Genomic DNA, 96,489 nt, shown 5'->3' with positions numbered 1-96,489 from the left:
GAGCATGCTCGCGAAGAACCGGAGAGCGCCACGGAATATCAGGCCCCAGCCTTATCGTTAACGCCCACCGTCGAAACGCCGCCCGGAGCATGCTCGCGCCTACACACTTAAAGAAAATGACACGAAAGCGATCACTCCGTTTTGGTATGGTGCAGCTCGTTTTTTTAGCGGCCCGTTTTCAAACCAGGGATCGGTGTTTTTTTTCCAAAGAGTTGCCACAGAAATGCCTCAGCCGATTCCGATCAAAGACCACGAAAAAGAGACGCGACTGGTCAACAAGCGACTGATGGCCTGCGCCTTGTTAGTCGGCGCCATTACCTGTGCTCTGGTGGTGCGCCTGTACGTCCTGCAGGTGGTGGAATTCGAGTATCACTCCACGATTTCCGAAAACAACCGTGTGCATGTGCTGCCGATCACGCCTACCCGTGGCTTGATCTATGACCGCAATGGCGTGGTCCTGGCGGACAACCGACCCAGCTACAACCTGACCATCACTCGCGAACGCGCCTCCGATGTCAACCAAGAGCTGGACGAAGTGGTCAACCTGCTGCACCTGCCGGCTGAAGACCGCACGCTGTTCGACAAGGCGATGAAACAGGCGCGGCACCCGTTTGTGCCGGTAACCTTGTTCTATGAACTGAGCGAGGAGCAGATCGCGGTGTTGGCGGTCAATGAGTTCCGCTTGCCGGGCATCGATGTCGAGCCGCAGTTTGTGCGCCATTATCCGTTGGGCGAACACTTCGCGCATTCAGTCGGCTATGTCGGACGGATCAACGAGAAAGAATCCAAGGTGCTGGATACGGTCGAGTATCGAGGCACCCAATCCATCGGCAAGACCGGGATCGAAAAATTCTACGAGTCGCAACTGCACGGTCATGTCGGTTACGAGGAAGTTGAAACCAATGCCCAGGGCCGCGTGTTGCGCGTACTCAAGCACACGGACCCGGTGCCCGGTGAAAACATCGTCCTGAGCCTGGACGTCAAGCTGCAGGAGGCCGCCGAGCACGCCTTGGGCGATCGTCGTGGCTCGGTGGTCGCGCTTGATCCGTCGACCGGTGAAGTGCTGGCCATGGTCAGCAACCCGAGTTTCGATCCCAACCTGTTCGTCACCGGCATCAGCTCCAGGGAATATTCGACGCTACGCGATTCCATTGACCGACCGCTGTTCAACCGCGTGCTGCGCGGGCTCTACGCGCCGGGCTCGACCATCAAGCCCGAAGTCGCGATTGCCGGGCTCGACGCCGGCATCGTCACGCCGCAGACCCGAGTCTTCGATCCGGGGTATTACCAACTCCCGGACTTCGATCACAAGTACCGCAACTGGAACCACAGCGGCGACGGTTGGGTGGACATGGACGCGGCGATCATGCGTTCCAACGACACCTACTTCTACGACCTCGCGCACAAGCTGGGCATCGATCGGCTGCATGACTACATGGCCATGTTCGGCCTCGGGGAAAAGGTCTCGCTGGACATGTTCGAAGAGTCTCCCGGCTTGATGCCGTCCCAGGCCTGGAAGCGCGCCACGCGTCGTCAGCCATGGTTCCCTGGTGAAACCGTGATCCTTGGCATCGGCCAAGGCTACATGCAGGTCACGCCGCTGCAACTGGCCCAGGCCACGGCGCTGATCGCCAACAAAGGCGTGTGGAACCGTCCGCACCTGGCCAGGACCGTGGACGGTGTCGCGCCCGTAGACGAGCATCCGATGCCGAACATCCTGCTCAAGGACCCGCGCGACTGGGAGCAGGTCAACCACGGCATGCAGATGGTCATGCACGATGCCCGCGGGATCGCCCGCGCGTCGGCAGCGGGGGCGCAATACCGTATTGCCGGCAAGAGTGGTACCGCGCAAGTGGTGGCGATCAAGCAGGGCGAGCGTTATAACCGCGAGAAAACCCGCGAGCGCAACCGCGACAATGCCCTGTTCGTCGGTTTCGCCCCGGCCGAACATCCGCAAATCGTGATTTCGGTGATGATCGAAAACGGCGAGGCCGGCGGTCGTGTCGCCGGCCCTGTTGTGCGGCAGATCATGGACGCCTGGCTACTTGATCAGGACGGTCATCTCAAGCCGCAATACGCAGTGCCGAGCAAGGTACCGGGCGATCCTCACGTCTGAATCCTGCGTTCGGCATGGATGATCCCATGCCACCATGCCTTCAAGATCGATCCTTTGTCAGGCCCTGTGTCGCGTTCTCTAATGTCGGAAAGCTGAGTGATCCAGGTCACGCTCCTCTGTAGGAGCGAGCCTGCTCGCGATGGACTTCCAGACAACGCGCACATCCAGGCAGGGCGCGGTATCGTTCACGTCCATCGCGAGCAAGCTTGCTCCTGCAATGGATTGCGTCCAGACCTGTAATCAGGTCGGCTGTCTTACGGCCGGCTCACTGGTGCAGGATGAACGTCGCCAGGCTGTGCAGATTCTCCGGGCTTAACTGCGCAAAAGGTGGCATCGGGATATCCCCCCATTTGCCGCTACCGCCGTGCGCAATGCTGGACGTAACCTTGGCTAGTGCCTGCGGGTCGTTGGCGTATTTGGCAGCCACATCTTTATAAGCCGGGCCGACGACCTTGTGATCGATCGCATGGCAGGACAGGCACGCGTTGTTCTGCAGCAAGGCCGTGGCGTCGACTTTTGCCACAGGGGCTGGCGTGGGTTGGCCCGCCGACGGATTCGAGGCGGCTTGCACATCGGCATCGCTCGCCTTTGCACTGCCGTACGTGGCCGCCAGGTAGGCGCCGATAATGGTCACGTCCTGATCGCTGATCGGCGCACCGTACACGTGTTGCATCTTGCCCGCTTCTGCCGTCCACTGCGCCAGGCTCATGCCCGGAGGCTGGAAGCTGATGTAATCGGCAGAATGGCAGGTGGAGCATTTCTGCTGGGCCAATGGGTAGCCGGGCAGCGCACTGGGTTTGAACGCAGCCGTTTCGGGCGGCAAGGTGATCGACAGTGGCGCTGCGCTGGCCATGCCAGCCAGGAAAATTTGCGCCGCGCACAGCCAGCGGGTCATGAATTTCATGGATTTCATGCAGCTCTCCTCAAGCGACGGTCACGTGGCTGGTTTCGATGACGTGGCGGCGGTAACCGGCAGGGTTCCAGTCGGCTTGCAGCGGTTGCGTCTCGCCCGCGCTGTTGCTGGCTCGTACCATCAACTGCGTGGCGCCCTTGCTGGTGAAGGTGATTGCCAGCGTCCACTCGCGGAAAGAGAAACGGCCAAGGTCCTGCCCGAGGGTGGCTTCACGCCAGACTTTTCCGCCGTCGATGGATATTTCCACCTTGTTGACCCCGGCACCGCCATCGAACGCAATGCCCTTGAGCACCACGCTTTTATTCAACGGCAACACATCGCCCTGCTTAACGCTGGTGATGAAGCTGCGCACCGGTAGCTTGGAGATCGGCCGGGTTTGCGTCGGCGTGGTGCCGGGGGCGATGCAGAAACAATCGTTATCCGGGACTCGATAACCTTTAGCCATGAAGAAGCCGTCGTAAACATGGTCGAGCACTTCGATCTCGCTCAGGTGCTTGACCCAGTACGTGCCGAAATAGCCGGGCACTACCAAACGTATCGGGTAACCGTTGAGGAAGGGCAGGTCGGTGCCGTTCATCGACCAGGCGATCATGGGTTCACCGTCCATGGCATGGCTGATGTCCAGTGCCTTGATGAATTCCGGCGTGCTTGGCAACACAGGCTTGTCGAGGCCGCGGAACGTCACTTGCCTGGCATCGTTTTTCACTCCGGCCTTTTTCAATACGGCCTTGAGCGGCACCCCTATCCAGCGTGCATTGCCCATCGAACCATTGCCCAACTGAGCACCAAATACGCGCGGCATCGAGAAACCTCGGCTGTTCCCCGAGCACTGATTGACGGCCACCACTTCTACCGGCTGCGCCAGAGCCTTGAGCTCTGCCAGGGACAGTGACAGCGGAGTGTCGACCGCACCCTTGACGGTCAGACGGTACGTATCCGGATCGATGCTGGTGGGGAAATTGGCCAGGTGATAACGCACGAAAAACGCGTCATTGGGCGTGATCGGCCCTTCGTTGAAGACTGCGAAAGGCGTCTCCAGGTGCGGTGGGCGAGTGGTCACCAGGGTCAACGGCCGTTTTTGCGGGTATTGCACCAGCGGCCGTGGACCCGCCGCGAAGGTCACTTCTTCGGCGGTTTCGCCGGTTGCCCTGGCGAAGCTGGCCAAGGGCGAGGCGGCCAAAGCCAGGGTGACAGCATCGCGTAGTACGCGTCGGCGGGTGAGCTTGCTGTTATCGAGAAAACTGAATTTCATTCTGCGCTCTCTTTGATTGTTTTTCTGAGATGCAACCGACAACCCCCGTCAGGGCTCAGAGGTATCGGGCTAGACGTGTCGCGTCACTGTTCGATGAGCAAACCAGTATCGTCACGCGCAGGTTGTCTGCTTCTCATTGGGCGTCAGGGAGTTAGCAATCGATGACAGTTTGGCAGCGCTGAGTCTTTCGGTGTCTGCTCCATGGCTATCGCGGGCAAGCCCGCTCCCACAGTGACCGAGTTGAGTCATAAACTTGGGAGCGACGCGAGCCTGTGGGAGTTGGATTGCCAGCGAAGAACGATGCCCCGGTCCACCTGCCGGAACACAAGTGCCCTACGGCACTTGCCATCGCCCTTACGTTAACGTAAAGATTGCTCCAGGGCGCCGACGTATGAAGGCGCAAGGGCGGACGACCCGGAGCGCTTGATGACGCTAATAAAAACAAACTCCCCCAAACTTCACCGCGAAGCCCGGCTGGCCCGGGAAAAACTGCATCTGGAAGGCGAAGTCCCGAACGGCGTCCTGCGCGCGGAAATCGATGCTTCCTGGCGGCGCAGCCTCAGCCATGGCGTGCATTTCAATGCCAAGCATGAGCTGGCGCTGGAATCGAGTGCCAGCGTCGACGTATTGCTGGCGAGCAATCGCCTGTTGATCGATGCAGCGTTACCGGCGATCGATTACCTGGCCGAACGCCAAGGCAAGGAAGGGCTGATCATCCTCGCCAACTCCGACGCCACCATCCTTGCCGTCGAAGGTCGCGCCGACCGCCTCAAGGGCAGTGGCCTGCAAGACATCACCCTCGGCGCCTGCTGGAGCGAAGCCGCGCGTGGCACCAACGCCCTGGGCACGGCACTGGTCGAAGCCCGACCAACCCTGATCGATTGCGGCGAACATTACCTGGATCGCCTCAGTGACTTTTCCTGCACGTCGGTGCCGATCCATTGCCCCCAGGGCGACATCCTCGGCGTCCTCGACCTGACCCGCGAAGGCCCGCTGGGCCGCGCCCATGACAGCACCGCGCTGCTGGCCATGGCCGTCAGCCAGATCGAGAGCCGCGTCTTCAACGCAAGCTATCCGGACGAAATCGTCCTGGCGTTCCACAGTCGCCGGCAGTACCTCGAGTCGCCATGGCAGGGCCTGCTGGCGGTAAGCCTGGGTGGGCAGATCCTTGCGGTCAGCGCACAGGCCTGTCAGTTGTTGCATGCCGAACGTTCAGTGCTGGTCGGTCGGCGCTGCGAAGAGTTTCTTGGCGTCGATGGCCTGCAATTGCTGGCACGTCTGCACCAGGGCGGCGTCGGCAGCCTGCAGACCGCCAAAGGCGAATTCTTCTACAAAACCCTGCGCGCGCCGCAACGTTCGATCAACGTCGGTAACCCGCCACGCAGCGTCGCCAAAACCGCCAAGGCGCAACCGGACCTGGAATCCCTGGCCGGCAGCAATGCCCGCTATGCCCGTGCCCTGCGCATGGCCCGACAAGGCCTGGCCAACCAGTTGCCGGTATTGCTCCTGGGGGAAACCGGCACCGGCAAGGAAGTCATTGCCCGCGCCCTGCACATGGCCGGTAGCCGCTGCGACAAACCCTTCGTCGCGGTCAACTGCGCGGCGATCCCCGAAGGCCTGATCGAGTCGGAACTGTTCGGCTACCGCGAGGGCGCGTTCACCGGATCGCGCCGCGGCGGCATGGTCGGACGACTGCAACAGGCTCACGGCGGCACCTTGTTCCTCGATGAAATCGGCGACATGCCGCTGGCCTTGCAGGCCCGCCTGCTGCGCGTACTGCAGGACCGCAAGGTCGCGCCACTGGGCGCCGGCGAAGAGCAGGACATCGACGTCGCGCTGATCTGCGCGACCCACCGCGACCTCAAGCGCCTGGTGCAGGACAAGCACTTTCGCGAGGACCTGTTCTACCGGGTCAACGGCATCAGCGTGATGCTCCCGGCGCTGCGCGAGCGCGAGGATTTCAGCGCGCTGGTCGGCCGACTGCTGGCCAGGCTCGATGCGCCGAACGTAGTCCTGCACGACGACTTGAACCGCTTGCTCGAGGGTTATCACTGGCCGGGCAACATCCGCCAGCTGGAGATGGTCCTGCGTACCGCGCTGGCCATGCGCGAACCGGGGGAGACCGTGCTCACCCTCGATCACTTGCCGGACAGCATGCTCGACGACCTCAACGCCGGCGAACGACCCCAGGCCGGCAGTATCCGGGAAAACCAACTGGAGATGATCCGCCAGTCCCTGGACAGCCACCAGGGCAACGTCTCGGCCGCTGCCGACGCCCTGGGCATCAGCCGCGCGACTTTGTATCGCAAGCTCAAGCAGCTGCGCCCGTGATGCAGCGCCTGATCGTGCGGCTGATCGACAGCCAGAACCCCGAGGCCCTGCAAGCCGCATTACGCTGGCTATACAGCTTTGTGCGCCCGCACCGTCTGGCGATTGCCGGGCTGCTGGGGCTGTCGGTTTGTGCCTCGGCGTTGGTGCTGGTGCAGCCGTGGCTGACCAAGTTGCTGATCGACGATGGCCTGCTGGCGCGCAATTTCCCGATGCTGGTGTTGATCGCCGGGTTGATGATCGTCGCGGGATTGCTGGGTACGGCGTTGTCGGGGATCAATCGTTACCTGCACACGCGCTTGTCCGGGCGCATGCTGTTCGCCCTGCGCGATGACCTGTATCGGCATTTGCAGACCCTGTCACCGAGCTTCTACGGCCAGCGGCGCATCGGTGACCTGATGTCGCGTCTCGATGGCGACGTGGCGGAGATCCAGCGCTTTGCCGTGGATTCATTATTCTCGGCGGTGTCCAGCGTGATCGGCCTGGTGGTGGCCGTGGCCATGCTGCTGACGCTGTCGTGGAAACTGTCGCTGCTGGCGCTGGTGCTGATTCCCCTCGACGTGCTGTGGCTGCGCTGGATGCGGCGCAAGGTCGAGCGCGATGTGCGGCAGTTGCGTGAGCGCTCGGCGGACATGTCCTCGTTCATGGTCGAGACGCTGCCGGTGATGAAGTTCATCCAGTCTGCCGGCCAGCAACAGCGCGAGGCGCGACGACTGGAGAGCCTGGGCCAGGGCTACATGAGCCAGTTGCTGCGCCTGCAGGTCACCGAGTTTTTCACCCAGGCCGTGCCGGGCACGCTGACCTCGCTGTCGCGCGCCTGTGCGTTCCTGATTGGCGGGTATTGGGTCGTGCAGGGCACTTGGCAATTGGGCGCATTGATCGCGTTTTCCACTTACCTGGGCATGGCCGTCGGGCCGGTCCAGAGTCTGCTGGGGCTTTATGTGGCGATTCAGCGCATGACCGTCAGCCTCGGGCGGGTGATGGAGTTGCGCGGCGAGGGAGCCACCGTACTCACCCCCGAAACACCGAAAACGATGCCGGGTTCTGGCGAGCTGCGCTTCGATGACGTGCACTTCAGTCATCCCGGTCGCCCGACCACCCTGCGAGGCATTGAGGCGCGGATTCCCTACGGTTTGAAAGTCGCCCTGAGCGGCGGCTCCGGGGTTGGCAAATCGACCCTGATCGATCTGCTGCAACGCCACCACGACCCGCAGTCCGGGCGGGTGCTGCTGGGGGACGTGGATGTGCGCGAACTCGACCTGTTCGAGTTGCGCCGGCGCATTGCCGTGGTCAGCCAGGACATCGTGCTGTTTCGCGGCAGCCTGGCCGACAACCTGGCCTACGCCGTGCCCGACGCCAGCCGTGAAGCGATCGCCGACGTTGCGCGGCTGGCGCAACTCGACAGCCTGATCGCAACCTTGCCCGAAGGCCTCGACAGTCCGTTGGGGGAGCGCGGCCAGCAGTTGTCCGGCGGGCAGAAACAACGCATCGCCATTGCCCGCGCCCTGTTGCAGGACCCACTGATCCTGGTGCTCGACGAGGCCACCTCGGCGGTGGACGAAGCCACCGAGCGCGAAGTGATCGAAGCCATCGACCGCCTTTTTGCCGGGCGCACGCGCATCCTGATCAGCCATCGTCCTTCGACCCTGGCCGATGCCGATTTGCGCTTTGAATTGCACGACGGCGTACTGGTGTCGAAAACGCTGTTGCATGAGGCCTGAGCCTTATGAATCCTGAGCTGCGCATTGGTGTGGTGGACAGCGGTCACTCGACCGCGCAACGGGTGCAGGTCGTCGCCGGGCGGCGTTTTTCCCTGATGGAAGACGGGCTGAGCGAAAGCGACTTGCGTGATGATCCGTTGGGCCATGGCAGCGCTGTGATCGAAGCCATCGGCCGGCGTGCACCCTCGGCACTGTTTTGCGTGGCGCAAGTATTCGACCGACGCGGGGTGACCAGCGCCTTGCAGATCGCCACGGCCATCGACTGGCTGGTGGCGCAGGACGTGCGCTTGATCAATCTGAGCCTGGGTTTGCGCCAGGATCGCAACCTGTTGCGGGCTGCTTGCGCATTGGCGGTGGGCCAGGGCGTATTGCTGTGCGCGTCCAGCCCGGCCCAGGGTGAAGGGGTGTTTCCGGCGAATTATCCACAGGTGCTGCGGGTGACCGGCGATGCGCGCTGCGCCGAACTCGAATGGTCATGGCTCGACAGTGCCCAGGCGGATTTCGGCGCGTGCGTGCACGGTACTTATCCGGGGCAGTCCGGCGCCAGTCTCGGTTGCGCGGCGTTGAGCGGGCACATTGCGGCATTCCTGGTGGCGAATCCCGACGCCAGCAATGAACAGGTCGTCGAATATCTGCGCCACAACGCCCGTTACCGTGGCCCTGAACGGCGTATCGGGCCATGACCGCGATCGTCATCCTGGGCGCCGGGCCCGCGGGCGCGGCAGTAGCACTGGGGCTGCGACGACTGGGGTATGCCGTTACGCTGGTCAGCGAATGGCGGCGTTTTTCCGCCCTTGAAGGTGTTTCCCAGCGGGTGCTGGAGGCGTTGCGCGGCGCCGGACTGCAACAGGCGCTGGCGCAGGCGACGTTGCCCTCTCAACGGCAGGTGAACTGGAACGGCCAGCAGCACGCGCAGAACGTCGAGTTCCTGCTCGACCGTCCGACCTTTGACTGCGGCCTGCGCGAAGCCTTGCGCCTGGCCGGTGTTGAGCTGATCGAGGGTCGGGTGTTAGCGGTCCAGGCAGTCGCCAGTGGTCATCGAATCGAGATTGACGGTGGCCAGGCAGTGATTGCGGACTTTCTGGTGGAAGCCCGTGGCCGCCAGGCGCCCGCCCTGGGCAAAGGCTTGCGTGGGCCGGAGACGGTCAGCCTGCTCAATCGCTGGCAGGGCACGCCGGGCAACACCGCCAGCGCCGTGGAAAGCCTTGAGGATGGCTGGGCATGGATGGCGCGGCGGGCCGACGGCCAGTGTTATTGGCAATGGACGGTGGATGTGGCCAGCGCCGCTCTGCCGGGCAAGGCACAACTGCTCGAGTACTGTCGACAGCGGCGCCAGGCATCGTCGCTCGCCCAGGCGTTTTTCGCTGCCGACCCCGAGGTTGATTTGCAGTTGCATGCCCGCAGCAGCACGGCGATTCTCAGCCCGCAGGTGTGCGGCGACAATTGGATTCGGGTCGGTGATGCGGCGATGGCGGTCGACCCGTTGTCGGGCAACGGCATCTTCCAATCCCTGTCCTCTGCGTTGCAGGCGCCGACGGTGATCAACACCTTGTTGCGCAAACCCGAACGAGCGGCGCTGGCCCGGCGTTTTCATCAACAGCGGGTGGAGCAGCTGTTTCTCCGGTTTGCGCGGATAGGTCGGGATTTTTATGCCGATGAACAGCGTTGGGTCGATCAGCCGTTCTGGCAGGCGCGGCGGCACTGGCCGGATGCCGAGGTGGCCCATGCCGAGGCGGATTTCAATGCACTGCGGATCGAGCGGGCGCCGGTGCTGCGTAACGGGTTTGTCGATGAGGCCGAGGTGGTGATCACGGCGGATCAACCGTTGGGGATCTGGCATGTGCAGGGGGTGGAGTTGGCGCCGTTGGTGCGGCAGTTGCGGACCGAGCCTGCCGAACAAGCGCTGGCTGGATTGACTGTAGAGCAGGGGAGGATGGTCAGGAGTTGGTTGTTGGCTCAGGGTTTCAAACCAGCGCACTGATCGTTCCCACGCTCTGCGTGGGAATGCCGCCAGGGACGCTCCGCGTTCCGCTTCTGGAGGTGACGCAGAGCGTCACAGGATGCATTCCTTTGCTGCGCGTGGGAACGATCAGTGGGTCAGAGCTTGATCAACACCGACTTCAACTCGGTGTAATGCTCGATCGCCGCATACCCCATCTCTCGCCCCACCCCCGACATCTTGTAGCCACCAAAGGGCAGCGCCGGGTCCAGGGCGCTGTGGCAGTTGACCCACACTGAACCGGACTTGATCCGTGGGATCATCCGGTGCACCGCCGCCAGGTCATTGGACCAGATGCTCGCGCCCAATCCATAAGGGCTGTCATTGGCCATGCGCAGGGCATCGGCTTCGTCATCGAAGGGAATTGCCACCAACACCGGGCCGAAGATTTCCTCCTGCACCAGCGAATGCTTTTGATCGACGTCGACGATCACCGTCGGCTTGACGAAAAAGCCCGGCCCGAACTGCTCGCCACCGCAGGCGATGGTCGCGCCGCTTTCACGGCCCTTTTCTATGTAGCCGTAGACCCGCGCCTGTTGCCGTGCCGAGATCAACGGCCCCATTTCCACGCTCGGGTCCAGGCCGTTACCCAGTTTCATGGCGTTGGCGATATCGCTGATGTCCGCCACCACATTGTCAAAATGCTTGCGCTGCACATACAGACGCGAGCCTGCGCAGCAGACCTGGCCCTGGTTGAAGAAGATCGCGCTGGCGGCACCGGCTGCGGCGGTTTTCAGGTCGGCATCGGCCATCACGATCGTTGGCGACTTGCCGCCCAGCTCCAGGGTCACCCGGGTCATGGAATCCATGGCGATCTTGCCGATCTGCTTGCCCACGGCGGTGGAGCCGGTGAAGGTCAGCTTGTCCACCAACGGGTTGTGAGTCAGCGCGGAGCCTGCGGTGATGCCGGTGCCGGTGACCACGTTGAACACGCCCTCGGGGTAACCCGCCTCGAGCACAAGCTCGGCGAGCTTCAGCGCGGTGAGCGGGGTTTCGTCGGCGGGTTTGAGCACCACGGTGCAGCCGGTGGCCAGGGCCGGGCCGAGTTTCCAGCAGGCCAGCAACAGCGGGAAGTTCCAGGCGACGATGGCGCCGACCACGCCCACCGCTTCGCGGCGGATGAAACTGTGGAACTGGTCGTTGGGCATCAGCGGCGCCGACACGTCGACCGTGGAGCCTTCGATCTTGGTCGCCCAACCGGCCATGTAGCGCAGGAAATCGATGGCCAACTGCACGTCCATCACTTGCGCCACCGCCGCGCTTTTGCCGTTGTTCAGGCATTCCAGCTGCGCCAGGAGCTCGGCATCGCGCTGCATCAGGTCGGCCAGTTTCCACAACAGATTCTGCCTCTCCCGTGGGCGAGTGCGGGTCCAGGCCGAATCATCGAACGCCTGGCGGGCGGCGAGGACGGCGCGGTCGACGTCTTCCGGTGTGGCCCGTGGCACCACACACAGCACTTCGCCGGTGGCGGGGTTGTGCAGTGGCATGGTCTGGCCGTCGGCGGCCTCGACCCAGTCGCCACCGATGAGCATGCGCGGGGCGCGCTGGATAAATGCCGAAGTGGCGGGAAGCAGGTTGGGAAGCGACATGATGAAACCTCGTCTTGTTCGTGTGGCGAGGTCTTTCGCAATGGCTGTGCCAGTTGTGTTTATTTGGGTGAAACATCGATTTGGTGGGGCTTGCGGGTTATTGACCAATGAAAAGGAGGTGAGCTGACGTCGCAAATTGCGACGCAGTGAGACATGCGAAGATCAAAAGATCGCAGCCTGCGGCAGCTCCTACAGGTGTATGCCGATTCCCGTGTAGGAGCTGCCGCAGGCTGCGATCTTTTGATCTTGATCCTATGCTTGTCTCAGAGTGCAACAGATGTCGCGATATTAGACGCGGGACGTCAGGTTTAGCAGTCGTCAATCACCCTGTATTTAACCTAAGCAATTGATAAAAAACACGATTCACAAGCTGGCACGCTCCGTGTATTGCTCATCGCAGACGTTTCTCCTGCCACCGTCAGCGGCTTGCCGCCGGCGGCAGAAACCCAAAAAACGATAAGCCACAAAAATAAGAAAGCACCGTGCGAGGTTCGACGTTGATGAAGAGAAAACTCCGTTCAGGCATGAGCGCCAGTCTGCTGGCCATCGCAGCTTGCGTGGCCCTGCATTCGCCTCACAGCCTGGCAGCCCGCGACGCCCAGACCATCCTCAAGGAAACCTGTCAGGGCTGTCATACCCCCGAAGCCGATAACGCCCTGAGCCGCATCAGCCACCAGCGCAAGACGCCGGAAGGCTGGCTGATGAGCATTGCGCGCATGCAGACCATGCACGGTTTGCAGATCAGCGATGAAGATCGTCGCACCCTGGTCAAGTACCTGGCCGACACCCAAGGCCTGGCTCCGAGCGAGACCGACGGCGTGCGTTATGCCTTGGAGCGTCGGCTCAACACGGTCGAGCAGTTCGACGACCAGACCAGCCAGATGTGCGGCCGCTGCCACTCCGGTGCGCGGGTGGCCCTGCAACGGCGTCCGGCCCAGGAGTGGGAACGCCTGGTGAACTTCCACCTTGGCCAATGGCCGTCCCTGGAGTACCAGGCACTGTCGCGCGACCGCGACTGGTTCGACCTGGCGCGCAAAGAGATGGTGCCGCTGCTGGCCAAGCGTTATCCGCTGGACAACCCGGCCTGGAAAAAATGGCAAAGCGCCGCGCCAAAAGCCGAAGCCCTGGTGGGTGACTGGAGCTTCAGCGGTCACTTGCCGGGCAAAGGCGAACTGGCCGGCGTGATGGGCGTGACCGCCGATGGCAGTGATACCTTCAAGGTCAGCGTCAAAGGCCAATACGCCGACGGCACGCCGTTCAACGGTGACGGCAGCGCGATTCTCTATACCGGCTACGAATGGCGCGGCAACGTCAGTATCGATGGCGTGACCATGCGCCAGGTGTTCGCCGTCCAGGGCAACGCCATGCAGGGCCGGATGTTCGAGGCCGAGCACGACGAGCGCGGCCTGGATTTCGTCGCGGCCAAGCAGGGTTCCCAGCGTTTGCTGGCGGTGCAGCCGGGCTATGTGAAGGCCGGCAGCGAAAGCGAAGTCACCCTGATCGGCAGCGGCCTGGACGGCAAGCCGAACTTCGGCAAAGGCGTGGAAGTGCTCGAAGTCATCGAGCAGAGCCCGCAGCGGATCAAGGTCAAGCTCAAGGCCGCCGCCAATGCGCAACCGGGGCTGCGCGCGGTCACCGTTGGTACGCTCATGGGCCCGAGCCTGTCGGTCTACAGCAAGATCGACCAGGTCAAGGTGGTGCCCGAGTTCTCAGTGGCGCGGATCGGCGACGGCGGTGGTTCGACGCCGAAAGTCCAGGGCCGTTTCGACGCCGAAGCCTGGGGCAAGGGCGCCGATGGCAAGCCGTATCGCATCGGCGTATTCCCGGCGCAGTGGAAGGTCGAAGCCTTCGACGACCGCGCCAGGGAAGACGAAGACGTCAAGTTCGCCGGCACCATGCAGGCCGACACCGGTGTGTTCACCCCGGGCGATGCCGGGCCGAACCCGGCCCGCAAGATGTCCACCAACAATGCCGGCAACCTCAAGGTGATCGCCGCCGTCGACGACGCAGGGACCTCCCTGACCGGCGAAGGCCACATGATCGTGACCGTGCAACGCTGGAACAATCCACCCATTCCATGAGTGGTGCTGATCGACAGCGATTCAGACACTTTTCGGAATGACCGCACGCCCCGCCACGCGGGGTCTGCACAGGAGGTTTGCAATGGGCGCTATCTTGAATCTGGTCGAACGCAACCTGCACGAAGTGCAGGTCGATGCCGACCGCATGCTGTTTCACATCCCCAGCAGTTCGCTGTTCGCCAGCGATGAACTGACGGGCACCATCATCGATACCCTGCGCGGTCCGGGTTGTACTTCGGACGACCTGATCCAGCGTCTTGCCGCGCGTTTCAATGGCGAGGAGATCACCGAGACCCTGCGTGAGCTGATGGCCCTGGAACTGGTCAGCGACGGCTCGCCACTGACGCCGGACATCGCCACCAAACGGGTCGAGCGCACGGCGATCAATACCGTGGTACTCAACGTCAACACCGGCTGCAACCTGAGCTGCACCTACTGCTACAAGGAAGACCTCGACAAGCCGTCGGCCGGCAAGAAAATGGACGTCGAGACCGCCATCGCCTCGGTGGAAATGCTGCTGCGCGAATCGCCGGATGAAGAGCGTTTCACGGTGGTTTTCTTTGGCGGCGAGCCATTGAGCAATCGCAAGCTGATCGAGTACATGGTCGATTACTGTGAAAAGCGTTTTCGCGAAGCCGGCAAGTTCGTCGAGTTCGTCATGACCACCAACGCCACGCTGCTCACCGAAGAGACCGTGGACTATCTCAATGCCCACCGCTTTGGCTTGTCAGTGAGCATCGACGGGCCGAAAACCGTGCACGACCGCAACCGCATCACCGTGGGCGGGCAGGGCACCTACGACGTGGTGCGGCGCAAGGCCGAGATGCTGCTGTCGCGCTATAACAGCCGTCCGGTGGGCGCGCGGGTGACCTTGACCACCGGTGTTACCGACGTCGAAACCATCTGGGATCACCTGTTCAACGAACTGGGGTTTTCTGAAGTCGGGTTTGCCCCGGTGACGTCGGGCGATATCAGCAGCTTCAACCTCACCAGCGACGAGCTGATCGAAGTCTTCGCCAGCATGAAACGCCTCGGTCGACGTTATCTGGAAGCGGCACTGGAGCACCGCAACATCGGTTTCTCCAACCTGCACCAGCTGATCACCGACATCCACGAAGGCCACAAGAAAGCCCTGCCATGCGGCGCGGGCCTGAAGATGCTGGCGGTGGATCACAAGGGCGAACTGAACCTGTGCCACCGTTTTACCGGTTCGAGCCTGCCAACCTTCGGCAACGTGCACAGCGGTGTGAAACAGGTGGAACTGAACGACTTCCTGTCCCAGCGCCTGGACCGCACCAACACCGGCTGCGAAGACTGCCAGATCCGCAACCTGTGCTCCGGCGGCTGCTACCACGAGAGCTACGCCCGCTACGGCGATCCGACGCACCCGACCTATCACTACTGCGAACTGATGCGTGACTGGGTCGACTTCGGCATCGAGGTCTACACCCGGATCATGGCCAATAACCCTGCGTTCATCAGCAGCTACATCACTCCGCGCAAGGCTCACTGATATGAAACATCTCAAGGCAATCAATAACAAAGCGTTGAAGCTGGATCAGGCCGCGGATGAAAACCGCATTGAAGAAGTGGTGGCGATGAGCTCCGTGGCGGGCTGTGCGTCGACCACCGACCCGGGCTGGGAAATCGATGCGTTTGGCGGTGTGTCGTCGCTCTGCCAGCCGATGGAAGCCGACCTGTATGGCTGTTCCGACCCGTGCTGGTGGCCGGCCCAGGTGCCGGACATGATGAGCACCTACCCGGACTGGAACAAGGATGCCCAGGCGTCCAACGAAAACTGGCGCAACCTCGGCACTGTCTTCCCGAAAGACAAGTGATCAGATAATAAGAAGGATTCCAGCATGCACAGCATCAACGCCTGCGGCCTGGCCGCTTTCGCCCTCCTGAGCACCTGCGCGCTCAGTGTCCTGGCCGATGAAAACACCGCATTGCAAGACGGTCACGAGTACATGGTGACCACCAACTACCCGAACAACCTGCACCTGATCGACCTGGCCACCGACACCTTGTACAAGACCTGCAAGATGCCGGACGCCTTCGGTCCCGGCACCGTGCAGCTGTCGCCTGATCGCAAGACCGCCTATGTGCTGAACAATCACTATGCGGATGTCTATGGCGTCGAGCTGGACAGCTGCAAGCAGGTGTTCCACGCCAGCATCACCCAGAAACCCGGGGAGAAAGCCAAATCTATGTTTGCCTTCACCGTCAGCCATGACGGCAAGGAGCTGTACACCATCGCCAACCCGACGCTGATGATGAACGATCGCTACGAAGTGCAGCAGCCCCGGCTCGACGTGTACAAGACTGACGCCGGCATGGACGCCAAGCCTGTGCGCAGTTTCCCTGCGCCGCGCCAGCTCACCATCATGCAGAGCGGTGACGACGGCACGCTGTACGTCGCCGGGGCGGATGTCTACAAGGTCAATGTGCAAACCGGCAAGTTCGACGTGTTGATCCCCAGCCGTCACTGGAAACGCCCGAACTACAGTGCGCCCGACGTGCTCTACGTGTGGAACCAGCAAACCTACCGGCATGATTTCTCGCTGCTCTACACCGCGGCGAAATTCAAGGACAAGAAGCAGGACCCGGCCACCGCCGAATACCTGTACGGCCTGTTCAGTGTCGACCTGAAGACCGGCAAGACCGAAACCACCGACTTCGGGCCCCTGACGGAAATCTACTTCAGCGGCATGCGTTCACCGAAGGATCCGAACCTGATGTTTGGCGTGCTCAACCGCTTGGCCAAGTACGACATCAAGGAAAAGAAGATGCTCCAGGCGGCGACGCTTGATCACTCCTACTACTGCATTTCCTTCAACAAGGAAGGCAGCAAGATCTATCTGGCCGGGACGTTCAACGATGTGGCGATCTTCGATGCCGACAGCTTGAAGCAGGTGGGCAAGATCAAGTTGCCGGGTGGGGATATGGCGATCACCACGGCGCAGATTTTTGTGCGGTAATTGCCGACGCCTTCGCGAGCAGGCTCGCTCCCACAGTTGACCGAGTTCTTTCAGTAGGAACGCGATCAAAATGTGGGAGCGAGCCTGCTCGCGAAGAGGCCTTCAGCTTCACCATAAGTTCAAACCCCCGGCACCGGACACCCCAAATCCCCCTCCTGGCACTTCAGGTAAGTCTTGAACGTCTCCACCCGCGCCTTGGTCGATTCGGTCACGCAATTGCTGTAGATCAGCGGATAAACACTCCCACCCTCCACCCCGGAAGCCGAAAACTTGCACTCGGCATCGCGAAACGCAATCCACGAACGTTGTGCGCCCACCAGCAGCTTCTTGCTGTCGGGGTTACCCTTCAAACGTGTGGTGATCTGCTGGTAAAGCGCATTCAACTCCTTGTCAGCCGAGGCATGCTGCTGCGCTGCACACTGGTTCATCGTGGCCTGGTCGCTGGCGTTATCGCAGTCCAGGGCCTGGGCCAGGGGAGTGAACAGCAAAGGTGTGAGTGCCAGAAGAAAGCGTGAGTACATGCAGGAGGCTCGCTGTGACAGGGGAATTTGCGCCAGTGTAGCGATGCAAAGACGACGATTTCGACAACTGACAGCGGATGGATACAACTTTCGGGCTGGACTTGTGGTCTTAGAGGCCTACTGTTGTTCATTACAGGAGGTGACGTATGAAACCAGTACCCAATAGTTTTGAACGCAAAATCATGCTCAAGTCGCCCCGCGCCCATGTATGGCGTGCCTTGGTCGATGCCGAGGCGTTCGGTCAATGGTTTGGCGTTGCGCTCGAAGGCAGGCGGTTCATCGCCGGCGAGTGGACGCAGGGGCAGGTTACGTATCCCGGTTATGAACATGTGTTGTGGAACGTGCTGGTCGAGCGGGTCGAGCCCCAGCAATTGTTTTCCTTTCGCTGGCACCCCTACGCGGTCAATCCCAGGATCGACTACTCCCAGGAGCCCACCACGCTGGTCAAATTCGAACTGCAGGATTATGAAGACGGCACCTTGCTCAAGGTGTCCGAATCAGGTTTCGCTCACATTCCCGACGTACGCCAGAAGGAGGCGTATTACATGGACAGCCGTGGCTGGGAAGAGCAATTGAGCCGACTCGAACAATTCCTCTCCGAAAACGCCAAGGCCCGCGAGCGTGGGAGTGAGTGATGGCAGTACAGCTATAGCGAATGTCTTACACGCGGTTACAACTATGTCGTCTGTTACATATTGGATCCGATGCGTATTCTAGCCCCATCCACTGAGGTACAGGGAGTGCTCTCAGGATCATGGATGATCGGCCATTGGCAAGGAATGCTGACGACAGGGAGTTGTAATGGTCTTGGAAGAACCCGCTTCGGCGGGTTTTTTTATGGGCGTCAGAAAAACCTGGCTGCTCGAACCGCAGTTCTCGCAGTCAGGATTTCCTTGTCAGCCGAGTTTCGCCGCCGCCCGCTCGGTGATTTGCGCTCGCAGTTTCAATGACCCGGCGGCCCGTTGGCGAGCTTGCGCCAGTACGCGCGCGGGCGCCGTTTGCGGGCTACCCGCCTGGAATGGCGGCGCAGGGGCATATTCCAGCTGCAGTTGCACCAGCTCGGCGGTGTCCTGATCGAACAGCTCTGCCGCCAGGGTCAGGGCAAAATCAATGCCTGCGGTTATTCCCCCGCCGGTCAGCAGATTACCGTCGCGCACCACCCGATCCGCCACCGCAATCGCTCCCAGTGGCGCCAGCAACTCGTGATACGCCCAGTGGGTGGTGGCGCGCTTGCCCTTGAGCAGCCCCGCCGCACCGAGCACCAGCGCCCCGGTGCAAACCGACGTCACATACCGTGCGTTGGCGGCCTGGGCCTTGATGAACGCCAGGGTTGGCTCATCCTCCATCAACGGCCCGACCCCGCTGCCACCGGGTACGCAAATCACATCCAGCGCCGGGCAGTCGTCAAAGGTAACGGTCGGTTTGAGCATCAGTCCGGTGCTGGCGGTGATGGGCATCAGGTCCTTCCAGATCAGATGCACCTTCACATCCGGTAGAGACGCCAGAACGTCGTACGGGCCGGTAAGGTCGAGTTGCTGCACCTGTGGAAACAACAGAAAACCGATCTGCAAGGTCATGGTGTATTTCTCCTGAAGTGGGTGGACGCCTTTACTGTAGGGGGCTAGGATTTGGCGTATCCGCCAATCACCCCACGAATTACGCCAGCATGTCGAAAACCGTTCATGTGCTCGCCTTCGCCAATGTGCAAGTGCTTGATGTCACCGGGCCGTTGCAGGTGTTCGCGTCCGCCAATGACATCGCCCGCCAGCAAGGCTCACCGCCCCCTTATGCGCCGACGGTGATAACCGGTGGCGGCGGGGCGGTAATGTCGTCGGCGGGCCTGGCGTTGCTGGCCGAGCCTTTACCCGAGCAGGGCAGCGACACCTTGATCATCGCCGGCGGCTGGGGCGTCTATGCGGCGGCACAAGACCCTTCACTGGTCAGTTGGGTACGCGAACACGCGGCAAAGTGCCGGCGAGTGGCATCGGTGTGCACCGGGGCGTTTTTGCTGGCGGCCAGCGGCTGGCTCGATGGCCGGCGCGTGGTCACCCACTGGACCCGTTGCGAACAGTTGGCGCAACAACACCCACGCCTGCAGGTCGAGCCCAATCCGATCTTTATCAATGACGGCCCGGTCTGGACCTCTGCCGGCGTCACCGCCGGTATCGACCTGGCGTTGGCGATGGTCGAAGCCGACCTTGGCCGGACCATGGCCTTGGACGTCGCCCGGCAATTGGTGGTGTTCCTGAAACGCCCTGGCGGCCAATCGCAATTCAGCGTGACCTTGTCTTTGCAGAAAGAAGGCAATCGTTTCGACGAACTTCATGCCTGGATCAGCGAAAACCTCAGCAAGGACCTGGGCATTCCAACCCTGGCCAACCAGGCCGGCATGAGCGAACGCAGCTTCGTGCGCCACTACCGCGCCGACACCGGCCAAACCCCGGCCCGGGCCATCGAACAGATCCGCGTCGAAACCGCACGACGCCTGCTCAGCGATACCGGCGTGCCCATCAAGCGGGTGGCCGTGCAATGCGGATTCGGCAGCGAAGAAACCCTGCGCCGCAGTTTTCTGCGGGCCATCGGGGTGACTCCGCAGGCTTATCGCGAGCGGTTTTCGGTCAGTGCCGCAGCAGATCCAGTAGTGCCTTGAGTGTCAGCTTGATCACTCATTCGTTTCCGCTATCTGGTTGAAATACTTGGTCCGATCCGGTGTAAACATCACGACCATTTTCGTGCGTGAACAGGTCAGCACGCGCTCTTCGCCCAGATCCACATCCAGATCTTCCCCGCGCAAGCCCTGCCATTGGGCGAGGTATTTGAGGGAGCCGTATTTCTCCAGCTTCTTCAGGCTGCGATTGACGCCACCTTTCCAGCCCAGCACTGGCAGTTCGCCGGCCAGGCATTGCTGGGCGACGTCGGGGAAGCGGGCAGCGCGCTGGCGGCCGACTTCCCAGCATTTGATCAGGCCCTTGTCGTGGGCTTCCCACAGTTCGTTTCGGTTCAGGCCGGTTCGAAGGGGGAGGTCGATGCTGCGGTGGATGCGTTGGGACATTCTTTTTCCTTGAATTCGGGTTTTGTTGGACAGCTCCGCTGTGCCCGTTGATTGGGGATGTTAGGTGGGGTTGTAGCGCCTGGCAACAAGGTATTTCCGGGTGTTTTGTTTAAAAAATGTCGGACGCCGGCCTACACAAAACCGTTGCCGGACGTCGGATCTGTAGGAGCCAGGCTTGCCGGCGAAAGCAATTTCAAGGACGCCTTTACCGGCATGTCTGGCTCCTACAGGTAGTATTCAAGGCTGCCAAAAACCCTTCTCGCCGCTGAGCTTGCGATCCAGAAAACACGCCGCGCTGATCAACGCCAGGTGCGTCAGGGCCTGTGGCGTGTTGCCCATGTGCCGTCCCCGGCTGTCGAATTCTTCGGCGTACAGTCCCAGCGGGTTGGCGTAGCGCAACAGTTGCTCGAACTCCAGATGGGCCTTTTCCACGTGGCCGGCCCGGGCCAGGCATTCGACGTACCAGAATGAACAGGCGGCGAATGCGCCTTCGGTGCCGGGCAGGCCGTCGATGTGTTGATCGTCATTGTGGTAGCGGTAGACCATGCCGTCGCGCACCAGGTTTTTCTCGATGGCCTCAAGGGTCGCGAGCCAGCGCGGGTCCTTGGCGCTGACGAAACGCACCAGCGGCATCAGCAGCATCGCGCCGTCGAGACCGGTGCCGCCGATGTGCTGCACGAAGTGCCCGCGTTCGTCGTTCCAGAAGTTTTGCCAGATGTCTGTGTAGATATCCTGGCGTGTCTGGTCCCAGCGGGCGAATGGCGCGGGCAACGAGCGTTTCGAGGCGAGACGGATCGCCCGGTCCAAGGCGACCCAGCACATCAGTCGCGAGTGCAGGAAGTGGTGCTGTTCGCCGCGCATTTCCCAGATGCCGACGTCCTCCTGCTGCCAGGTTTCGCACACTTGATCGACGACTTCCACGGTGTGCTTCCAGCCTTCGTGGGAAATGGCTTCGCCGTATTTGTTGACCAGGTACACCGCGTCCAGCAGTTCGCCGAAGATATCCAGCTGGACCTGCGCATACGCCAGGTTGCCGATGCGCACGGGAGTGGCGCCGCCGTGGCCGGACAGGTGCGAGAGTTCGATTTCCGGCAGTTCCTGTCGGCCGTCGATGCCATACAGGATATTGAGTTTCATCGGTTTGCCGCGACAGTCGCTGACCCGCCCGCGCAACCAGCGCATATAGGCGTTGGCCTCTTCGGTGAAGCCCAGGCGCATGAAGGCATAGACGGTGAAGGATGCGTCGCGGATCCAGGTGTAGCGGTAATCCCAGTTGCGTTCTCCGCCGAGGGTTTCAGGTAGGCCAAAGGTCGCCGCGGCGAGGATCGCGCCGTGTTTGCGCGAGGTCAAAAGCTTCATCGCCAGGGCCGAGCGGTTGACCATTTCCCGCCAGCGGCCGCGGTAGTTGGAGAGGCCGATCCAGTCGCGCCAGAACTTCAGCGTGCGTTCCAGGCATAGCGTTGTCGCCCCTTCCTTGAAGCGCGGATCGTCAACGGCACCCAGCAGGAACTCCGCGGTCTGGTCCTGCTTGAGGGTGAAATCGGCGACGGCTGCCTGCCCGTCAATGCGCAATGGCTGATCCGCCGCCAGGCGCAGGGACGGCTGGTCGGTGGCTTCGAAGATTACGTCCTGTTGATCCAGGCGGGCGAGGGTGTGGGCTCGCGCGTAGTCGTGGCGCACGGCGCAGTGCAGGTGAAACGTCGCTTGGCCGCTGACCACCCGAACCCGACGCATCAGCAGTGGCAGGTTGTCTTCGGTGTCGCCGATCGGCAACAGGTCGGTGATTTCCACTACGGCTTGATCACTGAGCCAGCGGGTTTGCAGCACGTTGGTATCGGGCAGGTAGATTTGCTCGCGGCGAGCATCCGGCAAGTCCGGGGACAGCTGGAAAATACCGGCCTCGGGCGTGTCCAGCAGCGAACAGAAAATAGACGGGCTGTCGAATTCCGGCCAGCAGAAAAAATCCACGCTGCCCTTGTCATTGACCAGCGCGGCGCTGCGCATGTCGCCGATGATGCCGTGGGCGTCGATGGGGCTTTGTCGTTCGGGGTGATGGTCGGGCATTGGCGCGGGGCTCCGGGTTACATCGAGGACCTTAATAGCTGACTGGTTTGAGCGGTGGAGAGTTCATTAGTCTGGAGCAGTGAGGTGGCTTTGCCGGCCCCTTCGCGAGCAAGCCCGCTCCCACAATGGACGGTGTGCACAGGTCAAATGTGGGAGCGAGTCTGCTCGCGAAGGGGGCTTCACATTCAACCAACAATTCGGCCCTTTCCCAGCTACCAGCCTTGTGGCAACTTGCAGGCCCTAATCGAGGCTGGCCCCCATGGCAAACCCCTACCGCGAACTGTTCAATGCCCCCGGCGCCCGAGCTTTCGTGCTGGCCGGGATGATCGCGCGCATGCCGATTTCCATGACCGGCATCGGCCTGATCACCATGCTGTCGCAGTTGCAGGGCGGCTATGGCCTGGCCGGGGCGGTGGCGGCGACCTTTGCCCTGGCCACGGCATTTTGTGCGCCGCAGGTGTCGCGGCTGGTGGATCGGTTCGGCCAGCGCCGGATCCTGCCGGTATCGGCGCTGATCGGGGGCGGCGCATTGTTGCTGGTATTGCTCTGCACCCGTTTGCAGGCGCCGAACTGGACGTTGTTTGTGTTCGCCGCGATCGCCGGCTGCATGCCGAGCATGTCGGCGATGGTCCGGGCGCGTTGGACCGAGTTGTATCGCGGCCAGCCGCAACTGCAAACGGCCTATGCCCTGGAGTCGGTGCTGGACGAAGTCTGCTTTATCGTCGGGCCACCGCTGTCGGTGGGGTTATGCGTGGTGGCGTTCCCCGAGGCCGGGCCGTTGGCGGCCTTGCTGATGCTGGCGATCGGGGTTACGGCTTTCGTGTTGCAACGCAGCACCGAGCCGCCAGTGCATGCCCATGAGGAACACCATAAAGGCTCGATCATTCGCTCCCGCGAGATTCAGTGGTTGATGCTACTGATGGTCGCCATGGGCATTATCGTTGGGGTGGTGGATGTGGTCAGCGTGGCCTTTGCCCAACAGCAGGGCCAGCCGGCCGCGGCGAGTATCGTGCTGTCGGTGTATGCGATCGGTTCGTGCCTGGCCGGATTGGCGTTCGGCGCGTTACGTTCGACAGTGCCGCTGCCGCGCCTGTTTCTTTATTGCGGCGTTGCGACGGCGGTAACGACATTGCCGTTGCTGCTGGCGGTGAACATTCTCGGGTTGTCCCTGGCGGTGTTTGTCGCCGGGCTGTTTTTTGCGCCGACCCTGATTGTCGCCATGGCCCTGGTGGAGCAGATCGTGCCGCCGGCCAAACTCACTGAAGGCCTGACCTGGCTGGTGACCGGGTTGAGCATCGGCGTGGCGATCGGTGCGGCGGGGTCGGGGTGGATGGTGGATGCGTTCGGGGCGCGCAGCGGATTTTGGCTGGCGATTGCGGCGGGGGTTGTCGTCCTCGGTTCCGCGATTGTAGGAGCGAGCATGCTCGCGATGGACCTCAACGAAAACGCTGGCTAACTGACACCCCGGGGTGCTTGCTCCTCCGTCGCGAGCATGCTCGCTCCTACAGGGGGGCATCCGACTAATTCCCCGGGGCGCTCGTCCGTTTTCTTACAGACAACTTTCGAGGAAAGCCCGGTGACCCCGCTGACATTGCTGTGCCTGCCCTATTCGGGCGCGAGCGCCATGGTCTATAGCCGCTGGCGGCGCAAGCTGCCGGAGTGGATCAAGTTGCAACCGGTGGAGCTGCCGGGGCGGGGGGCGCGCTTCGGCGAACCCTTGCATACCGACATGCGCCCTCTGGCGCTGCAACTGGCGCAGGAACAAAAAGCCATGCTCAAGGCGCCATATGCCTTGTTCGGCCATAGCCTCGGCGCGTTGCTTGCGTGTGAAATGGCCCATGCATTTCGCTCGCTCGGCTGCCCGGAACCGGTTGCGCTGTTTGCCTCGGGCACGGCTGCGCCGACCCTGCGTGCCGATTACGACCGTGGCTTTGCCGAGCCCAAGACCGATGCCGAATTGATCGAGCAACTGCGCACACTCAACGGTACCCGCGAAGAAGTGCTGGCCAACCAGGAGCTGATGAGCCTGACACTGCCGATCCTGCGCGCCGACTTCCAATTGTGCGGGCGCTACGAGCCGCTGCAACGGCCGTTGCTCAACTGCCCGGTGCACGTACTCGGTGGTAAGGCCGACCGCGCCACCAGCGAGCAGTTGATCGGCTGGCGCAACGAAACCCACGGCAGCTTTTCCGTGGACATGCTCGCGGGTGGGCATTTCTTTATCCATGAGCATGAAGCCAAGGTGCTCAAGGTGATCAAGGATCAGCTCGAGGTTCATCATCGGCGGCATGCCATGGCCGCCGTGGGTTAACCCCATCTCAAACTTCACCCCATTCCCTGTGGGAGCGAGCCTGCTCGCGAAAGCGATGGGTCAGCCAACATCAATGTTGAATGATCGAACGCATTCGCGAGCAGGCTCGCTCCCACAATGTTTTTCCTTCCTGATAGTTGTTCTCATTCGCTAATTTTTCCGCTTTGCATTCGTTTCATAGGGACGACGTGCCTTTGTGCTTCCTGCCTACTGATCCGGATGCTGAGAAATGAATGCTGAAGACTCCTTGAAACTTGCTCGCCGGTTTATCGGGTTGCCCCTGGAAAAGCGCCAGATGTTCCTCGCGGCCTTGCACAAGGAGGGCGTGGATTTCGCCCGGTTTCCGATCCCGGCCGGCGTCGAGGCCGAGGATCGCCAGGCGCTGTCATACGCCCAGCAACGCATGTGGTTTCTCTGGCAGCTGAACCCGCAAAGCGGCGCCTACAACTTGCCAGGTGCGGTACGCCTGACCGGCCGCCTGAACCTGTCGGCGCTGGAGCAGGCATTCGCCAGCCTGGTGGCGCGCCACGAAACCTTGCGCACGGTGTTTGCCGTGCAGGCCGACGACAGCTTGCTGCAAGTGCCGGCCACGGCGCCGCTGCTGATCGAACAGGTGGATTTCAGTACCTTGCCGGCCGCCGCGCGCGAGCAGGCCGTGGCCGAAGCCGCCGAGCGCCAATCGGTGCTGCCGTTCGACCTGGGCACTGGCCCGTTGTTGCGCGTGACCTTGCTCAAGCTTGCCGAACAGGAACACGTCCTGCTGCTGACCCTGCACCACATCGTGTCCGACGGCTGGTCGATGAACGTGCTGATCGACGAATTCATCCGCTGCTACGACGCCTTCGATGCCGGTACGCAACCGCAACTGGCAGCCTTGCCGATCCAGTACAGCGACTACGCCCTGTGGCAGCGCCGCTGGCTGGAGGCGGGCGAACAGGGGCGTCAGCTCGACTACTGGCAGGTGCAACTGGGCGACGAACATCCGGTGCTGGAGCTGCCCACCGATCACCCGCGCCCGGCGATGCCAAGCTATCGCGGCACCCGCTACGAGTTCGCCGTTGACGGACAACTGGCCGAGCAACTGCGGGCCACCGCGCAGAAACACAACATCACTCTCTTCATGCTCCTGCTCGGCGCCTTCAACGTGCTGCTGCACCGCTACACCGGACAGACCGACATCCGCGTCGGCGTACCGATCGCCAACCGCAACCGCGCCGAGATCGAAGGGCTGATCGGTTTCTTCGTCAACACCCAGGTGCTTCGTACGCAACTGGACGGCCAGGCCACGGTCGATGAACTGCTGCGCCGTATCAAGGAAACTGCACTCGGCGCCCAGGCCCACCAGGACCTGCCATTCGAGCGCCTGGTCGAAGCGTTGAAGCTGGAACGCAGCCTCAGCCATACGCCGTTGTTCCAGGTGATGTACAACCACCAGCCGCAGGTCGCGGACATTTCCACTGTGACCACGGCGTCCGGCCTGGTGCTGGGAACGATCGAGTGGCAAGGGCGCACCACCCAGTTCGACCTGACCCTGGACACTTACGAAAAAGGCGGCAGGCTGCACGCCGCGCTGACCTACGCCCACGACCTGTTCGACGCCGCGACCATCGCGCGCATGGCGCAACATTGGACGCACCTGTTACAGGGCATGGTCAGCGATACCCAGCAGCGCATCAGCGATTTGCCGCTGCTGGAACAAGCCGAATACCAACTCATCGTCCATGACTGGAACCGGGCCGACGACAGCTGCGCCCAGGACCTTTGTATTCATGAGCTGATCGGCCAGCAAGTGAAGGCGACCCCGGATGCGCTTGCCGTGACCTTCGCCACCCGCCAGCTGACTTATAGCGAACTCGACCAGCAGGCCAATCGCCTGGCACACAAGCTGATCGAGCTCGGCGTCGGCCCGGAAGCGCGGGTCGGCGTGGCCATGCAGCGTTCCGAGCACCTGCTGGTGGCCTTGCTGGCGGTGCTCAAGGCCGGTGGTGCCTACGTGCCGCTGGACCCGGATTACCCCGCCGAACGCGTGGCCTACATGCTCGAAGACAGCCGTGCTTTGGTGTTGCTGACCGAAGCGCAAGTGGCCAAATCCCTGAGCGTGGCGAGCGATACCCAAGTACTGCTGATGGACAGCCTCTCGTTGGCGGCTTACCCCATCAGCGCCCCCGTCACCGGCGTCACGCCGGACAACCTGGCCTACGTGATCTACACCTCCGGTTCCACCGGCAAGCCCAAGGGCGTGGCGATTGTCCATCGCAACGTGTTGGCGCTGATCGACTGGTCGCAATCGGTGTACAGCCGCGACGACATTCAAGGCGTGCTGGCGTCGACCTCGGTGTGCTTCGACCTGTCGGTGTGGGAACTGTTCGTCACCCTGGCCAACGGCGGATCGCTGATCATTGCCCGCAACGCCCTGGAGTTGCCGCAGCTGCCGGCCCGGGATCAGGTGCGCTTGATCAACACCGTGCCGTCGGCGATCAACGCGTTGCAGCGCGACGGGCAGATCCCGTCGAGCGTGCGCATCATCAACCTCGCCGGTGAACCGTTGAAACAAAGCCTGGTGGACGCGCTGTACCGGCAGCCGAGCGTCGAGCACGTCTTTGACCTGTACGGTCCGTCGGAAGACACCACCTATTCCACTTGGACCCGCCGCGAGGCCGGTGGCCACGCCAACATTGGCCGCCCGCTCAAACACACTGCCAGCTATCTGCTGGATGCGGACCTGCAACCGGTGCCGCAAGGCGTATCCGCCGAGCTGTACCTCAGTGGCGCGGGCATCACCCGTGGGTACCTGGCACGGCCAGGCCTGACCGCTGAAAAGTACGTGCCCAATCCGTTTTCCAGCAGCGGCGAACGCCTGTACCGCAGCGGTGACCTGACCCGTTATCAGGCCGACGGCACCCTGCAGTACATCGGCCGTATCGACCATCAGGTCAAGGTCCGGGGCTTTCGTATCGAGCTGGGTGAAATCGAAGCGCAGCTGTTGCAGCAGGATGCTGTGCGCGAACTGGCGGTGCTGGCCCAGGACGGTATCAACGGTCAGCAACTGGTGGCCTACATCGTGCCGACCGATCCGGCGATGCTGGACGACCTCGACGCGCAGGCGCCCCTGCGTGAATCCCTGAAAGCGGCCTTGCGTCAGCACCTGCCGGACTACATGGTCCCGGCGTTCCTGCTGTTCCTCGAGCAACTGCCGCTGACCCCCAACGGCAAACTCGACCGCAAGGCGCTGCCGGCGGTGGACGGGAGCCAGCAACAACGCGAACACGTCGCGCCACGCAGTGCCCAGGAAAAATCTCTCGCGGCGATCTGGCAGGACGTACTGGCCATCGACAACGTCGGCCTGGAAGACAACTTCTTCGAGCTGGGCGGCGACTCCATTGTCTCGATGCAGGTGGTGAGCCGCGCACGGCAGGCCGGGATCCTGCTCAGCCCCAAGGACCTGTTCCAGCACCAGACCATCCGCAGCCTGGCCCAGGCGGCGCGCAGTGGCGAGCAACAACTGATCGACCAAGGCCCGGCCAGTGGCGCGGTGGCGTTGGCGCCGGTGCAACGGTGGTTCTTCGAACAGGCAATTCCAGAGCACCAGCACTGGAACCAGTCGCTATTGCTGGTACCGCGCGAGGCGTTGAACGTCGAAACGTTGGATCGTGCCCTGGAACATTTACTGACCCATCACGACAGCTTGCGCCTGCGTTATCAACAGACAGATAGCGGCTGGCAGCAGGCCTATGCCGCGCCGACCACCGACTCGGTGCTGTGGCAACACCAGGCACAATCGGTCGAGCAGCTCAGCACTTTGTGCGACGAAGCCCAGCGCAGTCTCGATTTGCACAACGGACCGTTGCTGCGTGCACTGCTGGTTTCAATGGCTGACGGCAGCCAGCGTTTGCTGCTGGTAATTCACCATCTGGCGGTGGACGGTGTGTCCTGGCGTGTGCTGCTGGAAGACCTTCAGCACTTCTATAACGGCGGCACCGCATTGGCGAAAACCAGCTCGTATCAGCGCTGGGTCACGCGCTTGCAGGCGCATCTGCCAGCTTTTGAGCGCAGCCTCGGCCACTGGCAGAATCAACTGCAAGACGCGCCAGATGACCTGCCATGCGAATGCCCGAACGGCGCGCTGGAAAACCGCTTCGAACATAAACTCGAACTCAAGCTCGATAGCGAGCAAACCCGCAAGCTGCTGCAACAGGCCCCGGCGGCTTACCGCACCCAGGTCAACGATCTGTTGCTGACCGCACTGGCCCGCGCCGTTTGCCTTTGGAGCGGGCAAGGCAGCGCGCTGATCCAGCTCGAAGGCCATGGCCGTGAAGACCTGTTCGATGACGTCGACCTGACGCGCACCGTGGGTTGGTTCACCAGCCTGTTCCCGGTCAACCTGAAACCCGCTGCCGATCTCGGCGCGTCGATCAAAACCATCAAGGAACAACTGCGCAGCGTCCCGGACAAGGGGCTGGGCTACGGCGCGCTGCGCTACCTTGGCAGCGCACAGGCACGCGCCGAACTGGCGGCGTTGCCGCAACCGCGCATCACCTTCAACTATCTTGGGCAGTTCGACCGTCAGTTCGAAGCAGGGGCGTTGTTCACCCCGTCTACCGAAGGCAACGGCATCGCGCAGGACCCGTCGGCCCCACTGGGCAACTGGCTGGTGGTTGAAGGTCAGGTCTACGGCGGCGAATTGTCCCTGAGCTGGGGCTTCAGCCGTGAGATGTTCGACACTGCGACCGTCCAGCGACTGGCCGACGTTTACGCGCAGGAACTGATCGCGCTGATCGAACATTGCTGCACCGTTGAAGCCGCGCAAGCTACGCCATCGGACTTCCCGCTGGCGCGCATCGATCAGGCGCAACTGGACGGGCTGCCGCTCGCCATTGCCAATCTTGAAGACCTGTATCCGCTGTCGCCGATGCAACAGGGCATGCTGTTCCACACCCTGTACGAACCGCAGGTCGGCGCCTACATCAGTCAGTTGCGCCTGGACATCGGCGGGTTGGACATCGAGCGATTTCCCCGCGCCTGGCAAGCCGCGGTCGAGCGTCATGACAGCCTGCGCAGCAGCTACCACTGGCAAGGCCTGGATACCGCACATCAGGCGATTGCCCGACAGGTCGCGTTGCCGCTCCAAGTGCTTGAAGCCACTGACACCGACGCACTGGCCGACGCCGAGCGCGCGCAAGGATTCGAGCTGGGCATGGCGCCGCTGTTTCGCCTGAAACTGGTACGTACCGGCGCTGATGCCTGGCACTTGATCCACACCAGTCACCACATTCTGATGGACGGCTGGAGCAACGCACAGTTGTTGGCCGAAGTGATCCAGCACTACGCCGCCGGCCAGCCGCTGCCAGTGCCAGCCGGTCAATACCGCGACTACCTGGGCTGGTTGCAACAGCAATCGGCAACTGCCGGCGAGCAGTTCTGGAAAGCCGCATTGGCACCGCTGCAAGCGCCGACCTTGCTGGCTGAAGCCTTGCGTCCACCGGTAGACGCGACGGGCAGCGAAGAGCATCGCCTCACACTCGACTGCCGCGCCACCCAGCATCTGGCCGCCTTCGCCCGCCAGCACAAAGTCACCCTCAACACCCTGCTGCAAGCGGCCTGGAGCCTGTTGCTGCAACGCTACACCGGCCAGGATTGCGTGGTGTTCGGCGCCACCGTGGCCGGACGTTCGGCGCCGTTGCCGGGGATCGAACAACAGCTGGGCTTGTTCATCAACACCTTGCCGCTGGTGTGCGCGATGAAACCGGACCAGACCGTCAGCCAATGGCTGGGCGAACTGCAAGGCCTGAACCTGGCCATGCGCGAGTTCGAGCATGTGCCGCTGTACGACATTCAGGGCTGGGCGGGGCAGCAGGGGGCTGCGTTGTTCGACAGCCTGCTGGTGTTCGAAAACTTCCCGGTGGCCCAAGCGCTGAAACAGGGCGCGCCGGCCGGGTTGTCGTTCGCCAACCTGCACAACCACGAGCGCACCCACTATCCGTTGACCCTGGGCATCGAATTGGGCGAAGGCCTGGGGCTGGAGTTCAGTTATGACGCGGCGCGTTTCAGCGCGACGCAGATCGCCCAGTTGTCAGCCAATTTGCAGCACCTGCTGATGCAATTGGTGGCATCGCCAGAGGCGGCTTTGGGCTCGCTGGAACTGCTCGATGTCGACGGCCAGAACGCGGTGCTCGCGATCAGCCAACCGCCTGCGGTTGAGTTATCCACAACGCTTCTGGCTCACCAACAAATCGCCGCGCAAGCCGCCGCCACGCCCGATGCACTGGCATTGCAAGTGGACGACCACAGCCTGAGCTACGGCCAACTCGATGCCCAAGCCGACCACCTGGCCCAGCGCCTGATCGACAACGGCGCCGGCCCCGGCAAGCGTGTCGGCCTGGCCGTGCGCCGTGGTCCGCAACTGATCGTCAGCCTGCTGGCGGTCCTGAAAAGCGGCGCAGCCTACGTCCCCCTCGACCCGAAATACCCAACCGAACGCCTGGCCTACATGATCGAAGACAGCCGCCTCGACGTGCTGCTCCACGAATCCGGCCTGCTCGAAGATGTGCCAAACGTACAACGCCTAACCCTCGAAGACACCACAACCCCTGTAGGAGCGAAGCTTGCTCGCGAAGAGGCCCGACCAGCCGCCGAAGATCTCGCCTACATCATCTACACCTCCGGCTCCACCGGCCAACCCAAAGGCGTCGCCATCACCCACGCCGCCCTGCGCGAGTTCTGTCAGACCGCCGCCGACTATTCAAGGCTGTCACCAACCGATCGCGTCTTGCAATTTGCCACTTTCAGCTTCGACGGCTTCGTCGAACAATGCTTCCCGGCATTCTGCGTCGGCGCAACCTTGATCATGCGCGGCGATGACCTGTGGGACGCTGGCCGACTGGCCACCGAAATCGTCGAGCAGGGCGTGACGGTTGCCGATTTGCCGGCCGCTTATTGGTTCCTGCTGGCCCGCGAATGCGCCAGCGGTGTCGTGCCAAGCCTCGGCGACTTGCGCCAGGTACACGTCGGTGGCGAAGCCATGTCGGTGGAAGGCCTGCGCCTGTGGCATCAAGCGGGTTTGAGCCACGTGCGCCTGCTCAACACCTACGGGCCGACCGAGGCGACCGTGGTGTCCAGCGTGCATGAATGCCGATTGGCCGATGCCAGCGATGCCTTTGGCATTCCAATCGGTCGCGGCATCCCTGGCCGTGCGCTGTACGTACTGGACGCTGCCGGCCAGCTACTGCCGGCCGACGGCGTTGGCGAGTTGTGCATCGGCGCACCGGCCTGCCTGGCGCAAAGTTATTTCGACCGCCCGGCGCTGACCGCCGAACGTTTCCTGCCGGATCCCTTCGCCCGCGAACCGGGCGCACGGCTGTATCGCAGCGGCGACCTGGCGCGCTACAACGGTAACGGCGATCTGGAGTACGTCGGACGGATCGACCATCAAGTGAAAATTCGCGGTTTCCGCATCGAGATGGGCGAGATCGAAGCCTGCCTGCAAGCCCGGGACGAGGTGCGCGAAGCCGCCGTCATCGCCCAGGACGGCACACAATTGGTGGCCTACATCGTCGCCAGCAGCACGGTGGTTTTGCAGGCTCAATACCTGCTAGGGCTCAAAGCCGTCCTGCAGCGCTCGTTGCCGGAATACATGGTGCCCAACCACATGGTCCTGCTCGACAGGTTGCCGCTCAACAACAACGGCAAGCTCGACCGCAAGGCCTTGCCACGGGTTGAAGCGGGCGATGTGCAACGCGACTTTGTTGCCCCGATGCAAGGGTTGGAGACGCAACTCGCGCAGATCTGGCAAGCCGTGCTGCAGGTCGAGAAAGTCGGTCGCGACGACAACTTCTTCGAGCTCGGCGGCCATTCATTGCTGGTGCTGCAAGTGATCTCCCGTGTACGCCAGCAACTGCAACTTGAGCTGTCGGTGAGCAATTTGTTCTCTGCGGCGAATCTGGCGGAGTTCGCCAAGCATGCGGCGCAAGCGAACCTCAGCGGCCAACCACCGTTGCAACGCGCATCGGACGATCAACCGCGCCTGCTGTCCTACGCCCAGCAACGCCAGTGGATTCTCTGGCAACTGGACCCGCACAGCGCGGCCTACAACATCCCGGCGGCGCTGCGCCTCAAAGGCCCGCTGAACCGCCGGGCCCTGCGCACAACCTTCGCCCAGTTACAGGTTCGCCACGAAACCCTGCGCACCACCTTCGAACAGAAGGGCCAGCAGGCGCGCCCGGTGGTGCATGTCGAGCTGCCGTTGCAGTTCAATGAACAGCCCATCAATGAGTCGGCAATCAACACTGCGGTGGCCGCAGAAATCGCCCGGCCGTTCGATCTGCGCCATGGCCCGCTGTGGCGTTGTTTGCTGCTGCACGTCAGCGCCGAAGACCATGTGCTGGTGCTTACCGTGCACCACATCGCCGCCGATGGCTGGTCGATGCAGGTGATGGTCGATGAATTCAGCGCGCTGTATCAGGCTGCCGTGCAAGAGCGTGCTGCCAACCTGCAGGCACTGCCGGTGGCTTACAGCGACTACGCCCGTTGGCAGCGCGACTGGCTGGAAGCCGGCGAGGGTGCGCGGCAACTGGCGTGGTGGCGCGACCAACTGGCGGGCAGCCAGGCGCCGCTGGCGTTGCCGAGCGAACTGACCCGTCCGGTCCGGCGCAGCGAGCGCGGCGCCAGCCTGGCGTTGAACGTCGATCGCCAGCTGCTGGCCGGTTTGCGCGAGCGTGCGCAAGAACAGCAAGTGACGCTGTTCATGCTGTTGCTGGCAAGTTTCCAGACCCTGCTGCACCGCCAGAGCGGGCAGTCGGGCATCAGCGTCGGCGTGCCGAGTGCAGGGCGTTCACGCCTGGAAACCGAAGGCCTGATCGGCTTCTTCATCAATACCCAGGTGCTGCGTGCCGAGATCGACGGGCAGCAACCGTTCAGCGCCTTGCTACAACAGGTCAGGCAAACGGCATTGGACGCGCAGGCTCATCAGGACTTGCCGTTCGAGCAACTGGTCGATGCACTGCAACCGGACCGCAGCCTCAATCACAGTCCGTTGTTCCAGGTGCTCTACAACCATCAGCAAAAACTCGGCGCCAGTGTCGAGCGCGCGGTGGCCGATTTGCAGGTCGAGCGCCTGCACTGGCAGCAGCACACCGCGCAATTCGATCTGGTGCTCGATACCCAGGAGCAGGGCGATGAACTGGACGCCAACCTGAGCTACGCCACCGACCTGTACGACGAGGCCTCGATGCAGCGCTTCGCCGAACAGTGGTTGAACCTGTTGCGCGCAGTGGTCGAAAACCCACAGCAGCGCGTCGCCGAATTGCCGCTGCTGCAAGCGCCGCAATACGGCGAATTGATCCAGCACTGGAATCCGACCTTCGAGGCACAAGCGCAATCGCCCACCTTGCATCAGCTGTTCGAAGCCCAGGCCGCGCAACGCCCACACGCCATCGCACTGACCTGCGAAGGCGAGCAGATGAGCTACGCCGCGCTCAACGCCGAGGCCAACCGCCTGGCGCGCAAACTGCGCGAGCAGGGTGTCGGCCCCGAAGTGCGGGTCGGTATCGCCACCGAGCGGGCAATACCGCTGGTGGTCGGCTTACTGGCGATTCTCAAGGCCGGTGGCGCCTACGTGCCGCTGGACCCGCAATACCCGGTCGAGCGCCTGAGCTACATGATCGATGACAGCGGCATTGGGTTGCTGTTGACCCAATCTCACCTGATCGACGGCTTGCCGGCCCGCGAAGGCGTGCAGGTTCTTGATCTGACGGCGTTGCAGCTGGACCGCTACAGCGCCGACAACCTGGCGCCGTTGGCAAGCCCGGACAATCTGGCCTACGTGATCTACACCTCCGGCTCCACAGGCCGCCCAAAAGGCGCCTTGCTCAGCCATGGCAACGTCGGGCGCCTGCTCACGGCCACTGCTGGCGAGTTCGATTTCGGCGTGAACGATGTCTGGACCCTGTTCCACTCCTACGCCTTCGATTTCTCGGTGTGGGAGTTATTCGGCGCGTTGTGCACCGGTGGGCGCCTGGTGATCGTGCCGTACTACATCAGTCGCGAACCGCAGGCGTTTCATCGCTTGCTCTGCGATGAAGGGGTGACGGTGCTGAACCAGACCCCGACCGCGTTCCGCCAGTTGTTGCCGATTGCCTGCGCCAGTCCGCGCAGCCTGGCGTTGCGCCAGGTGATCTTCGGTGGCGAAGCGCTGGAAGTGGCCAGCTTGCGTCCCTGGTTCGAACGCTTCGGCGACCAACAACCAACGCTGGTGAATATGTACGGCATCACCGAGACCACGGTGCACGTGACCTACCGCGCGATCCGCCTGGCCGACCTCGATGCCAAGGCGCAAAGCCCGATCGGCCTGCCGATCCGCGACCTGCGCTGGTACTTGCTCGACAGTCAGTTGCAACCGGTGCCAGTGGGCGTGGCGGGGGAGCTGTACATCGCCGGCGCCGGCCTGGCGCGCGGTTATCACGGGCGTAGCGGCCTGACCGCCGAGCGTTTCGTGCCAAGCCCCTTCGATGCGGCGCAGCGCCTGTATCGCAGCGGCGACCTGGCGCGCCAGCGCGCCGACGGCAGCATCGACTACCTGGGGCGGATCGACCAGCAAGTGAAGATCCGCGGGTTCCGCATCGAACTGGGCGAGATCGAAGCGGCCGTGCTGGCGCAACCGGGCGTGCGTCAGGCGGTGATCAGCGTGCATGTCGATGACGGCGGTCCGCAGCTGTGCGCCTACGTCGTCGCCGAACTCACTTCGAATGATCCGATCGCCTGGCGCGACACCCTGCGCGCCGCACTCAGCGTCGATCTGCCGGATTACATGGTGCCTAGGCACTGGTTGTTGCTCGATGCCTTGCCGCTGACCAGCAACGGCAAGCTCGACCGCAAGGCCTTGCCGCTGCCGGATGCCGAAACCTGGCAGCGCCCGTTCGAAGCCCCCGAGGGCGAGCTCGAACAGCAGCTGGCGGCGATCTGGGCCGAGGTGTTGGGCGTGGCCCGGATCGGGCGGCGTGACAACTTCTTTGAATTGGGCGGGCATTCGCTGCTTGCCGCCCAGGCCAGTGCCCGCGTGGAACTGGAACTGGGCATCGAGCTGCCGCTGCGCGTGCTGTTCGAAAGTAACGACCTTCAGGCTTATGCCGCCAACGCCTGGCAACACGCCCCGATTGACAACGATGCACGCCTGGATGCGCTTGAGTCGCTTCTGGACGAGATGGAGATTAACTGATGGAACACAGCACCGCCTCGCGTATCGCCTCCCGCTTCGCTGGCCTGCCGGCCGACAAGCGCCGTGAGTTTCTGGCAAAAATGCAGGAGCAGGGCGTGAGCTTCGGCCAGCTGCCGATCCCGCCCGCCACCACGCCGCAAGCGACTTTCGAATTGTCCTATGCGCAGCAGCGTCAATGGTTCCTCTGGCAGCTCGACCCGCAGAGCAGCGCCTACAACATTCCTGTGGCCCTGCGTCTGCAGGGGCCGCTGAACCTTGCGGCGCTGCAACAGAGTTTCGACGTGCTGCTGGAGCGTCATCAGAGCCTGCGCAGCCGTTTTGTCGAGGAAGACGGCCAGGTGATGCAAGCCCTGGCGAGCTTCAACACGCTGCCCATCGAACAGCACGATCTGCGCGCCGAACCCGAAGCGCTACGCCTTGAATCGGCGATGAAAAAAGTCGAGGCGGAGATTGCCCGTCCGTTCGACTTGCAACACGGCCCGCTGTTGCGCGTCAGCTTGTTACAGCTGGACGTTGATGACCATGTGCTGGTGCTGACCCTGCATCACATCGTCACTGATGGCTGGTCGATGGGCGTGCTGGTCGAAGAGTTCTCAAGGCTCTACGCGGCCCATTGCCAAGGCCAGAGCGCTGGACTTGAAGCGTTGCCGATCCAGTATTCGGACTATGCGGCCTGGCAGCGGCGCTGGATGGAAGCCGGCGAGCTTGAACGTCAACTCGATTGGTGGCGTGAAAAGCTCGGCAGCGAACAGCCGTTGCTGGAGTTGCCCATCGATCGCCCGCGTCCGGCACAACCGAGCCAGCGCGGCGCTCGTCTGGACTTCGCCTTGGATGCCTCGCTCGCCACCGGCCTGATGTCCCTGGCCAGACAGCGCGGCGTCACGCCATTCATGCTGTTGCTGGCCAGTTTCCAGGCCTTGCTCTATCGCTACAGCGGCCAGTCCGACCTGCGTATTGGCGTGCCGATCGGCAACCGCAATCGCGCGGAAACCCGTGGCCTGATCGGCTTCTTCGTCAACACCCAGGTGATGCGCGCCGAACTCGATGGCCGGCTGCCGTTCGCTCAGTTGCTCGAGCAGACCCGCGCCTTTGCGCTGGATGCCCAGTACCATCAGGACTTGCCGTTCGAGCGCCTGGTGCAGGCCCTGCAAGGCGAACGCAGCTTGAGCCACAGCCCGTTGTTCCAGGTGATGTTCAACCACCAGCAGGCCAAACCCGCAGCGGTCAGCGGCTTGCTCGCCGGCCTGCGTGTCGAGGTGCTGAACGCCACGGCGCACACCACCCAGTTCGACCTGCAACTGGACACCCAGGAAGAGGGCGACAAGCTGTTCGCCAGCCTGACCTACGCCACGGACCTGTTCGACGCCGAACGCATCGAGCACCTGGCCCGGTATTGGCGCAACCTGCTGGCCGGGGTGCTGGCGAACCCGCAAATCCCGCTGGCCGAATTGCCGTTGCTCGATGCCGACGAGCACCTGCGCATCCTCGACGACCTCAACGACACCGCTCAAGACTATCCAGGCGAAGTCTGCGTACAGCGGCATTTCGAAACGCGAGTGATGGAAAATCCACAGGCGACGGCGCTGGTGTTCCAGGGCCAGTCCCTGAGCTACGCCGAGCTCAACCTGCGCGCCAACCGCCTGGCCCACCACTTGCGCGCCCAGGGTGTCGGCCCGGAAGTGATCGTCGGGATCGCCTGCGAGCGTTCGCTGGAAATGGTCGTCGGCCTGCTGGCGATCCTCAAGGCCGGCGGCGCCTACGTGCCGCTGGACCCGCAATACCCGCTCGATCGCCTGGGCTACATGATCGAGGACAGCGGCATTTCCCTGCTGTTGACCCAGGAACACCTGCTGGCGCAACTGCCGACGCCGGACAGCGTGCGCACCCTCTGCCTGCAAGCGCATTCCGAGTGGCTGAGCGAACTGCCGGGCGATGATCTGCCCAACCTGGCTGTCGGCGAAAATCTCGCCTACATGATCTACACCTCCGGTTCCACCGGAAAACCGAAAGGTGCGGGCAACCGTCATGTAGCCCTGCATAACCGCCTCGAGTGGATGCAGCAGGCCTACAACTTGCTGCCGAGCGACCGCGTGCTGCAAAAAACACCATTCAGTTTCGACGTGTCGGTGTGGGAGTTTTTCTGGCCGCTGATGAAAGGCGCGACGCTGGTGATCGCCGCTCCAGGCGAGCATCGCGATCCGCAACGCCTCGCTGCACTGATCGTCGAGCAAGCCATCACCACGCTGCACTTCGTGCCGTCGATGCTCTCGGCCTTCATCGCTGCCGATGAGGCGCTGGCCTGCACCTCGCTGACCCGCATCGTCTGCAGTGGCGAAGCGCTGCCGATGGAGCTGCAACGCCAGACCCTGCGCAGCCTGCCGCAAGCCCATCTGTACAACCTGTATGGCCCGACCGAAGCGGCCATCGACGTGACCCACTGGACGTGCGTGGAAGAGGGCCGCGACAGCGTGCCGATCGGCCGGCCGATCGGCAACCTGCGCACCTTGATCCTCGACAGCGAACTGCAACCCATGCCGCAGGGCGCGGTAGGCGAACTGTACCTGGGCGGTATCGGCCTGGCACGGGGTTATCACCGCCGTGGCGCGTTGACCGCCGAGCGTTTCGTGGCCGACCCGTTTGGCAGCGGCGAGCGTCTGTACCGCACCGGCGACCTGGCGCGCTACCGCGCCGACGGTGCCATCGACTACTGCGGACGGATCGATCACCAGGTGAAGATTCGCGGCTTGCGTATCGAGCTGGGGGAAATCGAAGCGCGCCTGCAAGAACATGCCGGCGTGCAGGAAGCCGTGGTGCTGGCCCTCGACGGCCCGAGCGGCAAGCAACTGGTGGCCTACATCGTGCCGCAGGATCGCGGCTTGGTCAGCGCCGATGCGCAGCAGCAAGGCGCCTGGCGCGAAACCCTGAAAAGCCACCTGCTCGGCAGCCTGCCGGACTACATGGTGCCGGCGCAGACCGTGCTGATCGAACAGATGCCCCTGAGCCCCAACGGCAAACTCGAGCGCAAGCGCCTGCCGGCCCCCACCGCGCAGGTCAGCCAGCGCGCGTTCGAAGCCCCGCGCAGCGAACACGAGCGCGTGCTGGCGCAGATCTGGCAGGACGTGCTGGGCCTGGAGCAGGTCGGGCGCCAGGACAACTTCTTCGAACTGGGCGGTGACTCGATCATTTCGATCCAGGTGGTCAGCCGCGCACGGCGTGCCGGTCTCGGCCTGCAACCGCGCGACCTGTTCCAACAGCAAACCCTGCAAGCCCTGGCCGCGGTGGTGAAAGAACAAGCCGCACCGCTGGCGCAGCAAGGGTCGGTGGATGGCGTGCAAACACTCACGCCGATCCAGCGCTGGTTCTTCGAAGAACCGATCCCGCAGCGGGCCCACTGGAACCAGGCGGTGTTGCTGACGCCGCGCGAAACCCTCGAACTGCCGCGCCTGCAAGGCGCCCTGCAACGTGTGCTCAAGCAGCACGATGCCCTGCGCTTGCGTTTCAGCCAGGTCGACAGCCAATGGTCGGCGCGTTATGTCGGCGCCGACAGCGCCGATGTCATCGACATGCTCTGGACTGCCCGCGTCGCCAGTGATGCGTCGCTGGAATCGGTGTGCGATGAAGCCCAGCGCAGCCTCAGCCTGCAAGACGGGCCGCTGCTGCGCGTGGCGCTGATCGCCCAGGCCGATGGTTCGCAACGTTTGCTGTTGGTCATCCACCACCTGGCGGTGGACGGGGTGTCCTGGCGCGTGCTGCTGGAAGATTTGCAGGCCGCGTATCAAGGCCAGGACCTGCCGCCCAAGACCAGTGCCTTCCAGGCCTGGGCGGACAAGCTCAATGCTTATGCGGCGTCCGAAACGGCCATGAATGAATTGAGCTGGTGGCAGAGTCACCTGCACGGTGCCAGCGATTCGTTGCCGGCGGCCAATGCACAAGCCAATCAGGCCGGGCATCTGCGCCAAGGCGTCAGCATCGGTCTGGACCGCGAGCAGACCCGCCAGCTGCTGCAACAAGCCCCGGCGATCTATCGCACCCAGGTCAACGACCTGCTGCTGACCGCACTGGCTCGTACCCTCAGCCGATGGACCGACAGCGAATCGGCGCTGATCCAGCTCGAAGGCCACGGCCGCGAAGAACTGTTCGACGACATCGACCTGACCCGCACCGTCGGCTGGTTCTCCAGCCTGTTCCCGGTGCGCCTGACGCCGACGGCCGACCTCGGCGGCTCGATCAAGGCGATCAAGCAGCAACTGCGGGACATCCCCGGCAAAGGCCTGGGCTACTGCCTGTTGCGCTACCTGGGCGATGCAGCGGCGCAAGCGACGCTGGCCACGTTGCCGCAAGCGCGGGTGACCTTCAACTACCTCGGCCAGTTCGACCAGAGCTTCGCCGAGGACGCGCTGTTCACGCCTGCACGCGAATCCAGCGGCGCCGCGCAATCGGCGGATGCACCGTTGCCGAACTGGCTGTCGGTGGACGGCCAGGTCTATGGCGGTGAACTCAAACTCGACTGGACCTTCAGCCGCGAGTGCTTCGAGCTGCGCGAGATTGAAACCCTGGCGAACGATTTCCGCGCTGAACTGTTGGCGCTGATCGACCATTGCCTGAGCGACGGCGCAGGTGGCGTGACCCCGGCGGACTTCCCGCTGGCGCGCTTGAGCCAGGCACAACTCGACGCGCTGCCAGTGCCACCGGCGCAGATCGAGGATGTGTATCCGCTGTCGCCGATGCAGGCGGGCCTGTTGTTCCACAGCCTGTACGAATCCGAATCCGGCGCCTACGTGAACCAACTCAGCGTCGAAGCCCGTGGCCTCGATGCCGATCGTTTGTGCCGCGCCTGGCAAGCCGTGCTCGACAGCCACGCGATCCTGCGCAGCAGTTTCCACTTCCCCGAAGGTTTCGAGGCACCGGTGCAACTGGTGCATCGTCATCTGCCATTGCCGATGACCTGCCTCGACTGGCGTGGCCGCGAGAATCAGGCCGATGCGCTGGCGCAACTGATCGACAGCGAACGCCTGCAACTCGATCCGACCCGCGCTCCGCTGATGCGCCTGACCCTGGTGCGCCTGGACGACGAGCGCCAGCATCTGGTCTACACCCACCATCACCTGTTGCTCGACGGCTGGAGCAATTCGCTGCTGCTCAGTGAAGTGCTGCAGCGTTATGCCGGGCAGGATGTACCCGCACCCACCGGGCGATTCGCCGACTACATCGGCTGGCTGCAACGCCAGGATGACGAAGCTGACGAGCTGTTCTGGCGCGAGCAATTGGCGAGTCTCGACAACCCGACGCTGCTGGCCGAGACCATGGGCTTCAACAACCGGGCGAACACGGCATTTGCCGATCACCGCCAGACCTTCGACGTCGCCACCAGCAAGCGCTTCAGCGACTTTGCCCGGCAGCAGAAAGTGACACTCAACACCTTGGTGCAAGGTGCGTGGGCACTGTTGCTGCAACGCTACAGCGGCCAGCGCAGCGTAGCGTTCGGCGCCACGGTGGCGGGGCGCCCGGTGGACTTGCCGAGCGCCGAAAGCCAGCTCGGCCTGTTTATCAACACCCTGCCGGTGATCAGCAGTCCGGACGCCATCGAAAGTGTCGAGCAATGGCTGACGCGTTTGCAGGCGCAGAACCTGGAACTGCGCGAACACGAATTCACCGCGCTGGGCGATATCCAGCGTTGGGCCGGACGGGCCGGCGAGCCACTGTTCGACAGCTTGCTGGTGTTCGAAAACTTCCCGGTCGCCGAGGCCTTGCAGCAGGGCGCACCGGCTGGCTTGAGTTTCTCGATTCCACAAAACCACGAGCGCACCAACTTCCCGCTGACCCTGGCGGCCACCGCGGAAAACCAACTCAGCATCAACTGGAGCTACCAGTGCAGCCACTTCAGCCGCGAGGCGATCGTGCGCATGAGCGAGCACCTGGCCGCGTTGTTGACGGCGATGGTGGCTGCACCACAAGCGGCCTTGAGCGAGCTGGACCTGCTGACCGAGGTGGAACGCACGCAGCAATTGCTGGAGTGGAACCCGCCGTTCACCGCAGAAACAAATCCGCTGTGCGTGCATCAACTGATCGAGGCCCAGGCCCTTATCCGACCTGACGCCACGGCGCTGATCTTCAGTGACCTCGAACTGAGCTTCGACCAACTCAACCGCCGCGCCAACCAGTTGGCCCATCGCCTGCGCGCCTTGGGCATCGGCCCGGAAGAGCGGGTCGGCCTGGCCATGCAGCGCTCGCCAGAGATGATCATCGGCCTGTTGGCGATCCTCAAGGCCGGCGGTGCCTACGTGCCGCTGGACCCGGCCTACCCGGCGGAGCGCCTGCGCTACCTGATGCAAGACAGCGGCATTTCCCTGCTGGTCAGCCAATCCTGGCTGCGGGAAAAACTGCCACTGCCCGAAGGCTTGCCGGTGCTGGAAATCGACCGCGAAGCGCTTGAGGGGATGCCCGACAGCAACCCGGTCAACCTGACCTGTGGCGAAAACCTCGCCTACCTGATCTATACCTCGGGTTCCACCGGGCGGCCCAAAGGCGTCAGCGTGGCCCACGGCCCGCTGGCCATGCACTGCGTGAAGATTGGCGAGTTGTACGGCATGACCCCGGACGACCGCGAACTGCAATTTGCCTCGATCAGCTTCGACGGCGCCCACGAGCGCTGGCTGACGCCCCTGGTGTTCGGTTCGGCGGTGATGCCGCGCGACGACGAGTTGTGGAGCGTGGAGCGCACCTGCGCCGAGATCGAAAAGCACGGCATCACCATCGCCTGTTTCACCCCCAGCTACCTGGGGCAGATCGCCGATTTCATGGGCGAAGCGGGACGTGATCTGCCGATCCGCTCCTACACCCCATGCGGTGAAGGGATGGCCAAGCATGCGTTCGACGAAGTGCAGCAAGTCCTGCAACCCAAGCGCCTGATCAACGGCTATGGCCCGACCGAAACGGTGATCACGCCGCTGATCTGGCTGGCCTATCCGGACACCGAATTCGACTCGGCGTTCATGCCGATTGGCCGGCCGGTGGGCAACCGCAGCGCCTACATCCTCGACAGCGGTTTGCAGCCGTTGCCGGTTGGCGTGGCGGGTGAGTTGTACCTGGGCGGCGAGGGCGTTGCCCGTGGGTATCACCAGCGTCCTGACCTGACTGCCGAACGCTTCGTGCCCGATCCGTTCGTGCCGGGGGCGCGTCTGTACCGCAGTGGCGACCTGGCGCGGTTCCGTGCCGATGGCGTCGTCGAATACCTCGGCCGTATCGACCAGCAAGTGAAGATTCGCGGCTTCCGTATCGAACTCGGCGAAATCGAAGCCTGCCTGCTCGAACATGAAGGCGTGCGTGAAGCCTTTGTGATTGATCGCGACGGTCCGGTGGGCCGGCAACTGGTGGGCTACGTGGTGCCGCGCGATCCGCTGGCTGACGAACAGGAACTGCAGGATGCATTGACCGCGCACCTGCGCAGTCGCTTGCCGGCGCACATGCTGCCAGCGCATTTGCTATGCCTGGCCGCGTTGCCGCTGACGCCGAATGGCAAGCTCGATCGCCAGGGTTTGCCAGCGCCTGAGGCGACTCGACACACTCAGGATCAAGTGGCCGCCGCATCGCCTGCCGAAGCGCTGTTGGTGGACATCTGGCAGGACTTGCTCGGCCTGGACTCGGTGGGCGTCACCGAGAACTTCTTCGAACTGGGCGGTGATTCGATCATCTCGCTGCAAGCGGTGAGCCGTGCCGGGCTGCGCGGGCTGGTGTTCAGTCCCAAGCAGTTGTTCGAGCAGCAGAGCATTCGTGCACTGGCCGCGGTGGCGAGCCGTCGTGAAGCCGTGTTGGTCGAAGTGCCTGCAGTCGAGGAATTTTCCTTGGTGCCGCACATCGATTCCACCGCCCGCGAAGGCTTGCAAGACCTGTATCCGCTGTCGCCGATGCAGCAGGGCATGCTGTTCCATTGCCTCGAATCGCCGCAGCTCAACCCCTACGTCAACCAGTTGAGCGTGGCAGTGGACGGCTTGCAGGTGCCGCGATTCCGCGCGGCGTGGCAAGCCTTGATCCAGCGTCATGAAGTCCTGCGCGCCGCGTTCCGTTGGCGCGATGGCCTGGCCGATCCGCTGCAAGCGGTGTTCGCCAGCGTCGAGTTGCCGATCGAGGAACTCGACTGGCGTGAGCACAGCGACACAGAAAAGGCGCTGGGCGAACTGGCCGCCGCCGAACAGGCCAAGGGTTTCGACCTGAGCTGCCCGCCGCTGATGCGCTTTGTCCTGGTGCGCCTGGGTGAAGAACGGTACCAGATGATCTGGATCTACCATCACCTGCTGCTCGATGGCTGGAGTGCCTCGCGCCTGCTCGGCGAGATGCTGCGCCTGTACCACCACGACAGCCTGCCGGCGCTGACCGGGCGCTATGCCGACTACATCGCCTGGCTGCAACGCCAGGACCAGGCGCAGGCAGAAAGCTTCTGGCGTGAGCGCCTGGCGTCGCTCGAGGCACCGACCATCCTGGCCTCGGCCTCGGGTGCCGCAGGTTCCGGTCACGGCGTGATGTACAGTGACCTCGACGCCGAGGCGACGCGCAAGTTGCACCGTTTCGCCAAGCGTCAGCGCGTCACCCTCAACACCCTGGTGCAAGGCGCCTGGCTGTTGCTGCTGCAACGTCACAGCGGCCAACGCAGCGTAGCGTTCGGCGCGACAGTGGCGGGGCGGCCGACGGGGCTGGCCGGTGCCCAGGACATGCTCGGCCTGTTCATCAACACCTTGCCGGTGATCCAGACCCTCGACCCGCACCAGCCGCTGGGCGAGTGGCTGCGTGACTTGCAGGACTACAACCTGGCCGTGCGCGACTTCGAACACACGCCATTGTCCGACGTCCAGCGCTGGGCCGGGCAGGGTGGCCAGGGCCTGTTTGACAGCATCATCGTGTTTGAAAATCATCCGGTGGACCGTGCCTTGAAAGGGGGCGAGGAAGGTGAGCTGCGCTTCGCCGAAGTCGGCAGCGGCGGCGTCACAAACTTCCCGATGGACTTGATGGTCAGCGCCAACGACCAGGGCCTGGAAGTCGAGTACCTGTACCTGCGAGATCGCTTCAGTGAACAGGAAGTGCAGCGCATTCGCGCACAGTTGGAAGGTTTGCTGCGTGCGTTGCCGGAGGATGCGGACTGTCTGCTCGGTAACATCGGCCTGCCCGAAGCGCGCGTGAGCCTGCCGCAAGCCTTTAGCGACAACCCTGATCTGCTGCACAGCTTCAATCAGCATGTGCGCAGCCAACCGCAGAAAATCGCCTTGTTCTGTGAGGATCGCGAAGTCAGCTACGCCGATCTTGAACACCAGGCCAATGCGCTGGCGCAGTTGTTGATCAGTCGAGGCATTGGCCCGGAAAGCCTGGTGGCGGTGGCCTTGCCCCGTTCGGAGCGCACCATCGTCGCGTTCCTTGCCGTGCTCAAGGCCGGTGCGGCCTATCTGCCGCTGGACCTGTCATACCCGGCCGAGCGCCTGGCCTACATGCTCGAAGATTCGGCCGCCAGCCTGTTGCTGTGCGACAGCGACCTGGGGGATCGCCTGGTACTGGCCGCCAGCCCGCCACGCGTGTTGCTTGATCAGACGAGCCTGGTTGGCAACACCGAGTTCCCGGTTTCCCATCCACTGCCGGGGCACCTGGCGTACCTGATCTACACCTCCGGCTCCACCGGCCAGCCCAAAGGCGTGGCGGTGGAACGTGGACCGATTGCCCGGCATTGTCGCGGCATCATCGACCTCTATGAACTGGCGCCGCGCAGCCGCGAACTGCACTTCATGTCGTTCGCCTTCGACGGTGCCCAGGAACGCTGGCTGAGCGTGCTGTTGGCCGGTGGCAGCCTGGTGATTCGCGAGGACAATCTGTGGACCCCGGAACAGACCCTGGAGGTGCTGCATCGCCACAACGTCACCGTCGCCTGCTTCCCGCCGGCGTACCTGCAACAGATGGCCGAAGTGGCCGAGCGCCTGGGCAATCCGCCAGCGGTCGAGGTGTACTGCTTTGGCGGTGATGCGGTGCCGGACGCCAGCTTCGAGCAGGTCAAGCGCGCCCTGCGTCCGCAGCGCCTGGTCAACGGCTACGGCCCGACCGAAACCGTGGTCACGCCGCTGCTGTGGCGTGCGCAAGCCAGTGAAACCTGCGAGGCGGCCTATGCGCCGATTGGTCGTGGTGTGGCGGGCCGTGGCCTGTACATTCTCGACGCCGACCTCAATCCGTTGCCGGTCGGCGTCAGCGGCGAGTTGTACCTGGGCGGCGAATGCCTGGCACGGGGTTATCACCTGCGCCCGGGCATGAGCGCCGAGCGTTTCATTGCCGATCCGTTCGCGGCCGGTGGTCGCATGTACCGCACCGGCGACCTGGTGCGCCAGCGCGAGTGTGGGTTGATCGACTACCTCGGCCGGCTCGACCAGCAAGTGAAGATCCGCGGCTTCCGTATCGAACTGGGCGAGATCGAAGCCCGTCTGCGTGATTGCGCAGGGGTGCAGGATGCCGCCGTGGTGGTGCATGACACGCCCACTGGCAAACAGTTGGTCGGTTATGTAGTGGCCGCTGCCGCTGCCGCTGCCGGGCTGGATCGGCGCTTGAAGGCCGAGCTGCAAACGCAGATGCCGGACTACATGGTGCCGGCGCGGATCCTGGTGCTGCAGCGCTTCCCGCTGTCGGCCAACGGCAAGCTTGATCGTCGCGCACTGCCGGTGCCGGAATGGACGCTTGGCGGTTACCGCGCGCCGCGTAACGCGCTGGAATGCGCGCTGGCGACGATCTGGCAAGAGGTATTGGGTGTGCCGCAAGTGGGCATCGACGACAACTTCTTCGAACTCGGCGGCGACTCATTGCAGGTGCTCAAAGTCATCTCGCGGGTGCGTAGCCAGCCACAACTGGGCTTCGAATTGAAACTGCGCGACCTGATGCAGAAACCCTGCATCGCTGAACTCAGTGGCTACCAGGCTGCCGAGACTTCGAGTGCGCCGGACCCGTTGCTGGCCTTGAATGGCCGGGTGGCGAAGGTGCCGGCGCTGTTCTGCCTGCACGCCGGGTTCGGCACGGTGTTCGACTACGAGCCCCTGGCCCGCCGCCTGGAAGGACGGCGCACGGTGTACGGCCTGCAATGCCGCATGCTGCTCGACCCGCAATGGCAGGATGCGTCGTTGCTGGCCATGGCCCAGGCCTATGCCCAGCGCATTCGCACGCAACAGCCGCAAGGCCCGTACTACCTGCTCGGCTGGTCGCTGGGTGGCGCGTTGACGCAATTGGTCGCCCATGAACTGGAGAGCCAGGGGCAGACGGTAGCCTTCGCCGGGCTGGTCGACAGTTATGTGGCGGGTACCGCCGAAGCGGGGGACTGGCGCGAAGATTTGGCGGATTTCCTGAAGTTTGTCCTCGGTCAACCGTCTGAACAAGCACAGGCATTGATTGCCTTGAAAGCCGCAGGCCTGAATGAGCGCGAAGGCGCCGCCGCGGTGATCGAGGCGGCCATGCACGGCACTAATGACCACGCGGCGCTGGGCGCTAGTGAACTGACGCAGATATTCGCCACTGGCTCGTCGCTCAAACAACTCGCCTTGGCCCAGAGGCAATTGCCGAAGGTACAGGTTGGCAGCCATCGATGGTGGATGGCCGGGCGCGACGACGAACGCCGGGTGTTCGAGGCCCAGGTGGGGCATCACGGAGTGGATCGTCTGTTGGCGGGCGGGCACTACGAGTTGCTGCGTGGTGATCAATTGCTCAATGAACTGGACGACTTGCTGGAGCATCGCTTAGCGACTGCATGACAAAAATTGTGGCGAGGGGATTTATCCCCTCGCCACAGATGACCGCACTCACCTCTGGGGGAGCGTCGCTCGTTACAAGATTGATTATTGACCTCTTTGTGTAAAAGGACTCCCCCCATGGCCCTACTGCCAGAACTTGAAGCTTTCCTCGAACTCGCCATGTTCGGTCGCCTCACCGGCAAAAGCCGCCCAATGCACGAACAAACCCCGCAACAGGCACGGATCGACTTCGAAGCCTCTTCCAGCTTCCTCGATGTACCACTGGACCACATTGCCTGCGACCACTTCACCATCCCCGCCCGCGACGGCCACAGCCTCGCGGCGCGCCTGTATCGCGACGGCCAACCCTTCGACGGCCTGCAACCGGTGATGCTGTACTTCCACGGCGGCGGCTACGTGGTCGGCAGCCTCGATTCCCACGACGCCCTATGTCGTCGCCTCGCAGCCCAGGGTGGTTTTGCCCTGTTGACCGTGGATTATCGCCTGGCCCCCGAATGGAAATTCCCAACCCCGGTACAAGACGCCTGCGACGCCGGCAACTGGCTGGTACGCGAAGGCGCCCCCCGTGGTCTGGACGCCACCCGCGTGGCACTGGCCGGTGACAGCGTCGGCGCGACACTGGCCACGGTGTTGTCGATCATCGCCGTTCGCGAGCCTGCGGAACTGGCGCTGAAACCCAAGGCGCAGCTGCTGGTGTACCCGGTCACAGATGCCACCACCCACTGCGCCTCGCACCGGGATTTTGCCGAAGGTTACCTCCTGGAAACCCCGACCCTGGACTGGTTCTACGCCCACTACGCACGCACGCCTGCGGACCTGGCCGACTGGCGCTGCTCGCCGTTGCTGGCTGACGACCTGTCGGGTTTGGCGCCGGCGCTGGTGTACCTGGCCGGTTATGACCCGTTGCATGATGAAGGGTTGGCGTATGCCGAACGTTTGCGGGCGGCGGGGAATGAGGTGACGTTGCTGGAACAACCGGGCATGACCCATGACTTTTTGCGGATGGCGGGGTTGTTGGGGGAGGTGGAAGGGATTCATGCGCAAGTGGCGGGGTGGGTGCGATCGTGGTTGTGATCTGAAATGAAAAAGGCCGCCATCTCCATAAAAGGGATGGCGGCCTTATTGTGTCCGGAGCAAGGACTTTTGGTGGGACGTCTATCGCCTTCGCGAGCAGGCTCGCTCCCACAAATGAACTGTTTGTAACCTGGGTTTTGGATTTGCCGAACATCTCCTCTGGTAAGAACCCCTCAGGTCAGCTCGAACAAGTTGCCCGATGCGCGCAACATGGCGGTGCCGCTATCAATGCGCTGCGCGTAGTCTTCTGAAGCAATCTGCCATTTCAGGCCGGTCACCAACTCGCCAATGTGGGCGGTAGGTTGCAAAAGTTGCTCGGCACCGGGCAGGAACGGCAGGGCCAGGCCGCTGGCCTTGTCGATGACCTGGTAGCCGATGGTTGCCCCGCCAATACCCGCCGCCAACCCGCCAACCCCACCCAGTGCACCGCCGCGCTTGATGCCATACACCGTGGCCCCGGCCAGCATCGCCACGCCCAATACCCGCCCAGCCACCACCACCGGCGACAGCTCGCGGCTATTGTCATTGCCGAAGTAGGTCATGCGGTAGAAGAAGTAACCGGCCCACAGCTCCCGGGATTTCAGCTTGTCATGCATGAACCATGCGCGTGAGTCGTGCAACTGGTCATCGAACAGCGCCACCAACAGGGCCATGACTGGATCCTTGCTCGGCGTACCCCAGTCGTCACTAAACAGTTGCTTGGCACGTCGCTCGCCCGCTTCGTGAATAGCCGCGTGATCCCGTGCCTCGTCGTTCTCATTGAGCAGGTAGATCGTGTCGCGCAACAGCACATCGGTGATCTCGGCGCTCCAGTGGGTCTGCTCGCGCTTGAGGCCCCGGTAGTCGCGCTTGAATTCGGCGGCGGCCTGGCTGAGCTGGGTCTTGTCGATCTGTGGCTCATAGATCGGCGGGCCGGGATGATTCGTTGCCGCTTGTGGTGATTTCAGGCGATTTCCCAGGGCGATATCTTGCTGTTTCTTATAGTTCTCACGCCCTTTCTCGGCTTCCTCGGCCGTTGCCTCTGTTGCCTGAGTGAAGAAAGGCTGGAGTTTGTAGCTGTCGTTGTTTTGCAGTGAGTCGTTGGCATAACGGCCAATGCGCCAGCCGGTGATCCATCCCAGTTGATCGACCAGGGTTTCTTCCACGGTGGTGCTCAGCTGTTGTGGCACGTATTTCGAGGGTGAAGTATTGGAGGTTTCATTAGTCGCTATGCCCGGTAGGGTTTGGCGCCAAGCGTTGAAGCGTTCGACTAGTGCTTCGCTAAGTCCGAATTCCCTGTCAGTTGCAGGACTCAGGGCGCGCCACACTTTCTCTAGTTTCAGCCTTTCCGACAGCACTGTTTCCGGCACCTGCAGCGGCGCGCCAGCCGCAAAGGCTTCGGCATACAGGTCATGCAGGACGATCTGCGACACTAGCTCACTGGTGCCACCACGGGCCTTGCCCTGATCATTTTTCGGGTAGCCACCCCCGACATCGGAGTGCACACCGGGGTACACCACTTCATAGGTATTGGCCGGGTATTGGCCATCCTCGTTGCGGATCGAATCGAGCGGAAAACACGCACGCTGTTCGAAAGACGCAACGAAATGTCGGCAGCATTTGACGAGCTCCGGAAAGGTTTTTGCCTCCGGCAACAACTGGCTGTCATCGGCCCAGTCCATGTGCCCGGCAAAAAATGGTGCCACGTTAGCGATGCCCACTGAGGCCACGGTGTCCAGTATGCCAAGGAATTCGACGCTCACCGGCAGGCCGATCAGGCTCTGTGACGGTAGTTCCGCCCCCTCCGGGGTTTCGAACAACTGGCTGAGCCAGGTGACGAAGGTCCGGGCTTCTGCTGCGCCGCGGGAGAACCCGTATATGTACAGCTTGACGCCCAATACTTTGGGTGTGGCCCGCTCCACGCGGTCTAGCAAGGTACCGAGCACTTCTTTCATCACCCGCCTGCGCTTGCTGGGGCCGGCGCCAAACATCAGTGGAGCTTTCCACGTGCTCATAGAGGCGACGGCTTTCGCCCGTCGATCCTGAGAAAGTGGAGTTCCATTAAGCGCCGTATGCAAAGCGTCAAAGACGGAAACCAGAGCCCAGTTGATGCGGTCTTCACCGCCGGTGGCATATTTCAGCCCGTCTTCGCTGTAGTCCAATTCGCCAACTTCAGGGAAGGGCGTGCCCACACCGGGCATATAGTAGGAAAAGTAACCATTCTTTTTGGCCTCAGTGCCTTGAAGCGAGGCATGGAACAGCTTGGCGATGTTGCTCGGGTGATTATTCTTGGTGTCGTTGTTGTCATTGTTATTTGTGCCATCGAAAAACAGGCTGATGTGCAGACTGTGGCAACAACAGAAAAGTTGTGAGCGCCGCCCTTGAGCATCAGGTGTCCGCTGGAAGCGATCCTCCTCATAAGTGTGTTTTTGATAATTTTTTGTGACGATCCGAACATCCGCCGGAAGACGCCCCTCTAAAGGGAATACCGGTGGTGCCCAGGCTTTAGACTTTGAGTTGTTTTTTATTTCGGACATACAGCTGGCTCCTTCATCTGCATAGGTTCATTGATTGGATAGTTAGGTTGGCTATACACCGCGCAAGCGGTAGTGACCTTGACACGATTGCACGTTAAAAAATGCACTTTAAGGTCGCACGATTCTGTGCCTGGCCACTCTGGAATATCTACGCTGGCACTGTGGTGTTGAAAATTAGCTTCGTGCTGAGCCCATGATTCTTCATCGAAGCCATACCCTGTTTGTCTTCGTTTTAATTTTGCAAAAGGTTCAGGGTCAACTTCCCATTCAATATGCGCCTTCAAGCCAGGACGCCACTTGGTCGGCATAATAATGCAGCACGAACTTCCCCCTCCGCCATGAGCACGATAGCCGTTCACCGATAACCAGTTGATAGCATGGACTGTATGATTGACGGCCTCTATATTGCCGCCTGCCATTTTGTTATCCGCAGGGGTGCACCCAAGCAGCATAAATGTCGCCCCGCCCAGCAACCATAGTCCCCTTTCTTTCCTTTTCATTGTTTGCATTACTAGCAACTCCTTTGCTTGAAATCAGAAACCCAAGATTTTGGCGATTTTGGTGGAAAGACCGGAGTTGGATTGTTCATGTTCAGACTTCCCTGGCTTGGATGAGCGTTCAGGGCGGTGCCCTTTTCACCCGCTGTTAAGACTTGAAAACCTCTCAAAAAGTAAACAGGCGGGGATATAGGAAACATCTACGGCGCGTGTAGGATTGGTCTCTGTGTCGTAGCGCTTTTGATGTAGGATTTTTTACGGTCTTTTCGAAGGGGAGGGGAACAGCGACTTTGGACGGGGCAGATCGAGCGCGGATTGATCTCTTTTCACAGCTCTCCCGTGGATGGGTTCAAGTCTTTTTAATAGCCCCACCCAGTTACTTCATGAAAGCCACAGCACCTTGCGTCGTTGCCTACAGTTACTCCAGAATCCGCCGGCTTGTGCGCCTTGGGGTCGCTCGGTAACTTGGATCGGGTCACTGATTGTCAGTGATCGGGTTTAGTAGCCCGAGGGTTGTTAGTTAGGTGCATAGCGCTCCCTTCAGTCAGGTATTCATATGCCTGAACTTGATGGTGGCTGTGCGCAGGGCGCTTCGGCGCGCCGGTTAATGCTAACTCCCCCGGTCTACTAACCTGCGTACAGCCGCCACCCTTCGTTTAGTAGCAAGGTGGTTGCGGCTCCATCCAGGGAGTTTGCAAACATGTTCAAGGTGACACCAAATCCGCCGGATACCGATCCGACACCCTCGTCAGAAAATTCCGACTCAAACAACCCCAACGACCGCATCCCCTCGGCCGCCGACATCCAGTCCACCCCGCGCAAGCTCTGCAGCATGTTCATCGTCAACCCTGAACTCGATGTTGAAACCCTTCTGGCCCATGCCTGTGAGTCACTGGCTTCGGCCAATGTCATGGCGTTGGATCTGGCGGATCATATGCAAGGGGCAGGTCGTCATTCGTTGTTGGGGATTGCCCAGGTGATCATGTTGGGGGAGTTGGCGGTGAACCGGGCGTTGGACCGGATCGATCCGCCTGAATAATCAATGTTGGAGCGAGGGCCGCCTTCGCGAGCAGGCTCGCTCCCACAGTTGACCGAGGTGAACGCGGATTTTGTGCACACCGAAGATCCCCTGTGGGAGCGAGCCTGCTCGCGATGACGGCATCACATGCACCGCAAATATCGGCCCATACAAAAATGCCCGCATCTCGCGATACGGGCATTTTTTCATTTCAGCTCAGCCTCAGAAGTCGTACTTCGCGGTGATCTGCATGTTGCGCGGCTCTCCGTAGAAGGTGGTGCCGAAGTTGCCCAGGCCCGTCAGGTAGCGCTTGTCGAAGACGTTGTAGGCGTTGACGGTGAAGCTCAGGTGGTCGTCGTATTGATAACGGGTCATCAGGTCGACGAGGGTGTAGCCGCCTTGCTTGAGCATGGTGCTACCGCCTTCGCCGCCGCCTACGTTCGGGCTGTAGCTCTGGCCGTAAAACGCACTCTGCCAGCTGACGCCACCACCGACGGTGAACTGGTCCAGCGCGCCGGGCAGGCGGTAGGTGGTGAAGGTGCGTACGACGTGTTCCGGTTTGCTGGTGGCCAACGGGAAGCCGAAGATGCGTTGGTGATCCTTGTCGCGGGTACGGGCATAGGTGTAGCCAGCCGATACGTTCCAGTCCTGGGCCAGTTCGCCGGCCAGTTCCAGTTCAACGCCATTGGTGGTGGCGCCGTCGACGGCTTTGTAAATGCCGTCGCCGGTAATCTCATTGGTGCCGATCGACTCGGCAACGTTGTCCTGCTCGATGCGGAAGAAGGCCAGGCTGGCGTTGAGTTTGCCTTCCAAGTAGGCCGCTTTCAGACCGGTTTCGTAGCTGTCGCCTTCAACCGGGTCCAGGGTCTTGCCATCGGCGTCCTTGTTGATTTGTGGCTGGTAGATGCTGGTGTAGCTGGCGTAAACCGAATAGGTATCGTCCAGGTCATAGACCACACCGGCGTAAGGCGTGACGACGCCGTGTTCCTTGTAGCTGGCGTGGGTGTCGGCCAGGCCGGCGCCGGGGTAGTAGGTGTAATCCTCGTTGTACTTGTAGGTGCTTACGCGACCGCCGAGGATGAACGACAGGTCGTCGGTCGGGCGCAGGCGCGTGGCCAGATAAGCGCCGTTCTGGCTTTGGGTGCGCTCGTACTTGCCGTTTTTCGGGAAGTCCGGTTTCGCGATATGGCCTGTCCAGTCAAAGATGTTTCCCGGTACCGATCCATCGGAGTCGGTGGGGGTGCCATAGGTTGCGCCAGTCTGACGGGAGTGGGACGTCATGAAACCTGCCACCAGTTCATGCTCGCGACCGCCCAGGGTGAACGGGCCGGAGACGTTCACGTCAGCGGTGTTCTGCACGCGATGGCCTTCCCAGTGCCCCTGGTAAAAGAACATGCCTTCGCCGGTGTCGCGGTTCGGGTAGCCACCGCTGGCCGAGGCCAGTTGGGTGTCGTGATCGGTGGTTTTCTGGTCGAGGCTGAGCTTGAGTTTCCAGTCGTTGGCCAGCGCTTGCTCGAGGGACGCGAAGTAGGTGGTGCTGTCGAAGTCGCGGCGGCTCCAGTCGGCGCCCGGGTTGAAACCGCGGGAGAAGTCGGTCTTGCCGCCGTCGGCGTAGTAAACCGTGTTACCGGTCCAGGAACTGCCGCGAGGGGTGGCGCTGGATTTGTCGACGCCCAGGGTCAGCAGGGTATCGTCGGTCAGGTCGGCTTCGAGGATGCCGTAGTACAGGTCTTTCTTCTGGCTGTAGTGGTCGATGTAGGAATCTTTGTCCTGCAAGGCACCGACGAAACGGCCGCGCACGCTGCCGCTATCGTTCAGCGAGCCGGAGATGTCGCCCTCGGTACGGTAGTTGTCCCAGGAACCGGCGGTGGCGCTGACCGAGGCCTTGAAGTCCTTGGTCGGTTTCTTGCGGATCAGGTTGACCGTGGCCGCCGGGTCGCCGGCGCCGGTCATCAGGCCAGTCGCGCCCTTGATGACTTCGATGTGATCGAGGCTTGCAGCGTCATCGCTGTTGTTGGGGTTTTCACCGTACACGCCGTCGTAGGGAATGTTGACGCCATCGTATTGAAAGTTGGTGATGGCAAAGCCTCGGGCGGAAAATTCGGTACGGTCGCTGTCGTACTTCTGGGCGGTGACACCCGGGGTGTTGCGCAGCGCATCGGCGACGCTCGTCACACCGCGATCGTCCATCTGCTGACGGGTCACCACGGTCACCGACTGCGGCGTTTCGCGAAGGGTCAGCGGCAGCTTGGTGGCGGTAGTAGTCGCACCCGTGGTGTAGGAGCCGGTGTCTTCAGTGGTCAAGCCCAGGGCCTGGCCGGAAATGGTGGTAGCGCCCAGTTGCAGGCTCGACGAGCCACCCGACACCAGCGTCACGCTGTTGCCGTTGATCTGGAACGAAATGCCGGTGCCCTTGAGCATCTCGGCCAGGGCCGCGGAGGGCTCCAGCGAGCCGGACACCGCGCGGGACTTGATGCCGGCTACCTGGTCCGGGCTGTAGAGGATTTGCAGGTTGGTCTGCATGCCCAGTTGGGTCAGCGCGCTGGACAGCGGCTGCACGGCAATACTCACTTTTACAGGTGCTGCGTTGGCCATCGTGCTCCCCAGCAACGTGGCGGTCAGCAGGACGCTGGTCAACAGCGTTTTGTGCAATGACGGGCGCTGTACGGCCAGCGCGAGAGGGGTACGGCGTGGAAGAGATCGCATTACTTGCCTGTGCTCCTGAAAAAGTGTCGTGCAGATTTTTTATTAATGGGAATGATTATTAAGACGAGATGCGATTGCGAAACCGGAAAAGAAATGTGAAAGAAATGTCATTGGGGTTCAGGCAGGCACCAGCTCGGTGACGACCCGTCCGCTTTCCATGCGCACCAGTTGGTCGGCGACATCGAAATAACGGTCATCATGGGAGATCACGATGATGGTCTTGCCCAGGCGCTTGAGGTCCGGCAGCAGCTCGGTGTAGAAAATCCGCCGGAAGGTCGGGTCCTGGTCGGCCGCCCACTCGTCGAACACCAGCACCGGCCGCTCTTCCAGCCAGGCATTGACCAGCGCCAGGCGCTTGCGCTGGCCGGTGGACAGGTCGGTGGTGGTGAAGTTGCCGTCCTTGACGCTGACCTTGTGCGCGATCTCCAGGCGCTGCAGGTATTTGTTGGCGTCTTCGGGGATTTGCGTATCGCCCTGGACCACGTCGTCAAACAGGTAATAGTCGGCAAAGATGGTGGTGAACAATTGCCGATAGTCATCGCGATTGTGCGCGTCGATGGCCTCGCTGTTGACACGAATCTGTCCCTGTTGCGGCGTGTACAGGCCTAGCAGCAATTTGATCAGGGTGGTCTTGCCACAGCCGTTCTCGCCGACGATGAAGGTGATGTCGCCCTGCTTGATCGACAGGTTGACCGGGCCCAATTGGAAGGGCGCAGCACCCTCGACCGACGGGAAGGCGTAGCGCACGTCCGTCAGTTGCAGTTCGTGCACGGCCTGTTTGACCTTGCCTTGGTCGCTGAGCAGCAGGTGCGGTTCCGGGGTGGAAAACTGTTCGGAAAGTTCAGCGATGCGGCGAAAGGCGATCTGCGCACGGCTGACAATCGGCAGTGTGCCGATCAAATGCTCCAGCGGGCCTTTCATATACAGCAGCACCAGCACAAAGCCGCTCATGACGGTCTTGTCGGCGCTCGGCCAGAACGTTTGCAGGGCCAGGGCCAGGCCGATGACCACAAAGAACAGCATCGAGCCGAAGGTCTTGGCGATGACGAAGGTGTTGATCGAACGCACCTGGGTGTTGCAGATGAATTCGGCGGTGCCCTTGATGCCCGATGTGTACATGCGCTGGCGGCGAGGACGGTGGATGCGCAACTCCTTGGCGCCTTCGGCAATGGCGTTGTAGTGCTTTTGCAGCTCGTCTTCAGCGTCGCGGGCGGCCATGAAACCTTGCACGCCCTTGCTCTGGGCGTAGGCCTGGATCGCGCTGCCGATCAGGATCGCGGCCACCATGATCAGGAACATCGGCCACGACAGGATCGCCAGGTAGCCCATGCATCCCAGGGTCACGGTCAGGGAAATCGCCAGTGGGGCGAAGGCGAAGGCGAAGTCGCTGATGGTGTCGACGTCGTGGGTCAGCACCGGGATCAGGCGATGGCTGCGGTAACGCTCGATCTGTTCGATCGGCGCCGACAGCACCTTCTCGCCCAGCTGTTTGCGCAGCTTGGCGATGATGTGCTGGCCTACATAGTTGGTGCCGATGTCGGAGCAGATCGAACTGGCCAGCGCCAGCAGGCACAGGCCGGCGAACAGTGCGACCACGCCCTGGGTCAGGCCGCTGTCCGAGTGCAGGGCATTGTTGATGGTCGCCAGCAACACCGTGACGCTCAGTCCGCCGACCATGCCCAGGAATATGGAAGCAGCGACGATGAATCGAAAGGGTTTGAGCAGGGCGAACAATTCGCCGATGGCGCCTCGGGTAGGCTGGGTCATGGAAGACGGTTCCTTGGGTCGGAAGGCAGATACCCAGTAGAACGTCTGGTCGAGGGGTTAATTTAGAGGGGGGTGACTGGTGGCGGGGAACTACACGTAAATCCCTGTAGGAGCTGCCGCAGGCTGCGATCTTTTGATCTTGTTTTTAAAAAAATCAAAGTCAAAAGATCGCAGCCTGCGGCAGCTCCTACAGTGGATGGTAGGGGGGGTCAGAGATTGCGCACTACGCGAAAGCCTATCCAGTCCCCGCGTTCCTGAGGGTATTGGCTGTTGCGGTTTCCGGAGCGGGAGAACACCGGGGCTTCCCCCCAGTCGTTGCCGCGGATGCGCACGGCTTCGCAGTTGGGTTCCAGCCAGGCGCTGCCATCGGTGGGGGCGTCGACGTAGTTCGGGTGTTCGCAATCTTCGACCCACTCATAGACGTTGCCGTGCATGTCGTACATACCGAAGGCGTTCGGTGGGTAGCTGCCCACCGGCGAGCTGTAGCTGTAGCCGTCCGCCGGGCCGTAGGTGTTGGCGTGTTTGGCGATGCTGTATCCCTTGCCTTCATCGAACGGAAAGGGGAACGGGCCTTGGGTGCCGCCGCGTGCGGCGTATTCACGCTGGGCCTCGCTGACCATGCTGTATCGCTGTCCGGTTTTCTTCGACAGCCAGGCGACGTAGTTCTTCACGTCGTCGAAGTTCATGCACACCGCCGGCTGACGCGGGCCCTGCGGGTAGCGCGGCTTGCTGGCGATGCACTCGCGACCTGGCCGGGTATCGCCGTTGGCGATGGTCACGCCGCTTTCCTTGATATATCTGTCCCATTCACCGGCGGTGATCTGGAAGCGGCTCATGGCGAAGGGTTTGGCGAAGGTCACCTCATGCATCGGACCCTCATCGGGCTCGCGGCCGACTTCGTCATCGGGCGTGCCCATGGTAAAGGTGCCGGCGGGCAGCACGACCATTTCCGGGCAGTTCTTGCAGTCCTTGAATACCTTGCCCGCTGGCGGTGGGGTGGCAGCCTGTGCGGCGCAGGGGAGCAGGCCGGCGATGAGGGCGGTTAGGGCGAGGGCTAACATGTGACGGGTCATTTTCTATCTCGATAAAGAAGAGCGAACCCTGTAGGAGCGAGCATGCTCGCGATGGACGTCAACGATAACGCGGGGTGTCTGAATATCCGCAGTGTTCTGGCGACCATCGCGAGCATGCTCGCTCCTACAGTGAATGGTGGTTTCAGGCGGTTTTGTTCAGTAGGGCCGTGAACCGGTCGATTTCGTGTTCACTGTTGAGCAGGCCGGGAGCGATGCGGATCACCGGGCCAGCGTCACGGTCCACCGAGTCGCAGACCACGCGGTTCTGCATCAGCCCGCTGGCGACCTTTTCGCAGTCCTGGTCCTTGATCCGGAAGAAGGTGAAACCGGCGGACAGTTGCGGGCTCCTTGGCGTGACCAGTTCGATCCGCGGCTGTTCCAGCAGGCGATCCTTGGCATAGCTGTTGAGTTCATGAATGCGCGCCTGGACCTCGGCCTTGCCCAAATCCAGGTGCAGCTTGAACGCTTCGTCCACGGCCCAGCGATGGTCGAAACTGTGATAGCCGCCGGGGGTCATGATGGTCGCGAAATCGGTGGATTCGCTGAAGGTCGGAATGATCGGCGTGACGTCCCGGACCTCGGCGGAGCGGGCACAAATGATCCCGGTGCCACGGGGGCCGAACATCCATTTGTGCGTACCGGCGATAAAGAAGTCGCAGTGCATGTCGGGAAAGTCGAGGTCCTCGACGCCAAAGCCGTGCACGCCGTCGACCACATACAGGATGCGGTCCTTTTCGTCGCGCTTGCGGTTGTACTCTTCGACCAGCTTGCCGATTTCACCAATCGGCAGTTTCACACCGCTGCCCGATTGCACCCAGGTCATGCCCAGCACGCGGGTTTGCGGGCGGATGCCTTGGGCAATCGAGCCCAGCACTTCGTCCACGGAAATGTCGCGGCTGCTCTCGAACAGCTTGAGCTTGCGCACGTTCGTGCCTTGGCGTTGCTGACGAAATTCCAGCGTGTAATTCGTGGAATAGTGTTCATGTTCGCTGACCAGGATTTCCTGATCCGGCCTTACATGAATCCCGCCATAGATCATCGCCAGGCCTTCAGTGGTGCTGCCGGTCAGCGCGATCTGCTCGGGTTTGGCATTGAGGTAGCGTCCGGCCCAGACCCGCACATTGTGCTCGCGTTTCTCGGTTTCCTGCAGGTCCCAGTCCATGGCCCGGCCAGGGTTGCGGTCGATGTTGGCGCGGTGCATGTCGATCGCGTTGCGCACCGGCGTTGGGTGCGAGGTGACGAGGAAATTGGCGAAATGCAGGTAGTTCGGGTCCTGATTGAACAGCTGGCGCAACTGCGCCCATTTGCCCTTGGGCAAAGGCGGTGGCTGCTGTTGTAGATCGCCGGCCAGGGCTGGCGGGTACACGGAAGCAGCCAGGGGCAGGCCGGCGGCGAGAATGCCGGCCTGCTTGAGGAAGGAGCGACGGTTGGTCATGGCTTCGGGTTCGCTTGGCAAAAGTGGCATCAGTTTTTGGCGACGGGCCGGGAGGCTTTTTCGACCTGGTCCCAGACCCGCAGGAAATTGCCGCCCCAGAGTTTGGCGATATCGGCTTCGCTGTAGCCGCGGCTGATCAGCTCGGCTGTCACGTTGCGCGCCTCGCTGACGTCTTTCCAGCCGTCCAGGCCGCCGCCATCGTTGAAGTCGGAACTGATGCCGACGTGATCGATGCCGATTTTCTTCACCGCGTAGTCAATCGCGTCGCCGTAGTCCTTGAGGGTGGCCTTGGGTTCTTCGTCGACAATCGCGTAGAGCTGGCTGGCGTATTCGCCGAACCGTTGTTCCGACCACACGGTGATGATCGGGTCGCCCGGCATCAACGCCATCTCCAGGCCTTGCAGGGGTTGCAGGTCGAAACGCGCACGCAGGGCGTTGAGCTTGTCCTGGGTGGCCTGGCTCAGTGGGCGGATGTAGGTCGGGAAGCCGACGATCTGCACCACGCCGCCGCTGTCCTTGATCAACTGCATTTCGTGGTCGCTGAGGTTGCGCGGGATGTCTACCAGGGCGCGCGGGGCGGAGTGCGAGGCCACCATCGGCGTGCGGCTCAACCGGGCCACTTGCTCCAGGGCCTTGGTCGACATCTGCGAGACATCGATGATCACGCCGAGGTCGTTGAGGCGCTGCACGGCCTGCTTGCCGATGTCCGAGAGACCGCCGAGGGCGTCCCGGGAATCGTTGAAGAACGGCAGCGGCCTGGATGAATCGGCCCAGGCGTTGTTGCCCACATAACTGAAACCGAACATGCGCATGCCCCGTGCCGCCCATTTATCCAGGGCATTGAGGTCGTTGCCCAGTGGGTAGGCGTTGAGCATGCTCAGGAAGATTGCAAACTTGCCTTCGCCATGCAGGCGCCGGAAATCGTCAGGGGTGTAGGCGATGGCGGCCTGGTTGGGGAAGTCGCGCACCAGGGCGCTGATGATCTTGTAGCGGGTTTCCTGTTCGAAGCGTGCCTCTTCGACGAAGCCGGCGGTGGGGCGATGCGGCGCGTTGGGACCGTTCCAGATTTCCGGCCAGCCGAAAATTGTCAGGGCCGCACCGGACAGGCGTCCGCGTCCGCTCTTGACGAGGTCGAACTGGCCGCTGCCGTCCTTGTCGGCTTCATTGCCGGCGGTACCGAAGTCCATGGGTACGGTGATGTGGCTGTCGAACGAGAGAAGGCGCTCATGCAGTTCTTCGGCCTGCTTCATCACTTTGACCGGGTAACCGTGATTGTCCTTGAGCCCGTAATCCCAGGCCGCAAAGCCTGCGCCCGCGCAGATCGCCAGGGCTAGCGGCAGGCCGATGAAAAGAGCCTTTTTCGAACGTGGTTTTGTCATTGCCGTCTCAGTCAGGGAGCCTTTGCTATCTGGGAGGAACGAGTGATCGACCAAGGAATTTAGGTGCTCCTGAAAAGATCGCAGCCTGCGGCAGCTCCTACAGGGGCAGGCATTTCATGTAGGAGCTGCCGCAGGCTGCGATCTTTTGGCTGCACCATAAATTTTGGAAGGGAACAAACGTTCTAGCTTGGATAAAGCCTGCTTCATGGCTGACACAGGTAGGGCAATGACGATTTCTCGACGATGGTTCATGGCAGGCCTGGCGCTGACCGGCGCGGCTGTGCCCGCGGCTTTTTATGGGCATCGCCAATGGACGAAGCCGGACCCGACGATCACCCCCGGCGAAGCGTCGTTCGAGGTGGCGGATGTCGCCGGCCAACGCCTGGCGGATACGCTGCGTGGTGTCTGGCAGATCCGTTTCGAAGGACGTGATGCCGGGCTTGAAGGCTTGCCACGGGACGGGCTGGAGTTGTTTCTCGACATTGGCCACAAGGGCCGTGGCCTGGTTGGTTTTCTCGACACCGCCGAGCGCTTGCGTTCCAGCGAAGCACCGCGATATCAGGTGCTGGGCGATGTGGCCGGGGTCAAGCCGGCGCAGTTGAGTTGGCGCTTGCTCAGCGCCCGTGGCAGCTGTGACTACGAGTTCAGCATGGCGCTGGACGAAGTCTGGGCCGGTTTCGGCAATGCCGGCAGCGCCAGCCTCAGTGGTCGCGTGCTGGATCTGGATCGCCCCTTGATGATGACGACCCAGGACAATCGCTTTGTCGCGGTCAAGAAGGTGTTCCCCGAAGCCCGCGAACGCACCGCTCTGAATCCACCGCTGCTGGCCTGGCTGACGTCCCAGGAGCATCGCTTGTTCCACCAGCTCTGGCATGCGTCCAGGGATAAATGGCACACCTTGCCCGAAGACAAGCGCGACGCCTTGCGCGGCATCGGGTGGCAGCCCGGGCCGCGGGATAAGGAGCGTGACGCCCGTGGCACACGCAAGGATCGCAACGGCTCCGGCGTGGACTTCTTCTTCATGCATCGGCACATGCTCGGCACCGCACGTTCGATGCAGGACTTGCCGTCATGGACGCGGTTCCCCTTGCCGCAACCGGAACTGGCCCGGGACCGCATCGGCTTCGCCAATTATTTCGACAACCACGACGGCACGGCGCTGCCACCTACCTGGCTGGCCGAAGACGATGACGAGTATTCGCAATGGGTCAGCGACATCAAGACCGCCGAGACCTACCACAGCAATTTCCAGGTCTGGGAGTCGCAATACCGTGACCCGCGTTACCTGTCGAAGTTGACCCTGGGGCAGTTTGGCTCAGAGGTCGAGTTGGGCCTGCACGACTGGTTGCACATGCGCTGGGCCTCGGTGCCGCGCGATCCGTCCAACGGCCAGCCAGTGCCGTTCGCCCGGGATCCAGCGGACTTTTCCGCGCGCTGGTATGCGCCGGAAAACGACTTCCTCGGCGATCCGTTCTCGTCCCATGTAAACCCGGTGTTCTGGCACTTCCACGGCTGGATCGACGATCGCCTGGAAGACTGGTTCCGCGCCCATGAGCGTTTCCACCCGGGGCAGGTGAGTCGGCTTGAGGTCAATGGCGTGCAGTGGTTCGCGCCAGGGCGTTGGGTCGAGATCGACGACCCGTGGCTGGGGCCGGGGACCCATGGTTGCAGCGCCACGCCGGGGTTGCAGGCGGGCAAGTCGGTGGAGATGGACCCGGAGACCATGAAGCTGGCGTTGCGGATTACCTTTGGCGAGGACGAGAAGAAGCTGGCGGATCTGTTCAGGAAGGTGCCGCAGCGGCCTTGGTATGCGCGGAATTTGAAGGTGAAGCCGGTCGTTACATGATCGTTCCCACGCTCTGCGTGGGAATGCCTCAACGGACGCTCCGCGTTCGGCTCTGGATGGGACGCAGAGCGTCCCGGGCTGCATTCCCACGCAGAGCGTGGGAACGATCAACTACAAAACCTGCCACCCACCCCCAAGCGCCTTGTACAAAGCAATGCTCGCCTGCATCCGCGACAGCCTCAGTTGTACATTCAAATCCTGCGCCGCATACAGTGTGCGTTGCGTCTCCAGCACTGTCAGCAAATCCTCGGCCCCCGCCTCATAGCGACTTTGGGCGATGTTGAACGCGGTCTGCGCCTGGCTCAGCTCCTCGCTCTGCCACTGGCGCTGTTCGTCCAGTCCGCGAATGCTGTTCAAGGCTTTTTCCACGTCGGCGAAGCCATTGATAATCGCACCGCGGTAGCTTTCCAGCAGTTCTTCCTGGCGGCCCAAAGCCTGGTCGCGCTCGGCGCCCAGGCGCCCATTGTTAAACACCGGCGCCAGCAATCCGGCGGTGAGGTTGTAGAAGGGGCTGCGCAGGATGTCACCGGCACGGTCGGCACCGGAGCCGATTTCCGCGCTCAGGGTCAGGGTCGGAAACATTGCGGCGCGGGCGACGGTGACGTCGGCCTGGGCAGCGGCCAGTTGCGCTTCGGCCCGGGCGATGTCCGGGCGCCGGCTGAGCAATTCGCTGGGTACGCCCGCGTCAATGGCGGGCCAGGACAATTGATCGAAATGTTCCCGGCCCAGCGCCAGTTCCTGCACCGGGCGGCCGAGGAGGGTAGCGAGGCTGATCTGCGCGTCGATGGCCTGCTGCCGTACCAGCGGTAATTGCCGCTGTTGCGCGGCCACCAGGCTTTTCTGCTGAGCCAGTTCCAGTGCGGTCGCGGAGCCGGAATCGAAGCGAGTCTGCACCAGTTTCAACACGTTCTGCGCGTTGGCCAGGTTGAGCCCGGCAATACGGCTTTGCTCCTGCAGCGACAGGGTTAGCGCATAGGTGTTGGCGACGCCGCTGAGCAACGTCAGCTCCACCGTCGCCTGATCGAACTCGCTGGCCTGCAACGCGAATTGCGCACTGTCACGGGAAGCGCGCTGGCCACCCCAGAAATCGATTTCGTAAGTGGCGGTCAGGTTGCTGTTGAAATAGTCCACGGCGCTGTTGTCGCTGTCGGCATCCAGTTGGCTGTAGCCATTGCCGCGCAGCAATTTCTGGCGGTTGGCGTTTGCCCCTGCCTGGACTTCCGGTAACTGCGAACCACCGGCGACCACCGTTTCGGCCTGTGCCTGGCGCACCCGCGCAATGGCGGCGGCCAGGTCGTAGCTGCCGACTCGGGCCTGTTCGATCAGGCGTCCCAGTTGCGGGCTGCCAAAGCGGTTCCACCATTGCTGGTTGTCGCGGGTAGCAGTCGAGGAGTGTGGTGATTGCCAGGCGGTGGGCGGCGTAATGCCGCTGTCCGGACGCTGGGCGGGACTGCCGCAGGCGCCGAGCAGCAGGCAGAGGGTCAGCAAACTCAGTTGCGGCTTCATGGAAAGATCATTCACTGGTAAGGGCCGTGACCGGGTCGAGTCGGGCAGCTTTGCGGGCCGGCATGAAGCCGAAGACGACACCGGTGACCAGGGCGCAGCCGAAGGCGCCCAACACCGCTATCAAGGAGAACGCGACGGCGACTTCGCTGAGGATCAGCACGCCGCCGACGATCAGCGCCAGGGCGATCCCGGCCAGGCCACCGACCACCGAAAGCATCACCGCTTCGGTGAGGAACTGGCGCAGGATGTCGCGCTGGCGGGCACCGGTGGCCATGCGGATGCCGATCTCGCGGGTCCGTTCGCGCACGGTCATGAGCATGATGTTCATCACGCCGATGCCGCCCACCAGCAGCGAAATCGCGGCAATCGAACCGAGCATCAGCGACAGGGTGTTTTGCGTGCGCGCTTCGGCCTGGATCATCGCCGCGTTGTTGGTCAGCTCGAAATCCTTCTTGCCGTTGTGCAGGCGCAGCATCAATTGCTCGATGGCGTGTTCCGTTTCCTTGACCTTGCGCGCATCGGCGGCGGCAATCGCGATGTATTCCGGGTTGTAAGTGCCGAATAACCGCACGCTGGCGGCGGAGTAGGGGATGGCGATGCGGTCGTCGCTGTCGGAGTCGCCGGAGCTGGCGCCTTTTTCCGCCAGCACGCCGACCACCTGGAAGGGTACGTTTTCGATCAGGATGTACTGGCCGATGGGATTGGCGACGTCCTTGAGCAGTTTGGTCCGCACCTTGTGGCCGATCACCGCGACCGCCGCGGCGTTTCGTTCATCGGCCTCGGTGAAGTAGCTACCTTGCACCACTGGCCAGTTGAAGATCGCCGGGAAGTTGGTGTCGTTGCCGCCAACGTAGCTCAGGTGGTCGAGGTTGCCGAAGCGTACCCCGGCTTCCTGGCCGTTGACCGGCATGATGCGCATCACCTGGGGCAGGCTCGCCACCGCCTTGACTTCGTCCAGGGTGACGATACCCAGCGGCGTGCGCGGGTTTGGGGACGCGCCACTGAGGTAAATGATGTTGGAACCGAACGCGCCCATCTGGGCCATGACTTGGCGCTTGCTGCCTTCGCCGACGGCCAGCATCACCACCACCGACGCCACGCCGATAATGATCCCCAGCAGGGTCAGCGCGGTGCGGAACCTGTTGATCCACATCACCCGCCAGGCGGCTTGCACCGCGTCGACCAGCTCGCCTTTCCAGGCACCGCTGGCTTGCGCGCCTTCAGTCAGGCGCTTGCGCAGGTCCACTGCTTGCAATGCACCGGGATTGGCAGGGGTTTGCGCGGCGCGATTGTCCAGGGCGCTGTCACTGATGATCAGGCCGTCGCGGATCTCGATGATGCGCTTGGCCCGCGCCGCCACTTCGCGATCATGGGTAATGAGGATCACCACGTGGCCCTGGCTCGCCAGCTCGTCGAGCAGCGCCATGACTTCCTTGCCGCTGTGACTGTCGAGGGCGCCGGTGGGTTCGTCGGCGAGGATGATATGGCCGCCGTTCATCAAGGCGCGGGCAATGGACACCCGTTGCTGCTGGCCACCGGAGAGCTGGTGTGGACGATTGCCGGTGCGTGTGGCCAGGCCGAGGCGCTTGAGCAGAGCGGCGGCACGGGCATGTCGTTCGGCGGCTGGAGTGCCAGCGTAGATCGCCGGCATCTCGACGTTATCCTGGGCCGAACCGGACGGAATCAGGTGATAACCCTGGAACACGAAACCAAAGGCTTCGCGGCGCAGCCAGGCCAGTTCGTCGCTGTCCAGGTCGGCGACGTTTTCTCCGGCGAAGCGGTATTCGCCCGAGGTCGGACGGTCGAGGCAGCCGAGGATGTTCATCAGTGTCGACTTGCCGGAGCCGGAGGCGCCGACGATCGCCACGAATTCCCCGGCATGGATCGACAGGTCGATGCCGCGCAACACATGGACTTCAGGCGCGTCGCCACCGCCGTAGGCTTTGCGGATGTCTGAAAGGTCGATCAGGGGCGTATGCATTTACCCGCCGCTCCCGTCGGCCGGGCCGATCAACAAGTGATCGCCTTCCTGCAGGCCGTCGAGGATCTGCACCCGCAGGCGGTCGCTGATACCGGTGCGCACGTTGCGTTGTTCGATACGGCCATTGCTGGCCACCACTTGCGCGGTCTGGCTGTCGGATTGCGCGCCGGCCTGCAGCGCGGCGATCGGTGCGGTCAGGACGTTTTGCGCCTGGCCTGCGACGAAAAATACCTGGGTGGTCATTTCCGCCATCAGCGCGTTGTCGGCGTTATCGACATCCAGCAGCACGGTGTACAGCACCACCCGTGCGCTGCCGCTTTTGCTCGAGCTGGCGGGGCTGCCGCCGCCCTGGCTGGTTTGGTCTAGGGGTTTGGGCGGTACGGGCAGGATCTGCCGCACGGTGCTTTTCCAGCGCCGGGTGCCGCCGCTCAGGGTGGTGAACCAGGCGTTCATGCCGGGTTTGACGTGGCCGATGTCGGCTTCGGAGACCTCGGCCCAGACGGTCATCGGCGACAGTTTGGCGATGCGCAGAATCAGCGGTGTCTGTTGCTGGGCGTTGAGGGTCTGGCCTTCGCGGGCATCCAGTGCGACCACAGTGCCGGACATGGGCGCATAGATCCGGGTGTATCCGAGCTCGGCCTGATCGCTGCGCAGGCTGGCCTGGGCCTGGCGAATCTGCGCCTGGATCATGTCGATGCGCGCCTGGGTGGCGCGCAGTTCGGCCTGCGCAGTCTGCACGTCTTCTTCGCGGGTGGCGTTGCCGGCCTTGAGGTGTTGCTGGCGCTGGAATTTCTGTTGGGCCAGGTCGTGTTGCGCGCGTTGCTCCTGAAGCTGCGCCTTGAGGTTTTCGATGGAAAAACGCCCGGCATCGAGTTTGGCCTGTTGCGTGGAGGGATCGATTTCCACCAGCAGCTGGCCTTCCTTGACCACGTCACCGACTTCCACGTGGATCTTTTGAATCTGCCCGGACGCTTGGGCGCCGACGTCCACGTAACGCCTGGGTTGCAGGGTACCCAAGGCCGTGACACTGCTTTCGAGGTCGGCGCGGGTCACCTGCACGGTGGCGAACCGGTCGCGCCAGGGCGGAATGAACTGCCAGGCCGCAACGGCGATAACGGGGATCAGGGTGAGTGCTACCAGCAGGGCGCGTCGGGTACAACGGGAACGTTTCATGCAGGGTTCCAAAGCAGTTGAACACTGCCGTGGAGCCGGCAGGGACGTGGAGCTGTCCTAGTAGACGAGGACAGCTGCAGGGAATTTAGCCTCGGACACGCGGCGTAACACTGTGGCTTGCCTCACTGATCGTTCCCACGCGGAGCATGAGCACGATCGGTAAGGCAAGCCCATGGCTATTTGTCGGGCCAGACAAAGCAATACTTTAAATCTACATGAGAATTACTATAAATTACGCATCTCAAATTGCCACTACCGTGCCACTGTGGCCGACAGGTTGCTTCAAGGACAGAAACCGCACCCGTGCGGACGGGAGTCATGTTGGAAAACTACTATCGAGAGCTGGTGTGTTTCCTCAACGCCAAGCTGGGCAACCGCCAGGTGGCTGAAGATGTGGTGCATGACGCTTACCTGCGAGTCCTGGAACGCTCCAGCGACACGCCGATCGAGCAGCCCCGGGCATTCCTGTATCGCACGGCATTGAACCTGGTGATCGACGATCATCGACGCAATGCATTGCGCCAGGTCGAGTCGCTGGAGGTGCTCGACAACGAAGAGCGCTATTTCAGTCCCTCGCCCCTGAGCAGCCTCGATCACGGCCAGCGCCTGGACATGCTCCAGCGCGCCCTGGCGGAGTTGCCCCGTCTGTGCCGCGAGAGTTTCCTGCTGCGCAAGATCGAAGGCCTGTCACACCCGCAGATCGCCGAACACCTGGGCATCTCCAAGGCTCTGGTAGAAAAGCACATCGTCAACGCCATGAAGCATTGCCGCGTGCGGATGCGCCAATGGGATGCGCATTGATCCTCGCGTTGATCCGTTCTTGTTAAATTTTATTTCACTGTCCTCGTTCCTAATCAACAGACGACCTGCTGTCCTGCTCAAGGCCGGCCAGGTCACTTAGGCTTATCTCCCCCGCCGCTCGGGGTACATCCAGAGGACACTGGAAATGACACAGGCAATTGCATCGCCCATCGTTCACGACCTGATCGGCGTCGGTTTCGGCCCTTCGAACCTGGCACTGGCCATCGCCCTGCAAGAACGCGGGCCGACCCAGGGCGAGCTGGATGTACTGTTTCTTGACAAGCAAGCCAACTACAGCTGGCATGGCAACACCCTGTCGACCCAAAGCGAGCTGCAGATCTCCTTCCTCAAGGACCTGGTGACCCTGCGCAACCCGACCAGTCCTTACTCGTTCGTCAATTACCTCAAGGCTCACGATCGCCTGGTGGACTTCATCAACCTGGGCACGTTCTATCCCTGCCGCATGGAGTACAACGACTACCTGCGCTGGGTGGCTGCGCAATTCGAGAAACAGAGCCGTTATGGCGAAGAAGTGCTGGCCATCGAACCGGTGCTGCACAACCAGCAAGTCGAAGCGCTGCGGGTGATTTCTCGCGATAGCGCTGGACATCAACAGGTTCGAACCACCCGTTCGGTGGTGGTCAGCGCGGGCGGCACGCCGCGAATCCCCGAGGCGTTCAAGGCACTCAAGGGCGACAGTCGCGTGTTCCACCATTCGCAGTACCTGGCGCAGATGGCCACGCAGCCGTGCGTGAACAACCAGCCGATGAGCATTGCAATCATTGGTGGCGGGCAGAGCGCGGCGGAAGCCTTCATCGACCTCAACGACAGCTTCCCGTCGGTGCAGGTCGACATGATCTTGCGCGGTTCTGCCCTGAAACCGGCGGACGACAGCCCGTTCGTCAATGAAGTGTTCTCGCCGGAGTTCACCGACCTGGTGTTCCAGCAGGACAGCAGCGAACGTGAGCGCCTGGTCAACGAATACCACAACACTAACTATTCGGTGGTGGACATCGACCTGATCGAACGCATCTACGGGATTTTCTACCGGCAGAAAGTCTCGGGCATTGCTCGCCATGCGTTCCGTACCCTGACCACCATTGAAAGCGCCAGCGCCACCGAGCGTGGCATCGAGCTGGCCGTGCGCAACAACGCCACCGGCGAAGTCACGGTCCGCCTCTATGATGCCGTGGTGCTGGCCACCGGTTACGAGCGGCAGATGCACCGCAAGCTGCTGGCCCCGCTGGAACAGTACCTGGGTGATTTCGAAGTGGATCGTAACTACAAATTGATCACGGATGAGCGCTGCAAGGCCGGCATCTATATGCAGGGCTTCTGCCAGGCCAGCCATGGCTTGAGCGACACGCTGCTGTCGATCCTGCCGATTCGTGCGCACGAGATCGCCGGTTCGCTGTATGACCATGGCAAGAAGCGCGGGCATCGCTCGATGGCGGATCTGCTCCTGGCGACTGCCAGCTGAAATCTTCGGCGGCGGTGAGGTCGCCTTCGTTGCAAACCCGCGACTCGCGTCAGACTTTTCGGGTGGTATTTCGGACTTTTCCTACAGAATGCGTCGTAAGTCTTCCGTAGCCTTGCCCCCCTCATCAATCTGACCCGGGGGGGCTACGTTGCCCAGCAAGTCCTTACGCATCCTGATCGCCGACGAACAACACTTCAACCGGATGAAAATAGAGCGGTTGTTCAACCAGCTCGATTACTTTCGCGTGGCTCCGGTGCAAAGCTTCGAGGAGCTTCTGAACCTGGTCGAATATGGCTGCGCGCCATTCGATCTGCTGGTCATCAATGCTGGCCTTGCGCACGGCAAGCTGGACCTGCTGGATTTCTGTCTCGACAACGAGCAGCTTGCGCATGCGCTGATCTTCGATGGCCAGTGCGCACAACTCCCTGTCATTGCGGCCTGTGAACGGCACAAGGTGCAGGTGAGCCACGCCTTGTTGCCGGACCTGGCGACGGTCCAGCGTTTGATGGCAATCGTCGATCGACCCCGACCGCTCGTCGGGACTGTCATTTCTGTCAGGTAGTTCAATCGAGTTATACGTGCAAGAGTTCAGGTGCAGCTACTGTGTCCCGTGCGGGCTCTTACCCATGGACCATCAGTGTCCGAATGTTGTGTTTATGCATAGGGAGTTGCCATGAAGCGCGCGTTGATTGTGGATGATCATCCGGCGATTCGAGGTGCAGTCAAAATCGTACTCAAGCTGGAGGGATACCAGCACATCTTTGAAGCGGCAAGCGGTAACGAAGTCTTGTCGATGATCCGCGAACATAAGCCTGAACTGCTGGTGCTGGACCTCAAACTCCCGAAGCTCGACGGTCTTGAGGTACTGGCACGGATCCAGATGGAAGAGATGCACTGCCGGGTGGTGGTGTTCACCGCCCAGGAGCCAGCGTTTTTCCAGGATCGTTGCATGCGCGCGGGTGCCGTGGCCTACGTCCCCAAGACCAACGATCTGCAGCATCTGCACAAAGCCGTGCGCGCCGTGATGGCCGGCTACACCTTTTTCACCCGATTGCCCTCGAGCTCGGTGTCCGTGAGCCAGGTGCTACGCAGTGAAAAGCACATGATTGACAGCCTCTCGGACCGCGAGTTATCGATTTTCCAGTATCTGGCCCGCGGTACGAGCAACAAGGAAATCGCCGAAATCCTGCACGTGAGCCACAAGACCGTGAGCACCTACAAAACCCGCTTGACTGAAAAGCTCAACGTGAAGTCGTCGGTGCATCTGCGTGAACTTGCCCAGCGTCATGCCTTGGTCTGAATGAACGCTATTCGATACCTGCTGTTGGCTCTTTGCCTGGGGGCATCGAGTGTCCTTGCGCAGCCGCAGACATTGGCGTTGCTGGGCCGTTCCAGCGCGGAAGGCCAGGTGCTGCCGTTATCGGTGGCCGACTCGCGCTGGTTGCAGCAGAAAGCCCGTTTGGTGCTTGCCGTTTCAGCCCCGGATTATCCACCTTTTGACATCACCACCGATCACACGCTTGAGGGGGTGACGGCCGACTATGCCGATCTGCTGCGCCAGCTGCTGCAGGTGGAGATCGAAGTCCAGCGCTATCCAGCCCGCGAAGACGCCCTTCGAGCAGTCAAGCAAGGGGCAGCAGACCTCCTGGGAACGTCCAACAGCTACGAGTCCCAGGACCGCCAATTACAAATGTCCCACGCCTATGCGGTGGATCAGCCGGTATTGGTGACCCGAGTTGACTCGCTCCAGGCACTGGACCCGACGCTGGCTGACAAGCGCCTGGCAACGCTCTACCACTACTTGCCTGAACAAAGCGTGCAGCAGTTCTATCCTGAAGCGCAGGTCCAGCTTTTCCCCTCGACACTGGCAGCGGTCGGCGCAGTCGCCTTTGGCCAGGCGGATGTCTATCTGGGCGATGCGATCAGCGCCCATTACCTGATCAGCAAAAACTACCTGAACAACGTCCAGCTGGCTGACTTCTCGCCCATGGAACCGGGGCGCTTCGCCTTTGCCATGGCCCGCGACAACCCGGCGCTGCTGCGCGTTGTCAACAAGGCCCTGACGGCGATAACGGCCAATGAACAAATGAACATCCTGCGCCGCTGGGGCGCGAGCGGGGTGTCCATGCCGGGCACGCAGTCGCTGCAATTGAGCGTGGCCGAGCAACGCTGGCTCGACCGTCACCCGCGCGTGAGTGTGGCGATCAACGAGAACATCCCGCCGATAACGTTCATGGACAGTGAAGGCAAGTTTCGCGGCATCGGGGTCGATGTGTTGGCGAAAATAAGCCTGCGCACCGGCTTGCAATTCGACATCCGGGGCATGCGCTCAGTGGCCGAGATGCTGCAGGCGATCAAGAGCGGCCAGGTCGACGTGCTGGCCGGCATCGGCCTGAGTTCCCGGCGTGAGGAAGACTTGCTGTTTACCCGGCCGTTCCTGACCAGCCCTTCCGTGCTGGTAACGCGCCTGGCGCCGGATAGCCCCAGGACCCTGGATGATCTGGCCGGAAAGACCCTGGCGCTGACTCAGGGCAATATCGCTGGCGAGTTCATTCGCCAATACTTCCCGTCGATTCGTTGTGTTGATGCGCCGCTGTCGGCCGATGCCATGGAAATGGTTGCCCAGGGCAAGGCACAAGGTGGCATCAACTCATTGATCAGTGCCCGTTACCTGATATCCCGGCAGTACCGTGATCGCCTCCAGGTCACCAGCACCGTGGGCATCGATCCCGCGCGCAGTACCCTGGCGACCGGTCGCGACGACACCGAGTTGCATTCGATCCTGGACAAGGCCTTGCTCAGTATCCCTCCCGAAGAAATCGACGACCTGATAATGCCCTGGCGCAATGACCTGATGGTGGAGCAGAGCTATTGGCTGCGTCATCGACAGAACATATTCCAGGCGTTCGCTGCCGCGGGCGCCTTGCTTCTCCTTGCCCTGTTGTGGATTGCCTGGCAGCGCCGGCAGATCCGCCAGCGCCAGCAATGGCTTGCCCGATTGCAGGAGGCCAAGGACACCGCCGACGATGCGAATCGCGCCAAGACCACGTTCCTGGCGACCATGAGCCATGAAATCCGCACGCCGATGAATGCCCTGATCGGTATGCTTGAACTGGCACTGAAATCCGCCGACAAGGGCGTCACCGACCGCGCGGCCATCGAGGTGGCGTCAAGTGCCGGGCAACAGTTGCTGGCCTTGATCGGCGACATCCTGGACATTGCCCGAATCGAGTCCGGACATTTGTCCCTGATGCCGGAGCGCACCAATCTGCACGCGCTGGTGGTGTCGGTGTGTCGGGTCTTCGAAGGCCTGGCCCGGCAGAAGAACCTGCTGTGGCGCATCGAGCTGGATGAGCACAGCGACCGCGATGTGTTGATCGACCCCACGCGTTTCAAGCAGGTGCTGTCCAACTTGCTGAGCAATGCCATCAAGTTCACCCACAAAGGCGAAGTCAGCCTGAAGTTGCAGGTTATGCCCGTGTTGCCGGACCGTATCGCGGTCAATGTGTGTATCGAGGACAGCGGCAGTGGTATCAGCGACTTTGACCAGCAACGCTTGTTCAGTCCATTCGTGCAGGTCGGGAATCGCCAGGTATCAGGCCGGCAGGGGTCCGGCCTGGGGCTGGTGATCAGCCGCACGCTGTGCGAAATGATGGGCGGGCAATTGCAACTCGCCAGTGTCCTGGGGCGCGGTACCCGTTTGGACATCAGCCTTGAACTGCTGGCATTGGAGACGTTGCCCGCCGCTGAAATGGCGCCGGGCGAACCGCCGGCAAGGACCCGGCCGCTGACAATTCTGGTGGTGGACGATTACCCGGCCAATCGGTTGCTGCTTTCGCGGCAACTGAGTTACCTCGGGCACCAGGTTCTGCTCGCAGAGGATGGCCAGCAAGGCTTCGAGCAATGGCGAAAACACGTCTGCGATCTGGTCGTCACCGACTGCAACATGCCGGTGGTCAGCGGTTATGAACTGGCGGGTGCGATCCGCGATGAGGAGCGCTTCCAGGTGGGGCCGCCGACGTTGATTCTAGGCTTCACTGCGAGCGCGCAACCCGAGGAGAAAATGCGTTGCATTGAAGCGGGCATGGACGATTGTCTGTTCAAACCCATTCAATTGGTCGACCTGAGCGCATGGTTGAGCTGCAGATTTCCCGTCGAATCGGCAGGCGTGCCCGAAGCGCCCCCCATCACCGAAATCGATTTAACCGGGTTGCAACGCTACACCGGCGCCGACAGTGAATTGATCGTGCAACTGCTGCAAGATTTGGCCGTGACCAACCGCGAAGATCGCGAGCGTCTTATGCAAGAACATGCCAGCGGTAATCGCCATGGCTTGAAAGACCTGGCGCACCGCATCAGGGGTGGTGCGCAAATGGTCCGGGCACAGGCTCTGGTGGCGTGTTGCGAACAACTGGAGCGTGCTTGTGCCGAGCGCGATGCCGCACTGATCGACGCAGCCGTCGATCAGTTGCACCAGGCGATGACGCGCCTGGACAAAACGCTTGAACAGGGCAGGGGCTTGAACCCGGCTGCTTAATCCCAGGTCGGCGCCAGGCCCTTGGGGCTGGTCAGTCGATAGCCGCGATCCAGGCTGGCGATCAATGCCATGTCGGCATCGCTCAACGTGATCGCGCTGGCCTTGAGGTTGCCGGCGAGGTTGGCGCGTTTGGTCGACGAAGGAATCACGCCATGACCCAGTTGCAGGGCCCAGGCCAGGGTGACTTGTGCCGGTGTTGCTTGCAGACGGTCGGCGATCTGCATAATCACCGGATCCTTGAGCACTTCACCGTAGGCCAGGGTCATGTACGAAGTGATCTGGATACCCTGGCTTTGCGCGAACTCGACGACCTGGCGGTTTTGCAGGTAGGGGTGCAATTCGATCTGGTTAGTGGCGATGTTCTGCGCGCCGACGGCGGTTATCGCCTGTTTCATCAGGTCGACGGTGAAGTTGGAGACACCGATCTGCCGGGTCAGGCCCAGGTCCCTGGCTTCGAGCAAGGCACCCATGAACTCCTCGACCGACACCTGGTCTTGCGGCGACGGCCAGTGGATCAGGGTCAAGTCCAGATAGTCAGTCTGCAGTTTGTGCAGGCTCTCCCGTAGGCTGTCGATCAGGCGATCCTTGGCGAAATTGGCGACCCAGATCTTGCTGGTGATGAACAGGTCTTCGCGGGCAATGCCGCTGGCAGCGATGGCCTGGCCGACTTCGGCTTCGTTTTCGTAGATCTGCGCGGTATCGATGACCCGGTAACCCAGTTCCAGGGCGGTGCTCACCGAATCGATGACCACCTGGCCTTGCAAGCGAAACGTACCCAGGCCGAAAGCGGGGATAGACATGAATGACTCCAGTGGGTGCAGTGGGAATGGGCGCGAGTATCCGCGCCTGTATCCGTGAGAAAAACCGCTGGATGGGCAAAGCAATGTTTACTGGAAATCAAAAATCGATGGCACGTGGTCTGGAATGCATTCCCCTGTAGGAGCGAGCATGTCGAATCGTCGCACCGTCGCGATGGACGTTAACGATTACGCGGGCTATCTGAATGGCCGCGTTGTTTGGGCGTCCATCGCGAGCATGCTCGCTCCTACAGGGGAACCAGCGCTCAGGCAATATCACTGCGGCTGAACTCCTCGCCAAGAAAGTCGATCAAGGTCCGCACCGACGGCAGCAGGCCACGGCGTGACGGGAAGATCGCATGGATAACGCGAAACCCTGATGTTCCACCACCTGGGTGAAGTAGTAGAGGGTGTTGAGGTCTTCCACCATCGTTCTCCAGATAGAACGCTAAAGCTGATTTTTGCAGTCTAGCGCAGCAAAGGTCACGGTTTTAAGCTCTGTCCATGACTTCACGCACCTCATCAGGAGACACCATGAAAAACATCATCGGTATCTACACCAGCCCGCGGGCCCATTGGGTCGGCGACGGTTTTCCGGTTCGCACGCTCTTTTCCTACGACAACCTGGGCAAGCACATCAGCCCGTTCCTGCTGCTGGATCACGCCGGCCCAGCTGAATTCACCCCGACCACCGCGCGACGCGGCGTTGGTCAGCATCCACACCGTGGTTTCGAAACCGTGACTATCGTCTACAAGGGCGAACTGGAACATCGCGACTCCACCGGCAGTGGCGGCAAGATCGGCCCCGGTGACGTGCAATGGATGACCGCCGCCTCGGGGATTCTCCATGAAGAGTTTCACTCCGAAGCTTTCGCCAAGAGCGGCGGCACCCTGGAAATGGTGCAGTTGTGGGTCAACCTGCCGGCCAAGGACAAAATGGCCGATGCCGGTTATCAAACCATACTCGATGGCGACATTCCGAGCATTGCCCTGGCGAACGACGCCGGCAGCTTGCGCTTGATCGCCGGTGAATTTGAAGGCCACAAAGGGCCGTCGCGCACCTTTACCCCAATCGACGTCTGGGACCTGCGCCTGAATGCCGGCAAGTTGCTCACGCTGGATCTGCATGAAGGACGCAACACCGCACTGGTGGTTTTGCGCGGCACGATTGAGGTCAACGGCGTGGAGTCGGTGCGTCAAGGGCAGTTGGCCTTGTTCGACCGCAAGGGCGATCAACTGACCCTCCAGGCCAGCGAAGACGCTGTAGTGCTGCTGCTCAGTGGCGAACCGATCGACGAGCCGATCGTCGGCCACGGTCCGTTCGTTATGAACACCGAGCAGGAAATCCACCAGGCGTTCGCCGACTTTCAGTCCGGTCGTTTCGGCCAGATGCACGGTTGATGCCTCGGGCAACCACTCCAGATCTACAATTGTTGATCGAGAGCTACCTCAAGGCTCAACAAGTGGCGAACGAACATGAAGCGCTGGATTCGCAGCGCTAACCGGGATACCCACGCCGACTTTTTCGGCATCGATAACACACGCGGACCCGTTCGGCCTGGCCTGTGAGCTGTACCGCGACCGGCGCAACGACATCGGGCTACAGCACCCTGACCAAGTAACCCGGACATATCGCCCCCTGTAGGAGCTGCCGCAGGCTGCGATCTTTTGATCTTGATTTTGCATGATTTGCAATTCGCCGAAGATCAAAAGATCGCAGCCTGCGGCAGCTCCTACAATGTGTGCGATATTTGCGTTAATCACCCGTGCCGGAGCTGCTTGATGCTGTCGTTACTGACCGAACACCCGCTGATTTGTGCCTTGCTCCTGATCCTGACCGATCTGGTGTTGTGGCGCTTGATCGGTACCCGTGGCCACAACGTGAAACTGCTGGTGCGGGTGGTGATTTTCTCACTGTTCAGCCTGGTACTGTTCAACGAAGGCATGAACCCGCTGGAACCCGCGCCCTGGGATGACAACGTGCCGTTGCACCTGGCGGCCACCGGTTTGCAGATCGGCTGGTGGCTGTTCGCTGCGCGCACCCTGACCGTGCTGATCGGTGCGGGCATGATGCAGCGGGTAGGGCACACCGGGCGACTGTTGCAGGACCTGCTCGGTGCTGTGATTTTCCTGGTCGCGGTCATCGCAGCCCTGGCCTACGTGCTCAATCTGCCGGTCAAAGGCGTACTGGCTACCTCCGGTGCCTTGGCGATCATCGTCGGCCTGGCCTTGCAAAGCACCCTCAGTGACGTGTTCTCCGGGATCGTGCTGAACACCACCAAGCCCTATCAACTGGATGACTGGATCGCCATCGACGGCACCGAAGGCCGGGTCATCGATATCGATTGGCGGGCCACGCGCTTGCAGACTTCCCAAGGCAGCATGATCGTGATTCCCAACTCGTTGGCGGCCAAGGCCAAGATCACCAACTTCAGCCGTCCCAGCGATATGTTCGGTCTGTCGATCAGCCTGCAGGTCAGCCCCCATGTCCGTCCGCAAATCGTGATCGATGCCCTTGAGCGAGCGGTGCAGGGTTGCCGAACCTTATTGACTTCACCCGGCGGCAAAGTAGCGCTCAAAAGCTCCAGTGCTGCCGGCAACGAATACGAAATCAGCGGGTTTGTCGCCTCGATGAGCGAGAAGCGCTCGGTACGTAATCAACTGTTCGATCTGGCGTACCGGCATTTGCGGGCATCGGGGATTCACCTGCTGTCGAGCGTCGAAGCCAACCCGTCGAACGACCTCACACGGCCCCGGGCGCTGCTCGATAGCTCGCCGCTATTTTCTACCCTGCGCCACGAAGAGAAAGAAACCTTCAGCCAGAACATGTCCCTGCAATCGTTCCGCACGGGCGAGACGATACTGGAGGCGGGGGAGGTCAGCGATCACTTGTTCATCATCGAGTCCGGGGTGGTTTCCGTTACGCTGAACCGTCACGGCACGCCCATCGAATCCGGACGCATGGGGCCAGGGGAGGTGATCGGCGAGGCCGGTATCTTGACCGATAGCGCGCTACCCGCCCAGTTCACCGCGAAAACCCCGTGTACGCTCTATCGCATCGAAAAACAGTACCTCAAGCCCTGCCTGGATGCCCGCCAGGACATCAACGATGCGATGAAAACCTTGCTGGATTTCCGTCTGAACAAGGCCAAGTCGCTGATCGCGGATGTCCCCCTCGTGGTGCCGAAGAAAGGGTTCTTGCAATGGTTGCGCAGTCGGGTGTGACGGCAGCATGGCGCGTTTAGCGGGCCATTGGCCTCCTCGACTTCTGCCCGATTGGCTATTTGTACACGCAGGCGGTAGAGCTAACTTAGTGCCACACCCACTTGCCCAGGAGCATGCCATGCAACCGCGTATCGATTTCTACACCGCTTCCCCTGACGCCCTCAAAGCCATGATCGCCCTGGAATCCGCCGTTTCCAAACTGCCGCTGGAAAAGTCCCTGATCGAACTGGTCAAGCTGCGCTCTTCGCAAATCAACGGCTGCGCCTTCTGCATCGACATGCATACCGCCGACGCGATCAAGGCCGGCGAAACCCCGCGTCGCCTGTTCGCCGTGACGGCCTGGCGCGAAGCACCCTTCTTCACCGAGCGCGAACGCGCCGCACTGCTCTGGACCGAATCGCTGACCCAGCTCAGCCTGACCCATGCGCCGGATGAAGACTACGAAGTGGTCGCCGCCCAATTCACCCCCAAGGAATTGGTCGACCTGACCGTTGCGATCAACACCATCAACGGCTGGAACCGCCTGGCGGTGGGCTTTCGCAAGACGCCTCAGGCCTGATTTTTTTGCCCCTGCGTCATTGAATCGCTCAGGTAATGAAAAGCAGACTGGGCGAGGGAAATAATGCTGTCGGTTACCTATTGCAAACGCCTCCTTTATTGGAGGCGTTTTTGTGCGATCCGCTGATTGTTCTGGCGTGGTAGTGACTATCTCGCTTGATAGTCTTCATTCACTTTTCCTTTCATACTGCACTTGTTAAATGGTTTTATGTTCTAAATAACTATCAGTTGTGCTAGTTACATAAACTTTCTTCCCGTGTCTATGATTCGTTCGATGTTGAACGCTTTTCCAAGGGGGAATTTGATATGGCCGTCACGTATAAAATTTACAGTCTTGAGCGGCCAGATTGGTTGCTCAGCTCAGGGCTTAGTAAAGGCATTTTTCATGATCGAAATGCCCTTAATATGATTCTTTCTGCAGGAAAAAAAGTTAGATTTCGGCAATCTCACCCACACTTAGATATGGGCGTTACGCTGAATTTATTGAATGATGATCGGGAAAAAGAACACTATGCCGTAGTGACTACCCAGTGGGGGGAAATCGTAGCCAGTCATACGTCAGTACTTTTTCTAACGACACCGTACACTGACTCCGCGGGAGAGCTTGTTAGTATTGAGGTGGATTTTGTAGACGGTGGTGAGTATCTACCAATTTGCCAGGCGGGATTAGGGGCGGATAAGTTTTTTAGAGACTGGAATCTGCTGGAAGCAGAATTCGCATTGTATATTTCTGACTGTGCAATGATTTTGATTCCGGCTAAAGACAAGGCGGTGCTGTGGGCTATGCATCAACGATCTGGCTTACAAAGCCTGGCTGCGTACTATGATGGTATTTTTGAGCACTTCAACTACCTTGCTGGGCTTTCATTTAATCCAACTGTGCCGACCGATAAAAACATCCCTAATCGCTACTTTATGAAGGCGGATAAGTCAGGGCCCGGTGCCGCCTACTATGGATGGTCGTGGACAGCGGAGTCAAAAGATTCTGTTGCAGAATTTTGGCTTAATATTGACGGGGCCAACTGGGGCAGTATTCATGAAATAGGTCATGGTTATGAGGGGCTGTTCAGGGACTCCAGCTCTATCAATCTGCGTGAGGTTTGGAATAATGTGTTCGCCGCAAGTTATCAACTTAAGGTATTAGGGGATGAGTTTTATCGAAAAGGGTGGCTATACGCTAGCGGCGAGGAACGTCTTTATACAATAGCTATGGAAGAGTTCGACAAAGGGACAGTTGGCAACAATTTAGCGTTAACGCTGTATTTTTTTCTGTTGATATTTGGGTGTGCTGGCGATCCGAGTATGGCCGAGTTTCACAAGCGCTATCGTCGACTCAGTAATGAGCCAAGTTTTCGGGCTGACAGCCATCCGGCGATGGATCTTTTGAGTGATGTCACTATTGATAAAGCTAATGTTGATACTTCCGAGTTTATGTCGTTTGCCAGTGCGCCACTGACTCTGCAGCAGACAATCAGGAATTCTTTTAGCAATGCTGTTCCGGTTTACCCTCTCTATTTACTGGTTAAGAACAATAGTCTGAAACAGATTCAGGCGCAGCTAGGGTTGAGAAGCCCAGTGGATCTTGTCAGTTGCTCTCAGCTAAGCATCACTGGTTTGACGGCTAGCATCACGATTAATTTTGATGGAATTTTATTAAGGGAACTACGGGGTAAGTCTCTTTTACTAGGAAATGGTCAAGGAATGGCCAGGGTTGTTGAAATAAAAAGTGCGACGGTTATTGTGAGCGGCTTGAGTTTGGGGGTCTATGCATTGCAACTGCCTTCTGTACGCGGCGGGGAATATCAGAGTGTCAGGTGTTATGCCGTGGTTAGAGATGCACCTAATGAAATAAATTGCTCCTACGTTAAAAAGGACGGAAGTTATCTGGTAGATCAGGTTGTAAGTTTGGGAGGCTTATATGGTGTTTTTTGCAGGCTTGACGTGCAGGTTTCTAGGGGGCGCTTGTTGGTCGATGTTGTTTATCCAGCTCCGCACAGTCTTTTTGAGAAAGAAGTGTATGCGCGGATAACAGTAAAAAATGTACATGGTGATGTCGTTTTTTTTCGAGAAATGTTGGGTGAGAAAACCGAGTTGTATTCTACGGTAGTTGCAATTTCAACGGGTTTTACAATTGAGGTTATGCACAGGGAGCCATCGCGCTTATTTGTATCTAGCAGCCTGGAGTCGGCAGTGATTGATAGGTGGGCACTTATCAATGAGTTGGTGGTGACTGAGCAAGGGCTTGTCAATGTCAGTCTTGGGACTAATGCTGGTGAAAATCTAAGGTCTGAAATTGATAAGTGTACGGAGTCTTTTTATACGCATCCGCATCTTGTTATACATGATGAGTATCCAGTTAAACAAGATCTTCGTAGGGCGATCAATACATTCGCGGAACCCGTAAGGAGTCAGCTGTTTGAACGTTATCGCAAGATTGAATTCGTACGGCCGCCCGTCAATCATACAGTTGATGGGTGGGACTTTACTTGGTATTGGCAAGGGAACGGTGGTCGCGCAGTTGGTTACTTAAATATGCAACTACTGGCGCGTACAATTGACTTGGTTTTTTATGCAGGTCGCCCCCATAGTTACTTTGCATCGACTTACCTGTCGGTGATGGTGAAATCAGAGAAGGGCGAAATAATTTACCTTCAGGAGTTTCGCGGAGATGTCTGGGCTCAAGCGAGTCATGTGCAGTTGCCATTGGTGCCGGGAAGTGAAGTGAGTGTCATGCACAGGGAAGCCACACGCAGTTGGATCGTAAATAATTCTAGCGGGAGCATAATTTCAGTCGGGCACGTGCAACATGTTCAAATCGGAGGTCCGCAACGCTTGAATCTGTCCAGCTACTGGCCGGTATCGACCAACGAATCGGATACTGGGGACATGCAGGCGTAACACGCCAGGCCTCAATGCGCAGCCGGTGGTTGCACCTTGCGCATCAAGGGCACCATCGCCGTGGCGACGATGAAGCAGACCATGATCATCAGGAAGGCGTCGCCGTAGGTTTGCGTTTGCGCTTCGCGGTAAGTCAGCAGCCAGAGCTGGCGCAGGCTGGCGGTGACACCCACGTCGCCGCTCTGGCCGAGGGCGGCGAAGTTGTGGCCAACTTGGGACAGCCACTGGTTGAGTGCTTCGTTGGTGCTGTTGAGGTTCTCCGCCAATCGGGTGAAATGCAGGTTGGTGCGGTCATTGAGGATGGTCGCGCAGGCGGCGATGCCGATGGCGCCGCCCAGGTTTCGCATCAGGTTGAACAACCCCGACGCATGTTTCAGCCGCGCTGGCGCCAGGCCGCCGAGGGTCAATGTCACCGCAGGCGGTACCGCCAATTGCTGGGCAATCCCGCGCAACGCTTGCGGCAGCATCAATTCCTTGGCTCCCCAGTCATGGGTGATCGGGCTGAAATCCCACATCGACAAGGCGAACAAGCCAAGGCCGGTCATCATGATCCAGCGCAGGTCGACGCGGTTGGCCAGAAAGGCGTACAGCGGAATCGCCATGATCTGGAACACGCCGGTGGAGAAAACCGCCAGGCCAATGTCCAGCGCGCCATAGCCACGGACGCGGCCGAGGAACAGCGGTGTCAGGTAAATGGTGGCGAACAGACCGATGCCAGTGACAAAGGAAAAGAAACAGCCGAGGGCGAAGTTGCGGTCTTTCAAGGCGCGCAGGTCGACGATCGGGTTGGCCACGTGCAGGGTGCGGCCAATAAACGCCAAGCCGGCCAGACCGCTGATCCACGCCGTGGTCAGGATCGTGTGGTCGCTGAACCAGTTCCAGCGCGGACCTTCTTCGAGGGTGTATTCCAGGCAGCCGAGGAACAGCGCCAGGAACACCATGCTCAGATAGTCGGCGCCTTTGAGCAGCGACAGTTCAGGCTGGTCGATTTTCACCAGCATCGGCACCGCCACGGCGACGAAAATCCCCGGAACCAGGTTGATGTAGAACAGCCAGTGCCAGGACGATACATCGGTGATCCAGCCACCGATCACCGGCCCCAGGGTCGGCGCCAGGGATGCCACCGCGCCGATGGTTGCAGCGGCAATCACCCGTTGCTTGCCGGTGAAGAAAACGAACGCCGTGGTAAACACCATCGGAATCATCGAGCCGCCGAGAAACCCTTGCAAGGCCCGGAAGGCGATCATGCTCTGGATGTTCCAGGCCATGCCGCATAACAGGCTGGTCAGGGTAAAACCCACCGCTGAGGCGCAGAACAACCAGCGCGTGGAGAACACCCGGGATAGCCAGCCGGAGAGGGGGATCACGATGATTTCGGCGATCAGGTAACTGGTCTGTACCCAGGCGGTTTCATCGGTGCCGGCGGAGAGCCCGCCGCCGATGTCACGCAGCGACGCCGAGACGATCTGGATATCCAGCAGCGCAATGAACATGCCGATGCACATGCTGGCGAAGGCGAAAACCTTGGTCGCCGTCGCCATGCTCGCGGCATTGAACGGTGGTGCCGGGGCGGCGAGGGCGCGGCTCATGGCGCGCTGGCCACGGCTGGCGTTTCAGGCTCCTTGCGTGTGTCCACTTCGGCGGTGACCGAGAGACCGGGGCGCAGGTGGCCGAGCACGCTGTCTGCCGGGTCGAGATGAATGCGCACCGGTACCCGCTGGACGATCTTGGTGAAGTTGCCAGTGGCGTTTTCCGGCGGCAGCACGCTGAATTGCGAACCGCTGGCCGGTGCCAGGCTGTCCAGATGGCCGTGGAATTCCTGGCCCGAGAGAACGTCGGCGTAAATGATGACTCGCTGCCCAGGCACCATGCGTGCCAGTTGATCCTCTTTGAAATTGGCATCGACCCACAAACCACTGGACGGTACCACTGACAGCAGCTGCGAACCGGCCTGGGCATAAGCGCCCACTCGTGCCCGGCGATTACCGATCACCCCATCTACCGGTGCGCGAAGTTCGGTGTAGCCGACGTTCAGCTGCGCCAGGTCGCGCTCGGCGAGAGCCTGAATCAGGGCGGCGCGGGCTTGTTGTTTTTGCGTGGCGATCACGTTCAACTGCCGTTGCGCCGCCAGCAACTCGGCCTGGGCGCGGTTGCTTTGGGCCTGCGCGGTCTTGAATGTGGCGTTCGCCCGTTGTGCGCTTTCCACTGAAACGGCATTGGTAGCGACGAGTTTTTTGTAGCGTGCATCGTCATCACGCGAACGAGCGGTTTCGGCACCGGCGGCATCGATACCGGCGCGGGCCTGGCCGATGACGGCCTGTTGCAGTTGTTCGGTGGCGTCGAGGTTGGCGAGCAGGGCTTCTTCAGCCGCCACCGCGCCTTCCGCCTTGGCCAGGTTGGCGCGATAGTCGCGTGAGTCGAGGCGGATAAGCACATCGCCGGCCTTGACCTGCTGGTTGTCGGTCACCAGCACTTCATCGATGTAACCCGCCACCTTCGGCCCGATCACCGTCACGTCAGCACCGATATAGGCGTCGTCGGTTTCCTCGATGAACCGGCCGGCGGTCCACCAGTGTGCGGCGTACATACCAGCAAGTACCAACACGGCGATGCCCAGTGTCGGCAGGAGCAGGCGTTTGAGCAGCGGCTTGGGAGTGTTCACCGGGACAGCAAGGTCTGGCTCTACGGTGGGCATGCTGGTCATGGAGGATTACCTGTGAAGGCCATTAAATTACGTGCGTAATATGACGTATGTCATATTTTGTCGCAAATGGTTTTTGCTGCCGGCTGTCAGGTCCTATTTCAACCAGTCGCCCGGGGTGGTTCCGGTCATGTCCTTGAAGAACGCGATGAAGGCGCTGTCACTGGCAAAGCCGAGTTCGAAAGCGCTGTAGCCGATGTTGCGTCCAGTGGCGAGCAGTTCGATGGCGCGCATCAGGCGCCACTGTTGCCGCCATTGCTGGTAACTCATGCCGGTTTCGCGCTGGAAAATTCGTCCGATGGTGCGGCCGCTGGCACCTAGCTGTTGCTGCAGAACCTGAAGTCTGGGTGGCAGCTTCTCGGGGCTGGCCAGTAGCGGTGCCAGGCGTTTATCCGAGGGCAATGGCAACAACATCGGTTGGCGGGTGGCGTCGCGTATTTCGCTCAAGCACAGGGCAAGCAGATGCACGTGTTTTCCCTGCTGCCAGTCGGTGGCGAAGTCAGCGTTGGCGATCGACTCCAACACGACCCGCAGCAACGGGCTGACTTCGATGACGCAAACCTGTCGTGGCAGCTCTGCACATAGCGCGGGGGTCAGGTAGATGGAGCGGTAATCGACACTTTTTTGCATAACGGCGCGATGGGCAACGCCGGCTGGTATCCAGGCCGCGCGGGAGGGCGGTAACAGGCACAACTGCTGCGCCAGGGTGATGCGCGTGCAGCCCTTCCGGGTAAACAGCAACTGCCCGCGTTGATGCTGATGCATGCCCGAATCGTGATCGCCGAGTGTCGCGGCGATGCCGATGACAGGCGCGTCATGATGATCGGGATCGAAGGGAGTGTGGGCTTGCAGCCAAGCCATGATTTGTCCGATTTCATTGATAAGTTGGCAGGGTTTCGATAGTACGCCAGTTGCGACTGCTTAATCTGTTTAGCGGATTTCTTGCGAGTGGAAGTGGTGATGAAGGGAAAAAAGCTCCTCCTGTTAGCCGTTGCCCTGCTGATGTTTGCGCAGATCGCGCAAACACTCTACAGCCCGGCGTTGGCAGATATCGGCCAGGCTTTTTCTGTCGGTCCGCAACAAACGGCGCTAACCCTGTCGGTATTTTTCCTGGCGTTTGCGTTCGGTGTAGTGGTGTGGGGGCGAATGTGTGATCGCATTGGGCGTCGACCATCGATGCTCGCCGGCCTGGTGTTGTACGCCGCTGCGTCGGCTATGGGGCTCACTGTCAGCACCTTCAATGCGCTGTTGGTAGCGCAAGGCCTGGCTGCGTTTGGTGCGGCGGTGGGTTCGGTTGTTACGCAAACCGTGCTGCGCGACCGCTTCCGGGGTGCGCAACTGGCCCAGGTTTTTTCGGTGATGGGTATCGCGTTGGCGGCCAGCCCGGCGATTGGCTTGTTTACCGGGGCGAGCCTGGTGCAGGTCTTCGGTTATCGGGGTGTACTGGGTTGTCTTTTAGCGCTATCGCTGGGGCTGTGGCTCTGGTGCCTGCGAGATCTGCCGGAAACCCGACCACAGGTCGTGAAAGCCCCGGCATTGTTCGAAACGCTGTGCGCAATGCTGCGTGATCGCGACATCTGGCGCTCGACGCTGTTGGTCGCGGCGTTCAACATTGCCCTGTTCAGCTACTACAGCCTCGGCCCCTACATGTTCCAGCGCCTGGATTCAGGTGCGCAATGGTTCGGCTACAGCGGTGTCGTCCTGGCCCTGGGCTCCGGCCTTGGCGCCTGGCTCAACAAACGACTGTTGCAACGAGGGCTGAGTGGGCGTCAGCTGATCCAGGTGGCCGGCGCGATAATGTTGCTGGGTGCGAGCGGTGTGTTGCTTCTGGAGCAAGGCGCCCTGTTTGTCCTGCCAATGCTGCTGGTGGTGCTGGCGTTCGGCATGGCTATCCCCAATATCCTCGGCGCGGCCCTGATCAATTACGGTGATCGACTGGGCACGGCGGGGGCGTTGTTTGGATTGCTGTATTACCTGTTGATCGGTGGCGGGCTGATGCTTGTAGCCTGGGGGCAGGCATTGGGGCAGACACTGTTGTTGTGTGCCTTATTGGTGTTGATGTTGTCGGGGATCAAGCAGCAGGGTGCGCGCGCGACTAGCCGCGATGGTGGGGGATCGGTCGGAAAGGATGTTGCCTGACACAGCGCTTTTTCGTGCTTGCTTATTAAGGGGCGCCCGAAAGGCGCCCTTCGTTGGTTCTGGCTGCACCGGTGTTCCTAAGTTGATCGCTGCATCTGCAATCGTCGCCCAACGACATCCAACAAATCGCAGCCGTCGCGCAGCGAGGTCACCAGTACCCGCGCTAAATCGCTGTGAACGCCTTCGCTGAGCGCAAAGCTTTCCAGCAGTTGAGTCGCGGTGCGGATGCGGTAGGCCGCAATTTCGTGCAGCACGTCCAGTGGTGCTTCGGTATCGATCAGCAACGATGGAACATTACAGTCGATACCGGTGACAGGCATATATCGATCCATGACAAAAAACCTCCTTTGGGTAATAGAGCGTGACCACTCAGCTAGTTGTTTGGCGGTACCTCGGGGAAACCACCCGGTGGGTCAAGGTTGTCCAGCGCCCGATTGACCAGTAGTTCGCCCAGCACGGCCAATTGCTGAATCGCCAGCATGACATTGCGGCGCGAGCCTTCCAGTTCACACGCAAGGTCGGTGGCCATGACATTCAGGGACGCGAGCGTTTCACAGGCGTGACAGAGCAAGGACTCAGTGTCGATGTTCGGCATGATGGTGAAGACGTGGCTGACAGGGTCGGGACGATTTGGATTGCGCAGGCGCGCGCTGACCAGGGGTTCGGTGATCTCGGAGAGTTTGGAGATATCGATAGGCTCGTAGATCGACCGGTCGGGCGATTGCGCGGAATTGGGGGTGGTCTTTTTCATGTCGAGGTCCTTGCAGAGTTGAAATGCCTACCCATGCCGTCAATCAGGATTGGTTAGCGGCACTGCATGAGTTGGCGGGCCGCTAAAGTTATTACCAGAAAATACCATTTAATTAATCAAAAAAATGAACATCTATGTAATTAAATGATTCATGTTTAGTTGCGGTGCTAATCGTTTTCGTTTTTCTGAAGGTTTATTCGCCAGAAGATTTCCGGTTCTGTAAGAAATATCCTCAATGTAAGTAGGGTAGGGCTGTAGGAATTGACGCTGAATGTGATGCTGTGAAACATTGTTTGACGGCTGTTAGGTGTGGTTGCAGTATTGTTTTTCGCTCGGAGGGCAGGGTGCAGGAAACCGGGGCTGATCAAAAAAACATCAGGGTAGATTAGATCTTTTGATGGATAATTTAAGTGGTAGATATTTAATGTATAAAAAAGAGAAGACAGAAAAACTGAAGAGCAATATTAAATATCTAATAAAAAGTCGCGGGGAAACTCGGCTGTCGTTGTGCAATTCAAGTGGTTTGACCAGAACAACAATCTATAACATTCTTGAAGGAAAAGTCGTCAACGTTCAGCAATCCACTATTCGTAAGATTTCTGACTTTTTCGGGGTGTCTTACAAGGAAATAGAGACGGTTGATTTTGAAGAGAAGGAGATTATAGAAAGTAGTGTTTCTCTGCAGGGGAACATGAATCCAGCTGCGGTACCTATCATCAAAGAAAGCTTGCTTTTTCAGAGCCTTGACAAGCGAATCGGCGAACTGGCTGCAACTCATCCTCTTACTTATTATTTTGGTACCGCTTGCAATCTCATCGCTGTGCTGCTGGAGAATGAAATTGTTGGCATGAACGAGCCTGGAGATCTATTGATAGTGAAAAAAGGATCATCGAGTGGTGAAAAAGAAAAGCTCATCTATGACAAAATAACGAAAAAACTGCTTGTGACGTGTGAGTCTGTTCTTGATTTGGATGCTGTTAGTGTTGTGGGGGAAATAATAGAGGAAAGATTCAATGGGTAGAAGTCAGGAAAACAGTAGCTACCGGCTGCTTGGGTTTGAAAAGAGCAATAGTCTTGCTTTGGTTATGGTTGTCTCCACAGGAAGAATTATCAAGATCAAACTTGCTGAGTTGATGAAAAGTGAGGTGATGGATAACTTTAATAAGGTTGAAATAAAAGACGTATACAGAAAGTTTTATTCTGGCGGCTCGGCCTTGACGGCTTATGAGATCGCTGATCGCCATGAAAGGTCGTGGATGACCTATGTCGCTCTAAATCTAATGCTGTTCGCTCTTTATATTTTTACGAATGTTGCAGCAGCTAAACTTGTATATTTAGAGTATTTCGATATTGTTGTTACTCCTGGCGTTTTCCTCTATCCATTGACCTTTTTAATAGTTGATCTTTTGAATGAGTCTTATGGGCTTAGGCTTGCAAGGAGAGCGATATTTTTTGCTTTCGCAAGCAATGCCTTTATTCTGGTGTTACTCACTGTCACTGGTTTTCTTCCTGGGCTGCCTACTTGGGAGCTTGACGGATCATACAATAAGGTTATTGGTCATGTCTCGTCTGCATTAGTAGCCTCATCGGTATCGTTTCTTTTTTCTGAGTACGTAAACTCATATTTGCTGTGTAAAATCAAGGAACTTACAAGTTCAAGGTTTCTTTTTTTACGGGTTTTCTTTAGTACCTTTTTTGCAGTAATAATAGATAGTTTTATTTTTTGCTTTATTGCATTTTATGGCTCCATGGAAAATGACGAAATCCTGAATATAGTTTATGTTCAGATAGTCATCAAAATGTGCTTTGCTGTGTTCAACGTGTTGCCCGCCTATGGTGCGAGGTCGCTGTTCAAGAAATATGTGGCTGGAGCTCAGGCGGTATAAGTTGTGGAGGCTATAATTAACAATCTGGAATTCATACCGCCCGATAACGTGCTAGCTATTTTAGGCTTATTTTGCTCTTCAGGGTTTTCATGGTTTTCTCCTTGTCTTCCAGAAAGTCATTCAGCCCTTTCGCACGAAGATTGCAGGCGTCGCAATTGCCACAGCCGCTGCCTTTCATCCCGTTATAACAAGTCAAGGTATGGTCGCGGATCAAGTCCAGGCTATTATGGTGGTCAGCTAATGCCCACGTTTCCGCTTTGTTTAACCACATTAACGGAGTTTCAAGGTGTAATTTGTAATTCATTCCCAGCGCGATGGCGTTGTTCAGCACCTCGATGAATTCATGCCGGCAATCAGGATAGCCAGAGTAATCGGTTTCACAAACACCGGTGATGACGGTGTCCGCTTGCACTTGATAGGCGTAAATAGACGCCAAAGTTAAAAACAGAATATTTCTACCGGGTACGAAGGTGCTCGGTAGACTGTGTCCTGCGTTGCTTGTGCTTGGTACGGGAATGTTGTCGCGCGTCAAGCTGCTAATGGCCAGCTCATTAAGCAATGAAGTATCTAATACCTTATGCACTTTTATGCCAAGCTTTTTGGAAAGTTGTTGCGCGACTTCAATTTCCGCGCGATGGCGTTGTCCATAGTCGAAGGTAATACAGTGAATTTCATCAAACAGCGGTAGCGCGTGGATCAAGCAGGTGGTTGAGTCTTGTCCGCCACTGAAAACGATAACTGCCTTTTTAGTCATGCTTTTTTCTTCCTTGGAGGGAATCCAACGTGTGTTGGGGGCATTGACCGTACCGGGAAGATCAAACTGTGGCTGTGGGACGTTTCCGAGATGGCTGTCGGCGCTTTCCGAATCTGTCAGTTATTGGCAGATATCTGGAAATTCCGAAGGGTAGTGGTGCGACGGGAATGGTCGTCGGGTATGGGGCTCACTTGAAAAGACACAGCCCTGTAGGAGCTGCCGCAGGCTGCGATCTTTTGATCTTGATTGTTCAGATCAAAGATCGCAGCCTCGTTTCACTCGACAGCTCCTACAGGTTCTACAGGTCCTGCGGGACAGGGGTCAGGCGCGTTCGAAGATCGCCGCGATGCCCTGGCCACCGCCGATGCACATGGTCACCAGTGCGTAACGGCCGTTGATGCGGTGCAGTTCGTGGATGGCCTTGGTGGCGATGATTGCGCCGGTAGCGCCCACTGGGTGACCCAGGGCGATGCCCGAGCCGTTCGGGTTGACCTTGGCCGGGTCCAGGTCCAGCTCCTGGCTGACGGCACAGGCTTGTGCGGCGAACGCGATGTTGGCTTCGATCACGTCCATGTCGGCGACGGTCAGGCCGGCGCGCTTGAGCGCCAGGCGCGTGGCCGGGATCGGGCCCAGGCCCATCAGTTCCGGTTCGAGGCCGGCGTGGGCGTAGCTGACCAGGCGGGCCAGTGGGCGCAGGTTATTGACCTGGACCGCGGCGCCGGTGGCCATGACCAGTGCGGCAGCACCGTCGTTGAGACCGGAGGCGTTGCCGGCGGTGACCGAGCCGTCCTTCTTGAACGCCGGCTTCATCGCCGCCAACTGTTCCAGGGACGTGGCGCGTGGATGCTCGTCGACGTTGAACAGCTTGGTGCCCTTGCGATCCGGGATTTCCACGGTCGCGATCTGATCAACGAAATAGCCGTTGGCAATCGCGTGGGCTGCGCGTTTCTGGTCTTCCAGGGCCAGGGCATCCTGCATTTCACGGGTGATGCCGTTGCGTGCGGCGACGTTCTCCGCGGTGATGCCCATGTGAATGTTCTGGAACGGGTCATGCAGGATGCCGAGCATGTAGTCGACGGCCTGGACGTTGCCCATGCGCGCGCCCCAACGAGCGGATGGCAGCAGGTACGGGCCACGGCTCATGGACTCGGCACCGGCGCCGATGGCGATTTCGGCGTCGCCCAGCAGCAGGGTCTGCGCCGCGCTGATGATCGCTTGCAGGCCCGAACCGCACAGGCGGTTGACGTTGTAGGCCGGGGTTTCCTTCGGGATGCCGGCGTTCATGGCGGCAACGCGGGAGATGTAGGCGTCGCGGGTTTCAGTCGGGATCACATGGCCCATCACCAGATGACCGACCAGCGCCGGGTCAACGGCGGCTTTTTGCAGGGCGGCTTTCACGGCGGTGGTCGCGAGATCGGCCGGTGGCACGTCCTTGAGTGAACCGCCGAAGGTGCCAATGGCGGTACGAGCGGCGCTGACGACGTAAATTTCCGGGGTGTTCATGGCTGTGTTCCTTTTGCTGGATTCTTATCTGTACTGCGATTGAGCAGGGCGTTCAAGGCCGTTTTTGCCTCAACGGTGTTGAGACGCTGGATGAACAGCAGGTTTTCTTCGCGCAGGGTGGCTTGCAGTTCGGCCATGCCGGCCTGGGTCATCAGCTGCCGGGATTGGCGCAAGGCTTGCTGGGGCATCGCCAGGAAGCGCTGGGCAATTTTTGCCGCCGCGGCCAGGCACTGTTCGCCGTCATCGAAGGCTTCGTTGGCCAGGCCCCAGGCCACCGCTTCGCTGCCATCAAGGCTGTCGCCCAACAACAGCAGGCGCGCCGCGCGTGCCTGGCCCAGTCGGCGTGGTAGCAGCAGGCTGGCACCGAACTCGGGGCACAGGCCCAGATTGACGAACGGCGTGCGCAGCTTGGCATTACGGGTCACCAGCACCTGGTCGCAATGCAGCAGCAGGGTGGTGCCGATGCCGATGGCGGCCCCGCAAACCGCCGCGATCAACGGCTTTCGCAGGTGGGTCACGGCGCGCATCAGGCGAAATGCCGGGCTGTCCAGGTGCGTTGGCGGCTCTTGCAGGAAATCCACCAGGTCGTTGCCACTGGTAAAACAGTTCGGGCCACCGGTCACGATGACCACCCCGATTTCGTCGTTCTCGTCAGCTGCAAACAGCAGGTCGGCCAAGCGCGTGTACATGGCGTTGGTCAGGGCGTTGAGCTTGTCGGGACGATCAATGGTCAGTGTCAGCACGCCATCGCGATAGTCTTGTTTGATCAGGTCGGTCATTGCGGGCTCTTGCAGAGTCGGTTCGACGGCCACTTTAAGCGGCAGGGGAACCCCGCAGCTATGACAAAACGGGTCAACCGAGCTGATGCTTTTTGCCATATCGCGTCGGTAAAACCGCCCACACACCCATTCGGGGTATGGTGCCGCCTGGCGAATCCACCAATAGTAGGTTCATCCGCTCATCCAGAGCCGAACTCGCTTGATAAGGTGCATTTGCTATGGGCAAGACACTGCTTAAGGTGATTTCCAGTCTGTTTGTTGTACCGCTGACCCTGAGTGCCCACGCTGGCGAGCCGGACGGCGCCAATACGCTGCGGCTATATAATTGGGCGGACTACATCGGTGAGAAAACCCTGGCCGATTTTGAAAAGGCCACCGGTATCAAGGTGATCTACGACACCTTCGATGCCTATGAAACGGTGCAGGCCAAGCTGCTCACCGGCCACTCCGGTTACGACCTGATCGTGCTGAATGCATCCCTCGCGCCGCCGCTGATCCAGGCCAAGGTGTTCCAGCCACTGGACAAGAAACTACTGCCGGGCTGGAGCAACCTGGACCCGAAAGTCTTGCACGACCTGCAAGGGTTCGATCCGGGCCCCACCTACTCGGCACCTTATACCTGGGGCAGCAATGGCATCACCTACAACGTCGACAAGATCAAGGAGCGCATGCCGGATGCGCCGATCGGCTCGCTGGCAATGATTTTCGATCCGAAGATCGTCTCGCGCTTCGCCGACTGTGGTGTGACCCTGGTCGATGCGCCCACCGAAGTGATTCCCCTGGCGCTTAAGTACCTCGGTCGTGATCCCCGTAGCGCCAAGCCGGATGACCTGAAGGCGGCGCAGGAACTGCTGTTGTCCGTGCGGCCGTACATCCGCAAGTTCGACTCGGTCAATTACCTGACCAGCCTGCCCAACGGCGATGTGTGCATGGCCATGACCTGGTCCGGCGACTACGCGACGGCCATGGCCCGCGCGGAAGAAGCCAAGTTGAACATCAACCTGTCCTACTTCATTCCCAAGGAAGGCTCGCTGATCTGGTTCGACAACATGTACATCCCGGCGGACGCACCCCATGTCGCCAATGCGCACAAATTCCTTGAATACCTGATGCAACCGCAGGTGATGGCGGACGTCACTGACTACATCCATTACGCCAACAGCAACGCGGCGGCCACGCCTTTGTTGAATGCCGATGTGCGCAATAACCCGGCGATTTACCCCGATGACGCCACCCGCGAGCGCCTGTTCCCGCAGAAGACCCAGGACGCCAAGGACATGCGCGCCATGACCCGTGTCTGGAGCACGGTGAAAAGCGGCATCTGATTCGTTCGATCGTTAGTCAATCCGGTTAGAGGTTTATTTATGGCGACGCCAACACGCAGCGTTTTTTCCCCAGCGGACGAGTCCCGGCTGGTCAAGGCCGACAAGGCCCACCATATGCACGGTTATCACGTGTTCGACGAGCATGCCGAACAAGGCTCCTTGAACATCGTCGCCGGTGATGGCGCCTATATCTACGACACCCAGGGCAACCGCTTTCTCGATGCCGTGGGCGGCATGTGGTGCACCAATATCGGCCTGGGCCGTGAGGAAATGGCCCAGGCCATTGCCGATCAGGTGCGACAGCTGGCCTATTCCAACCCGTTTTCCGACATGGCCAATAACGTCGCCATCGAGTTGTGCGAAAAACTCGCCAGCCTGGCGCCCGGCGACCTCGATCACGTGTTCCTCACCACCGGCGGCTCAACTGCCGTGGACACAGCCTACCGGCTGGTCCAGTACTACCAGAACTGCCGCGGCCTGCCGGAAAAAAAGCACGTCATCGCCCGTTTCAACGCGTACCACGGCTCCACCACCCTGACGATGTCGATCGGCAACAAGGCGGCCGACCGGGTGCCGGAGTTCGATTACGCCAACCCGCTGATTCACCACGTGTCGAACCCCAATCCCTACCGTGCGCCGGATGGCATGGACGAGGCGCAGTTCCTCGAGTTCCTGGTCAAGGAGTTTGAGGACAAGATCCTGTCGATTGGAGCAGACAAGGTCGCCGGTTTCTTTGCCGAGCCGGTGATGGGCTCAGGCGGGGTGATCATTCCACCCAAGGGTTACCTCAAGCGCATGTGGGAAGTCTGCCAGCGCTACGACATCCTGTTCGTCGCCGACGAGGTGGTCACTTCGTTCGGTCGCCTGGGCAAGTTCTTCGCGTCAAAGGATGTGTTCGACGTGCAGCCTGACATCATCACCACCGCCAAGGGCCTGACTTCGGCTTACCTGCCGCTGGGTGCGTGCATCTTTTCCGAGCGCATCTGGAAGATCATTGCCGAGCCAGGCCAGGGCCGTTGCTTTACCCATGGCTTCACCTACAGCGGCCATCCGGTGTGCTGCACGGCAGCGCTGAAGAACATTGAAATCATCGAGCGGGAAAACCTGCTGGCCCACGTCGACGATGTTGGCGGTTACCTGGAGCAGCGCCTGGCCACGTTGCGCGACCTGCCCCTGGTGGGTGATGTGCGTTGCCTGAAATTGATGGCGTGCGTGGAGTTCGTCGCCGACAAACGCACCAAGGCGTTGTTCGCCGACGCAATCAACATTGGTGAGAAAATCCATGTGCGGGCACAAGCGAGGGGGCTGCTGGTGCGGCCGATCATGCACCTTAACGTGATGTCGCCGCCGCTGATCCTGACTTATGCACAGGTCGATGAGATCGTCGACATCCTGCGCGAGTGCATCCTGGAAGTGGCGGCCGAGCTTGAGGCGAGCGGCCAGTATTTCGGCCAATGATTTCAACCCTCAGGTCGTTACCAAGGGACTGTTCACCCGCTAGACTGCGTGGCATGAGCAAGCCAAACGACGAAACACTGATCACGATGCCCTTCGGGGCACTGCATAAATGGCATGGGGGCATGCGCGAGGCGTTCGCCCATATCGATGAGCCCGACGCGCTGCAATACCTGGCGTCGGCGTTGGCGCAGCTGGTGTCCATCGAGTCGATGATGATCAGCCTGGAGCGCAAGGACCGCGCACCACAGTTGCTGTATCAGCGCGGGATTGCCCAAGAGTATCAGGTCTCGATTCTTGAGCGCTATTTTGCCGGGGGCTACTTGCTCGACCCGTTCTGCCTGGCGGTGGAGCAGGGACTGGCACAGGGGTTTTATCACCTGGAGGAAATTGCGCCGGACAACTTCTTCGACAGTGATTACTACAAGACCTATTACCTGAAGGCGAACTGTTCGGAAGACAGCTACTACATCGTCGATACCGGCAACGACACGAAAATCTCCGTCAGCCTCTTTCAAGGTTTCGGCGGTGAATGCCTGCGGGTGGAGCAGTTGAATCTGCTGCGCGCCGTCGAACCGCTGGTGCGCGAATTCATCAGCGAATTCAGTCGCCGTGGCCTGCAGCGCAGTGACGAGATCCAGGGCGATAACGATCAAGGCCTGCGCGATGATCTCAAGCATCGGGTGCAAACGGCGTTCGAACAGTTCGGTTGTGACTTGCTCACCGAACGTGAGCGCGAAGTGGCGCACATGGTGCTGCGGGGGCACTCGGTGAAATCCACTGCCAGCCAGATGAACATCTCACCGGAAACCGTGCGCATGCACCGCAAGAACCTGTATCTGAAGCTGGAGGTGGGTTCGCAGTCGGAGTTGTTTGCGCTGTTCATCGAGTGGTTGCGCGGGCATTGAGCCTGTAACGATCGTTCCCACGCTCTGCGTGGGAATGCCTCAAGGGACGCTCCGCGTTCCAGCGCTGGAGGGGACGCAGAGCGTCCCGGGCTGCATTCCCACGCGGAGCGTCACTAGTGTCCGGT

60 protein-coding genes and 2 pseudogenes are annotated in these 96,489 nt (G+C 60.7%); 35 read left to right on the top strand and 27 right to left on the bottom strand.

The features are described from left to right. Positions 1-223 precede the first annotated feature (223 nt). Positions 224-2,116 (top strand): penicillin-binding protein 2, encoded by a 1,893-nt coding sequence (gene mrdA / locus PG5_RS03610; protein ID WP_020795728.1) that lies wholly within the window; start codon positions 224-226, stop codon positions 2,114-2,116. A gap of 265 nt (positions 2,117-2,381) precedes the next feature. Here the strand turns inward: mrdA and PG5_RS03605 are convergent, their stop codons facing one another. Next, on the bottom strand, positions 2,382-3,029 hold the full coding sequence (locus PG5_RS03605; protein WP_020795726.1) for a c-type cytochrome: 648 nt from the start codon (positions 3,027-3,029) through the stop codon (positions 2,382-2,384). A gap of 10 nt (positions 3,030-3,039) precedes the next feature. Continuing rightward, complete coding sequence (locus PG5_RS03600; RefSeq protein ID WP_020795725.1) at positions 3,040-4,281, bottom strand: molybdopterin-dependent oxidoreductase; 1,242 nt, start codon at positions 4,279-4,281, stop codon at positions 3,040-3,042. 426 nt (positions 4,282-4,707) lie between these two features. Here PG5_RS03600 and PG5_RS03595 point away from each other — a divergent pair, with 426 nt between their 5' ends. Genes PG5_RS03595 through PG5_RS03580 form a run of 4 tightly spaced genes read left to right on the top strand, consistent with a single transcriptional unit; the run spans position 4,708 to position 10,311 of the window. Beyond that, entirely contained in the window at positions 4,708-6,612 is a 1,905-nt protein-coding gene (locus PG5_RS03595) for a sigma-54-dependent Fis family transcriptional regulator (RefSeq protein WP_020795724.1), read from the top strand. Further along, the gene (locus tag PG5_RS03590; protein ID WP_020795723.1) at positions 6,612-8,330 is read left to right on the top strand and encodes an ABC transporter ATP-binding protein; all 1,719 of its coding nucleotides are present in this window, start codon (positions 6,612-6,614) and stop codon (positions 8,328-8,330) included. The genes PG5_RS03595 and PG5_RS03590 overlap by 1 nt, the downstream gene beginning before the upstream one ends. A gap of 5 nt (positions 8,331-8,335) precedes the next feature. Beyond that, entirely contained in the window at positions 8,336-9,013 is a 678-nt protein-coding gene (locus tag PG5_RS03585; protein WP_020795722.1) for a S8 family serine peptidase, read from the top strand. After that, complete coding sequence (locus PG5_RS03580; protein ID WP_020795721.1) at positions 9,010-10,311, top strand: tryptophan 7-halogenase; 1,302 nt, start codon at positions 9,010-9,012, stop codon at positions 10,309-10,311. The genes PG5_RS03585 and PG5_RS03580 overlap by 4 nt, the downstream gene beginning before the upstream one ends. Before the next feature lie 116 nt (positions 10,312-10,427). On the opposite strand, the gene PG5_RS03575 is transcribed toward PG5_RS03580, so the two are convergent. Beyond that, positions 10,428-11,918, bottom strand: coding sequence for an aldehyde dehydrogenase (locus PG5_RS03575; protein WP_020795720.1), 1,491 nt, complete (start codon positions 11,916-11,918; stop codon positions 10,428-10,430). A gap of 500 nt (positions 11,919-12,418) precedes the next feature. Between PG5_RS03575 and peaA the strand changes: the two genes are divergently transcribed. From peaA to peaD, 4 genes are all read left to right on the top strand, one after another. Continuing rightward, on the top strand, positions 12,419-13,999 hold the full coding sequence (peaA, locus tag PG5_RS03570; protein ID WP_042955229.1) for a quinohemoprotein amine dehydrogenase subunit alpha: 1,581 nt from the start codon (positions 12,419-12,421) through the stop codon (positions 13,997-13,999). Between the two features lie 82 nt (positions 14,000-14,081). Next, entirely contained in the window at positions 14,082-15,512 is a 1,431-nt protein-coding gene (gene peaB / locus PG5_RS03565; protein ID WP_020795718.1) for a quinohemoprotein amine dehydrogenase maturation protein, read from the top strand. A 1-nt stretch (position 15,513) separates the two neighbouring features. Next, complete coding sequence (gene qhpC, locus PG5_RS03560; protein WP_007971075.1) at positions 15,514-15,837, top strand: quinohemoprotein amine dehydrogenase subunit gamma; 324 nt, start codon at positions 15,514-15,516, stop codon at positions 15,835-15,837. A gap of 24 nt (positions 15,838-15,861) precedes the next feature. Continuing rightward, positions 15,862-16,980 carry a quinohemoprotein amine dehydrogenase subunit beta gene (gene peaD / locus PG5_RS03555; protein WP_020795717.1) on the top strand — a complete coding sequence of 373 codons (1,119 nt, stop codon included), beginning with the start codon at positions 15,862-15,864 and terminating at the stop codon, positions 16,978-16,980. A gap of 119 nt (positions 16,981-17,099) precedes the next feature. On the opposite strand, the gene PG5_RS03550 is transcribed toward peaD, so the two are convergent. Continuing rightward, entirely contained in the window at positions 17,100-17,501 is a 402-nt protein-coding gene (locus PG5_RS03550; RefSeq protein WP_020795716.1) for a lysozyme inhibitor LprI family protein, read from the bottom strand. A 146-nt stretch (positions 17,502-17,647) separates the two neighbouring features. Between PG5_RS03550 and PG5_RS03545 the strand changes: the two genes are divergently transcribed. Further along, positions 17,648-18,136, top strand: a complete 489-nt coding sequence (locus PG5_RS03545; RefSeq protein ID WP_020795715.1) for an SRPBCC family protein — start codon at positions 17,648-17,650, stop codon at positions 18,134-18,136. A 261-nt stretch (positions 18,137-18,397) separates the two neighbouring features. Here PG5_RS03545 and inhA read toward each other — a convergent pair whose 3' ends face one another. Further along, complete coding sequence (inhA, locus tag PG5_RS03540; protein ID WP_020795714.1) at positions 18,398-19,078, bottom strand: isonitrile hydratase; 681 nt, start codon at positions 19,076-19,078, stop codon at positions 18,398-18,400. A gap of 89 nt (positions 19,079-19,167) precedes the next feature. Between inhA and PG5_RS03535 the strand changes: the two genes are divergently transcribed. After that, the gene (locus tag PG5_RS03535) at positions 19,168-20,151 is read left to right on the top strand and encodes a GlxA family transcriptional regulator (protein WP_033042973.1); all 984 of its coding nucleotides are present in this window, start codon (positions 19,168-19,170) and stop codon (positions 20,149-20,151) included. A gap of 12 nt (positions 20,152-20,163) precedes the next feature. Here the strand turns inward: PG5_RS03535 and PG5_RS03530 are convergent, their stop codons facing one another. Together PG5_RS03530 and PG5_RS03525 are read right to left on the bottom strand one after the other, a co-directional pair. Next, positions 20,164-20,553 carry a hypothetical protein gene (locus PG5_RS03530; RefSeq protein WP_020795711.1) on the bottom strand — a complete coding sequence of 130 codons (390 nt, stop codon included), beginning with the start codon at positions 20,551-20,553 and terminating at the stop codon, positions 20,164-20,166. A 237-nt stretch (positions 20,554-20,790) separates the two neighbouring features. Then, a complete protein-coding gene (locus tag PG5_RS03525) occupies positions 20,791-22,617 on the bottom strand; it encodes a glycoside hydrolase family 15 protein (RefSeq protein ID WP_020795709.1) in 1,827 nt (608 codons plus the stop codon). 259 nt (positions 22,618-22,876) lie between these two features. On the opposite strand from PG5_RS03525, the gene PG5_RS03520 reads away from it, so the two are divergent. The 5 genes from PG5_RS03520 (at position 22,877) to PG5_RS03500 (ending at position 48,970) form a co-directional block, all read left to right on the top strand. Further along, positions 22,877-24,073: an MFS transporter gene (locus PG5_RS03520; protein ID WP_020795708.1), complete on the top strand. Its 1,197-nt coding sequence runs from the start codon at positions 22,877-22,879 to the stop codon at positions 24,071-24,073. A 120-nt stretch (positions 24,074-24,193) separates the two neighbouring features. Next, entirely contained in the window at positions 24,194-24,928 is a 735-nt protein-coding gene (locus PG5_RS03515) for a thioesterase II family protein (protein WP_020795707.1), read from the top strand. Positions 24,929-25,157: 229 nt separating this feature from the next. Then, positions 25,158-36,137 carry a non-ribosomal peptide synthetase gene (locus PG5_RS03510; protein ID WP_020795706.1) on the top strand — a complete coding sequence of 3,660 codons (10,980 nt, stop codon included), beginning with the start codon at positions 25,158-25,160 and terminating at the stop codon, positions 36,135-36,137. Next, positions 36,137-47,896 carry an amino acid adenylation domain-containing protein gene (locus PG5_RS03505; protein ID WP_020795705.1) on the top strand — a complete coding sequence of 3,920 codons (11,760 nt, stop codon included), beginning with the start codon at positions 36,137-36,139 and terminating at the stop codon, positions 47,894-47,896. Before PG5_RS03510 ends, PG5_RS03505 begins: the two co-directional genes overlap by 1 nt. Before the next feature lie 117 nt (positions 47,897-48,013). Then, on the top strand, positions 48,014-48,970 hold the full coding sequence (locus PG5_RS03500; RefSeq protein WP_020795704.1) for an alpha/beta hydrolase: 957 nt from the start codon (positions 48,014-48,016) through the stop codon (positions 48,968-48,970). Positions 48,971-49,143: 173 nt separating this feature from the next. Here PG5_RS03500 and PG5_RS03495 read toward each other — a convergent pair whose 3' ends face one another. Beyond that, positions 49,144-50,964: a DUF2235 domain-containing protein gene (locus PG5_RS03495; protein WP_371106598.1), complete on the bottom strand. Its 1,821-nt coding sequence runs from the start codon at positions 50,962-50,964 to the stop codon at positions 49,144-49,146. 57 nt (positions 50,965-51,021) lie between these two features. Between PG5_RS03495 and PG5_RS35230 the strand changes: the two genes are divergently transcribed. Further along, positions 51,022-51,321, top strand: coding sequence for a hypothetical protein (locus tag PG5_RS35230; RefSeq protein WP_371106597.1), 300 nt, complete (start codon positions 51,022-51,024; stop codon positions 51,319-51,321). A 152-nt stretch (positions 51,322-51,473) separates the two neighbouring features. Here PG5_RS35230 and PG5_RS33175 read toward each other — a convergent pair whose 3' ends face one another. Beyond that, positions 51,474-51,995: a DUF3304 domain-containing protein gene (locus tag PG5_RS33175; protein ID WP_081648137.1), complete on the bottom strand. Its 522-nt coding sequence runs from the start codon at positions 51,993-51,995 to the stop codon at positions 51,474-51,476. Positions 51,996-52,683: 688 nt separating this feature from the next. Between PG5_RS33175 and PG5_RS03490 the strand changes: the two genes are divergently transcribed. After that, positions 52,684-53,022 carry a DUF6124 family protein gene (locus PG5_RS03490; protein ID WP_020795702.1) on the top strand — a complete coding sequence of 113 codons (339 nt, stop codon included), beginning with the start codon at positions 52,684-52,686 and terminating at the stop codon, positions 53,020-53,022. Between the two features lie 201 nt (positions 53,023-53,223). On the opposite strand, the gene PG5_RS03485 is transcribed toward PG5_RS03490, so the two are convergent. The 5 genes from PG5_RS03485 to pvdM form a co-directional block, all read right to left on the bottom strand. Further along, entirely contained in the window at positions 53,224-55,707 is a 2,484-nt protein-coding gene (locus PG5_RS03485; RefSeq protein WP_020795700.1) for a TonB-dependent siderophore receptor, read from the bottom strand. Between the two features lie 117 nt (positions 55,708-55,824). Further along, complete coding sequence (locus tag PG5_RS03480) at positions 55,825-57,474, bottom strand: cyclic peptide export ABC transporter (RefSeq protein WP_020795699.1); 1,650 nt, start codon at positions 57,472-57,474, stop codon at positions 55,825-55,827. Positions 57,475-57,683: 209 nt separating this feature from the next. Continuing rightward, positions 57,684-58,547 carry a formylglycine-generating enzyme family protein gene (locus PG5_RS03475; RefSeq protein ID WP_020795698.1) on the bottom strand — a complete coding sequence of 288 codons (864 nt, stop codon included), beginning with the start codon at positions 58,545-58,547 and terminating at the stop codon, positions 57,684-57,686. A gap of 142 nt (positions 58,548-58,689) precedes the next feature. After that, positions 58,690-59,982, bottom strand: coding sequence for an aminotransferase class V-fold PLP-dependent enzyme (locus tag PG5_RS03470; RefSeq protein WP_042955230.1), 1,293 nt, complete (start codon positions 59,980-59,982; stop codon positions 58,690-58,692). A 29-nt stretch (positions 59,983-60,011) separates the two neighbouring features. Next, entirely contained in the window at positions 60,012-61,361 is a 1,350-nt protein-coding gene (pvdM, locus tag PG5_RS03465; RefSeq protein ID WP_042955228.1) for a pyoverdine-tailoring dipeptidase-like protein PvdM, read from the bottom strand. Between the two features lie 226 nt (positions 61,362-61,587). On the opposite strand from pvdM, the gene PG5_RS03460 reads away from it, so the two are divergent. Next, a complete protein-coding gene (locus tag PG5_RS03460) occupies positions 61,588-63,207 on the top strand; it encodes a hypothetical protein (protein WP_020795694.1) in 1,620 nt (539 codons plus the stop codon). Between the two features lie 111 nt (positions 63,208-63,318). On the opposite strand, the gene PG5_RS03455 is transcribed toward PG5_RS03460, so the two are convergent. Genes PG5_RS03455 through PG5_RS03445 form a run of 3 tightly spaced genes read right to left on the bottom strand, consistent with a single transcriptional unit; the run spans position 63,319 to position 67,867 of the window. Beyond that, on the bottom strand, positions 63,319-64,713 hold the full coding sequence (locus PG5_RS03455; RefSeq protein ID WP_020795693.1) for an efflux transporter outer membrane subunit: 1,395 nt from the start codon (positions 64,711-64,713) through the stop codon (positions 63,319-63,321). A gap of 7 nt (positions 64,714-64,720) precedes the next feature. Then, positions 64,721-66,694, bottom strand: coding sequence for a MacB family efflux pump subunit (locus PG5_RS03450; RefSeq protein WP_020795692.1), 1,974 nt, complete (start codon positions 66,692-66,694; stop codon positions 64,721-64,723). Then, a complete protein-coding gene (locus PG5_RS03445; RefSeq protein WP_020795691.1) occupies positions 66,695-67,867 on the bottom strand; it encodes an efflux RND transporter periplasmic adaptor subunit in 1,173 nt (390 codons plus the stop codon). Between the two features lie 318 nt (positions 67,868-68,185). Between PG5_RS03445 and PG5_RS03440 the strand changes: the two genes are divergently transcribed. The 5 genes from PG5_RS03440 to PG5_RS03420 all read left to right on the top strand — a co-directional run bounded on the left by PG5_RS03440 (position 68,186) and on the right by PG5_RS03420 (position 74,685). After that, on the top strand, positions 68,186-68,668 hold the full coding sequence (locus tag PG5_RS03440; RefSeq protein ID WP_008056197.1) for a sigma-70 family RNA polymerase sigma factor: 483 nt from the start codon (positions 68,186-68,188) through the stop codon (positions 68,666-68,668). Positions 68,669-68,813: 145 nt separating this feature from the next. Next, positions 68,814-70,148, top strand: a complete 1,335-nt coding sequence (locus tag PG5_RS03435) for a lysine N(6)-hydroxylase/L-ornithine N(5)-oxygenase family protein (protein ID WP_020795690.1) — start codon at positions 68,814-68,816, stop codon at positions 70,146-70,148. A gap of 148 nt (positions 70,149-70,296) precedes the next feature. Then, positions 70,297-70,710, top strand: coding sequence for a hypothetical protein (locus PG5_RS03430; RefSeq protein ID WP_020795688.1), 414 nt, complete (start codon positions 70,297-70,299; stop codon positions 70,708-70,710). Between the two features lie 111 nt (positions 70,711-70,821). Continuing rightward, positions 70,822-71,448: a response regulator transcription factor gene (locus PG5_RS03425; RefSeq protein WP_020795687.1), complete on the top strand. Its 627-nt coding sequence runs from the start codon at positions 70,822-70,824 to the stop codon at positions 71,446-71,448. After that, entirely contained in the window at positions 71,449-74,685 is a 3,237-nt protein-coding gene (locus PG5_RS03420) for a transporter substrate-binding domain-containing protein (RefSeq protein WP_020795686.1), read from the top strand. Here the strand turns inward: PG5_RS03420 and dkgB are convergent. Beyond that, positions 74,682-75,485, bottom strand: a complete 804-nt coding sequence (gene dkgB, locus PG5_RS03415) for a 2,5-didehydrogluconate reductase DkgB (protein ID WP_020795685.1) — start codon at positions 75,483-75,485, stop codon at positions 74,682-74,684. The genes PG5_RS03420 and dkgB overlap by 4 nt on opposite strands. Positions 75,486-75,748: 263 nt before the next feature. Continuing rightward, positions 75,749-75,850: pseudogene (locus PG5_RS34100) on the bottom strand (LysR family transcriptional regulator); the annotation flags it as partial. A 166-nt stretch (positions 75,851-76,016) separates the two neighbouring features. Between PG5_RS34100 and PG5_RS03410 the strand changes: the two are divergent. The 5 genes and pseudogenes from PG5_RS03410 to PG5_RS03395 all read left to right on the top strand — a co-directional run bounded on the left by PG5_RS03410 (position 76,017) and on the right by PG5_RS03395 (position 82,163). Then, a complete protein-coding gene (locus PG5_RS03410) occupies positions 76,017-76,883 on the top strand; it encodes a pirin family protein (RefSeq protein WP_020795682.1) in 867 nt (288 codons plus the stop codon). Then, positions 76,865-76,984: pseudogene (locus PG5_RS35225) on the top strand (hydrolase); the annotation flags it as partial. The gene PG5_RS03410 and the pseudogene PG5_RS35225, both read left to right, overlap by 19 nt. Positions 76,985-77,264: 280 nt before the next feature. Further along, the gene (locus tag PG5_RS03405; RefSeq protein WP_020795680.1) at positions 77,265-78,707 is read left to right on the top strand and encodes a mechanosensitive ion channel family protein; all 1,443 of its coding nucleotides are present in this window, start codon (positions 77,265-77,267) and stop codon (positions 78,705-78,707) included. Positions 78,708-78,825: 118 nt separating this feature from the next. Beyond that, complete coding sequence (locus tag PG5_RS03400) at positions 78,826-79,266, top strand: carboxymuconolactone decarboxylase family protein (RefSeq protein WP_020795679.1); 441 nt, start codon at positions 78,826-78,828, stop codon at positions 79,264-79,266. Between the two features lie 305 nt (positions 79,267-79,571). Next, entirely contained in the window at positions 79,572-82,163 is a 2,592-nt protein-coding gene (locus PG5_RS03395; protein WP_020795678.1) for a putative mucin/carbohydrate-binding domain-containing protein, read from the top strand. A gap of 11 nt (positions 82,164-82,174) precedes the next feature. Here PG5_RS03395 and PG5_RS03390 read toward each other — a convergent pair whose 3' ends face one another. The 3 genes from PG5_RS03390 to PG5_RS03380 all read right to left on the bottom strand — a co-directional run bounded on the left by PG5_RS03390 (position 82,175) and on the right by PG5_RS03380 (position 85,725). After that, positions 82,175-83,752 (bottom strand): DHA2 family efflux MFS transporter permease subunit, encoded by a 1,578-nt coding sequence (locus PG5_RS03390; RefSeq protein WP_020795677.1) that lies wholly within the window; start codon positions 83,750-83,752, stop codon positions 82,175-82,177. Continuing rightward, a complete protein-coding gene (locus tag PG5_RS03385; RefSeq protein ID WP_020795676.1) occupies positions 83,749-84,867 on the bottom strand; it encodes an HlyD family secretion protein in 1,119 nt (372 codons plus the stop codon). The genes PG5_RS03390 and PG5_RS03385 overlap by 4 nt, the downstream gene beginning before the upstream one ends. Positions 84,868-84,960: 93 nt before the next feature. Beyond that, positions 84,961-85,725 carry a helix-turn-helix transcriptional regulator gene (locus PG5_RS03380; protein WP_020795675.1) on the bottom strand — a complete coding sequence of 255 codons (765 nt, stop codon included), beginning with the start codon at positions 85,723-85,725 and terminating at the stop codon, positions 84,961-84,963. A 99-nt stretch (positions 85,726-85,824) separates the two neighbouring features. On the opposite strand from PG5_RS03380, the gene PG5_RS03375 reads away from it, so the two are divergent. Then, the gene (locus PG5_RS03375) at positions 85,825-87,003 is read left to right on the top strand and encodes an MFS transporter (protein WP_042955227.1); all 1,179 of its coding nucleotides are present in this window, start codon (positions 85,825-85,827) and stop codon (positions 87,001-87,003) included. A gap of 77 nt (positions 87,004-87,080) precedes the next feature. Here PG5_RS03375 and PG5_RS03370 read toward each other — a convergent pair whose 3' ends face one another. Further along, positions 87,081-87,335 (bottom strand): hypothetical protein, encoded by a 255-nt coding sequence (locus tag PG5_RS03370; protein WP_020795673.1) that lies wholly within the window; start codon positions 87,333-87,335, stop codon positions 87,081-87,083. Between the two features lie 41 nt (positions 87,336-87,376). Beyond that, complete coding sequence (locus tag PG5_RS03365) at positions 87,377-87,754, bottom strand: DUF6124 family protein (protein WP_020795672.1); 378 nt, start codon at positions 87,752-87,754, stop codon at positions 87,377-87,379. Positions 87,755-88,178: 424 nt separating this feature from the next. Here PG5_RS03365 and PG5_RS03360 point away from each other — a divergent pair, with 424 nt between their 5' ends. Together PG5_RS03360 and PG5_RS03355 are read left to right on the top strand one after the other, a co-directional pair. After that, positions 88,179-88,775 (top strand): helix-turn-helix transcriptional regulator, encoded by a 597-nt coding sequence (locus tag PG5_RS03360; RefSeq protein ID WP_020795670.1) that lies wholly within the window; start codon positions 88,179-88,181, stop codon positions 88,773-88,775. Further along, on the top strand, positions 88,768-89,640 hold the full coding sequence (locus PG5_RS03355; RefSeq protein ID WP_020795669.1) for a queuosine precursor transporter: 873 nt from the start codon (positions 88,768-88,770) through the stop codon (positions 89,638-89,640). Before PG5_RS03360 ends, PG5_RS03355 begins: the two co-directional genes overlap by 8 nt. A gap of 55 nt (positions 89,641-89,695) precedes the next feature. Here the strand turns inward: PG5_RS03355 and queC are convergent, their stop codons facing one another. The 3 genes from queC to PG5_RS03340 all read right to left on the bottom strand — a co-directional run bounded on the left by queC (position 89,696) and on the right by PG5_RS03340 (position 92,676). After that, complete coding sequence (gene queC / locus PG5_RS03350; RefSeq protein WP_020795668.1) at positions 89,696-90,394, bottom strand: 7-cyano-7-deazaguanine synthase QueC; 699 nt, start codon at positions 90,392-90,394, stop codon at positions 89,696-89,698. Positions 90,395-90,715: 321 nt separating this feature from the next. Beyond that, positions 90,716-91,897, bottom strand: coding sequence for an acetyl-CoA C-acyltransferase family protein (locus PG5_RS03345; protein WP_020795667.1), 1,182 nt, complete (start codon positions 91,895-91,897; stop codon positions 90,716-90,718). Then, positions 91,894-92,676 carry an enoyl-CoA hydratase-related protein gene (locus tag PG5_RS03340; protein ID WP_020795666.1) on the bottom strand — a complete coding sequence of 261 codons (783 nt, stop codon included), beginning with the start codon at positions 92,674-92,676 and terminating at the stop codon, positions 91,894-91,896. Before PG5_RS03340 ends, PG5_RS03345 begins: the two co-directional genes overlap by 4 nt. A gap of 218 nt (positions 92,677-92,894) precedes the next feature. Here PG5_RS03340 and PG5_RS03335 point away from each other — a divergent pair, with 218 nt between their 5' ends. Genes PG5_RS03335 through PG5_RS03325 form a run of 3 tightly spaced genes read left to right on the top strand, consistent with a single transcriptional unit; the run spans position 92,895 to position 96,364 of the window. Beyond that, positions 92,895-94,001 (top strand): polyamine ABC transporter substrate-binding protein, encoded by a 1,107-nt coding sequence (locus PG5_RS03335; protein ID WP_020795665.1) that lies wholly within the window; start codon positions 92,895-92,897, stop codon positions 93,999-94,001. A gap of 39 nt (positions 94,002-94,040) precedes the next feature. Beyond that, positions 94,041-95,459: an aminotransferase gene (locus PG5_RS03330; protein ID WP_020795664.1), complete on the top strand. Its 1,419-nt coding sequence runs from the start codon at positions 94,041-94,043 to the stop codon at positions 95,457-95,459. Then, the gene (locus PG5_RS03325) at positions 95,456-96,364 is read left to right on the top strand and encodes a LuxR C-terminal-related transcriptional regulator (RefSeq protein WP_033045467.1); all 909 of its coding nucleotides are present in this window, start codon (positions 95,456-95,458) and stop codon (positions 96,362-96,364) included. The genes PG5_RS03330 and PG5_RS03325 overlap by 4 nt, the downstream gene beginning before the upstream one ends. Positions 96,365-96,489 lie beyond the last annotated feature (125 nt).

Source organism: Pseudomonas sp. G5(2012) (assembly GCF_000408945.1).
GTDB lineage: Bacteria > Pseudomonadota > Gammaproteobacteria > Pseudomonadales > Pseudomonadaceae > Aquipseudomonas > Aquipseudomonas umsongensis.
This window is presented reverse-complemented; position numbering and strand designations above follow the sequence as displayed.

Bases quoted from the DNA above. Each gene is read 5' to 3' on its own strand.
- PG5_RS03500 (WP_020795704.1), top strand. From the start codon at position 48,014: ATGGCCCTACTGCCAGAACTTGAAGCTTTCCTCGAACTCGCCATGTTC.
- peaD (WP_020795717.1), top strand. From the start codon at position 15,862: ATGCACAGCATCAACGCCTGCGGCCTGGCCGCTTTCGCCCTCCTGAGC.
- mrdA (WP_020795728.1), top strand. From the start codon at position 224: ATGCCTCAGCCGATTCCGATCAAAGACCACGAAAAAGAGACGCGACTG.
- PG5_RS03460 (WP_020795694.1), top strand. From the start codon at position 61,588: ATGACGATTTCTCGACGATGGTTCATGGCAGGCCTGGCGCTGACCGGC.
- PG5_RS03605 (WP_020795726.1), bottom strand. From the start codon at position 3,029: ATGAAATCCATGAAATTCATGACCCGCTGGCTGTGCGCGGCGCAAATT.
- PG5_RS03455 (WP_020795693.1), bottom strand. From the start codon at position 64,713: ATGAAGCCGCAACTGAGTTTGCTGACCCTCTGCCTGCTGCTCGGCGCC.
- PG5_RS03600 (WP_020795725.1), bottom strand. From the start codon at position 4,281: ATGAAATTCAGTTTTCTCGATAACAGCAAGCTCACCCGCCGACGCGTA.
- PG5_RS03435 (WP_020795690.1), top strand. From the start codon at position 68,814: ATGACACAGGCAATTGCATCGCCCATCGTTCACGACCTGATCGGCGTC.
- PG5_RS03335 (WP_020795665.1), top strand. From the start codon at position 92,895: ATGGGCAAGACACTGCTTAAGGTGATTTCCAGTCTGTTTGTTGTACCG.
- PG5_RS03365 (WP_020795672.1), bottom strand. From the start codon at position 87,754: ATGAAAAAGACCACCCCCAATTCCGCGCAATCGCCCGACCGGTCGATC.
- PG5_RS03595 (WP_020795724.1), top strand. From the start codon at position 4,708: ATGACGCTAATAAAAACAAACTCCCCCAAACTTCACCGCGAAGCCCGG.
- PG5_RS03385 (WP_020795676.1), bottom strand. From the start codon at position 84,867: ATGACCAGCATGCCCACCGTAGAGCCAGACCTTGCTGTCCCGGTGAAC.
- PG5_RS03485 (WP_020795700.1), bottom strand. From the start codon at position 55,707: ATGCGATCTCTTCCACGCCGTACCCCTCTCGCGCTGGCCGTACAGCGC.
- PG5_RS03505 (WP_020795705.1), top strand. From the start codon at position 36,137: ATGGAACACAGCACCGCCTCGCGTATCGCCTCCCGCTTCGCTGGCCTG.
- PG5_RS03370 (WP_020795673.1), bottom strand. From the start codon at position 87,335: ATGGATCGATATATGCCTGTCACCGGTATCGACTGTAATGTTCCATCG.
- PG5_RS03405 (WP_020795680.1), top strand. From the start codon at position 77,265: ATGCTGTCGTTACTGACCGAACACCCGCTGATTTGTGCCTTGCTCCTG.
- PG5_RS03325 (WP_033045467.1), top strand. From the start codon at position 95,456: ATGATTTCAACCCTCAGGTCGTTACCAAGGGACTGTTCACCCGCTAGA.
- PG5_RS03400 (WP_020795679.1), top strand. From the start codon at position 78,826: ATGCAACCGCGTATCGATTTCTACACCGCTTCCCCTGACGCCCTCAAA.
- PG5_RS03395 (WP_020795678.1), top strand. From the start codon at position 79,572: ATGGCCGTCACGTATAAAATTTACAGTCTTGAGCGGCCAGATTGGTTG.
- PG5_RS03585 (WP_020795722.1), top strand. From the start codon at position 8,336: ATGAATCCTGAGCTGCGCATTGGTGTGGTGGACAGCGGTCACTCGACC.
- dkgB (WP_020795685.1), bottom strand. From the start codon at position 75,485: ATGTCTATCCCCGCTTTCGGCCTGGGTACGTTTCGCTTGCAAGGCCAG.
- PG5_RS03490 (WP_020795702.1), top strand. From the start codon at position 52,684: ATGTTCAAGGTGACACCAAATCCGCCGGATACCGATCCGACACCCTCG.
- PG5_RS03470 (WP_042955230.1), bottom strand. From the start codon at position 59,982: ATGACCAACCGTCGCTCCTTCCTCAAGCAGGCCGGCATTCTCGCCGCC.
- PG5_RS03530 (WP_020795711.1), bottom strand. From the start codon at position 20,553: ATGTCCCAACGCATCCACCGCAGCATCGACCTCCCCCTTCGAACCGGC.
- PG5_RS03425 (WP_020795687.1), top strand. From the start codon at position 70,822: ATGAAGCGCGCGTTGATTGTGGATGATCATCCGGCGATTCGAGGTGCA.
- PG5_RS03410 (WP_020795682.1), top strand. From the start codon at position 76,017: ATGAAAAACATCATCGGTATCTACACCAGCCCGCGGGCCCATTGGGTC.
- PG5_RS03525 (WP_020795709.1), bottom strand. From the start codon at position 22,617: ATGCCCGACCATCACCCCGAACGACAAAGCCCCATCGACGCCCACGGC.
- PG5_RS03520 (WP_020795708.1), top strand. From the start codon at position 22,877: ATGGCAAACCCCTACCGCGAACTGTTCAATGCCCCCGGCGCCCGAGCT.
- PG5_RS03440 (WP_008056197.1), top strand. From the start codon at position 68,186: ATGTTGGAAAACTACTATCGAGAGCTGGTGTGTTTCCTCAACGCCAAG.
- PG5_RS03420 (WP_020795686.1), top strand. From the start codon at position 71,449: ATGAACGCTATTCGATACCTGCTGTTGGCTCTTTGCCTGGGGGCATCG.
- PG5_RS03580 (WP_020795721.1), top strand. From the start codon at position 9,010: ATGACCGCGATCGTCATCCTGGGCGCCGGGCCCGCGGGCGCGGCAGTA.
- PG5_RS03575 (WP_020795720.1), bottom strand. From the start codon at position 11,918: ATGTCGCTTCCCAACCTGCTTCCCGCCACTTCGGCATTTATCCAGCGC.
- inhA (WP_020795714.1), bottom strand. From the start codon at position 19,078: ATGACCTTGCAGATCGGTTTTCTGTTGTTTCCACAGGTGCAGCAACTC.
- PG5_RS35230 (WP_371106597.1), top strand. From the start codon at position 51,022: ATGCAAAGCGTCAAAGACGGAAACCAGAGCCCAGTTGATGCGGTCTTC.
- PG5_RS03330 (WP_020795664.1), top strand. From the start codon at position 94,041: ATGGCGACGCCAACACGCAGCGTTTTTTCCCCAGCGGACGAGTCCCGG.
- PG5_RS03445 (WP_020795691.1), bottom strand. From the start codon at position 67,867: ATGAAACGTTCCCGTTGTACCCGACGCGCCCTGCTGGTAGCACTCACC.
- peaB (WP_020795718.1), top strand. From the start codon at position 14,082: ATGGGCGCTATCTTGAATCTGGTCGAACGCAACCTGCACGAAGTGCAG.
- PG5_RS03535 (WP_033042973.1), top strand. From the start codon at position 19,168: ATGTCGAAAACCGTTCATGTGCTCGCCTTCGCCAATGTGCAAGTGCTT.
- qhpC (WP_007971075.1), top strand. From the start codon at position 15,514: ATGAAACATCTCAAGGCAATCAATAACAAAGCGTTGAAGCTGGATCAG.
- PG5_RS03360 (WP_020795670.1), top strand. From the start codon at position 88,179: ATGTATAAAAAAGAGAAGACAGAAAAACTGAAGAGCAATATTAAATAT.
- PG5_RS03550 (WP_020795716.1), bottom strand. From the start codon at position 17,501: ATGTACTCACGCTTTCTTCTGGCACTCACACCTTTGCTGTTCACTCCC.
- queC (WP_020795668.1), bottom strand. From the start codon at position 90,394: ATGACTAAAAAGGCAGTTATCGTTTTCAGTGGCGGACAAGACTCAACC.
- PG5_RS03345 (WP_020795667.1), bottom strand. From the start codon at position 91,897: ATGAACACCCCGGAAATTTACGTCGTCAGCGCCGCTCGTACCGCCATT.
- PG5_RS03480 (WP_020795699.1), bottom strand. From the start codon at position 57,474: ATGACCCAGCCTACCCGAGGCGCCATCGGCGAATTGTTCGCCCTGCTC.
- PG5_RS03375 (WP_042955227.1), top strand. From the start codon at position 85,825: ATGAAGGGAAAAAAGCTCCTCCTGTTAGCCGTTGCCCTGCTGATGTTT.
- PG5_RS03450 (WP_020795692.1), bottom strand. From the start codon at position 66,694: ATGCATACGCCCCTGATCGACCTTTCAGACATCCGCAAAGCCTACGGC.
- PG5_RS03475 (WP_020795698.1), bottom strand. From the start codon at position 58,547: ATGACCCGTCACATGTTAGCCCTCGCCCTAACCGCCCTCATCGCCGGC.
- PG5_RS03380 (WP_020795675.1), bottom strand. From the start codon at position 85,725: ATGGCTTGGCTGCAAGCCCACACTCCCTTCGATCCCGATCATCATGAC.
- PG5_RS33175 (WP_081648137.1), bottom strand. From the start codon at position 51,995: ATGCAAACAATGAAAAGGAAAGAAAGGGGACTATGGTTGCTGGGCGGG.
- pvdM (WP_042955228.1), bottom strand. From the start codon at position 61,361: ATGACAAAACCACGTTCGAAAAAGGCTCTTTTCATCGGCCTGCCGCTA.
- PG5_RS03510 (WP_020795706.1), top strand. From the start codon at position 25,158: ATGAATGCTGAAGACTCCTTGAAACTTGCTCGCCGGTTTATCGGGTTG.
- PG5_RS03355 (WP_020795669.1), top strand. From the start codon at position 88,768: ATGGGTAGAAGTCAGGAAAACAGTAGCTACCGGCTGCTTGGGTTTGAA.
- PG5_RS03390 (WP_020795677.1), bottom strand. From the start codon at position 83,752: ATGAGCCGCGCCCTCGCCGCCCCGGCACCACCGTTCAATGCCGCGAGC.
- PG5_RS03340 (WP_020795666.1), bottom strand. From the start codon at position 92,676: ATGACCGACCTGATCAAACAAGACTATCGCGATGGCGTGCTGACACTG.
- peaA (WP_042955229.1), top strand. From the start codon at position 12,419: ATGAAGAGAAAACTCCGTTCAGGCATGAGCGCCAGTCTGCTGGCCATC.
- PG5_RS03545 (WP_020795715.1), top strand. From the start codon at position 17,648: ATGAAACCAGTACCCAATAGTTTTGAACGCAAAATCATGCTCAAGTCG.
- PG5_RS03495 (WP_371106598.1), bottom strand. From the start codon at position 50,964: ATGAGCACGTGGAAAGCTCCACTGATGTTTGGCGCCGGCCCCAGCAAG.
- PG5_RS03590 (WP_020795723.1), top strand. From the start codon at position 6,612: ATGCAGCGCCTGATCGTGCGGCTGATCGACAGCCAGAACCCCGAGGCC.